An 87,827-nucleotide genomic window follows, 5' to 3' on the forward strand; every position below is an offset into this window, starting at 1 on the left:
TCGCGGAGGTGTGCCGGGAGTGGGAACGTGCCGCGCACGGGGCCGCCGTGTACGGCATGCGCGTGGTCAACGTCCGCACCGGTCTGGTGCTCTCACCCACGGGTGGCCTGCTGAAACCGCAACTGCCCCTCATGGAGGCCGGTCTGTCCGGGCCCATGGGCGGCGGGAAGCAGTGGCAGAGCTGGATCGGCCTGGACGACATGGCCGGTGCCGTGGCCCACCTTGCGCTGAGCGACGACGCCGAGGGCCCGTTCAACGTGGCCGCCCCCGAACCCGTGCGGCAGAAGGAGTTCGCCAAGACCGTGGCCGGTGTGTTGCACCGCCCCGCGGTGGTCCCCACACCCCTGGCCGGTCCCAAGGCCGTTCTGGGGGCGCAGGCCACCGAGGAACTCGTGGCGGCGAGCCACCGGGTGGACGTCGGCAAGCTCCTGGCCAGCGGGTACCGGTTCCGCAACGAGGACCTGCGCAGCTGCGCCGAGCACATCCTGGGGCGCACCCGCTGAGGCTGAGCCCGCCGCTCAGGTGTGATCGCGGAACACCGCGGGGGCAGAGTTCCACCGGTCGGGCGGTGTCCCTCTCCTCCCCGGGAGCGGATTCGGTATCCTTTTCCCGTGACATCTCAACACAACCGGCCCGCAGCGTACTTCGGTGCGCTCCCCTCGGCCGATGACAAGGAGTCGGACAGTCCCGGGCAGCGCCGCTGCTCCCCTGACATCCGCTCGTTCGGTTCCCCGTTCCCTTCCCGCGCCGATGCGGTGTGCATTGAGGTGAGCTGGTGCTGACTGCCTGGCTGCTCCTCCTCGTCTTTCTCCTGCTGGTCCTCGCCAACGCCCTGTTCGTGGCGGTCGAGTTCTCGTTCCTCACCGTGGACCGCCAAGCGGTCCAGCGCGCGGAGGCCGAAGGCGACAAGCGCGCCAGGACCATCGAGCAGAGCCTCAAGAAGACCTCCACCAACCTTTCCGGTGCCCAATTGGGCATCACCGTCACGAGCCTCCTGGCGGGCTTCCTCACCGGTCCCAGTCTGGGCACCCTGTTCAGCGAGGGTCTCGGGTGGACCGGCGTGCCCGACGCCGCTGCGGTGGGTATCGCGACCACCGCCGCGTTCATCGTCGCGACCTTCACGCAGATGGTGTTCGGTGAACTCGTCCCCAAGAACTGGGCCATCGCGGACCCCCTGCGGGTCACCCACGTGGTCGTGCTGCCGCAGAAGATCTTCATGGTGGTCTTCGGCTGGCTCGTGACCATGCTCAACAGCTCCGCGAACGCGGTGCTGCGCATGCTCGGTTTCACGCCCACGGAGGAAGTGGCCAACGCGCGCACCGCGGAGGAACTCGCGTCCGTGGTGAGCCGCTCCGGGCGTGAGGGCACGTTGGACGCGGGCACCGCGGAACTCGTGGCCCGGTCCATCGAGTTCGGTGACCGCACTGCCGCGGACGTGATGCGTCCCCGCCCCCGGGTCACCTTCCTGGACGCGGACGACACCGTGGAGCACATGCTGCTCACCGCGTCCGAGTCCGGTCACTCCCGGTTCCCCGTCACAGGGGAATCGGTGGACGACATCGTGGGCGTGGTGCACTACACCCACGCGCTCGCAGTTCCGTTCGAGGAACGCGCGGTGGTGCGCGTCGCGGACGTGTGCGTCCCCGCGGACGTGGTCTCCGAATCCATGACCCTGGACCCGCTCATGCGTCAACTGCGCAACAAGGGTCTGCAACTGGCCGTGGTCGTGGACGAGTACGGCGGCACCGCGGGCATCGTGACCCTGGAGGATCTCATCGAGGAGATCGTGGGGGAGATCGACGACGAGCAGGACACCCGGGTGCAGCGCTTCCGCCGCACCCGCGACGGTGGCCTGGTGGTCTCCGGACTGCTGCGCCCGGACGAACTGGGCGACGTGCTGCGCGTGGACATGCCCGAGGGCGAGGAGTCCGACACCCTGGGCGGTCTCATCGCCGAGGAACTGGACCGGCTGCCCAGCGTGGGCGACAAGCTCACCCTGGAAGCGATCGACCACATCCACCGCGACGACGATGACCTCCCCACCAAGGCGCAGATCCACCTGGCCGTGGTGCGCATGGACCAGCACCGCGTGGACCGCATCATGGTGCACCGCGAAGGCGGCAATCCGGACGAACGGGGCGGTTCGACGTCGTCCACGTCCTGGCGCCCACCCGGGCGGCCGGACCCGCTGGGCGGTGAGAACCGCGACCCCGAGACCGCGGAGGAATTCCGGGTCTCGCACGGCGACCGTGTGGGCGCCGCCGGTTTCCACCGGGACGAGGACGTGTCCGTGGAGGACCCGCGTGAGGAGCAGCAGCGATGACCACGAGTACCGCCATCATCGTCCTGGTCCTGCTTCTGGCGGGCAACGCCTTCTTCGTGGCCAGCGAGTTCGCGATGGTATCGGCCCGCCGCGACCAGCTCGAACCCCGCGCCTCGGACGGATCCAAGTCCGCGAAGTACGCCCTCAAGGGCATTGAGAACGTGTCCGTGTCCCTGGCCGCCACCCAGCTGGGGATCACCGCGTGCTCCCTGCTGATCGGTGCTGTGGGTGAACCCGCGATCGCACACCTTATCGAGATGCCCCTCGAGGCCGCGGGCATGCCGTCCGCTCTGCTGCACCCGATCGCCCTGGCGATCGCGCTGCTGATCGTGACCTTCCTGCACATGGTCCTGGGCGAGATGGTGCCCAAGAACATCGCCATCGCGGTCCCCAGCCGCGTGGCCCAGGTGCTCGGCCCCGTGCTGCACGGCTTCGTGGTGGTCTTCCGCCCCACCATCTGGGTCATGAACGAGACCGCCAACCACCTGGTGCGCTGGCTGTTCAAGGTGGAGCCCAAGGACGAGGTCGCCTCGGCCTTTACGTCCGATGACGTCCGCGGTTTCGTGGCCGAGTCCGGCCGTGAGGGCCTGCTCGACACCGACGAGATCCGATTGCTCACGGGCGCGTTGAACTTCGAGAACAAGACTGCCGCCGACGTCGCCCTGCCCCTCGCGGGCATGCGCACCGTCCCGTCCGACATCACCGTGGCCGGGGTCGAGCAGTTGTGCGCGGAGACGGGCTTCTCGCGCTTCCCCGTGCGGGACGTGAACGAGCGGCTCATGGGCTACGTCCACACGAAAGACGTGCTGGGGTTGCCGGAGACCGCTCGGGAGCAACCGATCCCCGCGGCCATCATCCGCCGCTTCGCGCGCGTGGCCCCGGAGGACAAGCTGCGCAAGGTCACCCGCACCATGCAGGCCAACGGCGCGCACTTCGCGCTGCTGGGCCAGGTGGCCCGGGACTCGCGCACCACGGACGAGTCTGTGTACATCGTGGCGCTCGAGGACGTGCTGGAGGAGCTCGTGGGCGAGGTCCGCGACGCCACCTCCAAGGCCGATCAGGACTCCGCCGCATGAGCCCGCGGAAGCTGTACCGGATCGCCGCGATCGCCGAGGCCGTCACGTGGGCGCTGCTGATCCTGGGCATGATCGCCAAGTACGGATTCGGTGCCGGTGACTTCCCCGTGCGCCTGGCCGGGGGGATCCACGGGTTCGTGTTCCTGAGCTACTGCGTCTCCACCGTGGTGGTCTGGACGGACCGGCGCTGGCCGGCCGCCACGGGCGTGCTGGGCCTCGTGCTCTCCGTGGTTCCGTTCGCCACGGTGCCGTTCGAACGGCACGTGGAGCGCAAGGGCCTGCTCGCGGACGCGTGGCGCGTGGCCCCCGCGGGTCACGCGCGCACCGGGGCCGGCACCACGTCGGACGGACGGGTTGCGGGGGACGACGACGCCCGCGCCACCTCCGCCACCCCTGGCGGGGTCCCGAGCGGGCTGCGTGAGCCCGCCCGCACTCCCGCGGAGCGGCTGCTCGCGGTCATCCTGCGGTGGCCCGTGCTCTCCGCCCTGGCCCTGCTGGTGTTCGTGGTGGCGCTGTTCTCGGTGCTGCTCACCGCGGGCCCGCCCACCGAGTGGTTCTCCTGAGGGGAGCCCCACGGTGGCCCGCTCATCCCCTCGCATGATGCACACCGCAGGCCCCGCGGGGCGTGATCGCTGGACTGGTCACCGGCTTGCTTCTGACCCTCGTGGCCTCCCTGGGCCCGGCGCGGCGGCACTCGACGGTCTGCGCGGCTCCCGCTCCGCCGACGGCATTCCGACGCCGCGCAGCGCCTCGACGTGCAGGAAGCCACCAAGCTGGAGGAGTCCGTCGCGAAGATCCTGCACGTGGGCACGGATGAGCTGGGTGGAGCCTTACTCGAGAAGGCCGGCTACGTGAACCTCCTGGACATCCTGCTTGCGGTGATGCTGGCACTGCTCGCGGTGGCCATGGTGGTCTTCGTCCTGGGGATCGCCTCCACCACGTCCCTGTCCGTGTTGGAACGCTCCCGGGAGAACTCCCTGTTGCGAGCGCTGGGGTTGTCCAAGCGGCAACTCGGGGCGCTCATCCGGCGGGAAGCCCTCGTGATCTCACTCGTGGCCACCGTGGTGGGCTGGCTCTTCGGGATGCTGGGGGTGATGTCCCTGGTCGTGGAGGGGATGACCGTCCGGCCCGTGGTGCGGTGGGGTGGTTTTCTGCTCATTCTGGCCGGTGCGGTGGTGGTGGCGGCCATCGCCTCCGCGCTGCCGGTGCGACGGGCCACGAAGCTCAACCCGGTGGAGGGGCTGGCGCGGGTCGACTGACCCGTTCGTTCCGGCACGGCGGCGCCCTGAACGGCCCCGTTACAACGCCCCGGCTGAGTACCGCGAAATGCTCGGCCGGGGCTTCGTCACGAGTCCCGCGTCAACCGATCCGCGGTGTCCAGCAGGCGCTGCAGGATCTGCTGCTTCTCCTCCGGGTCCTCCGGCAGCAGACCCATGGACGCCCGTTGGTAGAGCCCGTCCCCCATGCACTGCACGGCCGTGGCGATCATCGGGTCCCCCACGTCCTCGAGGACCACGCGGTACCACTCCCGGGTCACGCGCTCGCAGGTCTCTCGGGCGCCGGGCTCGCCGGACTGCACCATGCGGAAGGCCACCATGAGGCTGCGGTCCAGGGGGCTGTCCTCGTAGAGGGACGTGGCCAGGAACTCCCGTGCGGCACCCCGGGGGGATTGCGTGAGGCGGGTCAGGTCCTCGCGGGCCATCTCCTCGCACCGGGCCAGGGCGGCGTCCACGAGCGCTTGCCGGTGGGGGAAGTGGTAGAGCAACCCGCCCTTGGACACCCCCGCCCGGGCGGCGACGGCGTCCAGGGTCGCGGCACGTTCGCCCTCCGACAGCACGAGGTGTTCGAACGCGGTGAGTAGTTTCTCGCGGGCCATGGGTTTGCGGGGCATGGGTGTAGTGAACCTCACGGGGTGGGAATCATTGCCAGCCTAACCATGTTAACTGTACCGTCTAGACGGTAAAGACTTGGCGAGAGGCTCCTGTGAAGGAGCTCGGTACAACCGTGTACGGCTCGCACATCCGAATCCGCAGCTCTTCTCCCAGGAGGTTCCACGTGTCCGTGATGGTCGATCAACACCGCAAGGCCGATGCCCGTGGCTGGGCCGCCCTGGGCGCCCTCATGTTCCCGGTGCTCCTGGTCTCCGTGAACAACACCGCCCTGAGCTTTGCCCTGCCCGCGATCTCCGCGGGGCTGCGTCCCACCGCAGCGCAGCTGCTGTGGATCGTGGACATCTACCCCCTGGTCCTGGCCGCCCTGCTGATCCCCATGGGGAGCCTGGGGGACCGGATCGGGCGGCGGCAGATGCTCATCATCGGTTCCTCGGGCTTCGGCCTGGTCTCCTTGGGCGCGGCCTTCGCCCCGAGCGCCGAATGGCTGTTGGCCGCCCGCGTGGGGATCGCCGTGTTCGGTTCCATGCTCTTGCCCACCACGCTGTCCCTGTTGCGCACCGTGTTCCAGGACGATCGCCAGCGCAGCCTTGCCATCGCGATCTGGACGGCCGGGTTCAGCGCCGGCGCCGCCCTGGGGCCCATCGCCGGGGGCTTCCTGCTTAACCACTTCTGGTGGGGCTCGGTATTCTTGCTGGCTGTCCCGGTGCTGATCGCGTTCCTGATCGCGGCCCCGTTGCTGCTGCCCGAGTCCCGTGACCCCCACCCGGGACCGGTGGACCCCGCGTCCATCGTGCTCGCGATCCTGACCATGGCCCCGATCGTGTACGGCATCAAGACCATGGCCACGGGTGGCTCCGCTCTGCACGGTGTGCTGTTCATCGCCGTGGGTGCGCTGTCCGGGTTGTTGTTCGCGCGCCGCCAGGTGGTCAAGGACTACCCCATGCTGGACCTGCGCTTCTTCCGCAGCCCCCGGTTCTCGGGTGGGTTGTCCGTGAACGTGGTGTCCAACGTGGCGATGTTCGGGTTCCTGTTCTTCCTCACCCAGCATCTGCAGCTGGTCAGTGGCATGGACCCCATGACCTCCGGTCTGTTGATGGTCCCCGGGCTGCTGCTGGCGATCGTCGCCGGGCTCACCGCCGCGAAGCTGGCCTACACGATCGGATTGCGCAACGCCGTGGTGCTGGGTCTGTTGCTCGTTGCCCTGGGCTTCCTCCTGGTGTTCTTCACCGATCAACAGGCCTCGGCGCTGCCGGTCCTGGGCGGGTTCACCGTGATGAGCGCGGGTGTGGGTATCGCGACCACACTGTCCACCGACCTTGTGGTCTCGTCCGTGCCGGAACGCAAGGCCGGAGCGGCGTCGGCCGTGTCCGAAACCGGGTACGAGGTGGGCGCCGTGCTCGGCACCGCCGTGCTGGGTGGTGTGACCACCGCGTTCTACCAGGCCCACTTGGACCTGCCCGCGGCCCTGGATCCCGCGAGCGCGCAGGCCGCGCACGAGACGCTGGGTGGCGCCCTGGACGTGGCCGCTCAGTCGCCGTTGCAGGCTTCGATCGTCGACGCCGCCACGGCCGCCTTCTCCTCCGGCATGCAGTGGAGCTCGCTCGTGGGCGGTCTCATGGTGCTGGCCGTGGCCGTGGTCCTAGTGCGCGTGCTCCGCGCGGACCGCCGCATGCCCCGCACCCACTGACCGGACCGCGGTGCTGTAGCGGTCCTCCTCACACGAGTCCTTCGAGTCGATGGATGCCCGTGACCAGGTCCGCTGTCGTGGGCGCTGCTGCGTAGCTCAGGCGAACGCGCGGGACGTCGGGCTGGTCGGCGTGGAAGTAGGTGCCGGGGGCCAGCGCGGTGCCGCGCGCGAGGGCTGCCGAGAGGAACTCGCTCTCGTCGGTACCCCGGGGAAGGCGCAGCCACAGGTGATAACCCCCGCGGGGGTGATCGGGGAGGACGTCTGCTCCCAGGGTCTCGACGACCGTGCGGACCGCCAGCCGCCTGCGCTGCGTGAGCGCCGTCTGCAATCGTGCCAGGGACCGGCCACTGCCCGCATCGCGGTGGACAGGGCGGCCTGCCCGCCACCCACGACCAGCACGTCCTCGCGCCCCAGCCCCGCCCCGGGGCGGGAGATCACCAGGCCGCGCTGTGCGAGTAGCGCGCGTGCCCGGGACACGGGGGAGGCGCTCGCGCCGAAGCGGGTCACGAGAGCCCGGTGGGACGGAAGCCGCGTTCCCGCGGCACGTGATGTGATGTCCCGCGTCAGTTCCCGGGCGATGTCCTCGGAACTGCTACTTCGATCATGAAAGCTTGTCATAGCGCTACTGTTCCCACCGCAGTATCGGTTCGGGGCTCGGGACGGGCCGACGGCGTATGGGGCAATGGCCCCCTCCTCGCGTCCCTGGGTGTCGTCGCCTTCTCCCTGAGCTTCCCGGGCACGGTCTTCGCCCTGGGCCGGTTCGAACCCTGGACGGCCACCGGACTACGAGGCACCATCGCAGCGGCACTGGCCGGGACCGCCCTCCTGTGGGCCCGCCCGCCCGTGCCCGCCCGTCACGACTGGGTGGGGATCACCGTGGTGGCACTCGGCTGCGCCCTGCGCTTCCCCTTGCTGACCACTCTGGCGCTGCAGACCACGTCCGCTTCGCACTCCGCGGCGGTCATCGGTGCCCTGCCCATGGCTACCGCCGTCATCTCCACGCTGCGCACCGGGAACCGGCCGTCGTGGGCGTTCTGGTGTGCGGCCGCCGCGGGAGGGGCGGTGGTCGTGGGATTCGCCCTGTTGCAGAGCAATGGGGTACCCGGCATCGGGGATCTCTATCTCGTGGCCGCCCTCGTGGTGTGTGCCGCGGGCTATGCGGAGGGCGGGAGATTGTCCTCCCGCATCCCCGGCTGGCAGCTGATCGCATGGGGTGTGCTTCTGGCCGCTCCCGTGAACCTGGTCGTGACGATCGTTGCTGTGCCCATGGAACCCGTCCACCTCTCCGCGCGCGGTGTCGCGGGGCTGCTGTACATCGCGGCGGCCTCCCAGTTCCTGGGATTCGTGGTCTGGTATCGCGGCATGGCGCTGATGGGCATCGCCAGGGCGAGTCAACTGCAGCTGATGCAACCGCTCCTGACCCTTGTCTGGACCGTCCTGTTGCTCGGCGAACCCCTCCCGGATCCGGCGGGGCGCCCGTAGAGTGACAGGGAGCGGCGTCGTCGGACCGGACCGGACCGGACCGGGCGGGCGACGTGGATCGTCGGCACGAGGAAGTGAGGCGCGGGCATGAGCACACTAGAACTGATCGCGGACGCCGCGCAGCGGCCCCTGGAGGCGGCGCGGGCCGCCGTGGAGGGGGCCTCCGCGGACACCCTCAACGAGATGCCGCGCGGCGAACTGAACTCCATGTCCTGGCTCGTGTGGCATGCGGCGCGGCAGCAGGACGCCCAGGTCGCGGAGCTGCGCGGAGCGGAACAGGTGTGGCGTTCCGGCGGGTGGTGCGAGAGGTTCGGGCTGGACCGCCCGTGTGAGGACTTCGGCTTCGGGGACGATCCGCAGGCCGTGGCGAGCGTGCGCGTGGACGGCCCCGAGTTGCTGCTGGGCTACCTCGAAGCCGTCACGGACACCACGGCCGAGTACGTGCGCTCCCTCTCGGATGCCGAGCTGGACGAGGTCATCGACGATTCTTGGGACCCTCCCGTCACGCGGGGTGTGCGGATCGTGTCCGCGATCGACGACGCTGCCCAGCACGTGGGGCAGGCCGCCTACGTCCGCGGGCTGGTCGAGCACGGCTGGTCCGGGAAGTACTGAACACGCGGGGATCTTAGTCTTCATGAAACTACATGGACACCACCGGTTCACCTACACTGGCTGTACTGACTATCGGGCCGCGGGCTAACGGTGCCGAAGTCCATCCCGGGAGACACGATCGCCTCATGACTCGTTCACGCTCACGCGCCGCGGCGGCCAGGAAGCCGTCCATGGCGCTGACCGCCTTCACGTCCTTCTCCATGCTCGTGGCCGTGAGCGTCGCGCTCAGCAACGGCACAGAAACCGCCCCCTGGCAGCCAGCCATGGCTCACGACGCGCAAGGCCCCCAGCGCCCGGGCGTTCCCGCTCCCGACGACGCCGCCGCGCGGCCGGCTCAGGCCTCCCTGTTCGCCGTGGTGCCGGACCAGGCGGCGATCGCCGCGTCCCACGACGTGCCGGTGACCGCCCCGGGCACGTTCGTCCGCAATGCGGTGGACATCGCTTCCGGGGGTTCCGGTCCCCGCACCTCCGGAACCGGAGGCGCGGGCGCTGCCGGATCCGGAAGCGGTTCGGGCTCGAGCAGCTCCGGGAGCGGCGCGGGGGACACGTCCCCCGTGGCACCGAGCACGCGCGCTCCGGCGACCTTCGAGGGTGAGCTGCCCGTCAACACCATCATCGCCCCGGCCCAACCGGTGGTCGTGCTGGACGGCGGCCGGTTCGGATGGCGGATCGCCCCGGACACCAAGCAGAAGGACTTCCACAACGGCACGGACATCTCCGTACCGGAGGGCACACCCGTGGTAGCCGCCCTGGACGGCACCGTCACAGCGGTCTTCTGGGACGTGTGGGGTGGCAACCGGGTGGAGGTCACGCACGCGGACGGCATCAAGACCACGTACAACCACCTCAAGGACGTCATGGTGCGCGTGGGGGACACCCTGCGCGCCTCCGAACAACTGGGCACCGTGGGGCAGACGGGTCTGCGTGTCACCGGCCCCCACCTGCACTTCGAGATCTGGGTTCACGGCAAGGTCGCGGATCCGGAGTCCTTCGACTGGGAGACCGGTAAAGGTGTCATCCCCGCGTCGCGCGCGCCGTATTCCACGGAGGACCAGGCCGCGATGCAGCCTCCCGTGGATCCGCACGCGGAACCCGGTACCGATTCCGGTCCCGCACCGGCCGACGTTCCCGACGCAGATCACGAACGCGTGATGGCACTCGGCCGGAAGACCCCGCAGCCGGTAGCGGCGTCGTCGAACTCCGGAAAACCGGCCGCCGCGAAGCAGGCGTCCGGCGAGAAGGCCGGGAACGACGCCAAGAAGTCCGCGCCCCAGGCTGCGCCGGCCACGACGGCACCTGCCAAGAAGGGGCCCGCTCACGAGCCAAGGTCGACGACGACGCCGCGCCCGAACACGACCCCGTCCGGAGCATTCACGCCGGGCAGGTCCAAGCAGACCCCGGGCCGGGTGACACCGGGAGGACACGACTCCGGCGCCGAGAAGCCGGGGGACAAGACTTCCACGCCGATCCCGTCCGAGTCCGGTGGTTCCACGGGTAAACCGAGCGATCCGGGCACGCAGAAGGTCGACCCGAGCGGCTCCCCGACTCGGAGTGCTACGCCGATCCCGTCGAAGTCCGGTGGGCCCACGGGCACCCCGAGTGGTCCAGGGAAGATCTTGCCCACCCCGAATCCGTCGACGTCCGGGCGCCCCAAGCCATCGGGGTACACCGAGCCCGTGAATCAGCTGACCACGCTGGAGCAGGTGCAGCAGCGCACGCAGCACCTGCTGGCCACGCAGTTGGTGCTGACCCCGGCTCAGCAGTTCGGACCCGCCACGCTACTGAACACTGAGTTGACCTCGCTGTCCCAGCGGCTCACGGATTCCAAGCTGGCCGCCGCGGATCCGTCGTTCGCCGCGCAGCTGAACAAGACCCAGCACGCGGTGGCGGCGGCGTCGGCGAAACCGGAGGGCAAGAAACTCACCGCGGCGGCCACGGCCGAGCTGACCACGCTGCAGAAGCTGGTGGCCGATGCCCCGCCGTACCAGCCCCCGGCTCCCTCTGCCAAGGACGGGTGAGGATCGGGGTTCCACCTCCCGCCCGTAACGGCGGTGGGTACCCGTGGGCCGGCGATCCCGCCCACAGCGGCGGGCGACACCCCGGTGTTCCGGACATAGAGGTGCTTACCCGAAGGGCCACCCCGCTCGCACGCGGGGTGGCCCTTCGGGTCGCGGGTGGATCAGTGGGCGGTACGCACCCGCATGCCCGTAGCGGGGCGGGTCAGCATGTGGGTCCACGAGAACGTGAGGTCGTCCGGGTCGGTGCCCAGTTCCACGTTCGGGCGGGCCAGTGCCACCACGGCCGCGGACAGGGATGTCACCGCGATCTTCTCACCGGGGCAGCGGTGGCCCGTACGGACCTCGGCACCGCCCTGGGGGATGAACGTGCGGATGGCCTCGGCGTCGTCGACCCCCATGAAGCGTTCGGGGTCGAAGGTGCCGGCGCGCTCCCACGAGGCGGGATCGTTGTTGGTGCCCAGGATGTCGATCAGCACGCGCTGACCCTTGTGGATGGGGCAGCCCTTGATCTCAGTGTCCGCGGTGGCCTCGGCGGGGAGCATCGGGACGAACGGGTAGACGCGGCGGACCTCTTGGGCGAAGGCCACGGCCTCCGGGATGTCGAGCAGAGAACCACCCCGTGCCTGGGACGCCTCGTGGATACGGGCGGCCCATTCCGGGTGCTCCACGAGTGCTGCCCCGGCGAAGGCCGCGAAGCGAGCCACCGCCACGTTGGGGCGGGTGAGGTTCTGCAACTCCACCGCGGCGGTCTTCTCGTCCACGAGGCCACCGTTCTCGTCCACGAGACGCGCCATGTGGGCGAGCACCGAATCCGGGTCGGCGGCCACGGTGCCCGAACGCACACCGTGGATCAGCTGCGTGAACGTGCGATCCAGGCGGAAGCGCTCGAACCATGAGATCGGGTGCGTGGCGGGGCGCCCAAAGGTGTCCAGCAGACGGCTCATGCGGCGGGCCTGCCGGTCCATCTCCTGGCGGCTCCACGGGATCCCGGCCCAGCGGAAGGACGCACGGCCGAAGGCCAGGGCCGTGCCGTCGTAGACGTTGCCGGGGGAGGTCCATTCACGGATGAGCATCTCGAGTTCCTCGGCCACGAACGGCTTGTACTGGGCCACCCGCTCGTCCTCATAGGCCATGTCCGCCATCTGGTTCTTACGTGCGGCGTGGGCGTCCCCGTCCAGGGCGTGGACGGCACCCGACCCGAAGAGCGGGCCGCGGATGAACAGGGGCATGGCGCCGTGGCGCTTCATGCGGGAGGTGTCGTAGAAGAGGTCCACCCCTTCTTCCCCGCGCACCAGGACCGAGCGCTTGCCCAGCAGGTTCATGCTCACCGGGGCGGCGGACCCCGGGGAGACGCCCGTGCGACGTCGTACGCGTGAGGCGAAGAGGTAGCCCGAGCGCAGGAAGGAGAGGACTTGGTCGGGGCGGGTGCGTCCCGCGGTGGAAGTCATGCTCCGATCGTACGGGTACTGACCTTTCGCCGACTGGGAGGTTTCAACGCCGGGCGCGCACCCGCAGGGCGCCCGCGAAGAGGAACGCGAACAGGCCCATGAGCGGGAAGACGAACAGCGCGGTCCGCAACCCGGCGGCATCGGCGAAGAGGCCGATCAGCGGGGGCGAGAGCACGAACACGATGCGCATGCACCAGCTCACCAGGGTGAGGCCCGTGCCGGGTCTCAGGCCGGGGGCGCGGTCCGCGGCGGCATAGGCGTTGGGGACCATGGTCGCGCAGCCGAAGCCCGCGAGGGCGAACCCAGCCAGGGCCACCCACGGTGTCGGCGCGAGCGCCACGGCGCCCAGGCCCACGAAGATCAGTACGCCCCCGATGCGCGTGACCAGCACAGCGCCCAACGCGTCGATCAGCCTGTCCCCCAAAAGGCGACCCACGAACTGCGCGCCCACCAGGCTGACGTAGCCGAGCCCCACCATGCCCACGGGTGCGCCCAGGGCGTCCCGCAGGTAGACGGCGGACCAGTTGGAGCCCACGTCTTCCACGAGCACCCCGGACATGGCGACGACGGCGATCGGCAGCAGCGCGAGCGCGGCCACTCCCGCGCTACGCGGGAGCTTGGGCATCCCGGCGGTGTCCAGGGGGGCGTTCTCGGCCTGGGTGACGGCATGTTCCGCGTGGTCGTCGGGGACGGCCCAGCGCATGGCGAAGGCCGCCACGGCCGCGAAGATGACACCGCTGATCAGGAAGTGCCAGGGCAGGGGTAGGTTCATGGCTGCGGCGGCGGTGCCCATGAGGCCGCCGATCACGGCACCCACGCTCCACAGGGCGTGCATGGAGTTGATGATGGAGGTTCCGGCGAGGCGTTGTACTCGCAGTCCTTGCGCGTTCTGCGCTGTGTCCACGAGGGCGTCCAGCATGCCCGCGACGAACAATCCGATCCAGAACACGGCCACGAGGGGAACGGATCCGGCCACGAACACCGCGGTGGCGAGCAGGATCGAACCCACCACGGCGACGCGCGCCGTTCCGAACCTCCGCAGGATGGGGGCCGGCAGGGGGCCCGCCACCACACCTCCGATGGGGAAGGCGATTAGCGCGAACCCGTACAGGGCGTTGGACAGGTCGTACATGTCCTTGATCTCGGGCAAGCGAGGCAACAGGTTGGAGAAGATCGCGCCGTTGGTGAGGAACAGCAGGGACACCGCGATGCGCGCTCGGGTGATCCGCAGGCGGTCCATGGCCGGTGGTGGGGAAGCTGGCGTCACCCCGTCAGGCTACGGGCCGGGGAGGGTGGAGCACACTCGGGGGTGGTGTGTGCGTGAGTCCGCAGGGCCTGAATCCGCGGGGTTCGTAACATGAACATTTTGGGTGAGAAATGCGTGAAAAGTACACCCACCGGGGTGTTTGACATGTATGTCAAAAGCGCGCATTGAGTCATTCGCCCGAAATAATCGGAATCTCCCACCAAGCCAAGGCATCGTCAATATCGACATTTTGCGCCATGCAGAACGTGGATTCGTCCAGGACGCCTCCCTCCCCACGAGGCCCCTGGGGGTCGATTTAGGTTGTGCGAGACCTATGGTTAACTGAAAGAAGCCTCAGGACTGGGGCTGGACCGAGTCTCCCCGGGCCCCGGTGTGAGAACTCAAGAAGGAGTGAAGAACATGGCAGGCAACCGTTCCGTCGTCTTCCGCGGCGTGAAGAACATGCAGGTTGAGGATCTGGACTTTCCGAAGCTCCAGATGCCCAACGGCAAGAAGGCACCCCACGGTGTTGTCCTGAAGATCGTGGCTTCCAACATCTGCGGTAGTGACCTCCACATCTACCGCGGGTCCTTCCCCGCCCCGGAAGGCATGGTCATGGGGCATGAGATGACCGGGGAAGTCGTGGAAATCGGCTCTGACGTCGAGTTCCTGAAGGAAGGCGACCTGGTCTCGGTTCCCTTCAACGTGGCTTGCGGCCGCTGCCGCAACTGCCGCAACGGTCGTACCGAGGTCTGCCAGACCTGCAACCCGGACGCCGATGCCGCTGCCTACGGCTTCAACCTGGGCGGCTGGGACGGCGGACAGGCCGAGTATCTGTTTGTTCCCTATGCGGACTTCCAGCTGCTGAAGTTCCCGGACCGTGACCAGGCCATGGAGAAGATCCGCGATCTGGCGCTTCTCTCTGACATCCTCCCGACTGCCTTCCACGGCCTCATGGAGGCTGGCGCCAAGCCCGGGTCCACTGTCTACATCGCGGGGGCCGGCCCCGTGGGCCGCTGCGGCGCCGCAGCTGCGCGCCTGCTGGGGGCGTCCTGCATCATCGTCGGCGACCATGACAAGGATCGCTTGGCCCTGATGAAGCGCAACGGTTGCGAAACCATTGACCTCAACGAGGATGTCCCGCTGCAGGACCAGATTGAAAAGATCCTTGGCGAGCCGATGGTCGACTGCGCCGTGGACTACGTCGGCACCGAAGCTCACGGCATCGGCAAGGACGCGGACAAAGAGGATCCGGCCTATGCGATCAACCAGGTGATCGACGTTACCCGGGCGGGAGGCGCCACCGGCATCATCGGCATCTACGGGCCTGACCCCCTGGCGGATTCCAAGGACGAGCAGAACGGCATCTACCCGATTGAATTCGGCAACGCCTGGATCAAGTCCCCGAAGATCACCGCTGGCCAGGCGCCGATCATGCATTACAACTACGAGTTGATGCAGGCGATTCTGTGGGACCGCATGCCGTACCTGTCGGACATGCTGCAGACCAAGGTCATCAGCCTTGACGAGGCTCCTCAGGCCTACGCGGACTTCGACAACAGCTCGCAGGAGAAGTACATCATCGACCCCCACGGCATGATCGCCTCCTGATCTTGCTCACCCGGTAGTGAGGCCCTGGCAATTTGCCAGGGCCTCACTACCGCCAGGACGCGCCCCAAGCTGAGGGCGCCTTTTCGTTCTCTCCTATGGCCGGTCAGGAAAACAGCTGGCCGTGAACACGGTGCCAGGGGTTCCACAGCACCCTCCGTTGACGGCGCGTCGAGCTGGAGGAAGCGGGGGCCACCATCACCTCCGCCGAGTGGCAGATGCCCATGACCGCACTCATCGCTGTAGGCCTCATTCACGGCGAAGGTTTCCATACCGCCCCCCAGACCAGTCCCTTGGCATCTTCCGCTCAAACCCCTGAGGCATCGGAGAGCACCGGTCGGCTGCTCGAGCGCGTCCGTGAGCTGGAAACCGAGGTCCAGGAATGGCGCCGGCGCGCCGAAGTTGCTGAAGCACGAGCCGAAGAACGCCGGCGAGCTCTCGACGCCCTGCAAATCGCCAACGAAACCGAGCGCATGGCGCTGCGCATGCTCACCGGGCAGAGCTCCCACATCACGCAGGCTCCTACTACTCCAGAACCTGTTCGTCCCACCCGACGGCAGAGCCGGAAACGTCACCGGAACCCGCAGCCCCTGTGGTACCGCCCGAGCCGCGCCGCGGGTTCTTCTCCCGCATCTTCTCGGCCTAAGCCCAGCTACAGGCCCCGCCCGTGGTCCTCCCGGCCAGGACCGGGCGACAAAGATGCTGCGCCTGTTCCAACGAATGAAGCGGGGCTACCCGCTGTTGCTGCTGGGGCGCCGGGGGTTGCTTCCGAGGTGCTGGGGTGTCTCGTTCCACGACCTTGCGGATCTGCTCCCACTCCGCGCGGCGGACCGCTACCACCTCGGTCTTTTGCTCCTGCTGCTGACGCACTGTGACCACCGAGCGTTTACCCCGCCCCGCCTCACGGCGCCGCGGCGCCGTCTGCAAACCGTGCTCCAACGCCAGCCGGGTGCACGCGCTCTGGGCCGCACGCCGGTCGTTGCGCCCGTGCCACACCGTCCCCTCGTCACTGACCCGGCACACCACCACATGCACATAGTCATCAGCGTGGCGGACCATCACCCACGGGTGCTCCTCGAAACCCATGGGATGCGAGACGTCTCGTGAGCGCCTACGTGAGGGCATGACGAAAGCGCGAATTTCCGGGTTTCTTCTACCCTCGGCGATTCTCGCAACTATGTATCGTAACCCAGTGACTAGAGTTGTGTACTCATCGTTGGTTGCGAGACACTCGGGGTCGTCATGGGAAAGCTCATCGGTTATGCGCGGGTCTCGACCCGGCGGCAGGATGCCGACCGGCAGGTCGAGGACCTGCTAGCGGCCGGGGTCCGGCGGGATGACCTCTACGTCGATCAGGGGGTGTCCGGGGCCCGGGCCTCCCGGCCGAAGTTCGACAAAGCGATCGCCGCGCTGCATGAGGGGGACACCCTGGTGATCACCACCCTGGACCGGCTGGGCCGGTCCACCCAGAACATGCTCGCTTTCGCCGAGACCCTCAGAGAACGAGGTGCAGGGCTGCGGGTGCTGAGCCTGGGTGGGGGAGACGTGGACACTCACACGCCGATGGGCTCGATGGTGTTCACGGTGATGGCCGCCTTGGCCCAGATGGAGCTGGAGATCAAGCGCGAACGCATCACCGACTCCGTCGCCAAACGACGGGCCGCCGGTCAGGACCTCGGCGGCCGGCGCCCGACCTTTACCGAGTCGCAGATCCGCAGTGCCGCCCACCTGGTCGAGTCCGGCCAGCCCGCCACACAGGTCGCCCGCGATCTGGGCATCTCCCGAGCCACCCTCTACCGACGCATCCGCGACCTACCCGCTGCAACGTAGCGCTCTTGACACAGCCCCTCGTCTGCAAGCGGCAACATGGGGGGCATCCAGACTTATGCCATACATCGGTGCCATGCCAGAAGACTGGAAGACAGGTGCCAAGGTGGGGACGATACTGCCGTCTACTGGCGCCGACTTCTGCGGGCGACTTGGGTGATTGTGACCCTAGCCCCTTTCATTTTGCCCTGTCAGGTGGCGCGGCGGCGATGACGCCAAGCTGCGATGCCGGCCAGGACGGCAGCGACGGCGAGGAAGGGCAGGCCGAGCCGCCAGACCTCTCCCTCGACCTGCGTGGCCAGGCCGATGCAGGAGACGAGACCGGCGACCGGCAAGAAGGACGGGACGCGGAAATGGCGGTGCTGAACGGCATCGCGGCGCAGCACCAGGACGGCGGTGTTGACCGCGGCAAACACCACGAGCAGCAGCAGGACCATGGTGCTGGCGAGAATCTCGAGCGTCCCAGTGAGGGAAAGAACCAGGGAGAGGCCGGTGGTGACGATGATGGCCACCCACGGTGTCCGACGGCGGGGCAGTAGCCGGGCCAGCCCTGCTGGCAGAAGTCCGTCGCGGGCCATGCCGTAGGCCAGGCGGGAGGACATGATGCCGGTCAGCAGGGCGCCGTTGGCCACTGCCACCAGGGCTATGAGGCTGAAGACCACCGGAGGGATGATGCCCGCGGCGGTGACGACCTGCAGCAGAGGAGCGCTGCTCTCGGCCAGGTCAGCCGTCGGGACGACCGCCGAGGCCGCGACCCCCACCAGTGCGTAGACAACGCCGGCGACGATGAGAGCGCCGAAAAGCGCCCGGGGGTAGGACCGGGCCGGATCCTTGGTCTCCTCGGCGATGTTCACACTGGTCTCGAAGCCCACATAGGAATAGAAGGCCAGCACGGAACCGGCGAAGACGGCGGCGAGTGGGCCGTTCTCAGATGTCCCCAGCTCGGTCAACCGACTAAGGTCGCCGTCACCCCGGGCCACCACGATCGCGCCGAGGACAATGACCAGGAGCAGGCCGGAGACCTCGATGATCGTGGCCACCCGGTTGGCGCCCATCGACTCCGAGATGCCCCGCGCGTTCAGTGCTGCGAGCAGACCCAGGAAAACGACCACGACCAAGGTTGTGGGGAGGGTGATGAACTCTGTCAGGTAGTCACCTGCGAAGCCCAGGGCCAGCGCCCCCACTGAGATGATGCCCGCCGAGAGCATGCAGAACCCCACCAGGAAGCCGACGAACGGACCGAAGGCCCGGGTGGCGTAATGGGATGACCCGCCGGCCCTCGGATACTTGGTGGCGAGTTCGGCATAGGAACCGGCGGTGAGCAACGCGAGAACGAGGGCCACCACGAGCGGCACCCAGACGGCGCCTCCCGCGATCCCGGCGATCTCACCGGCCAATACGTACACGCCGGCACCGAGCACGTCACCGAGGATGAACAGGAACAGGCCCGCAGTGGTGACCGTACGGCGCAGACCCCGCCCTTGGGCGCTGGTAGAGGTTGATGACATGAAGCAACAGTAGACCCGGCTGGCCGCCAGGGTACTCAGTTTGCTCAGACCCGCTCCGATACCAGCAGAAGAGTTGAGTCCTGACTGGACGCTCGAGATCCTCGGCACCACCGTTCTGCACCAGGGTATGGATTAGCTGCCCAGGACGATGGTGGATACGAACATCTCTACCCCGCCGGCCAGTTATGTCGACCAGACGTCGGGTCCGTCGATGGATTCGGAGTCGCCCGGCTCGCCCCACTGTTGGAGTCGACTCCGACACAGAGTCGGCTCAGACGGGGAAATACTGCAGTTGGTTAGCCCTTGGGGTGAGGCAGTGCGGCAGTTACCGTGAGTCGAGTCAGGCCGATACGCGGGGAGGGAACACCCTGCCCGCCTAGAGAAGGAGACGCAGTATGTTCATTCATCAGCAGAAGCTCCAGTACAACTCCAGACCGGAGAAGCCTGATGCGGTGTATGCGCGCAAGCTTCAGGAGGTGATCGGGGGCCAGTATGGGGAGATCACGGTGGCGATGCAGTACAGCTTCCAGGCGTGGAACGCGCACATTCCCGGCAAGTACCGTGACCTGTTGTTCAGCACGGCGGCGGAGGAGTTCGGCCACGTGGAGATGCTGGCCACCATGGTGGCCCAGCTGCTGGAGAAGGCGCCGTTGGGTATCACCGAGGATGCCGTCCAGGATGATCCGGCCGTGGCCGCGGTGATCGGCGGGACGGATATGCAGCAGGCGATCGTCTCCGGTGCCGGGGCGCGGCCGGTGGACAGCATGGGCAATCCGTGGACTGCCGGGTATGTCACCGCCAGCGGCAACCTGCTGGCGGACATGACCTCGAACGTGAATGCGGAGATGCAGGGCCGGACCCAGGTGGCGCGGCTGTATCACATGACCGACGATCCGGGGATCCGGGACCTGTTGTCCTTCCTGCTGGCCCGGGACACCATGCACCAGAACCAGTGGGTCGCGGCGGTGCGTGAGTTGCAGGCGGACGGTCTGGAGGAGATGCCGGTGCCGAGCAACTTCCCACAGTCCAAGGAGGCCAGCGAGCACGCCTACACCGCCTACAACTTCTCGGACGGGGAGGCGATGGAGCAGGGATCGTGGGCCTCGGGCCCGACCCCGGACGGCAAGGCCGAGTTCTCCTATCAGCCCGAGCCGATGCCGGGAGTGCCGATGCCGCCTCCCACCCATCCCGATGCCCGGTTCTACGGCACCACGGAGCTGCCGAACATCGTCGAGAAGGCCGCTGGAACCATTCAGGACAAACTCAACAAGGAATAGGCCCGCGGGCGACCTTCGACGGTGTCCCCGGTCGCATCCGGCTGATACCCTCGCGTTCACCCACCCCGCATGTATCAACACATCTACAACCTCTGAAGGCTGCAATGATCAAGTGGCTTCACAGCATGGGAATCAAGTCCGAGTACGCCTACGCGGCCGGTTTCGGCTCCATCGGGATGACGTTCGCGTCCTGGCTCGCCTCGCGCGGCAAGCCCGATGACTCACGGGCACAGTCCGACCGCTGGGGCATCTTCGTCGGCCAGTGGGCACCGACCTTCCTGGCTGTCGGGATCGCCCTGCGGCTGGAAGAGCAGAAGTCTTTGACCATGAAGAAGTGACTCCCTAAGTCACTAGCGCAGGAAGAGCCCGGGGCCGGTCGGTCCCGGGCTCCTCGTGTCGCAGGCCGGAGAAGAGATGATTCGTTCCCGAGATCACGGAGACACTTCATGAGCGCCCCGAGCGGGGCGCCTCCTACCAGTGCCGCACCGCCTACATCTACGCCACCACGGAGAAGGGTGCCAAAACCCTCCGCGCGGAGCTGGATGCCGCGCAGACCGCCGATCCGTCCGTGGCTTGGACGGCCGCGATACGCGGGATCTCTACAACCTGGTGGAGGAGATCGCCCAGAAGGGTGCAGCGGTCGGGTTCGTTTCGGAGCGGATCACCGTGGACTGCCACGGCGCGTCTCCACTAGATTCGTTGATGCTGGGAATCCTTGCGGCCTTCGCGGAGTTTGAGCGGCGCAGGATCAAAGAGCGACAGGCTGAGGGGATAGCGATCGCGAAGGCTAGCGGGAAGTATGCGCAGACTCCCAAGCTGTCGGCAGACGACGTAGAGCAGGCGCGGGCCATGGTCGACATGGGGATCCCCAAAACCGAAGTGGCTGCGCGGTTCAAGGCCGCCAGACGTTCTATACAGCCCTTGGGACTGCTGCACGAATAGGTGACATCTGATCTGTGACGCTGTGAGGCATCGCTAGAAGAATGAACACCGCGCCCAAGCCCCATCCCCAGGAGTTCCGCGACGACGTCGTGAACGCCCCAGGGGGCAGGACAAGGGGCAACGGCGTCCACCAGATGGACTTACCCGCTGGCCTCACCGGATGCCAAAGCGAGGTAGCGGTATACAGTAGCCCGGCTGACCCCGAGCAGCTTGGCGATCTCTGGCGGCGTGAGTCCCGCATGCCGGTACTGGCCAGCCTGGCGAACCCTTTCCGTCTCTGGGGTGACTGCCGGCCGACCACCTCTACGGCCGCGGGCCGCGGCCGCGGCCAACCCGGCCTTGGTGCGTTCGGCAAGTTGGTCGCGTTCGAGCTGCGCGAAAGCGGACATCACTGTGAGCATTGCCTTGCCCATCGGCCCGGTGGTTGCGATCCCCTCGGTAAGGGACCGGAAGTTGATGCCCTGGGACTCGAGCCGGTCAATCAGCTCAAGCAGCTGACGGGTGTTGCGTCCCAGCCGGTCGAGTTTCCACACCACGACCTCGTCCCCGGCGCGGGCGTGCTCGAGCAGCTTGTCGAGCTGGGGGCGCTTGGCCTTGGTCCCACTGACCCCATGGTCGGTGTAGACCTTCTGGCATCCCGCGTCCTTCAGGGCGCGGGTCTGTAGGTCCGCGTTCTGCTCGACAGTGCTCACGCGCGCGTATCCCAGGCTTGCCATCCGGTCCTCGTCTCAATAACTCGACTGTTTTCGGTTTGTTGAGACGATAGCAAATGAGACAGGCAAATGAGACAAAAGGGCACGGTTGTGGCGTTGGTGGGTTGCGTGTGGAGTTCGCCGGTAGGTGGCGTGCTTCTAGTTGTTGTGGGTCATGAGGTTCTTGTCGCGGGTGCGTCGATGAGATGAGGAACGGGCTCCTCGCCACAGGATGGAAGTTCCTACACCGTCCGTCCGTACGAGAGAGCCCGTTCATGACCCACCGTAATGCACCCCTGACCCCGACCGGCCGGCTGCGCATGGTGGCCCGTCACCTCGAGGACGGGATCCCCAAGGCCCACGTCGCCGCCGAATTCCACGTCAGCCGTCCGACGGTGTCCACCTGGGTGGCCCGCTACCTCGAAGACGGCGAGGATGGCCTGGCCGACCGGCCCTGCACCCCTGTCGGGAGTCCGTTCCGCACGGCCCCGGAGGTGGTGGAGCGCATCGACGCCCTGCGCCGGGGCCGGAAGTGGTCGGCCCGGCGCATCTGGCACCACCTGAGCGCCGGCGGCTACGACAACGACCCCCAGGACGAGAAGGGCCCCGGGCCCTTCCACGCCCCCGTGACCATCGCGCTGCGCACCGTGGGCCGGTGGCTGGCCCGGCTGGGGATCTCCCGGTTGCGCGACCTCACCCCGGACGGAGAGGACTCCCGCCGGGTCCCGCGGCGAATCACCGCGCACTGGCCCGGGCACATGGTCCACCTGGATGTGAAGAAGGTCGGCAGGATTCCCTACGGCGGCGGGTGGCGTGCCCACGGCCGCGGCACGACCAAGGCCCTGGCAGCCAAACGCGGTCCCGGGGCCAGGATCGGCTACACCTACCTGCACACCGCCATCGACGGGTTCTCGCGCCTGGCCTACACCGAGGCCCTCGACGACGAGAAGGCCACCACCACGATCGGGTTCTTCGCCCGGGCGAGGGCGTTCTTCGCCGCTCACGGGATCGAGCGGGTCCACCGGGTGGTCACCGACAACGGCGCCAACTACCGAGCCAAGGACTTCACCCGCACCGTTGAGGCCCTGGCCTCGAAGCACCAGCGGATCCGCCCCTACATCCCGAGGTACAACGGCAAGGTGGAGCGGTACAACCGGTTGCTCGTCGACGAGGTCCTCTACACCCGGACCTACGCCACCGAGCACGACCGCCGGACCGCGATCGGGACCTGGGTCAATCACTATAATTACCACCGCCCGCACACTGCCTGCGGCGAGAAGCCCCCGGCCTCACGCGTCCCGGCCCGTGTCAATAACGTCATGCCCTCTTACATCTAGGGAAAAAGCCATGTTGTTGACGCGTGCCGGGGTTCATGAAGCCGGGAAGCCGGTGGGGCGCCGAATGCTGTGGGCGTACGGTGGAATCAGAACGACGTGATCCGGTGATCAGGTGAGCGACCCATCCCTGGTACCGTCGCGCCCACTTGGCTAGAAGGGAACGGCATGAGCACCCCCTCCCACGGCGAGGACCTGCAGGGGTCGCCGGCGCGGATGTCCCCGGATGCTACCCCGGTGTCTGCTCGGCGGCGGATCCCGTTGCGGTCGACCTGCGCGCAGCCCCACGCCTGTCCGGCGCCGGTGCGGATGCGGGTGCTGTCCCGGACACCGATGTTCGCCGGGCTGGTCGAGGAGCAGCTGGCCGACATCGACCGGAGGATGACCTCCCTGTCCTGGGCTGAGGGGGACGCGCTCCACGTCGAGGGCGCACCGGCTGAGCACCTCTACCTCGTAGCCGCGGGACGGGCCAAGGCTTACCGGACCGCCCCGAATGGGCAAGAGGTCGTGGTGGAGCTACTGGGGCCGGGAGACCTGTTCGGCGGGCTGCGCACCCTCGGCCAGGAAGCCTACGCCGAGACTGTCGAGGCTTTGACCACCGTGTGCGCCCTGCGGATCGGCGACGATGCGTTCCGCCAGATCCTCGGCGAGCACCCAGAGGTGGGGCTGCGGGTGCTCGAGGACACCACAGCGCTGCTCGCCCAGGCCCGCGCCGACGTCACCCGGCAGTCCACGGGCACCGTGGCCGAGCGACTGGCGGCGGTCCTGCTGCGCCTGGCGGAGAAGTTCGGGGAGCCCGCCCGCGAGGGCGGGACCTTGATCGAGCTGCCGCTGTCGCGGGCGGATCTGGCGGGGATGACCGGGTCGACCCCGGAGTCCGTCTCCCGGGTGATGAGCCGGTGGCGCAAGGACGGTGTCATCGACGCCGGCCGCCGCTGGACTGCCGTGCGTGACCCGCGCTGGCTGGCGGAGATCGCCGGAGCGGAGGCCTGACCCCCGAGCTTCGCGGTTGATTGACGCCCGTCATGGTCCGAGGACCCGGTCCTTCGTAGGTTGGAGACACACCCGATGAGGTGAGTACTCCACAACAGGGAGAGGAACCATCACCATGACCACCACCACAGCCACCACCACTCACACGGTCCTGCGCGCCGAGGGCTTCTCCTGCCCCTCCTGCGTGGCCAAGATCGAGAAGCGCGTCGGGCGTCTGAAGGGCGTCGACGCGGTGAAGGTCCACTTCGCTTCGGCCCGCATCGAGGTCGACCACGACCCTGCCCACGTGAGTGTGGAGGACATCGTCGCCGCTGTTGCCAAGGCCGGCTACACCGCCCGCCCCGCCGCCTTCTGACCCGCCGCACCCACAGCCCGCGCCGCTGCCGGGACCTCCCCAGGAGGTCACGGCAGCGGCGCTCTTCGTTGCCCGCCGAGCCGGCGCTCATTGGCCCTTCCTGCGATCGTGCGGTTGATTGATCCCCGACATGTTCGGGTCCGTGGGCTGTGCGTAGCGTCGTGAACAAGCTCCCATCAGGGGCGAGAACGGTTACCAGGAAGGACGGACATCATGAACAGGGTGCAGAGGTGGATTTACGGCCGGTGGGCGATCCCCGCGGTTGCGGGGGTGCTGATCCTTGCCTCGTTCGCAGCGTCCGAGGTTGCTGGCTCGGTCCTGTGGGCGGATGTGCTCATGCTCGCCGCCGCCGTCGTCGCCGGCTACCAGATCGTGGTCAAGGCCGTGCGGGCGTTGGCCGCCCGCATGGTCGGGATCGACCTGCTGGTGGCGGTCGCCGCGATCGGGGCGGTCATCATCGGCAACTACTGGGAGGCCGCCGCGGTGACCTTCCTCTTCGCGGTCGGTCACGCCCTGGAGTCGGCGACCCTGAACAAGACCCGCTCGGCACTGGCCGAGCTCGTCGCGGTCGCCCCGGACACCGCCGTCGTACTCCGTGACGGGGAACAGGTCGAGGTCACGGCCACGGGCGTGGCCATGGGCGAGATCGTGCTGGTCAAGAACGGGGCCAAGGTTCCCGTCGACGGCCAGGTCGTGGCCGGCACCGGTGCCGTGGACGAGGCCTCCATCACCGGCGAGTCCATCCCGGTGGAGAAGGCCAAGGGCGACCAGGTCTTCGCCGGCACCGTCTCCCGCGGCGGGTTCCTGCAGGTGCTGGCCACCGGCATCGGCGCGGACACCACCCTGGCCCGCATCATCCACCGGGTCGAGGAGGCCCAGGACGCCAAGGCGAGGACCCAGGCCTTCATCGACCGGTTCTCCGCCTGGTACACCCCCGCGATCATGGTCCTGGCCCTGGTGGCCGGACTGGTCACCGGCGACGTGGTGCTCGCGCTGACCCTGCTGGTCATCGGCTGCCCCGGTGCCCTGGTCATCTCCATCCCGGTCGCCATCGTGGCCGGCATCGGCCGGGCCGCCAAGAACGGCATCCTCATCAAGGGCGGGGAGTTCCTGGAGACCTCTGCGAAGATCACCGCCGTGGCGGTGGACAAGACCGGCACGCTCACTGAGGGCCGCCCGCAGCTGACCGACGTCGTGGTCCTCGACCCCGCCCTGGACCGCGCCGACGTGCTGCGCTGGGCCGCGGCCGCCGAGGCCGGCTCCGAGCACCCGCTCGCCCGTCCGATCCTCGAGGCCGCCGCAGCCGAGGGAGTGGGCGCCTCCGGGATCCCCGAGGGGATCGACCCGGTCCCGGGCAAGGGCATCGTCGCCACCACCACCGGCGGTGTGCGGGTGCTCATCGGCAACGCCGCGCTGCTGGAGCAGCACGGCATTCCCGACACCGGTGCCGTGCGCACGGCCGAGGAGATGGCCGCGGCCGGGCGGACCCCGATGATCGTGGCCGTCGACGACGCCGTGGCGGGGGTCATCGCCGTGGCCGACCAGGTCCGCACCGACGCCGCCGAGATGGTCGCCCGGCTCCACGAGGCCGGGGTGGACAAGGTCGTCATGCTCACCGGTGACGCCCCGCTCGTGGCCCGGGCCATCGGCAGCGTCACCGGCGTCGACGAGATCCACGCCGGCCTGCTGCCCGAGGACAAGCTCGACGCCGTGGCGGCCCTGCAGCGGGAGGGCCACGTCGTGGCCATGGTCGGCGACGGCGTCAACGACGCCCCCGCCCTGGCGACCGCGGACATCGGGGTGGCCATGGGCGCGGCCGGCTCGGCCGTGGCCGTGGAGACCGCCGACATCGCCCTGATGGGCGACAACCTGCTGAAGCTGCCCGAGGCGATCGGGCTGGCCAAGCGCACCGTGGGCGTCATGCACCAGAACATCACCGTCGCCCTGATCACGGTGGTGCTGCTGCTGGCCGGGGTCTTCGCCGGCGGGGTCACGATGTCGATCGGGATGCTCGTCCACGAGGCCTCCGTGCTGATCGTCATCGCCAACGCCATGCGCCTGCTGCGCCGCACCCAGGACACCACCCCCACCCGCACCACCACACCGGCCGTCCCGACCACGAACCGGGTGACCTCCCGGTCCTAGGACACCACCGTGGCGGGCGGCCCCACCCCAGGACCGCCCGCCACGGGGCGGAACGCACCACCAGTCCTGCCCGGCCCCGGGCAGAAAAACCACCATCACTGCAGGAGGAACATCATGAGCGCGCAAGAGCACTTCACCATCGAGGGCAACATTGAGCACTTCACCATCGCCGACATCGCCGGCCGCAACCCCGACTTCCGCCGGGTGCTGTGGACCGGCCAACACTCCCAGATCGTGATCATGACCATCCCCGCCGGTGGTGAGATCGGTGAGGAGGTTCACGAGCACACCGATCAGATCCTCACCTTCGTCGCCGGCACCGGGGAAGCCGACCTGAACGGGCACACGCATCCGATCGAGGCCGGTGACCAGTGCGCGGTCCCGGCCGGGGCCCGGCACAACTTCCGCAACACCGGGGATGAGCCCCTGGTGCTCTACACCGTCTACAGCCCACCCGAGCACGCCGCCGAAGCCGCCTACGCCACCAAGGAGGAGGCGGACGCGGCCGAGGCCGCCGGCCGGGACGAATCCCCGACCACCTGAGCCCGCACCCGTCCACACCTTCTAGAGAAGAAACGAGGAAGACCATGTCCACGGTCTACGTGTTCACCGACTTCGGCGGTCCTGAGACCCAACAGCTCCTCGATCGGCCCGCCCCGCAGCCTGGCCCGGGCGAGCTGGCCGTGGAGGTTCGGGCCGCCGGGGTGAACCCCGTCGACTGGAAGATCCGCTCCGGGGCACTGGGGCGGGACCGGGAGCTGCCGGCCCCGATGGGCCGGGAGGTCTCCGGCGTCGTGACCGATCTCGGGGAAGGCGTGGAGGGTTTCGCGGTCGGTGACGAGGTCCTCGGCCCCGTCGCCGACGGCCACGGCGGGTTCGCCGAGCACACCCTCGTGCGGGCGGCCGAGGCGGTGGCCAAGCCCGAGGAGATCTCCTTCGCCGACGCGGCGACCATCCCGGTGGCTGCGGCCACCGCCTATGACGCCACCCACCAGATCGAACTCGACCCCGGCCAGAGGCTGCTGATCCTCGGCGCCGGCGGCGGGGTGGGACTGATGGCCGCCCAGATCGGGTCCGTCCACCAGTTCACCGTCATCGGGGTCGCCAGCCAGTCCAAGCGCAAGATCGTCGAATCCACTGGGGCGACCTTCGTTCCCTCCGGGAAGGGCGTGGCCGACCGCGTCCGCGAGGTCGCCCCCGAGGGGGTGGACCTTATCGTCGACCTCGTCGGAGGTGAGGCCCTGCGCGAGGTTGTTGGTCTGGTTGCCGATCCGACCAGGATCATCTCCGCGGCCGACGCCACGACCGCCACAGAACTGGGCGGGGCGGCACTGGAACGCACCCAGGAGGCGATGGAAAAGATCACCGAGGTCATCGAATACGGACTCGTCGATCCCCACGTCACCGCCTGCTACCCCCTGACAGAAGCAGGACGGGCGATCGCCGAGGTCGAGACCGGCCACGCCACCGGCAAGATCGTCCTCGAACCCACCCCGTGTGCTGATCCTGGGCACGCCCGGAGCCTCGTGCGGTGAGAACAAGGGCGCCGGTGTGGCGGCCCCAGCCCATTGACGGGGGCCGCCACACCAGCACCTGTCGAACCATCTTGAGGCGGGGCGCGAGAGAGCCGGTCTAACATACGGAAGGAACATCCCATGCGCCAGAAGACCAGTCCGACCACGAGCCCCCGCATCGCCACGGCGACGCGCACCAGCGTCGAACCCGTCCAGCTCCAGCAGCTGATCAAGAACGCGGAAACAGCCGCCGCCCAGTACGACCGGGACGAAGCGAGGGTCGAAGGGTGGGCACGCGATTCCTTCCCCGCCTCCGACCCGCCCCAGAACTACTAGACCCCAGGGGTTGACTGCTCGGGCGTCCCGAGGAGCTACGGGTGCTCGGCCCCGGCCGGGGAGAGGCAGATGCCTCCACCCCGACACAGGGTCGGTGTTCCCGCCAGGGCGGGAGGCGTCACCGCAGGCGCAGCGGGGCGGTGGCGAAACCGCCGACCGGTGGCAGTTCGCGTTGCCGCGGCCGGTCCGGGTCGGGTTCGATCGCGGCCGTCGCCGCCAGGGCGGCGCGGGTCAGTGCCCGCAGCTCGAGGGTCGCCAGGGGCCTGCCGGGGCACACATGCTTGCCGATCCCGTACACCAGGTTGTACGGGGCGTTGCCGACCGGGTCGAACGCCTCCGGGTCGCCGAAGATCCGCGGGTCACGGTTGGCGGAGGTCCAGTTCAGGAGCACCCGGTTACCAGCGGCCAGTTCTCGACCACCGACTGTGACGGGTTCCGTCGTGATGCGGCGGTTGGCGACGAACGGGTCGTCGATCCGCAGGATCTCGTCGAGGATCGCGTCGAACTCCCGGTCGGACACCTCCGAACGCAGCCGGTCCTGCAACTCGGGATGGTCGGCCAGATAAGTCAGTACCACGCCGGTGCACAACGCCATTGATCCCAGGTCCCCGCCGGTCCAATTGCGCAGGATCGAGACGATCTCCTCGTCGGTGAGCTCCCGCCCATCAACCCGGGCACGCACGAGCTCGGTGGTCACGTCATCGGGCGCGTCGTCGCCGGCCTCACGGCGGACGTCGGTCAGGGACCGGATGATGGCGTCGAAGCGCTGGGCGACCTCCGCGGTGCGAGAAGCGTCTCGGGAGCGGGTGGCGGCATGGTTGTCCTGCATCCACTGCAGCAGATCCTCCTCCAGGCCTGTAGGCCACCCCAGCCAGGCCGTCTGTGCCCGCACCGCGAAGCGGGAGCCGATCTCGACGGCGTCGATCGGGCTGGGGACCTCGAGCTGGCCCACCAGGTCGGTGGCGACCCGCTGCACCACCGGCTCCAGGGCGCTCATCCGCTCAGGGGTGAAGTACCGCTCCACGAGGGCGCGGAAGGCCGTGTGGGTAGGACCGTCAAGACCGTTGGGCACCTGGAGGTGACGGGAGACCGCGTTGGAGAAGCTCTCGTGGTCCAGCGCGGCGGCGGTGACGTCAGCGTGGGTGAACAGCGTCCAAGCACCACTGGTGTCGCGGGCTACGGGACAGCGTGAGCGCAGCTCGTCGTAGGCGGCCACGGGGTTGCGACGGACCTGCGGGCCCCGCGGGTTCCAATCGGACTGGACGGGATCCGTGGCAGGCTCCGGCGCCACCACGGGACCAGTGACCGGGTCCGTGTCGGGGATGATCTCGTCGCTCGGCATGTGCTCCGTCATGCTTCCATCCTGGCATGGGCCATCTGAGTCAGGAACTCCCTCCCAGTACATGTGAGGCAGTTCACTGGGCAACTACACCTTTCGGCTACCTCAGGGACTCTCCTCCTGCCAAACCCAGGATGCTTCACTACAACCATGTCTCAGCCTGGAGGGCTTACCGGATTCCGTGCCAGTGGCTACGTTGGAGTGGGACCTCGGAAGGAGAGTGCGATGAAGGCAGTTCTGTTTTACGGCAAGGAAGACCTGCGCATTGAGCAGATCGAGGAGCCTCAGCTACGGCCGGGCACGGTGAAGATCAAGCCTGCATACAACGGAATCTGCGGCAGTGATCTGCACCTGTACGAGGACGGGCCGATTCCACCGGCTCCAACAGCCGAGAAGCCGCACCCCATCTCCGGTGAAACCCTCCCCGTGGTCCTGGGCCATGAGTTCTCGGGAGTGGTGGAAGAGCTCGGGGATGACGTTGAGGGTTTGTCGGTTGGTGATTCTGTGGTGGTGGAACCGCTGATGGTGGACGGGACGTGTCCGGCTTGCCAGAAGGGTGCCTACAACCTCTGCGAGAAAATGGGCTTTATCGGCATTTCCGGCCGCGGTGGCGGGCTCAGTGAGCACATCGTCGTCGAGCGGTGCTGGGTGCACCCTGTCGGTGAGATGCCTCTGGATCAGGCCGCGATGATCGAGCCGTTGTCTGTGGCCGTTCACACGGTCAAGCACGCTAGGGCTCAAAGCGGTCAGACTGCGGTCATCGGTGGGGCCGGACCGATCGGCCTGCTCGTGGCTGCCGTCTTGAAAGCCCAGGGCGTGAAGACCATCGTCAGTGAGGTGTCGAAGGGTCGCCGTGAGATGGCCGCTTCGACCGGGGTCGCCGACGTTGTCGTTGACCCCACGAGTGAGGATTTGAATGCAGTGGTCGCCTCCCACACCGGTGGGGCTGGGGCTGAGTTGGCGTTCGACGCCGCAGGTGTTGGTGTTGTGATGGACCAGCTGCTGGAGGTGCTGGGCGCCGGAGGGCGGCTGGAAGTCGTGGCAATCCACTCGAAGCCGGTTCAACTCGATATCACGGCGCAGTTGACCATGCAGGACCGCGAGATGGGCAGCTCGGTCGGATACGCGAATGATCACGCTGATGCGATCGAGCTGGTCCAAAGAGGCAAGGTGAACCTGGAACCGTTCATCACCAGCCGCATCCGCGCGGACCAGATCATCGAGGAAGGATTCAAGCGGCTCATCACGAACAAAGACAGCGAGGTAAAGATCCTGGTCTCGATGAGCTAATCAGGGCCGCGGCAAAATCGTGTCTTACTACTACAGCCGCGCGCGTGAAGGGGTTAGTCCCGGGGACCGTAGGCCCATCAGGTGACATGTGATCTGACATGTTCACGGAGGGGCGGGGATATGGAGAGGTACCCGGGATGAAGGTCGGATGGGCAGCCTGCAAGGAAAGTCTTTACATAAGGCCGGTTATCGGCCCCGAGGCGGGAGCTTTTGAAGGGGATGTGCACCCCGATCTCAGCCCCTTGGTAACCCATGTCGGCTAAAGTCGGCAAACCCTTGGCGGCGACCGGGTACAGGGCGCCCGAGCAGTGGGCCCGGGCTGCGGTGATGTCGTGGGTGGAGCCGGGTTCTACTGGAGAGGTCCACAGCGGGAAGCCGGTGGGGGCGGCGATGACTGGGACATTATCGCCGAATCTCTTGTGCTGGCCCGAGTACCAGGCGTGATTACCGGCCTCCGTTCGTTCGGCGACCCGATCGGTGGGGATCAACGTGCCATCAAGCGTCACATAGGGCAGATGATCGTCCTGTGCCTTGGCCAGGGCCTCGTGCAGCTCGGCAGCCTGGGCGGCCGCCTTCACCCAGCAGGACGTAACCAACCACTACCGCGCCGGCGCGTGAAAACGCCCATGAAAAACCCCGCGCCCACCTGGTCAGCGGTGACGCGGGGCGCCCGCTCCCGGACCCGTACGCCCGGGAGTGGGAGTCTCAGTTCCCGTCGGCGGGGGACGGTGTGGCGGATCCCGTGGGGGATGCCGTGGCCGCATCCGTTGCACGGTCGATGGGCTGTTTCGACTCCGTCGCCCGCTCGGAAGACCGAGGCGCCTCCCCGTACTCGCGAGCCACTTCGTCCGACCCCTGGCTCCACTCCCGCATGTAGGAGTAGTCATTGACGCCCACCGGCGTACCCGACACGAACAAGCACGGCCGGCCCTCGGGGGCTGCGGCGCACACCGTGTCCGCGCTGACCTCGGACGGCCGCGCGGCGTCGTCGCCCGCAGAGTCCGGAGAGGTGGGCGCACCCGAGGAACGAGCCCCACCCGGCCGTTCGTTGGATCCCGGCGTCGTGGTCACGGGGTGCCGCGGGTCCGCGACGTCGCGCTGGCTGTCCTGCGGGTACCAGTAGTCGGCGGCGGGCATCGAGATCCCATAGACCCCGCTGGTCGCGGTGACCGAGGTGCGCTGAGGAGCCGTGCCCCGCACGTTCACGAGCGCCCCGCCCTGGTTGGTGTGTGCGTCCAACCGGTTCTTCACGCTGACCCCGTCCAGGAGCACCTGACCCGTGGTGGCGTGGGCGTCGAACACAGCGGCCTCCACGTCCGTGGCGCTGATGGACCCCAGATCGGCCCTCGCCCGCACGTCCCGGTACGTGCCGTTCACGTGCACCGCTCCCGTGCCGCTCTTGAGGTCGAGCGAGGTGCGCGGGCCGTCCTGAGGAACGGTGATACTGACGCTCTGCACGCCGGAACCCCATTGAGAGGGCCGGTCGGGCACATCCAGCTGCAGCACGCCGTCGCGAACGGACGGGATGATGCCGCGCTCGGACAAGGACCATCCGGATTCGTGCCACTGCACTTGGACACGATCAACGGTCGGGCTCGTGTTCACGCTGACCATGCCCGAGGGGGCGTCGATCCGGATCCGTTCCACGTCCGACGACGCCGTCCACGAACCGTCCCGCTCCTGCGTCATGGCCACCGCGGTGGCGGTTCCGGCCCCGCCGAGCAGCAGGGCGAGGGCACCCACACCGCCCACCACGGCGGTCGCGGTGTTCCAGGCGCGGCGCTCACCGCGCCCCACGGGACGGTCGTTCCGAGGATCAGGCAGGTCCCGGGGGTCGGCACCATTCCGCGGGTCGGAACCATGACGGGGATCGGACCCATGACGGGGGCCGGCTGCGTTGTGAGGATCGGGCGTGGGATGCGAGGGATTCTGATTGCTCATGAGATGTCCTAAAGAGAGTGGTCCGAGTAGCCCAGGTACTTGAGAACGGCCAGAACCCTGCGGTTGCCGGTCTCGGAGGTGACGCCCAACTTGGCGAAGATCGAGCCGATATGTTTCTCCACGGCCGATTCGGTGAGGTAGAGATTCGCGGCAATGGATGCGTTGGACAGCCCCTGCGCCATGAGCGACAGGACCTCACGTTCGCGCGGTGACAGCAGTTCCATGTCCTCCCGGCGCCGCGAGCGCACCAGGATCTGGGTGAGCACCTCCGGGTCCAGCACGGTCCCGCCCGAGCCCACGGTCTGCACGGATTCCAGGAACTGGTCCACGTCCGCCACGCGGTCCTTGAGCAGGTAGCCCAGCCCCTCCCGGCGGGACGCGATGAGCTCGGACGCGTAGCGCTCCTCCACGTACTGGGACAGCACCAGCACGGCCACGCCGGGGTGGCTCGAGCGGATCAGCACCGCGGCGCGGATCCCCTCGTCGGTGAAGGTGGGTGGCAGTCGTACGTCCACGAGCGCGAAGTCCGGCCGGTGTTCCTCCACGGCCCGCACGAGTCCCTCGGCGGTATCCGTCTCGGCCACGATCTCGTGCCCCGCGTCCGTGAGCAGGCGGACCAGTCCGGCGCGCAGCAGCACGGCGTCCTCGGCGATCACGATGCGCATCTCAGTTCCCCCGTCCGTGCTGCCCGGCGGGCGACGACGCCACTCCGCCCGTTCCCGCCCCCGCCGCACCGTGCGCGGTAGGACCGGTTCCGGGCGCGGTGTGGACCCCGTCGGCGTGGCCGGGGTGAGGGGGGTATGCGGTGCCGGACGCGCGCGGGGCGCTGTGCGTCGTCGTCGGAGGGACACCCGTGAGGGGCAGCTCCACGATGACCTCGGTGGGCCCGCCTGCGGGCGAGTTCACGAAGAACCTGCCCCCGGCCGAGCGGATCCGGTCCTGGATCCCGGAGAGCCCGCCCCCGGGGACCACACGGGCGCCGCCGCGGCCGAAGTCGCGCACACCGGCGACCACGATGTTCGTGCCCGGTGTGGCGCCGTCCTGGATGGACACTGCGACGTCCGCAGAGCGCGCCCCCGAGTACTTGATCGCGTTGCTGAGGCTCTCGGAGACCGCGAAGTAGATGGCCGCCTCCGTGCGCGGCTGCAACCGGGGGACGTTCACGGAGACGTCCACGGGGAAGGGTGCCTGGGCGGCGACGGCGGACAGAGCGGCGTCGAGCCCCCGATCCTCCAGCACGGCGGGGTGGAACCCGCGGGCGAGCCGGCGCAGCTCGGTGATCGCGGCCTTGGTGGTGCTGTGCGCCTCCGCCACGAGCTCCTTGGCCGCGGCGGGATCCGTGTCGATGCGCGAACCGGCCATCGAGAGGTTCATGGCGACCGAGACCAACTGGGGCTGGACGCCGTCGTGCAGATCGCGTTCGATGCGCGAGCGCTCGGTCTCCGCACCGCGTACCGCGGACTCCTTGGCGGCGGTCTCGTACTCGGCGAGGCGCTGCAGCTCGTCCGCTTCACGGCGCAGTCGCGCGGCCTCGCTCAGCCGCAACAGCCCAGCGGACAGACCGCGGTGAGCCAAGGTGAGCAGCACCGCGAGCATGATGCTCAGCAGCACGCCCGCGACACCCAGCATCGGGAGCGTCCAGCGCGGGGTGCTCTGCAGCGCGGGCCACAGCACCGAGGACTCGGAGGCGAACCACGGCGCGAAGGTCAGCACGAGGGCCGCGCTACCCACCACGAAGGGCAACAGCATGAGCCAGCCCAGCGCGCACGTGAGCGCCACGTGGAGCATGCCGAGCCACAGGGACCCGTCGCTCGCGTCCAGCCACCACTGGTGCGGGACCCGCACCCAGTCGGTATGCGGGCTGCGGCGGCGCTGGGGGTCCCGGATGTCCAGGCCGAACGACGACGCCGAACGTCTGCGTTCCAGCCACACCGCCCCCATCATCACGTACACGGTCGCGGCGAGGATCAGCACGCCCAGGCCCAGCGCCGGAACGGTTGCGGCTCCCACCGTGAGGAACGTGAGGATCACGACGAGCAGCACGGTGTTGAGCACCGAGTCCACCACGAGGTCCAGGGTCCCGAAGAACAGGGTCTTGAAGGAGAAGGTCCGCCACTCGCGGGGAGCGATGTGCGGCCCTTCCGATGCCGGGCGTGCCACGGAGGCGGCCCGCGGGGGTTCCGGGTGCCCGGGAGGCGGCAGGGTCCGGGTGGTCTCAGCGTCTGCGGGTGAGGAACCGGCCGAGGGCATCGGCCGGGTGCGTTCGGTGTCCGAGGAGATGGGCTCTGTGGCGTCCCACGGTGGCGTGGGATTCGAGGCTGTGGTGCTCATGGCCTCCACGCTACGGACACCCCCGTGGATCCCGCGCCAGAGCTGGCCACCGAGTCGGGGTGGGGTTTTCCGCACCCCCGGGCTGCGGGATGTGGTCTGCGGGGCGCCTGCTACGTGGTGCGGGGTGCGTGCTGCGGGGTGCGGCGTCCGCTCCGCGAGCGCGCGTCTCGTGAGGCGCCAGGTGCGTCCCATCCGGGTACCGCGGCGGCGCGGATGATCCACATGTGCGCGCCCGCCCGGGGTTCCGTGTTCGCGCGCCCTACAGTGTGTGCCATGAACGACGACGTCCGCGCCCTCGGGCGGCCCACCGCCGTTTCCGTCCCCGAGGGGGACTTCGAACGCGACCCCGCCGTGGACGTCGCCCGCGTGGGGTGCGTGATCACCGTGGTGTGCAGTCACATCCTCATGGTTACCCTCACGGCGGATCCCGCCACCGGGGAGATCCGCTCTGTCCTGGTCCCGACTCAGCAGCCCTGGTACTGGTGGGCCACGTGGCTCCTGCAGATCATGCCCCTGTTCTTCGTGGTGGGTGGGACGGCCACGGCTGGGGCGTGGCGGCGTCGTCGGGCCCGGGGAATGGCGCGGGGCGAGTACGTGCGGGAACGCACGCTGCGGCTGATCCAACCCGCGGCGGTGCTGTGGTGTGTGCTCGCCCTCGGTGCGGGGATCGCGGTGGTGGCGGGAGCCGGGATCGAACTCGTGACGTTCGCGCTGTCCGGTGTGGGGATGGCGTTGTGGTTCCTGGCGGCCTACCTCGTCTGTCAGGGATTGGCACCGCTGTTCGTGGACCTGCACGAACGCATGGGGTGGGTGTGGTGCTGGTTCCTGTTCTCGTGCGCGGTGGCCGTGGACCTGCTGCGCCTGACCACCGGCTGGCAGTGGTGGGGGCTGCTCAACATGGTGTTCGTGTGGCCGCTCATCCAGCAGTTCGGCTTCTTCCGGGCGGACGGGTGGTTCGGGGCGCGGCGTCGACCGGTGCTCGTGGCGCTTGCCGCGGGATGCTACGCCGTGTCCGGGGTGTGCGTGGCCTCCGGGTCCTACGCACCGGACATGCTCACCAACCTCAATCCGCCCACCGTGTGCATGGTGCTGCTGGGCTTCGCTCAGGCGTGTCTGCTGGAGGTATTCTCCCCGCTGTTGCGGCGGGCCATGCACTCCCGGGTGGTCCGCGCGGTGGTGTATGTGGTGGGCACTCGTGCGTTGACCATCTACCTGTGGCACCTGCCCGTGGTGGTGGCGGTCATGGCGGTGTGGTTCTTCGCCGTGGGCTACGACCCCGTCCCCGGTTCCGCCGACTGGTGGTGGCTGCGGATCCCCTTGACCGTCCTGTGTTGGGCGGTGGTGCTCGTGGTGGCCACGGTATTGCGGCGGCTCGAGTCCTCATCCACGGCACCGTGGGGCGCCCGCCCCATCCGGTTGTCCAATACCGCCGTGGTCGTGGCACTCGTGTGTGCCGTGGTGCCGCCGTTGTGGGAGATCGTCACACTGCTCACGGTGCCGTTGACGGTGGCCGGCGCCGTGGGAGCGGTGGCCGCGGTGGTGCTGCTGCGCAGTGGCCGCGTCCCCTCGCGGGCCGAGCGGGCCGAGACAGCGCCCACTTCCCAGGCCCGCTGAGGCCACACGGCTTGAGCGCTGGACACTGTGAGGCACGCTGAGGCCACGCGGCGAATTGTGGGCACGCAGAGGCCACATGGGGTGGAGTGAAGTGGCTTCCACGCGACTAGAAATTACGCCATGGCCTCGGAGTGCCTGAGAGTTACGCCTCGGCACGGGAGCCCCGCCGGAAGAGGCTCACCCCTCCCGCGGATCCCCCAGGTGGTCGATGACCAGTTCGAACAACCGCGGGACCACCATGGGGTGCACCTGGTGGCCCATCCCGGGGATCCGGACGAAGCGCGCATGGGGGATGACCTCGGCCGTGGCGGGGCCGCCGTCCGGGCGCACGATCTTGTCCTTGTCCCCGTGGATCACCAGCGTGGGGGCGGTGATCCGGGACAGCACCTCCGTGCGGTCCCCGGATGAGCGGATTGCCCCGATCTGACGGCGCATCGCCTCAGCCTCACCTCGCGGATCCAGGCTGCGGTCCCAGTGGGTTGCGGCGAGTTGACGTTCGTACGCCACGTCCACGGGGAACCCCGGACCGGCCAGGTGGTGGGACATGACCAGTCGCCCCCGGATGTACATGTCCCGGGTCTTCGCCCCGGGGAACATGAGCAACGCCGCGGTGGAGGTCGCGGCCGTCCCCACGGACGGATCGCCCGTGGTGGAGCACAGGGAAATGAGTCGCCGCACCAGCTCGGGGTGGTGGCCCGCCAACGACTGGGCGATCATCCCACCGAGTGAGAACCCCATGACATCCGCTCGCTCGAACCCCAGCGCCCGCAGGGTGTCCGCGACGTCCTCGGACATGTTCTCCACGGAGTACTGCCCCTCCGGCAGGGGCCCGCGCAGCAACCGGCGGGCCGAAGGGGGTGTGGAGGTCACCCGGAAGGAACGGCCCACGTCCCGGTTGTCCAGGCGGATCACCCGGTACCCGCGATCCGCGAGGGCAAGGACGAAGGACATGGGCCACGTGGCCAGGTCGAACGCGAGCCCGGTGATCAACACGAGCGGCGCACCGTCGGACGGCCCGTCCAGGCGCACGCAGATGAAGTGGTCATCATCCAACTGCACCGTGCGTTCCTCACCGCTCTCACCGGGGCCCGTGAGCAGGGCGGGCAGCTGCTCGGGAACGGGAGCGGCGGCGTCGTCGAACCGTAGGAATCGATCCACGACCGGCTTACGCAACAACTGACGCCGGTCATCGAAGTAGTTCATGGCCATCCGCCACGGCGCCGTGTCCCCCTGGCGGGGCAGCTGGTCGAGGGAGCGTTGGACGTAGCCGGCGTCGAAGTCCAGCAACGGGCGCGTGCGCAGACCCTCGGGTGCGACCGGGCGCACGGACGCCGCGCCCACGGAATCCGTGTGCGCGATCAACCGGGACAGCCAGTCCACCACGAGTCCGATCTTCAGCGTCCACGACCCGTTCGTGTACCCAATCGCGAAGGCCAGGTTGGGCACGTCGCTCAGCATGGCGCCGCGGTAGGCGATCCGCTCGGGGAGGTTCACGGGTCGCCCGTCCACGCTCAAGCGCGCGCCACCGAACATGAGCAGGTCGAAGCCCGTGGCGCTCACGACGACGTCCGCCGCCACCCGCCGCCCGTCCGCCGCCACCCGCCGCCCGGCCGTCAGGACGAGGCCGTCCGCGTCGAAACGGTCGATGCCCGCGGTCACGATATGGGCGTTGGGTTCGTGCAACGCGGCGAAGAAATCCCCGTTGGGCGCCACGCACAGCCGTTGGTCCCACGGGTCGTACGGCGGGGTGAAGTGCTCCCGGACGGAGACGTCCGCAGGGAGGCGACGGCGGTTCACGGCCGCGATTCCCGCCCGCATCACGCGCGGCGCGGCCTTGCTCGCCACCCACAGTGCTCTCTGCCCCGCGGCCATGAGCGGGCGCAGCACTCGCGCCGCCCGTGTCCTGCCGAGCGCCATGAACAGCACCTTCTCGGCCACGCCGGGGGAGGGTAGGGGCAGGATGTACGACGGCGTCCGCTGCACCATCGTGGTCTCGGCACCCCGCGTGACGAGCTCGGGCAGCAGGGTCACCGCGGTGGCCCCGCTGCCGATCACAGCGACTCTTTTGCCCCGGACGTCCAGGTCCTCGGGCCAGAACTGGGGATGCACGAGCTGGCCCCTGAACCCGTCGACCCCCGCGAAGTCCGGGATGTGGGGACGGTCGTAGCCGTAGTACCCGGTGGCCATGAACACCCACGTGGCGGTGACCGGCTGGGTCTCGCCGGTGCCGATGGGTTCGGGTCGCGCGGCGCCGTCGACCGCGGCGTGCGCGGATCGATCGGAAGTTGCGGGGCGTTCGGCGTTGCCCGGCACGGTGTCATTACGGGGGTGGCGACCGGACGGTGCGGCGTCGTCGGGCTGCGGGCCATCAGCCGAGTGCCCGGGTGCGCCGCCGACGTCGCTCGGAGCCGCCCCCGCGCGGGGTTCGGGTGGCGCGGTGCGCTCGACCGTCACGGTCCAGTGGCTGGTCCCGGAGGACCAATCCGCGGCGGTGACGCGCCGGTGGTAGTGGATGAGCTTGTCAACCCCGGAGGCGCGAGCGGTGTCGCGGATGTAGTCCAGGATCGCGGAGCCCTCCGCGATGGGGTTCTGTCGGGTCCACGGGCGGAAGTCGTAGCCGTAGGTGTAGAGGTCCGAGTCGGAGCGGACCCCCGGGTAGCGGAAGAGATCCCACGTGCCACCGGAGTTCCCGCGGGACTCGAGCACCGTGATGCTCTTGCCGGGATGTTCGTGGCGGAGTTTGCAGGCCGCCCCGATCCCGCTGAGGCCGGCCCCGATGATCAGGATGTCGGTGTGCTCGGGCAGCGCTGCGCCGGCGTGCTCGCTCATGGATTCATCGTATGGTCCTCGCGGGCACCGCACGCGCTACCCCGGGAAAGTGGCCGGATGGCCATTGTCCGTGGACCATGGGGTTCCTAGGCTGGGGTCCACATCATCGCCCACGCGAAAGAATTGACATGGATGCCGTAGGTGGGATGGTCCGCAGGACAGCGGGAATCACGCTCCTTGCCCTGCTGTTCCTCGCCCTGTTGGTGACGAATTCCTTCGCGTCGGAGCCGGTGTCCACGACGAGTGCGCAACCGGTGACCACGACAACGGCGGAATCGATGGGGATATCCGCATCCGAATACGCCCGAATCGTGCGAGCAGCCAACGCCGCGGGCATCAGCGAGACGCAGGTTGCCGCGGACATCGACTACGCGACCCGGACCACCACACCCCACCGTTTCCCCGGGGTGGTGAGCATGAGTGCATCGGCCCAGGTCAACGGCTGTTCGAACCCCGTGCCCGGCCATGGCTACCAAAACGCGCTGTTCAACGCCGACTGCAACGCCCACGACGTGTGCTACTTGGCCGAGGGCGACGCTGGCCGCTCCCGCGCGCAATGCGACAGCGAATTCCGCAATGCCATGAATGCCACCTGCACACGCACCTACGTGAGCACGGACATCGAACACAAACGCTGCATCGGCACCGCCAGTTATTACTACTGGATGGTCAGGGCATTCGGCGCACCCTATTTCAAGGGATAGGACCATGAAGAAATTCAAGGGAGAAATCATCCTCGCCGTCAGTGGCGCAGTCTTGATTCTGTGTGCCTGGGTGTCCTACGTGAGCGCTTCCTGGTTCCCGGAGGCCACCCTGTCGTCCCCGGCCGTCCCCTTCTTCCTGCTGATCCTGGCCGGCACCGTGTTCGTGTTGTGCGCCGCCAGTGGGATTGGAAAGCTCATCAATAAGGACTGAGGGCGGGGCGTGGGCCGTGCTCGTGGCCCGCCCGGACGGCACCGACCGCACCCGGTGGACCTCCATCAACGCGTGCCTTCCGCCCGCCGTGGCGTTCGACGGCCAGGAGGTCGTCACGTCCGAGGGGTTGGGCACCGCTCCCGGCCCCCGCGGTCCCGGTCAACTGCACCCAGTGCAGCAGGAGATGGCCGCGCCGGTGCTGCTGTCCCTGGGCGTCCGTGGTGCTCGCGTCCCGTGACGCCGAGCGCGAGGTCCCCCTGGACGATTACTACACCGGCGTCCCCTGAGGAGCGTGGTGCTTGTCATGTCAGATGCCTCCGTTCACGGCCGGTGGCCGCAGGTTCGGCGATCTTCTGTTTTTCCCACCGTCGACCAGGTGGCGAAGTGTCCGAATCTAGCGATGATGCAGTGGATGGATTCGGGTCAGTACGCGGTGCGGGAGGTGTTGGCCGCCCATGTTTCGAAGGGTTTGGTGCGGTTGTCGATGCCCACGTGGCGCACGGGCAGCAGTTCGTCCCGCTGGGCCCGGGTGGCGGTGAAGAAGTCGTAGAACACGGCGTCGTCGAAGCCGCCGTCCGCGGCGTCGTGGCGGTCCGCGGCGAAGTACACGGCGTCCAAGCGCGCCCACAGGGAGGACGACAGGCACATGGGGCACGGTTCGCAGCTCGAGTAGAGCACGGCGCCGCTGAGGTCGTACGTGCCCAGGGCGGCGCACGCGGCGCGGATCGCAGAGACCTCGGCGTGGGCGGTGGGATCGTTGTCCGCGGTGACGCGGTTGACCGCCGTGAACTCGCGCCCGTCCGCGGTCACGACGACGGCGCCGAACGGGCCGCCGTCCTCGGAGGCGTTGCGCACGGCCACGTCGATCGCGCTGCGGAGGTGGCGTTGCACGGAGGCGTCGGCCGGGGCCGAGGTGGTGTGGGTGGGAGGGGTCATGGTGCTTCCTGTCATGGGTCTTAGATTGCGGTGGTGAGAATCAGGGGGAGTCGCTCTTGTAGACGCGATGGATCTGGCCGGTGTCCGTGAGCTCGCCGCTCTCCACGCGACGGCGCGCTTCCACCACCCAGTGGTCGTCCACGATGGCGATCTCCTAGCTGTACAGCTAGGAGATCTCGGGCCTCGCGACGGCCAGTGGGTGCCCACTCCTGGATCCAACGGATGACTCACGTGATTGCGGCGCGAGCGCTGGATGCGCCTTTGCTTTTACTCCGTTGAAGCAGATTTCTGCCGCCCTGCGTGCATTTGCTCCACTAGAAATGCCCAGGGAGGTGGAAAGGGCAACGTGACGGTCGAGCCGGTAAAGCATGCGCCTCCGTCCGGCCGCACGCCTCACCCGGCCGCACGCCTCACCCGGCCGCGCCCCAGGCGGGCACACTCAGATCTTGAGGTGCACCAAACTCGTCCCCTTGGTCTCCAGCGCCGTGCGCACCGTGTCCGCGAGGGTGTCCATGGTCGCGGGGAGGCCAGTGGCGCCGAAGCCCTCGGCCAAGCGCACCCAGTCCGGCTGCACGAGGTCCACACCGAGCGGCTGGATGGAGCGGTCCACCATGTTCTGCCGGATCTCCCCGTAGCCGCCGTTGTCCACGCAGATCACGGGCAGGTCCAGGCCCAGTTCCACCGCGGTCATCAGTTCCTGGATGGAGAACATCAGGGCGCCGTCCCCCACGAGGCACACCACTGGGCGCTCGGGTGCGGCCAGCTTGGCGCCGATCGCCGCGGGCAGGCCGTAACCCAGCGTCGCGTACGTCCCCATGTAGAGCAGGGAGTGGGGAACGGGTGCGCGGAAGAACGTGGTGGATCCCATGTAGGTCACCTGGGACGAGTCGCCCGCCAGGATCGTGTCGTCCGGGACCACGTCCATGATGGTCTCGTTGAGCGCCGCGAGCTCGGGGGCCCACGTGCGGCCCTCCTCGTCCATCGCATCGAAGACCTCGCGCAGGTCTGGTGCCGTCCGCGCGGAGGGCGCGACGGCGACGTCGCCCGCCGCACCCGAGCCGGCGACGTGGCCCGAGCCGGCGGCGTCGCCGGGCCCCCCGGCGTCGGCCCGCGCCCGCAGACCCGCGAGCAACTGGGGGACCACCGCGGCGGAGTTGCCCGGGACCTCGACGTCCGGGGTGAGGTTGCACAGCATCTGGTCGCGCATGATGTCCACGCGCACCACGGGCCCCTGCGGGGTGATGTCGCCGCCCCACAGCTCGGCCTCGCCCACCTTGGAGCCGATCACGAGCAGGGCGTCCCGCGAGCGCAGGAACTCGTGGGCCGTGCTCAGCCGCAGGTCCGCGCCCAGGGAGAGCCGGTGTTTTTCGGGGATCGCTCCCTTGCCGTTGGTCGTGGTGATCACGGGTGCCTCGAGCAGTTCGGCCAGCTCGAGCAGGTGCTCCCCGGCGGCCAGGGAACCACCGCCGGCCAGGATGACCGGGCGCTCACTCGCGGCGAGCGCTTCGACGGCCGCGGCGACGTCGGCCTCCGGTGCCGGCGCGGGCTCGCCCAGGGGGCGGGGTGCGGTCGCGGACTCGGGGACGTCCGCGGGGGCCTCGAGGATGTCCAGGGGGATCTCGATGTGGATGGGCCGCGGCCGGGAGTGTGCGAAGTCGCGCATGGCGTCGTGGACCATGGTCACGGCCTCGGCGGCGGAGGTCACGCGCCGGGACACGCCCACGATCGCATTGACCGCGGCGGACGGGTTCTTGGTCTCGTGCAGCGAGCCGATGTCCCGGAAGTCGTGTCCCACGGGCCGCCCCGGGGAGAGCAGGATCATGGGCCGGGACTCGGCGTACGCGGTGGCCGCGCCGGACAGCGAGTTGAGCAGGCCGGGTCCGGAGGTCGTGATGACCACGCCGGGCAGCCCGCGCACCTGGGACCAACCGTCCGCGCCGTAGGACGCGCCCTGTTCGTGGCGCGTGGTGATCGGGCGGATCCCCAGCTCGCGCAGCGGCCGGTAGAACTCGAGCGAGTGCGTGCCCGGGATGCCGAAGACCGTGTCGATCCCGTAGCCGCGCAGCGTCTCCAGGACAGCGCGGGCCGTGGTGCGCTCGGGGTACGACGACGCCGCCCCCGCCGGGTTCTCGAACCCCCCGGGGGCGCCGGTGACCGTGTTCTCGTTGCTCATGCCTTGGACTCCTGAATCCGTCGGTTCCATTCCTGACTGACGTCGGACGGGGTGGGCCTGCTCATGAGTGATACCGCCACGAACACCACTGCGGAGGCGATCAGCCCCATGTAGATGGGTGCGTTGGCGAGCACCCCGAAGACCATCATGCCCGCCACTGTGGCTACGACCCCCACCCCCATGGACCACATGGCGCCGGCCGCGGTGGCGCGCGGCCACAGCAGCCCACCCAGGATCGCGACGAGCAGTCCGCCCACCAACAGGTCGTAGGCGATGGTCAGGGCCACCACGGTGGAGCTGACCAGCATGGACATCACGGTGATGAGCAGGCCCACGACCACCACGTAGACGCGGTCCTTGAGGACGGAGGCGTCCTCGGAGCGGGAGCGGGCGACGTCGGCGTCGGACGCCCCGAACAGGCCGCGCAGCGTGGGGACCACGTCCACGCGCGCCACGGTGGCCGCGGCGATCGTGGCCCCGGAGGCGGTGGACATCATGGCCGCGACGCCCGCGGCGAGCACCACACCACCCAGGCCCACGGGGACGTGCTGCTGGGCCATGGTCGCGAAGGCCTCGTCCGGCATCTCGAGGGTGGGAAGAACGGCGGCCGCAGCGGTGCCGATCAGGGCGCCGGCCACGCCGTACAGGGCCACATACCCGGCGGAGATCACCCCGCCCCAGCGGGCGACCCCGGGGGAGCGTGCGGTGAACACGCGCTGCCAGATGTCCTGGCCGATCAGCATGCCGAATCCGTAGATCACGAACTGCGTGATGATCCCCTGCAGACCCATGGCGCCCAGGTCGAAGAAGGAGGAGTCCAGCCGCTCACGGATCCCGGACCACCCACCCCCGGCGGCCAGCGAGAACGGCAGGAGGATCGCAAAGATCCCCACGGTCATGAACACGAACTGCATGAGGTCCGTGAGGGTGATGGACCACATGCCACCGAGCACCGAGTATGCGATCACCACGGCGCCACCCAGGAGGATGGCCCACGGCCGGGAGATCGGGAACAGGACGGAGAAGATCGCCGCGTACGCGGCGGTGGAGGTCACCGCGATCATGATCGTGTACGCGAGCATCACGAAGGAGGACGCCGTGGCCCCGCCCTTGGCGCCGTAGCGCAACTGCAGCATCTGGGAGACGGTGAAGACCTTGAGCGACTGGATGCGCGCGGCGAAGAACAGACTCAGGACCCCCAGGCCCACGGCGATCGCCACCACGAGCCACATCCCGGAGATCCCGTACTGGTACCCGAGACCCACACCGCCCACGGTGGAGGCGCCGCCCAGGACCACGGCGGCCATCGTGGAGGTGTACAACCCCGTTCCCAGCCGGCGCCCGGCCACCCGGTAATCGGTGGCGGTGCGGGCGCGGCGTGCCGCCCACAGCCCGATCACCACCATGGCGATCAGGTACAGCACGATGACCAGGACGTTCACGGGGGTCTCCTCGACAGAACTCGGGGTGTCCGCGCGCGCGAGCGGATGCGCTCGTGGGCGGGGTGGTTGGCACTAGGGTTTTATGCACCAGGTCACAAAAAGTATCACCGCGGTGGCGGTTCACGCCGCCGCGGGTGCCGTGTTCGTGGGAACCACGCCCCGAGAATCGCGGTGCACGTCCCCGGGCGATCCCCGGGAGGTAAGGAGTTCAGCAGTGGAACCGGAACGCGTCGTCGAAACCAATGCAGCGGGTGAGCAACGGGTGGGCCCCGTCAACGCCGCCCTGACACCGCGGTGGGCCGGGCCGGCCACGTTCGCGCGGTTGCCCCGCACGGATCAGGTGGAGCACACGGACATCGCCGTGGTGGGCGTGCCGTTCGACTCGGGCGTCTCCTACCGTTCCGGTGCGCGCTTCGGTCCGAATCACGTGCGCGAGTCCTCCCGGTTGCTGCGCCCCTACAACCCCGCGCAGAACCACTCGCCGTTCGCCCATCTGCAGGTCGCGGACGCCGGGGACATCGTGGGCAACCCGTTCGACATCCCCGAGGCCATCGCGTCCATCGAGGCCGCCGCCAAGGAGCTCATGGGGGAGTCCACCAAGGTCGTGGCGATCGGCGGGGACCACACGATCGCGCTGCCGCTCATGCGCGCCGCCCACTCACGGCACGGCAAGATCGCGCTGTTGCACTTCGACGCCCACCTGGACACGTGGGACACCTACTTTGGTGCCGAGTACACCCACGGCACCCCGTTCCGCCGGGCGTTCGAGGAAGGCATCATCGACACGGACGCCGTGATGCACGTGGGCACCCGCGGGCCCCTCTACGGCACCCAGGACCTGGACAACGACGCTCGCTTCGGTTTCGAGATCGTCTCCTCCGCGGACGTCATGCGCTCCGGCGTGGACGCCGTGGTCGCGGCTCTGCGCGAGCGCGTGGGGGACCGCCCGCTGTACGTCTCCCTGGACATCGACGTCCTGGACCCCGCCCACGCCCCCGGCACCGGCACGCCCGAGGCCGGTGGCATCACGAGCCGCGAGGTCCTCGAGATCCTGCGCGGTCTGCGCGGGCTGGACGTCGTCGCGTGCGACGTCGTGGAGGTCGCCCCCGCCTACGACCACGCCGAACTGACCGGGATCGCCGCGGCCCACGTGGTCTACGAGCTGATCTCGCTCATCAGCCTGGGCGCCGGCGCGTCCGCGGACGGCCCCGCCTATGGCATTTCGGGTGCCCGTTACGGGGGCCAGCGATGAGCGCGTTCGCGTCCCGCGCGGGGGAGTTCCGGCCCTCCCCGGTGCGCGCGGTGTTCGAGACGGCCATGGACCCCTCGGTGGTGTCCCTGGCCGGGGGCAACCCGGATCTGTCCGTGCTGCCGGGCGGGACCGTGGGGGATCTGGCCGCGCAGCTGATCCGTGAGCGCGCCGGTGAGATCCTGCAGTACGGTTCCGGCGCGGGGACCGCGGGCCTGCGCGAACTGAGCGTGCGGCTCATGGCGCGGGGCGGGTCCACGGTCACGGAGGCGGACGTCCTGCCGACCACCGGGTCCCAGGCCGGGCTGGACCTCGTGACCAAGCTGTTCTGCGATCCCGGGGACGTGATCCTGGCCGAGGGCCCCACCTACGTGGGTGCGCTGGGCGTGTTCGGCGCGTACGAGGTGGACGTGCGTCACGTCCCGGTGGACGAGCACGGCATGGACCCGAGCGCCGTCGCCGACGCGTTGGACGACGCCGCGGCGCAGGGTGAGCGCGTCCCGTTCGTGTACGTGATCCCCAGTTTTCAGAACCCCACGGGCGTGACCATGCCGGTGGAGCGGCGGCGCGAACTGGTGCGGGTGTGCGCCGAGCGGGACGTGATGATCATCGAGGACGATCCCTACGCGCTGCTGTCCTTCGACCGCGCGCAGCCCCTGGCCTCGATGCACGGGATGGACCCGGAGCACGTGATCCACCTGGGCAGCTTCTCCAAGATCTTCGCTCCGGGGCTGCGGATCGGCTGGATCGCGGCTCCCCCGGAGGTCAGGGGCCGGTTGCAGATCGCCGCGGAGTCCGTGGTGATCCACCCGTCCAACCTGGCACAGTCCCTCGTCACGGCGTGGGTGGGTTCCGAGCACTGGGAGCCCGCGCTCGACAACGCTGTGACGCTGTATCGCGAGCGCTGGGAAGCCATGGACGCGGCGTTGACCGAGTTCATGCCGTCCTCCGTGCGGTGGACCACGCCCACGGGCGGGTTCTTCACGTGGGTCACGGCGGACGAGTTGGTGGGCAAGGACGTCCTCGCGGAGGCGATCGCCCATGGGGTGGTGCTGGTACCGGGTTCGGCGTGTTACATGGACGGCCGGGACTCGGACGCGGTGCGGCTCGCGTTCTCCGGTGTTGCTCCCGCGCGGATCCGGGAGGGCGTCAAGCGGTTCGCGCAGGTGCTGCGGGACCTCTGACGCCGTCGTGCTCGCACCGCGGTGCTTTCGCCGGAGGCCGAGCGCCGTCGACGCGGACCGGCGACGGGACGTACTCGAGCATCCCGTGGTCGGTGGGCGCGGTCAGGGTCGCGGGGGAGAGATGGGCGTCCTGCGCGGTCCGGAGAGTGCGCGCATCCAACAGGGCCCGCGCGGTGCGTTCGAGGGACACCCGTGCGTGGCCCGCGGTCCCCGTGGCGAGCAGCGCGCAGGCCGCGGCGGCCATGCCGTAGCCCGCGGTGTGGTCCAGGGCCTGGACCGGTAGGGCCCCGGGGCGCCACCTCCCGTGCTGGTCCCGCGCACCGTAGTGATGGGCGATCCCCGTGGCGGCCTGGACGATGCTGTCGAATCCACGCTGCCCGCCCCGGGGGCCGGAAGGCTCCCACGCGCTGAGTTCCACGTGGACCAGGTGGGGGAAGCGGTCGCGGATGCTCGCGGCGGCGAGACCGAGATCGGTCAGGGAGCCGGGCCGGTACCCCGTGAGCAGGACGTCCGCGGCGTCCAGGGCGTCGGCCAGATCCTCCGCCCGCGCGGGATTCGCCAGATCCCACGACACGCAGCGCACCCCCGAATCGGTGTCCAGGTGCTGGCCGAGCAGTTCGGGCAGGGCGGGCGGGTCGATGCGCAGCACGTCCGCGCCCAGGGCCGCCAGGAACTTGGTGGCCGTGGGGCCCGCGATCACCCGGGTCAGGGAGACCACGCGTACGCCCGCCAGGGGAGTGAGCGACGCCGTCCCCCGCGCTGCCGCGAACGGGCCCTTCGCGGAACCGGACGGACAGCCTGCGGAATCGGACGAACGGGTCGACGCGCCGGAACCGGCACGGTCGAACAGTCGGACGGGGATGTCCGCCGGGGTGAGCTCGAGCCACGGCCCCGGCTCGGACGCCGCATCTGCGCGCCATTCCTGCTCCGTGGCCACCCGAGCGGCAATGCCGCCCTCGGCGACGATCCGGGACTCGGCCTGCTCCCCGGTGAGCTGGGCGAGGGCGGGTGCGAGGGCGTCGTCGTGCGTGATGTCCAGGGCGCGGAGCAAACGCTCGCGGTGGTGCGGGTAATTGGCGTGCGTGCGCAGCCAGCCGTCCGACACGGGGAAGAAACCGGAACACGGGGCGAAGCCGGGCAGGGACTGCCCGTCGAGGCGGAGGTGGGAGACCGAGCCGAACGCCGCGATGACCTCCGGCAGCCGCGCCGTGATGACGCTGTCCCGATGGCCCATGGTGCGGGCGAGCTGCTGGGCGCCCGCCACTGCCAGCCCCACCCCCGAAACCGCCAGCCGCTGGACGTCCAACGGCCCGGACCAGTACCGACCACTACCGTGCACCGCGGTCGCCGCGTGCTCACTCGCGCGCGGGAGCAGCCCGTCGAGGGCCGAAAGGATCTCCTGCATGCCGCTGCCTCCCGGGGCCGGAACCGTGGGCCACGATTCAAGCACACGGGCGCGCTCCGCGGGGTTCACGCGGGAGGAGGCCGTACCGCGCATGCTTAGGATTGTGAGTCATGGACTCCTCGCACGCTCCGGCCGCCGACGACCGCCGAGCCCGCATGCTGCGCAGCGCCGCGCGACTGCGTGCGGTGCTGCGCCAAGGGGTGTATTTCCTACGCAGCATGGAGGGGGCGCGGGAGCTCACGAGTCAGCAGATCAGCTTGTTGACCATGCTCAAACCGGGCGGTGCCCGCATGACGAGCATCGCCTCGAACCTCGGGGTGCGCACACCCACAGCCACGCAGAGCGTGGACCGGCTGAGCAAGGCCGGACTCGTGCAACGCGATCCGGACCCCACCGATGCGCGGGCCGTCCTGGTGTCGCTGACCCCGCAGGGGGAAGAGGTGCTCGCGCGTGAGGATCAGCACCGCAGTGAACGGGTCGCGGATGTGCTGTCCGAATTGAGTGCCGAGGAACTCGACCTCCTGGACGCCGCACTGCCGGTGTTGGCCAAGCTCGCGCGGGCCCAGGAGTCGAGCGGGGACTGACCCGGGTCAGAGGGTCTCGGTGACGTCGTCCTCGGGGAAGCGGGGGCCGCGCTCGTAGGCGGGGGCCACGGGGTGCCCCAGGTTCACGACCACGATCGAGCGCTTGCCCGTCCCGGCGAAGAACTCCCGGTCCACGGCCTCGGCGTCGAAACCGGTCATGGGCCCGGCGGCCAGACCCACGGCGCGGGCGGCCACGATGAAGTAGCCCACCTGGATGTGGGAGTTGGCCTTGCCGCTGGTCAGGCGCAGGTCCTCGTTCTCGTCGTACATGCCCTGCAGCTGCGGGGCGGCGGGGAGGAACTGGGGGAAGCGGGTGTGCCAGTTCTCGTCGTAGGCCAGGATTGCGGTCAGCGGGGCCTTGCGGGTCTTCTCCTGGTTGCTGCCGCTCATGTGCTGGACCAGGCGCTCGCGGGCTTCGGGGGTCTCCAGCCACGTGATGCGCAGGGGCTGGGAGTTGAACGCGGTGGGGCCCATCTTGGTGAGGTCGTAGATCGCCCGCTTCTCATCCTCGGTCACCGGCTCCTCGGTGAAGTGGCTCGCGGTGCGGGCGTCGAAAAACAGACGGTCGGCATCCTCCTCGGTGATCGCGAGGGCCAAATGTTCAGCGGTCATGACGGTCATGGCACGTCCTTTCTAGGGCGTCGGACACCCGGTTCATCGGGCGTCCGCAATAATTTCTTCAGAAACTATACGTGCTGTGCCGTGGCACCGTAAACCGAATGTCGGCAAGCTCACGTGGGCGGTAACTTGTTCGGGTGACTACAGCTTTCCTGCCCGGTGTCCTCACGGGCCTGGCTCTCATCGTGGCCATCGGGGCCCAGAACGCCTTCGTGCTGCGGCAAGGCATCCGCCGCCAACACCTGGGTGTCGTGGTGGCGATCTGCATCGCCTCGGACGTGGTGCTGATCGCCCTGGGAACCGCCGGCATCGGGTTCCTGATCGAACGTGCACCCTGGTTGCTGGACATCTTCCGCTGGGCCGGGGTCCTCTACCTCGTGGGATTCGCCGTGCTCTCGTTCAAGTCGGCGCTGAAACCCCAGACCCTCGAGGCGGCTCAGGAGGGCGGTGGCTCACTGCGCACCGCGGTGCTCACCACCCTGGCCCTCACGTGGCTGAACCCCCACGTGTACCTGGACACCGTGCTCATGCTCGGGAACCTGGCCAATCAGCACGGTGACCACCGTTGGATCTTCGCCGCCGGTGCCATGACCGGTTCCGTGATCTGGTTCTCCGCGCTGGGCTGGGGTGCGCGCGCCCTGTCCCAGGTGCTCAACACCCCGCTGACCTGGCGGATCGTGGATGTGGGTGTGGGGCTGGTCATGCTGTTCATCGCCGTCAAGCTCGCGTTCATGCCAGGGGTCTGAGCCCTCATTGACGCGTGTGCTGGAATGGTGCCATGACGCCCACGTCCTCCTACACCAGCAGCGGAACCGGGCGTAGGTCCCAGGAGTTCACCCCGGCTGCGGCACTGTGCGGTTTCCTGGAGCACTCCGGTCGCCGGGCCGCCGAACTGAGTCCCGGCTACGAGCACGTCTGGGAGTGCGTGGCCCGCGTGACCGGCCCCGGGGACGGGCTGCAACAGGGGCTCGTGATGGCCGCGGCGGAGTCCTATCCGGCCCGGCCCACCCGCCCGGTCCTCAACGCGGTGGCGGCCGCCTTCGAGTTGCTCCGCGCGTCCCTCGAGCTCCGCGACGGCGTGCAGACGACACCCGGCGGCGCAACGCCCAGTGACCTCTCGCCCCATGGCGGGACCATGGCGCGCTCGGCCCACACCGATGCCGCCGGGGAGACCGACGAAGCCCTCGCGAGCGACCTCGCCCTGTCCGGCGCCTACCGGATGATCGCGACGTCCCACGCCCCGGAGTCCCGCCTGCTCAAGCTCCTGGACATCCTGGACCACGCCGCGTTCCACGCCGCCGCCGGGGATCGGATGGCCGCTGAACATGCCCGGCGCGCGGGTGCGGTCTCCCGCCAGGAGGTCCTCGACGCCCTGCGGATCGGCAGCGCTGTCCCGTGCTTCGAAGCACCGCTGCGCGCCGGAGCGGTGCTCGGCGGCGCCCCGACCGCGCAGGTCACGGCCCTCGCGCAGGCCGGCCGCGCGCTCGGCGTCGCCCACGCACTCGCCGGGGAGTTGAGCGCGTGCACGGGCTCGGAGGACGACGACGCCCCTGCCCGGTTCCTGACCTCCGGTCGCCGCACCGTACTGGGGTGCCTCGTGGAGTCCGGCCCGCACGGCCCCGCGTGGCGGGCGCTCCGGGAACGCTGCGCGCAGCGAACCGCTTCGCCCGACGACGTTGCCCAGGCCCGCGATTTGCTGTCCCGCTCCGGAGCGGACGCGGCCGTGGCGCGGATGGTCGAGATCGCCGTCGAGCGGGCGCGGGACGCCATGACGGCCGGGGACCTCCCCGCGTCCCTCACGGAACGACTCACGGGCTGGGCGGAGCGAGAGCTGATCCGTTGAGGTCGGCGCGGCCCAAACCGTCCCGCACGCACGACGACGGCGCGCGGACCGAGGTCCACGCGCCGTCGTCAGGAGAGCGGGGTGCCAGCAGTAGGGCACCCCGCGCAGGGAACATCAGATCCGCGCCAGCGCCCCCGCGGGGTTCTCGAGGCAGTCGGCCACGAAGCGAATGAAGCCGCCCGCCGCGCCGCCGTCGCACACGCGGTGGTCGAAAGCGATCGACAGGGTCGCGACCTTGCGCACCGCGAGTTCACCGTTGACCACCCACGGCTTGTCGATGATCCGACCGATCCCCAGGATCGCGACCTCCGGGTGGTTGATGATGGGCGTGGCCCCGTCCGTGCCGAACACCCCGTAGTTGTTCAGCGTGAACGTGGAACCGCTCAGTTGCGCGGGGGAGGCCTTGCCGGAGCGGGCGACGTCGATGATCTCCCGCATGGCACCCGTCAGTTCCACGGCGCTGAGTCGGTCCGCGTTGCGCAGGTTGGGCACCATGAGCCCGCGCTCGGACTCCACGGCGAGCCCCAGGTTGATGCCCTGGAACCGGGTGATCGTGCGGGATCCGTCCGGCGCGGTGTCCATGCGCGCGTTCAGCTGCGGGAACCGCTGCAGCCCGGCCAACGTGAACCGCGCGATCAGCGCGAGCAGGCTGGGCGTGGTCTGCGGGTCCGCGGCCTTGAGCTCGGCGCGCAAGCGCAGCAGCTCGGTGGCGTCCACGTCCACCCACACGGTGGCCTCGGGGATCTCGCCTCGCGAGCGCGTCATGGCGTCCGCAATGGTCTTGCGCACACCCTTGACGGGCTCCCGGACGGCCACGCCCAACCCCGTGCGGGGGTCCACGTCCTGACCCGTCCCACCGAGCTCCGGCGAGGACGACGGCGCCGCGGGCGGCTTCGGAGCCCCGGCCAGGCCCGCAGGTCCACCCTGAGCCTCCGGTCCACCCGGTGCCGGGGGCGGCGGAACGGGTGCACCGGTCGTGAGACCTGGGGCCGCGGGACCGGCCGTGGCCAGACCCGTGGGAGCCGGCCCGGCGGCGTCGGCCCGGGAACGCTGGTCCTCGACCTGGTCCAGCGCAATGAGGACGTCGCGGCGCATGATGAGACCGCCCGGGCCGGTGCCCTCGAGCGCGGTGATGTCCACGCCGTGTTCGCGCGCGAGCTTGCGCACGAGTGGGGAGACGACCGTGGGGGCCATCCGGGGTGCCGCGGTCAGCGCGTCGTGCGTGTGGGCAGCCGCGCCCGTGGGGGCAGCGCCGTCCGGAGCGGCAGGACCGCCGCGCTTGCGCCGCCGCCGCCGGGAGGACCCCGCGGCGGACGTCCCGTAACCGATCAACACGTTGCCGGAGGACTCGTCCTCGCCGGCCTCGGGGTCGGCCTCGTCCACGGAGAGCTCGGCCGACGGGCGGGTGCCCGCGAGCTCCTCCTCGCGGTACCCGGCCCCGTAGGTGGGCTCGGGAGCGTCGTCGTCGGAGCCGGAACCCGCGGCGGACTCCGGGGCCTCGATGCCGTCGGAGACGGAGATCAGCGGTTGACCCACCAGCAGCGTGTCACCCTCGGCGCCGTGGAGCGTGTGCACCACGCCCTCGAACGGGGTGGGTACCTCCACGGCCGACTTGGCGGTCTCCACCTCCACGATCGGCTGGTCCATGGTGACGGTGTCACCCTCGGCCACGAGCCAGCGGAGGATCTCCGCCTCGGTGAGCCCTTCGCCCAGGTCGGGCAGGTTGAACACATTGATGCTCACGGGTCAGTCCTCCCATTGCAGGTCGTCCAGGGCATCCAGGACGCGCTCGGAGCTCGGGATGTGGTGGTGCTCGAAGGACGGCGAGGGGTAGGGGATGTCGAATCCCGTGACCCGCAGCACCGGTGCGGCGAGCGAGTGGAAGCAGCGTTCCTGGGTGCGCGCGGCGATCTCCGAGGCCACAGACGCGAAGCCCTGGGCCTCGGCCACGACCACGGCGCGCCCGGTCTTGCGCACCGAGGCGGCCACGGTCTCGTCGTCGTAGGGGACCACGGAGCCCAGGTCCACGACCTCCACGGACATCCCGTCCCGGGCGGCTTCCTCGGCTGCGGCCATGCACACGGGCACGGACGGCCCGTAGCTGATCAGGGTCGCGTCACTGCCTTCGCGGGCGACGACGGCGTGGCCCTCCCGGCGCGGCAGCGTCCCGTTCTCGTACTGCGAGCGCAGCTCGTCCAGGTCCACCTGCGCGGTGGACCAGTACAGCCGCTTGGGCTCGAAGAACACCACGGGGTCCGGCGAGTCGATCGCCTCGCGCAGCATCACGTAGGCGTCCGTCACGGAGGCCGGGGTGAAGACCTTCAGCCCCGGGGTGTGCGCGTAGTAGGACTCGGAGGAGTCGCAGTGGTGTTCCACACCGCCCACGCCACCGCCGTAGGGGATGCGGATGACCAGGGGCATGGGCAGCTTGCCGCGGGTCCGGTTGTGCATCTTGGCCGCATGGGAGGCCACCTGCTCGAACGCGGGGTACGCGAACGCGTCGAACTGCATCTCCGCGACCGGGCGCATGCCGTTCATGGCCATGCCCACCGCGGTGCCGATGATCCCCGACTCCGCGAGCGGGGTGTCGAAGCAGCGCTCGCGGCCGAAGCGCGCGGTCAACCCGTCCGTGATGCGGAAGACCCCGCCCAGGGTCCCCACGTCCTCACCGAAGACCACGACCTCCCGGGACGCCTCCATGGCGTCCGCGAGTGCGGTGTTCAGCGCCTTGGCGAAACTGACTTTCGAAACGCTCATCACGCCTCCTCTCGGGAGAGCTCGTCGGCCAGCTGAGCGGCTTGTTCGCGCAACTGGGTCGTGGGTTCGTGGTAGACGAAGCGGAACAGGTCCTGGGGATCCAGTTCCGGCTTGGAGGCCATGGCCTCGCGCAGCCGCTTGGCCATGGCCTCGGCGTGCTCCGAGATCCGTTGGGACGCGGCGTCGTCCAGCGCACCCTGGTCGGAGAGGTAGCGCTGCATGCGGGTGATCGGGTCCTTGGCCACCCACTCCCTGACCTCGTCGCGCTCGCGGTAACGGGTGTCGTCGTCCGCGTTGGTGTGCGCTTGCATGCGGTAGGTCATGGCCTCCACGAGCAGCGGACCGCCGCCCTGGCGGCACAGCTCCACGCCGCGGCCCAGGACGGAGAGCAGCGCCGCGAGGTCGTTGCCATCCACGCGCTCGCTGGCCATCCCGTAGCCCACACCCTTGTGGGCCAGGGACGGCGCGCGCGTCTGCGAGGACAGCGGCACGGAGATCGCGTACCCGTTGTTCTGCACCAGGAACAGGACGGGCAGCTGGAAGACGGCCGCGAAGTTCAGGGCCTCGTGGAAGTCCCCCTCCGACGTCGCCCCGTCACCGCACATGGCCAACGTCACCGTGTTCTCGCCGCGCAGCTTGGCGGCATGGGCCACGCCCACGGCGTGCAGCAGCTGCGTGGTCAGCGGAGTGGCCTGGACGGAGACCTTGTACTTGCGGGGGTCGTAGCCGCCGTGCCAGTCCCCGCGGTAGGTGCTCATGACCTCCAGCGGATCCACACCGCGGGACATCACGGCCACGGAGTCACGGTAGGTGGGGAACAACCAATCGTCGTCCTCGAGGCACAGGGCAGCCGCCACCTGGCAGGCCTCCTGGCCGTGGCTGGACGGGTAGACCGCCATGCGGCCCTGTCGCACGAGCGCCATGTTCTGGTCGTTGATGCGCCGGCCCACCACGAGCTTCTCGTAGGCGTCCAGCAGGCGGGAGTTCTCCGGCATGGGGTACTCGTGGCCGGGCTCCTGACCCTGCTCGGACTCCGGGACCGCGCTGCCGTCGTGGTTCAGCAGCCGGATCTCGCTGCTCGCGGGCAGCATGTACTGCTCGGGGGTGATCCCGAAGTTCTTGGAGGCCTCCACCGCCGGATTCACGGGCGGGGTGTGCTCCTGGGCGGCGGATTCGCGATCGGCGGGGGTGGGCTCGCTCATGGTGCGTCCCTTTCTTCTCTGTGTGGAACTCGGTGGTGCCCTGCACCTCGTTCCGCGGCAGCGCGCAGCGAAGGGCGGGGTGGACACATCGTCCGCACAGTATGGAAAATTCGGCTGCCTCGTCTCCACACCGGGGGGAATTCGTGGACGAACGGTGATTCTGGGACGCTCTCATGGACAATATGCTTGGTAGTGACGTGCGTCATGCTGCTTCGTCTACCGCGTCGCGACCGGTGACGACGGCGCTCGGCGCGGCGGCGTCGTCGCCCCCGGAGCGCGCGGGCCGTCGCGAAGGGGCTTGAGGCCCATGGTCATGGCGCGCGAGGCCCATGACGAGAGACCGCGGGGCACGATGACAGAGAAGGAGTACCGGATGGCGGAGCGGGAGCGCCCCGAACTGGACGACACGGATCGGCGGATCCTGGAGGAACTCTCGGCGGACGCACGGCAATCGGTGACCGCGCTCGCGGCCAAGGTCCACATCTCCCGCGCGCACGCCTACGAGCGCATCCGCAGGCTGCACGAACAGGGCGTGGTGCTGCGCTACACCGCGGTGATCGATCCCGCGCGGGCGGGGCTTGAGGCCTCGGCATACGTGACAGTGCGGTTGAAGCAGAACACGTGGCCGTCCCTGTGCGTGAAGCTGCGCAAGATCCCCCAGGTGCAGCACATCGCACTGGTGGGTGGCACGTTCGACGTCATGCTCCTCGTGCGCGCCCGGGGCACGGCGGAACTGCGGGATGTGATCTTCGACCGCATCCAGCCCATGCCGGAGGTCGTGGACACGCAGACGTTCCTGATCTTCGAGGACGTGGACGTCCGCGGGTGACGGAGCCCTTCCCGTGGATGGCGTGGGATGCTCAGCATACGATCGACATGGATGGGGTGGCCGCCGCGGTCATCCACGGATCGTTCACGGTTGGGAGTTCGCATGACTGAGACCGCACGGCTCGCCCTGGTCACAGGAGCCACGGGATACATTGGCGGCCAGGTGGCCCAGGAACTGTTGCAGCGGGGGTGGCGGGTGCGCCTGCTCAGCCGCAGTGCGGAGAAGGTGCGCGACCTCCCCTGGGGGGACGCTGTCGTCCCCGATGGGCAGAGCGCCGAACCCGGACGCGCGGAAGTGGTGGAGGGGGACGCCTCGGACGCGAGCGACGTCGCCCGCGCCCTGAAGGACGTGGACGTCGCGTGGTACCTGCTGCACTCCATGGGCGACTCCGAGAACTTCGTACAGGAAGAAGTGGAGATGGCGGAGACGTTCGCGCGGGCCGCCCACGACGCCCACGTGCAGCGGATCGTCTACCTGGGGGGACTGCACCCCACGGACGAGCCGGTCGAGCAACTGTCCGATCACCTGCGTTCGCGCGTGGAGGTGGGGCAGGCGCTCATGGACTCCGGGGTGCCCACTGCGGCGCTGCAGACGGGTGTGGTGATCGGGGACGAGTCCTCGTCCTTCATCATGATCCGTCACCTCTCCGAGCGACTGCCGGGTGCAATCGCCCCCAAGTGGGTGCGCAACCGGATCCAGCCGATCGCCGTGGCGGATGTGGTGCACTACCTCGCGGGGGCGGCGGACCTGCCGTCGGATGTGAACCGCACGTTCGACGTGGGCGGTCCGGACGCCATCGAGTACGCGGACATGCTGGACCAGTACGCGCGGGCCGTGGGCAAGGGCGGGCGGTTCATGCTCACCGCGCCCGTGACCACCGCCGAGCTCGCGGCGTACTGGATCGGGCTGGCGACCCCCATCAGCTCCCGGCTCGCGCGGCCTCTGATCGGTAGCCTCCAGCACGACACCGTGCTGCACGAACGGGACCTGGACGATTACATCGGCGCCCCGGAGGGCGGGCACACGTCCTTCGCGGACGCGGTGCGCGCCGCCGTGAAGAACGAGGACCTCGGCCGGTGGCGCCGCGTCTTCCTGACCACCGCGGGGGCCGTGGCGGCCACGGCGGTGGCCGGTTCCCTGGCGACCGACCCCGGTTCGCGGTGGTACCGCACACTGCGCAAGCCCCGGTTCCAGCCCCCGGCCTGGCTGTTCCCCGTGGCGTGGACGGCGCTGTACGCGGACATCGCCGCGGTGGGCGCGCTGTCCATCGCGGATCTCGGGGAGAAGAAGCAGGAGAAGGAGAAGCGCGCCTACATCGCCGCGCTCGGGACCAACCTGGTGCTCAACGCCGGGTGGAGCATCCTGTTCTTCCACCGCAAGCAGCTCACCGCGTCCTCCGTGGAGTCTGTCCTGTTGACACTCAGCAGCGCGGACCTGGTGCGCCGTAGCGCAAAGGTGTCCCCCGAGAAGGGCGCTGTGCTCAGCCCGTACGCGGGCTGGACCGCGTTCGCCGCCGTCCTGACCAACACCCTCCGAGCACTCAATCGGCGCAGGAAGTGATGATGTGAGCGAGTACCGGGTCAGCCCCTACGGGGACGCCACCCAGGCCACGCGCAAGCGCACCGTGTGGGTCGTGATCATCACGGGCCTCCTGGCCGCCGCAGGTCTCGCGTGGTCCCTGCGCATCCCCGCCGGGGACCCGTGGTTCACCCCCGCAACCTTCATCCTCGCGGGGGTATACATCGTGGGCAGTTCGATCGCCGTGCGGATGACGGGGGAGCGCCTGCCCTGGAAGGTCACCCCCAAGGGCTTGCGGGACGCGGTGATCGGAGGTCTGCTGCTGGCGGCGCTTTTCATCGCGGGCGGTTTCATGGTGCGGTTCGTGCCGTTCCTGGCCGGGCCCGTCCACGAACTGCTCAACCACGCCCGCGTGGGGAGCTTGTTCATGGTGGCCCTGACCACCGCGGTCAACGGCGTCGCGGAGGAGACCTACTACCGCGGCGCGCTGTGGCGCGTGCTCCCGCGGGGCCGCCGGATCCTCGTGACCACGATCGCCTATACCGCGGTCACGTCCCTGGCCGGCATCCCCCTGCTTGCGCTCGCTGCCGCCGCACTCGGCGCGTTCGTGGGGTACCTGCGCGAGCGCACGCGTTCCCTGGTCCCCGGGATCGTGACCCACCTGATCTGGTCGCTCACCATGTTGTTCGTGTTGCCGTTCGTGGTGTGACCGGTCCGTCCGGCTCGCGTTCGATCGCCCCCGGTCGTCCCGCGGCTGCGGGACTTCCGGGGGCGATGTCCGGGTCGATGTCCACCCCCTGGTCACGCGCGATCCGCGGGCCGGCGGGGACGTCCGGGTCGTCCAGGAACCCGTAGTGCAGGGTCAACTGGGTGATGTGATCGGACTCCGCACCCGTGCGATCCACCGTGACTGCGTCCTGAGGTGCCATGTGCGGGACGTTGGCGGGAACCGTGCGCGATGAACACCTTCTCGTGGATGACCCTGTTGAACTGGGCATTCTCGCTCAGCGCGAGGGGAGTGGAGACCGTGTTGGGGTGCGCGTAGACCGAGAACGGCGTGGTGGTCAGCAGGAACGTGCCCGTCACGGCCAATCCGTAGACGATCGCCAGTTGTTCGGAACTGCGGAACACCACCAACAGGACGAGCACCCCGAGGAGCAGGGGGTCGGGGATCAGGCGGGGCGCGTGAACGCGAGCCACATGGTGGGGATCACCTGCTGCGCGCCGTGCCCGGAGCCGCCCATGGCCATGTGGTCCGCGAGCTGGCCCGAGTAGCTGGTGAGCAGCATGCGGGCCACGTCCCCGGGGGAGACCAGGAACTCCAGGCGCTGAGTCTGCGCGACCCGCACGAGGGCCTGCTCGATGGCGTGGTAGACCCGCGCGCGGATGGGTGCCATCTGCTGGCGCACCTCGGGGAAGCGGAACGCCGCGAGGGACAGCTCCACGCGCAGGGCCTGCTGGTTCACGTTGGCCACCTGGTCCGTGACGCCCTCGATGATGCGGGTGACCACGTCCTCTACGTCCAGTCCCGAGCCGAGCCAGTGGTCCAGCTCCGTGCCGAGGGTGTCCACGAGCTGGGTGGCGAGGTCCTCGAACGCGAGGATCGCGAGTTCCCGCTTGGACTCGAAGTTGGAGTAGAACGCACCGCGCGTGAAACCGGCGGCCGCGCACAGGTCGCTCACCGAGGCGCCGTCGATCCCCTGCCGCGCGAAGACGGCCGGGGCGCTGCGGATCAGTTTGAGCCGCGTGGCGCTGCGGGAACGCCTGTCCCGCGCGGCCTGCTGTGTGGCAGGGTCATTCGTGACGGGCCGCGGGCCCTCCGAGAGGTCCGCAGCGGGTGCACCGGGTGTGTTTGTCTGGTTGCTCACGTATCCATCGCCTCGTCTTCACATCTCGATACATCAGTGTATCGTGATCAGGAACCCCAGACACGTCGTGCATTCCTCGCACCAGGAGAAACCTGTGACACCCAAACACGCTCCCGCCCACTCCCTCCGGGCCCGACTCGGACGGCCTTTCGGCCAGGTCGGGTTCTGGCTGCTGCCCATGCTCGCGATCATCGCCGTGGGCGTGATCGGCACCGCCCTCTACCTGGGAGGCCTGTCCAGCCCGGACAAGCACTTCAAGGAGTTCCCCATTGCCGTGGTCAACCAGGACAAGGGCGCGGAGGTGCCCCAGGCCGACGGCAAGGCCAGTCAGGAGAACCTGGGCAAGGACCTCGTCCAGAAGTTCGCGGACAAGGCCGCGGAGGAGGACAAGATCGACCTCCGGCAGCTCAGCATCGACGAGGCACGGGAACAGTTGGATCGCGGTGAGCTCTACGCCGCCGTGGTGGTGCCCGAGTCCTTCTCCGAGGACACCGTGAGTCTCATCGAGGGGTCCCTCACCCGGGATAACGCCGCGCGCCCCGAGGTCACGGTCTACACGGACCCGCAGGCCGGTTCCCTGGGCACCCGACTGGCCACGGGGGCGGTCGAGCCCGGCGTGCGCGAGGCCAGCAAGAAGCTCGGCGAGCAGCTCTCGGAATCTGTGGCTCCCGCCGAGGAACAGGCATACAACCAGGTACTGCAGCAACTGCAGCAGTCCCAGCAGCAACAATCCCAGCAGCTACAGCGACAAGCCGCGCAGGGCGGCCCCGAGGTCCAGCAGTTCGCGCAGCAGGTGCAGAAGGCCCAGGAGGGCTCCGCGGAGCAGATCGCCCAGAATCTCTCGCCCACGGTCAGTTCCGTGGCCAAGAAGACCCTGGCCGACCCGGTGTCCATGGTCTCCAAGCCGTACAACGACCTCCAGGAGGGTACTGCGCTGGGGATGAGCGCCTTCTACTACTCCATCCTCCTGCTCGTGGTGGGGTTCTCCGGGTCCGTTGCCCTGAACCTGCTCATGGATGCGCGGATGGGCATGGCGCCCTTCGAGATGGGCCCGTTCTTCAAGGACTACGAACGCGCCGTGCTGCCCCGCCCGGTGGGCTTCCTCATGAAGTGGCTGACGTTCGTGGTCGCGGCACTGCCCGCGTCCGCGCTCATGATGTGGGTGGCCTCCGCCGTGGGCATGCCCGTTCCCCACGGGCTGCTCGTGTTCCTGCTCGGGTGGCTCGCGATGTCCACGGTCTCGGCCATCGCCCTGGCCCTGATCTCCGTGGGCGGTAGCGTGGGCATGTTGTTGTGCCTGGCCTACCTCGTCTTCATGGGCCTGCCCTCCGCGGGCGCCGTGGTCCCGTTGGAGGCGGTTCCCGGATTCTTCCGTGCGATCGCCCCGATCGAGCCCTTGCATCACATCTTCACGTCCATCCGCTCCGCGCTGTTCTTCGACGCGATCCCGGAGGCCGGTCTCACCACCGGGGTCATCGGACTGTTCGTCATGCTCGCGCTCGCTCTGCTCGTGGGCGTGCTGGGCGGTTGGGGCTACGACAAGTGGGTGGGTCTGCGCGGCTCTGCCGGCGGCGGCAAGCACAGCGCCCGCGCCGCGGCATCCGACGGGGAGAAACCCCTCTCCAAGACTGCGGATAACCCCTCCGTGCCGAACGGCGCCTCCGCCTAGGCTGGAGCCAGGACACGACCAGTGAGCCTTCCCGGCTCGGACACCACGGAGATGACATGAGCTACGAACCGCAGCAACCGCGTCCCGACTACCGCTCGCAGGGACCCACGGGCCCCGGCGGGCCCGACCCCCGCGGCCAGCAGTACGCGCAGGGCGGCCCGCACGCCCAGGGTCCCAACGGCTACCGCGCGGGTTCCTCCGGGCCCCGGGACGACGAGCGCACCGTGGCCGTGCTGACCCACCTCGCGGGCCCGATCGCCGCGATCGTCTCCGTGGGCTGGCTCGGCTTCCTGGGCCCGCTCATCGTGTGGTTCGTCTACAAGGACAAGAGCCCGTTCCTGCGGTCGGCCGCCGCGGGCGCGTTCAACTTCAACGTGACCATGTGGCTCGTCAACCTGGTGGGCTGGATCCTGCTGTTCACGGTGATCCTCTCGCCCGTGGGGTTGCTGCTGATCGCCGCGTACTGGGTCCTGTTGCTCGTGTGCCACATCATGGCCGCGGTCAGGGCCGGCCGGGGCGTGGTGTACCGCTATCCCATGCAGCTGCCGATCCTGCGCTGAGCGCGCCGCACCCGCGGAGGGTGAGCCGCTCCTCAACTGCTGAGGCAGCGCGAAGCCGTTAATGGAAATCGAGGCATCGAGAAGCCACTTCGGTCCGTCCGAAGTGGCTTTTCGCTACCCAGAATCTCGGGCATGGTCTGGGGATGCCTCGGATATTGCCGCCGCGCCGTCAGTTGTCCGACAGTTCGCTGGGCAGATTGTTGAACAACCTATAGGCTGCCTTCATTGCACGAATGTGTCCCCGCTCGCGTGACCCCTTGGATGGAAGCATGTCCTCTGTCAGTCCCAGCCCGCAGCCCGGCGAGTCCGTGACCGAGGGCGGGAAAACGCCCCAGCGCACCACCGGGCACCGCAGTGCCCTGTTGGGTGCCATGTTCCTCATGGCCACGAGTGCCATCGGGCCCGGTTTCATCACCCAGACCACCGTCTTCACGGTGCAGTTGGGCGCTGCCTTCGCGTTCGCCATCCTCATCTCGATCCTCGTGGACATCGCCGTGCAGCTGAACGTGTGGCGGGTCATCGGGATCTCGGGTCGCCGGGCACAGGAACTGGCCGGGAGGGTGTTGCCCGGTGCCGGGGCGGTGCTCGCGGCGCTGGTTTTCCTGGGCGGTGCGGTCTTCAACATCGGCAACATCGCGGGAACCGGTCTGGGCCTCAACGCCATGTTGGGCCTGGATCCCAAGATCGGCGGGGGGATCTCCGCCGCGATCGCCGTGTTGATCTTCCTCTCGAAGCGCGCGGGACTCGCGCTGGACCGCATCATGGTGCTGTTGGGCGCCGTCATGATCATGCTCATGCTGTACGTGGCCATCGTGGCGGCTCCGCCCGTGGGGGAGGCGCTGAAGAACACGGTGTTGCCGGAGCGGATCGACGTCCTGGTGATCACCACGCTGATCGGCGGCACGGTGGGCGGGTACATCACGTACTCCGGCGCGCACCGCATGATCGACTCGGGAGTCACCGGTGTGGAGAGCGTCCGGGAGATCACGCGCAGTTCCGTGCTGGGCATCCTGGTCACGTGCGTGATGCGTGTGTTGTTGTTCCTCGCGATCTTCGGTGTGGTGGCCGGCGGGGTCTCCCTCACGAGCGACAACATGGCGGCGGAGGCCTTCGGTGCCGCGGCCGGTGAGATCGGTGTACGGATCTTCGGTGTGGTGCTGTGGGCCGCGGCGCTGACCTCGGTCATCGGGGCCGCGTTCACGTCCATCTCCTTCGTGACCTCGTCCCAGGGCAAGCCGCGCACCCGGAACCTGCTCACCGTGGCCTTCATCGCGGTGTGCGCGGTGGTCTACCTCTTCATGGGCCAGGCACCGCAGACCCTGCTCATCTTCGCCGGTGCGTTCAACGCCCTGATCCTGCCCTTCGGTTTCGCCATCCTGTTGTGGGTCGCATGGCGCCGCAGGGATCTGTTGCACGGCTACCGCTACCCGGTGTGGCTGCTCGTGGTGGGTGTCCTCGCCTGGCTGCTCACGGTGTATCTCGCGTGGAACTCCCTGGCGGGCCTCGCGAAGCTCTGGTCCTGATCCCGCCCACCGGCCCGTCAGGTCAGGTGCGCGAGGATCTCGTCCCGTGCCGCGGTCAGGGACTCCCTGAGTAGGTGCACGGCCCGGTCACGGTCGCCGGACTCGAGGGATCGCAGCACCTGGGTATTGCGCACCGCGTAGCGCGCGTGGAACTGCGGATCCGTGGACATCGCGTGGAACACCAGCCGCATCCGCGCCGACAACCGATCCATGACCGCGACCAGCTCCGCCGAACCGGACGACGCCACGAGCTCCCGGTGGAAGCCCTGGTTCGCATCCGCCATGGCTATCACGTCCCCGGCATTCCGGGCGGCGAGCGCCGAGGTGGTGAGCGCACTCAGCCGGGACAGCGACTGCGGATCGGGCGCACCCCACAGCATGGTGCCCGGCTCCAGGACGCAGCGGGCGGCGTAGAGGTCGCGGACGTCGTCGACGTCGGGCTGTGCGACGAACACACCCCGGTGCGCGATCCGATCCACGAGGCGCTCCGCCGCCAACATGGTGAACGCCTCGCGCAAGGTGTTGCGCGAGACCCCCAGCTCCCGGGCCACGGCCTGTTCCGAGAGTTTCGCTCCCGGGGGCAGTTGGCCGTTCGAGATGCGGGCGCGCAACTGCCGGGCCGCGTGGGCGCTCGCCTGGGCGTTCTCGCGCGGCTCGACGGCCGTCACGCGATCTCTCCCAGCGTCTGCCCCTTGCGCACGGCGGACCCCTCCGCCAGGTCCGCCCGGGTCAGTGTGCCGGAGCGATGAGCGCGGACGGGCGTCTCCATCTTCATCGCCTCCAGGGTGAGGACGGTGTCGCCCTCGGCCACCTCGGCGCCGTCCTGCGTGGCCCACGTCACGATCGTCCCGTTCATGGGCGCCACCAGGCTCGTTCCTGCCGAGTCCTCATGGGGCGACGACGCCGCCCCGGTTTCTGCCCCCGCCCCCGCGGTCTCACCGAACCGCGATTCGGTGCCCCCGGATGCCGAAGCGGACCCGGAACCTGCGACGGATCCGCCACCCAGGAGGGCGGCGGCAAGGTCTGCGGGCAGGCCCAGTTGATGAGCGCGCCCGTCGATCTCCACCGTGACCGTGGTGCGCTCGCCGGCCCCGGGCGCCACGTACGGTGAGGCCTCCAGTTTGCGTGTGAACTCGTCCTCGATCCACGTGGTGTACACCCCCATCCCGTCCGGGGACGTGAACGCGGGTTCCTCCAGGACCGCCCGGTGGAACGGGACCACTGTGGGCACCCCGCGGATCACGAGCTCCCGCAGCGCGGCGCGCGAGCGTACGAGGGCCTGCTGCCGGTCCTCGCCCCACACGATGAGTTTGGCCAACAGGGAGTCGTACTCGGCGGGCACCACGGACCCGGAACGCACACCGGTGTCCATGCGCACCCCCGAGCCCGTGGGCGCCTCGAACGCCTCCACCGCGCCGGGAGTGGGGAGGAACCCGAGGGCCGGGTCCTCCGCATTGAGTCGGAACTCGAACGCATGCCCGTTCGGTGACGGGTCCTCGGTGAGGCTCAGCGCCAACCCGTCGGCCACGCGGAACTGTTCCCGCACGAGGTCCACGCCCGCGGTCTGCTCCGTGACGGGGTGTTCCACCTGCAGCCGCGTGTTGACCTCCAGGAAGGAGATCAGCCCGTCCGGGGCCACGAGGTACTCGACCGTGCCCGCCCCGGTGTACCCGGCCTCCCGGCAGATGGCGCGCGCGGATTCATGAATCGTCGTGCGCTGCTCATCGGTCAGGAACGGCGCAGGGGCCTCCTCCACGAGCTTCTGGTTCCGCCGTTGCAGTGAGCAGTCACGCGTGCCCACCACGATCACGGAACCGTGGGTGTCTGCCACGACTTGGGCCTCCACGTGGCGGGGCTTGTCCAGGAAACGCTCCACGAAGCATTCGCCCCGCCCGAACGCCGACGTCGCTTCGCGCACCGCCGCCTCGAACGCCGCGTCGATCTCGTCCATGGTCCTGGCCACGCGCATCCCACGACCACCACCGCCGAAGGCGGCCTTGATGGCGATGGGCAGTCCGTGCTCCTCGGCGAATGACCGGGCCGCAGCGGCGTCGTCCACGGGACCGTCCGTGCCGGGAACCAGGGGAGCGCCGGCGCGCACGGCGATGGCCCGGGCGGTGACCTTGTTGCCCAGCTCGCGGATGACCCGGGCGGACGGACCGATCCAGGTGAGGCCGGCGTCCGCCACGGCCTGCGCGAAGTCCGCGTTCTCGGACAGGAACCCGTAGCCCGGGTGCACGGCGTCCGCGCCGGAACGGGAGGCCACGGCGAGCAGACGGTCGATATGCAGGTAGGTGTCCGCGGAGGCGGAACCGGGCAGGGCGTAGGCCTCGTCGGCCATATGCACGTGGAAGGCGTCGGCGTCAGGTTCGGAGTACATGGCCACCGAGGTCAGGCCGGCGTCCGCGCACGCCCGCGCGATCCGCACCGCGATCTCCCCGCGGTTGGCGATCAGGACCTTCTTCATGGTGTGTCTCCTGCGGTGTCGGATGCGGGGTGGGGCGGATCGGTGAACGTGAAGCGGACCGCGCTGCTCGGGGGTAGCTGCGCGGCGAGGGGGAGGTCTTCCGGAAGTACGACCCCGATCACGGGATAGCCGCCCGTCACGGGATGGTCGGCCAGGAAGAGCACCGGAACCCCCGAGTGGGGGACCTGTAGGGAACCGGCCACCACGCCCTCGCTCGCCAGTTCGCCCTCGCGGGAACGCTCGAGCGGCGGGCCCTCGGGGGGTTCCTCGAAGCGCACCCCCACGCGGTTGGACTGCTCACTCACGACCCAGTCCCGCGAGGTGAACGTCTCGAGTGCTTCCGGTGTGAACCAATCGTCACGGGGCCCCGGGCTCACCCGCAGGGTGACGGTCTCCCCGGGGGTGGGAAGCGTGACCGCCGGCGGTTCGGGCAACCCCACGGTCCGGCCCGCGGCGGCCTTGAGAACCGGGAGCTCGTCACCGGCGCTCAACGGGTCCGGTCCGATCCCGGAGAGCGCATCCGAGGAGCGGCTCCCCAACACCTCGGGTACGTCGATCCCACCTCGCACTGCCAGATAGGTGCGCAGGCCTCTGTCCGGGGCCCCCAGGGTGAGGCGCTCGCCGTCGTACAGGGCGAACGGAGCGTGGCACGTGACGGCCCGTCCGCCGAGGGGTCCCTCGATCCGGGCCGGAGTGGGCGCGCCACTGAGGGCCAGTACGTGGTGCCCGCGGGCCGTGACCGACAGTCCACCCAGCAGCGTCTCGATCACGGCGGCCTCGGGCGAGTTGCCCACCAGCCGGTTGGCCTGCTCGGCCGACGCGCGGTCCGCCGCGCCGGAGGCCACCACGCCCAGGTCGCCTCGGCCGGGTCTGCCGCGGTCCTGGGGCAGGGACTGCATCCCGGGATCCTCGATCATCAGGGCGTGTTTCCGCTCCCGGCGCGACGCGGGTAGTGCCGTCTCTGAGGACACCGTCACGAGTTCGCGCACCGCCCGGTAGCGCACGGTGTCACCCGGTCGGATCAGGGCGGGCTCTTCCCGGTCCACGTCCCACAGCGGCGCGTCCGTGTGACCGATCAGCTGCCAGCCCCCGGGGGAACGCCGTGGGTAGACGGCCGAGAAGCGTCCCGCGAGCGCCACAGACCCGGCCGGCACCGCGGTGCGGGGCGAGTCCCTGCGCGGCACCTCGAGCGGATCGCCGTCGGCCACAAGGTACGCGAATCCCGGCGCGAACCCGCCGAACGCCGCCGTCCAGTCGGCTCCCGTGTGCGCCTCGATCACGCCGCGCTCGCCGAGCCCGGTCAGCTTTCCCACGGCGGCCAAATCTTCGCCGTCGTAGACCACGTCGATTGCCACATCCTTACCCGCGGCCGGTTCGGTGGAATCGAGCCGGATGTCGACGACGTCGCTCGCGGCCCTCCGCGCCGCGGCGGGGGTTGTGAAGGTCAGCAATACGGTCTCCGCGGCGGCCAGGACATCGAGCTGACCCGGGTACGGGTGGGCACTCAGGTGGGCATGCAGCCGCATCACGTGCTCGAGCGTTGGGCACTCGATCAGGAAGGCCCGCGTGCCGGCCCAGCGCAGACCCGTCCGCGGCGGGGTGGCCGTGTCGGGTGCTGCCGACGAGGACGTGGCAGGCGCGGTGGCTCGGTCCCGGGGTGCGGTGCGCGGCGCGCCGGATCCGCTCCGCGTCACGTTGGCGGCTCGCGGAGTGGCCGGGGAGGGCACGCCCGTGCCGTCGTGGGCGGCGCCCGGACCGTGCGTCGTCGAGTCGCGGTCGCTCACACGAACGACCGGATCGTGATGCCCGCGCGCTCCAGACCCGCGCGGACCTCGGCGGCCATGGCTGCGGACCCGGGGGTGTCCCCGTGCACGCAAATGCTCTCGGCGGCGAGATGCACCGTGGAGCCGTCCACCGCGGTCAGCGTGCCGTGTTCGGCCAGGCCGATCATGCGCTCGGTGACCTGGGCGGCGTCGTGCAACACAGCGCCTTGTTCGCGGCGGGAGACCAGCGTGCCCTTGGGGGTGTACCCGCGGTCGGCGAATGCCTCGGCCACCCCGCGCAATCCCGCCCGCTCGGCCTTGTCCAGGGCCACGGAACCGGGCAGCAGCAGCAACGGAAGGTCACCGCCGAACGCCTTGACCGCGTCCACGACCGCCTGCGCGTGTGCCTCGTGGTGGACAATCGTGTTGTACAGCGCCCCGTGGGGTTTGACGTATTCGATGGTCGCGCCGGCCGAGCGCGCCATCGCCTCGAGTGCACCCATTTGGTAGAGCACGTCATCGGCGAGTTCTGTGGGGGAGCAGTCCAGGAACCGTCGGCCAAAACCGGCCAGGTCCCTGTACGCCACGTGGGCGCCCACGGTGACTCCTGCGGCCACCGCGTCCCGGCACGTCTGTGCCATGGTGCCCGGGTCCCCGGCGTGGAACCCGCAGGCCACGTTGGCGGAGGAGACGGAACGGAAGATGGCGGCGTCGTCGCCCATGTGCCAGTTGCCGAACGACTCGCCCACGTCGCTGTTCAGATCGATGACCGTCATGCGTGACCTCCGTCTCAGTGCCGAGTTCCAGAATGCCGCACGCGGGAGGATTGTTCAACAATTTAGTGCGAATGACCCTCGAACTCCTCGGCCTCCAGGACCCGCGGAAGCGTGTTGACGGGGATGAGCACCACGTCGCGAATCTTCCAGTCCAGGGCCAGTAGCTGTTTGCGGGCGGCGTCCAGGCGATCGGGAGTCGCGACGTCCGGGGTGCGGGGAACCACGAATCCCTCGACCTGGAACACCTGACCCTCGTCGCGTACGCGTGCGGCACCCACGCGCGCCCACTCCAGCTGTCGGAGGAAGGCGTCCACGTCCGCGTTGAGCGGGTGAGGCTTCTTGTTGTCCACGGTGGTGGGACGGGCATCCGCGAGCCCGGCCACGGCGGCGCGGAGGTTCGTGATCCCATCCCTGAGGATGGACACGGCGATCACGATGGCCGCTACGGCGTCCGCCCACCACCACCCCAGGCCGATCCCGATCACACCCGCGGTGGCCGCGGCGGAGGTCATCCAATCCGCCTTGTTCATGTCCGCGTCCGCGAAGAGCACCTTGTTGTGCAAGGGCGTCGCGAGTTTCAACTTCATGCGCCCCAGGATCACCGGCGGGATGCCCGTGACAACCAGGACCCCGATCATCAACCAGCCGAGCCACACCGTGGTGCCGAACAGCTGGATCCCGCCGATGGACGGGTGCTCCGCCGTGATGAGTTTGCTGCCCGAGTCGACGATCAGATATGTCCCCATGACCAGCAGCGCGGTGGCCGAGACCAGGTGGGCCATCCCCACGGAGCGGTGATGGCCGAAGGGGTGCTTCGCGGTGGCCGGGCGGCGGGTGATCCGTACGCCGACCAGGAACGCAATGGGCGGGATGAAGGACAACAGGTCCTCGACCCATGCCGTCTTCATGGCCTGCGAGTTCCCCAGCACGAGGAACACGAGGATCACCGTGATCGCGAGGGTCCCGATGGTGAGCCATTCCAGGCGCACGGCCCGGGTGAGCGCTCGGGTGATCTCCGGCGGAAGTTGCTCGTCGTCCACCGGGTGGTGTTGCGCGCTCATGACCTGCCTCCGTGGTCGGCGAGGAATGCTTCGAGGTCCATGAGGAATGCGTTCTCCCCGTTGCGTACCGCCATGACGTGTTTCCGGGTGTCGCCGAACTCGTCGGTGGATTCGGCGTAACCGCGGGTGATGCCCACCTCCGTGTCCCACGGGCTGTCCTTCGTGAGCCCAGCGATGACCAGGTCCAGGTGGCCGTTCTTCAGCTGCTTGACCAGCTCCTCCTCGCCACCGGGAGTCCAGGTGACGTGAGCATTCACGGTCTCGGCGTACTGCCGCACGAGATCCACTTCGGTGCCCGTGGGTGGGTTGGGTCCGAGATCCGTCTCCGGAGGACTGTGCGAGACACCCACACGGAGTTCCCCGTCGGTCACGTGCTCGAGTGTCCCGTGCGGGTCCGCGGGATAGTGACCCGAACACCCGGTCAGCGCAAGAAACAGGACCAGGAGAGCAATCAGCCGCCCGATGGGTGATCTCATGACACCACTGTAGGCCCGGGTGCCGTTCGCCACACCCGGATATTTTCTCTGGAATAAATCTCCGCGGCGGCGCATTATATAGGTAATTCAAATTTGAAAGACCTACGGAACGGAGCTGCGGCACCCGTGCTGCGGCGTCGTCGACCACAAGCCAAGGAGGCCGACATGCAACTCGGCATCTTCACCATCGGGGACGTCACCCAGGACCCCACCACCGGCAAGACCCCCACCGAGAACGAGCGGATCAAGGCCACCGTGGCCATCGCCCGCAAGGCGGAGGAGGTGGGCATGGACATGTTCGCCATGGGCCAGCACCACAACCCGCCGTTCGTGGCGCCCGCGAACCCGCCGATCCTCATGGCCCACCTGGCGGCGCAGACCGAGAAGATCCAGCTGGGCACCGCCACCACGCTGATCACCACGACGGACCCCGTGCGCATCGCGGAGGACTACTCGTACGTCCAGCACCTCGCGGACGGGCGCGTGGACCTCACGCTGGGTCGCGGCAACACCGGGCCCGTGTACCCGTGGTTCGGCAAGGACATCCGGCAGGGCATCCCGCTGGCCGTGGAGAACTACCAGCTGCTGTACCGGCTGTGGCGCGAGCAGAGCGTGAACTACTCCGGTCGCTTCCGCACGCCCCTGCAGGGCTTCACAGCCACGCCGCGGCCGCTGGACGACGTCCCACCGTTCGTGTGGCACGGTTCCATCCGCTCCCCGGAGATCCCGGAGCAGGCCGCGTTCTACGGTGACGGGTTCTTCCACAACAACATCTTCTGGAACAAGGAGCACACCGAGCGCATGGTGGACTTCTACCGCCAGCGCTACGAGTACTACGGCCATGGCTCCTACGATCAGGCGATCGTGGGTCTGGGTGGTCAGGTGTTCATGGCCAAGAACTCGCAGGACGCCATGCGTACGTTCCGCCCGTACTTCGACAACGCGCCGGTCTACGGTCACGGCCCGTCGCTCGAGGACTTCACCGAGCAGACCCCGCTGACCGTGGGATCCCCGCAGCAGGTCATCGAGCGCACGTTGTCCTTCCGCGGGTACGCGGGTGACTACCAGCGTCAGCTGTTCCTGGTGGACCACGCCGGCCTGCCGCTCAAGACCGTCCTCGAGCAGATGGACATCCTGGGCGAGGAGGTCGTCCCGGTGCTGCGCAAGGAGTTCGACGCCGCTCGGCCGGCCCACGTGCCCGAGGCCCCCACCCACGAGTCCCTCGTGGCGCGCCACGCCGCGGGCAAGGACCCGATCCCCGGCGGTGGCCCGGATTCGCAGGCCGCGAAGGATCGCGCACAGCAGGCGGAGGCCGCGCAGCGCGACCACGAGAACGCCAAGTAAGTTCACGTACCACGTCAGAGAGAAGGACACCATGACCGATCGGTTGACCCTCGCGGTGGTGACCGCGGGACTGTCGGAGGACTCCACGACCACGCGCCTGGGCGAGGCGATCGCCCAGGCCGCGAGCACCACGGTCGAGAACGCCGGGCAGCACGTGGACATCAAGGTGATCCAGCTGCGAGATCTGGCCCACGGGCTGACCGACATGATGATCACCCACGTGGCCTCGCGCGCCGTGCAGGACGCGATCGACACCGTGCTCACCGCGGACGGCCTGATCGCGGCGTCGCCCACGTACAAGGCGTCCTACTCGGGGCTGTTCAAGCAGTTCTTCGACGTGATCGACGAGTCCGCGCTCGAGAACCTGCCCACCGTGGTCGCCGCTACGGGCGGGTCCCCGCGGCACTCGCTCGTGCTGGACACCGCCATGCGGCCGCTGCTGAGCTACCTCAAGGCCCTCGTGCTGCCCCTGGGCATCTACGCGGCGTCCGAGGACTGGGGCCACAACGACCTGCAGCGCCGGATCGACCGCGTGGGCGCCTCGCTCGGCGCCATGCTGCTCGCGGGCTCGCAGGGCAGTACCGGTTCCACGGACGGCGTCTCCCATGGCGACGCCGCTCGGCCGGGTCTGCGCCGTGAGGTCAAGGACGAGTTCAGTGACGTCCCCGACTTCGCGAGCCTGCTGGCCTCGGTGGGATCGTGAGCGACACGGCCACCCGCGCCGTTGCTTTGTCCAAGGCTGCGCCGTCCGGGTCCGCGCACGTCGAGACCGCGCCGTCCGGGCCCGTGACGGGTTCGGACGGCGCGGACACCACCGGCGCGGCATGCATCGGTGGCGCGGAATCCCTCGATGATGCGGCGCGTGCGGGTATCTCGGACGCGTCCTGGCAGGACTGGGACGCGTGGCAGGTCTACTTCGAGACCACCGCGCTGCTCACCGCCCGGATCGAGGAGCGGCTCAAGCATCACGGTTGCTCGCTCATGGACTACCAGTTGCTCCTGCTGCTCTACAGCGCGCCCGAGCATCGGATGCGCATGGGTGAGCTGGCGCACCGCCTGATCTTCTCGCCGTCGCGGTTGAGCTACCAGATCGGTGTGCTGGGCAAGCGCGGCTGGGTGGAACGCCGTCGCGTGGAGTGCGACGGCCGCGGCTTCGAGGCGGTGCTCACCGCCGAGGGCCTGCGCGCCTTCCGCGCACTGCGCCCCGCCCACGCGCGGGACGTCCAGGAGCTCTTCTTCTCCGCACTCCAGGACGACGACGCCGCTCGCCTGGCCGACCTCATGCGCCGGGTGGGTGGGCTGCTGGGTTAACCCCGGCCACCTCGGGATCGCCCGGGTGGCGGCCGTGATCCCGAAGTCGCCCATGAAGGATGCCGCCCCGCTGTGCAGGAGTTGATCCTGTGATGCAGTGGGGCGGCATCACGCCGTTCCGGGGTTAGGAGCCGAACGTCCTGCGCCCGGCCCGTTCGACGAAGATCCGGGGGACCACCGTGGCGGCAAAGTCCCCCATGTTCCGGATCCGTGCGCGATGGGATGCCATGGGGTCGCGGTGGACCCAGCGGTGGCTCTCGTGGCCGATCGCGGGCCAGTTGGAGGTGGCCATGGTGCTCCTTGATGGGACTGCTGATCCTGATTGTCTCAGTAGGAGTCTTATTGAGACAATCCATCGATCCGGTCTCAATAAGCGGCGCTGGCAGACTGGATTCATGACGGCTTCACCCGGAACCCTGCCCCTGCGCGGTCGAACGGCGCTGGTCACCGGGGTGTCACGACGCCGCGGCATCGGCTTCGCCGTTGCCCGCACCTTCGCGCGGCTGGGCGCGAGTGTATTCATCCACCACTACGGCCCGCACGACGAGGGCCAGCCATGGGGCGCGGACGATCTGAGCGACGTCGTGAACGCATTGCGGGCCGAACTCACCGAGGGTGCGCGGCTGGGGCAGATGAGCGCGGATCTGCGGGACCCCGGACGGATCCGACCGCTCATCGATGCCGCGAGCGAGCTCACCGGGTCGCTGGACATCCTCGTGTGCAACCACGCCAGGAGCGGTGGGGACGGCTCCATCCTGGACATGACCCCCGAGGCGCTGGACGCGTTCTGGCAGACCAACACCCGCTCCACGCTGCTGCTGACCCGGGCGTTCGCGCTCCTCAAGGCCGACGCCCCGACCGCTCCGGCGCGGCCGGGAGAACGCATCCGGGGCGACCGCGAGCGGAGGTTCACCGCACCGACGGCGCATGGATCGTTGGCCAGGTCCTCACTTCGGACGGTGGGTTCTACCTGGCGTGAGCCCGGTGGGGGCGGGGCGTCGCCCCGGATATTCATGAATCGAGTAGTGGACGTCTTCGGTCCGTTGCGTGGCACGCTGCTGCTTGCCGGGGATCCATGGCGACAGGTGACAGCGCAGGGAGAGAACCATGACCAACACGACCCGGACTGCGGCGTCGTCCGCGGAGAATGCGACGAACGTGACGGACGCGCAGAACCAGAACGGCGCGGAGACCGCCGAGAACCCGGCCACGATCGATGGCGCGAACATCCTGTCCGGGCTCCCCGGCGGCGTCGTCCACGAGTTGCCCGCGGACCTCGCCGAAGCGCTCGCCATGGACCCCGCGACCGCCGAGCTGTGGCGCGGGCTCACTCCGCTCGGGCGCAACGAGTTCGTGTGCTGGGTGGAGGACGCCAAGAAGCCGGAGACCCGGCAGCGGCGGATCCGGCGCACCGAGGAGGAAATGCACGAGGGTAAGCGCCGCCCGTGCTGCTGGCCCGGGTGCAAACACCGGGGGCGCACCGGTCGCTGAGGCCCGATGCACCCCCTGGCGTGAAACCACGGCCGACGTGACACAACGGTCGGCGCGGTACTACGGCCTGCTCGGCGCTACAACCGCAGCGAGCCCGCGCCGCCGGAGGCCGGCCCCTTGCCGGAAGCCGGTGTGGTCGGGGCGCTCGTCGGGCACGTGGCACGGAAGCCCGCGATGAGCGCGGCGTTCATGGCCGCATCCGGGTCCGGACCCTCCTCCACGTAGGAGCGGCCCGTGTAGGCCAGGGCCATCCGGCGGGAGGCGTCCCGCGTGGTGAAGGACACCGCACGGGTGCCGAACCCGGCGCCGTCGTGACCGATGAGCACCTCGGGGGTGCCCGCCGCGGTGCGGCAGGGACCGTTGATGAGGTAGAGACCGTAGCCGTAGCGCGCCTGCTGAGCCGCGCCCACGGGAGTGACCATGGCGTCCACGAGGTCCTTGCGCAGCAACCGTCCGGTCATGAGGGCGCCGGTGAAGTCGGTGATGTCCTCCGCGGTCGCGTACACCCCGCCCGCGCCGGAGAAGATGGACGGGTTGACCAGTGGCAGCGGCGCCAGCCCGGCCTGGAACTTGCCGTACGGCAGGAGGTAGCGGCCTCGGACCAGCGTGGACTCCTCGAGCCGTGACTGCTGCATCTTGGCGGGCTTGAACACCCGGTCCCGCACGAGGTCCTGGATGCGCGACCCCGTGGCGGCCTCGAGCAACATGGACAGCACCACGTACCCGACGTTGGAGTAGGACCAGCCGGTCCCGGGCTCGAACTCCCACGGCAGCCTGCGGCTGAGTTCCACGAGTTCCTGCTCGGAGTGGTACGGGACCACCGCGGCCCCCAGGTCCTGCATGGTCCACGTGTACCACTCCCGGTCCGGGAGCAAGGAGTAGATCCCGTCCGGCATGCCCGAGGTGTGGTTCATCAGTTGCGCCACGGTCACGCCGCCGTGGCCCGGGTAGAGCCCCGGGGTGACCTGGTCGATGGTCGTGCGCAGAGTCCATTGCCCCGCCTCGATGCGCTGCATCACGAGCACCGCGATCATCGCCTTGGTGATCGAGGCGATCCGCGCGCGGTCCTGGGGCCGGGCGCTGTCCTTCTGCAGGTCCCGCTTGCCGGCGGCGCTCAGATAGGTCCCGCCCGGGCCCACGACCGAGGTGGTCACGCCCACGGCGCCGTCGCGCACGAGGTTGGCCAGGGCGGCGTCGATCCCGGCGGTGTTGAACGCGATCTTCGACGGCGCTGCCGCGGCACCGGTCGTGAACGCCGGGGTGGCGAGCGCCGCGACGGCGGCGCCCGTCAGGAGTTGGCGACGGTTGGGGAGCACGGTGAGGATCCTTTCAGCTCATTATGATGTGACTCACAACTTGTTGGACGGTATGCCGATGCACCAGGGGCGATTCAGGCCTCAGCCGGATTCGGGGTGTCGCTCCCGGAACGCAGCGAGCGCATCGCCGTCACCGTGGTGATTGCCACCAACACGAGGGCCATCAGGCCGAGTCCGGAGAAACCCACGAGCGCCAGGACCGGCCCCGCGAGGGCCCCACCGGCCGCGCCGCACAGGTTCATCGTGAGGTCGGAGGTTCCTTGCAGTCCGGGGCGGTCGTGGGTCGCCACGGACTCGGTGACCATCGTGGACCCGGACACCGTGGACGCGGACCAGCCCAGTCCCAGCAAGATCAGGGCCGCCAACACGAGTCCCTGGTGGTCGGCGCCCAACCATGTGAGCACGAGCGCGACCGCGAACAGGGCCTGGCCCGCGAGTACCGTGGCGGCGCGACCGAGTTTGTCCGCGAGCCAGCCGAAGACGGGGGAAAGGGCATACATCCCCGCCACGTGCAGGGAGATGGTCAGCCCCACCGCGGACAGCGTGGCCCCGTGGGTCGTGAGGTGCACGGGCGTCATGGACATGAGACCCACCATCACCGCGTGGGACAGGGCCACCACGAGCACCGCGCGCCGAGCCGCGGGGACGGTGCGCAACAGGGTGAACCCGCCGGCCGGGCTGGGTGTGGAGGCCACCGATTCACCGCGGGACAGGGCGACCTTGAGCGGGTCCGGGCGCAATCCGATGAAGTACACGATGGCCCCCAGCACCTGGGCACACAGTGCGATCACGAACCCGCCGGTGAACTGGGGCAGCCCCAGCACCCGCCCGAGTGTCTCGCTGGGCCCGAAGAGATTGGGGCCCACCACGGAGCCCACGGTCGTGGACCACACGATGAGCGAGAGGTCGCGTGCGCGGGTACGCGCGGGAGCGACGTCGGTCGCGGCGAAGCGGGACTGCAGGTTCAGAGCCATCCCGGAGCCCAGCAATCCCATGCCCGCGAGCAGCAGCGGGAAAACATTCAGCGCAGCGGCGGCCACAATCACGGCCGCCCCCGCGACCGCCACGAGGGCGCCGGTGGTCAGGGAGATCCGCCGACCACGACGTTGCGCCAACCGCGCCAGGGGGATGGCCATAATGGCGGCACCCAGGGTGTTCATGGTGGCCGCCAACCCGGACACCGCACTGCTCCCGGAGACCTCCGTGACGAGCAGGGCACCCAACGCGAGGGTCGCACCCGTTCCCAGCCCACCCAGGATCTGGCCCGGCGCCAGCACGGTCAGCACTTTGCGCTGGAACTCTGGCCCGGGGTCGGGTGTCTGCGCGGTGGAGGCCGTGGAGGTTTCGGTCATACACGCATCATGACGGACGAACGCACCATCATCACCGGTTTGCGTCCCGCTCTCAGTCGCCGCGCGGGCGGGTCAGTTCCGCCTGCCGGTGCGCCTTCACCGGCTCGGCGGTGGTGCGGTTGTCCTCGCGGGTCTGTTTCGTCTCCTCATCGCCGCCCACGACCTCGTCCACGTCATTGAGCAATGCTTCGAAGCCCTGCTGGGCCACGAGGACCTTGTCGTTCTTGGTGGCGCCCGGCCCGAGCGCCGTGTTGTCCATGCCGGCGTTGGAGTGGAAGTCGCTGTCCGTGGCACCGGGCAAGAGCGCCGTGACCGTCACGCCGGTGTCACGCAACTCTTCGCGTAATGATTCCGCGAAGGAGAAACCGAATGCCTTGGAGGGACCGTAGACGGTCTCGTAGGGAGTGGGCGTCGTGGCGGAGATGGAGGAGACGATGAGGATGCGCCCGTGGCCGTTGGGGACCATGTGCTGCACGACGCGCTTGGCCATGTGCACGGTGCCCTTGACGTTGATGTCGATGAGCCGGAACTCGTCCTGGAGGTCGGTGTCCATGAACGCCCCGCCCAGTCCGATACCGACGTTGAGGGCCGCGGCATCCAGGGGACGACCCAGCTCGGCCACGAAGTTCCAGAAGCCCTCGACACCGTCGTAGGTGGCGGCGTCCGCCTGGAACGGGTAGGCCTGTGCGCCGAGCTCATCGATGCTCCTGGCCGCCTCATGGACGCGGTCACTCGAACCGGACAGGGTGACGTCGTAGCCGTGCCGGGCGAACTGCTTGGCCAGTTCGAACCCGATGCCGGAGGAACCACCGGTGACCATGGCAAGGGGGCGTTGATCGGACATGAGGATTTCCTTCCACACCGGGACCGCCGCGCGAACGGGTGAGGATCGCGGAGCCGGGGCCCATGACGGATGCTGCTGACACGTGACGGCTGGACCAGTGTGCATCACCGATGCAGTGACCACAACGCCGTGACCGCTTGCTAGGGTGGCGCATATCACTCGGGGGACTTGCGAGGTGCCCGTGCCCATGTCAGGAGCCGCCATGAGCCACCCCGTGAACATCAACCCCGTGCGAGGTCTGCTCTACCAGGCGCGCTACGGCCCCGAGCACCCCACGGTGATCTACGAGGACGAGACGGTGGACTACGCCCACTTCACCGAGAGCGTGCGGCGTCTCGCGGGCGCGTTCGCGCGTTCCGGGGTGGGCACCGGGGACCGGGTCGCCTCACTGGGGTTGAACTCCGAGGTCTTCCTGCGCACCATGTTCGCTGCGGGGTGGCTCGGCGCGGTTTTCGAGCCCCTGAACTTCCCATTCGCCCCGCGCGAGGTCGCGGGCCTGCACACCCAATCGACCCCCGCGGTGACCATCGTGGAGCCCGGTCACGTCCCCGTCCTGGAGACGGCACTGCCGCTCGCGGAGGCTTACGAGGGCGGCAGCGTCGTCATGGAAACGGACCCCGCCGTGCCCTGGATCCCGGACGGTTCGCGGGGCGGGGAGGCTTCGGGGGGCGACGGCGCCGCTGTTCCACATCGGTGCATTGAACTCGTTCACCGTGCGCGCGCTTGTGCGGGGCAACACGACCCTGGTGCGCAGGACATTCGTGCCCCTCGCAAGTGCTCGCGGACATCGAGCACTACGGGGTGCACACCACGTTCCTGGTCCCCGCCAGCTGGGCCGTTCGCTGCCCGGTGTCCAGGCGGTCCCCTAGGCTGGGGGCATGCAGCACCACGGTGACATCTCGTTCCGCACCCGCAAATGGGTCAAGCCGGAAGACCTCAACGCCAACGGCACCCTGTTCGGGGGATCGCTGCTGCGCTGGATCGACGAGGAAGCGGCAATCTACGCGATCGTGCAATTGGGTAATCAGCGGGCGGTCACCAAGTACATGTCCGAGATCGAGTTCGTCTCCTCCGCGGTGCAGGGGGACATCATCGAGATGGGCCTCAGTGCCACTACGTTCGGACGCACCTCGTTGACCATGCGGGCGCAGGTGCGCAACATGATCACCCGCGAGTTGATCCTGAGCATCGACAAGATCGTGTTCGTGAACCTCGGGGAGGACGGCAAGCCCGCCCCGCACGGGTACACGCAGATCACGTACGACCGCGACAGGATTCCCAGCATGTCGCTCCCCGCCCACAACAGCCCCAGGAGGTCGCAGTCGTGAAGCAGCTCACCGCCCAGAGGATCACCCCGTCGTGGATGCACCACGGTGAGGGGCCGTGCTGGAGCAAGGAATGGAACGGGCTGGCCTGGGTGGACATGCTCGCCGGGGACGTCATGACGTTCACCCCGGACGACCAGCCGCGCCGTCAGCACGTGGACGCCGTGGCCGCGTGTGTGCGTCCGCGCCGTTCGGGTGGGCAGATCATCGCGGTGGAACGGGGAGTGGTCCTGACCGATCCCACGGGCGCAGTGGAGCGGGAGATCCCCATGTGGGGGGACCCCGAGATCCGCATGAACGAGGGCGGTGTGGCCCCCGACGGCTCCTTCTACGTGGGGTCCATGGCGTACGAGCAGACCGAGGGCGCGGCCACGCTGTACCGGGTCGCGCCGGATCTGTCGTGGCAGCCCGTCCTCGAGAACGTGAGCATCTCCAACGGGATCGCGTGGTCCCCGGACGGCACCCTCGCGTACTACAACGACACCCCCACCCACGAGGTCTCGGTCTTCGACTGGAGCCCCGAGGCCGGCCTGCAGAACCGTCGCACGTTCGTCGCGCCCGTCCTGGACGACCACGCCGCCGCGGCCGCCACGGACCCGGAGGAGAGCTACGAGCCGGGCCGCGTCTCGGTGAGCCCGGACGGGTTGACCGTGGACTCCGAGGGCGCGGTGTGGGTCGCCCTCTACGGCGCGGGGCAGGTCCACCGCTACCTCCCGGACGGGGCCCTGGACACCGTCGTCGCCGTGGGCGCCACGCAAACCACCGCGTGCACGCTGGGTGGTGAGGACCTGCGCACGCTGTACATCACGACGTCGCGCGAGGACCTCCCGGACGACGTCCAGCCCACCGCAGGTTCCCTCTACTCGGTGCGCGTGTCCGTCCCGGGCCAGGTCACGCAGGCCTTCGGGGGCTGAGCGCGTCGGCGGGCCGGCTCCCGGACCGGCGCGGCCCGCGGACGTGGTCGCCGCACCGCGGCGGCCTCGCCGCACGGTTACCATCACCGCAGGAGGCCAGATGAGTACCGCACCCGGGGTGAGCGGCGACGCCGTCACCACAGCGATCCGCCTGTTGGCTGCGCAGGGTTACGACGCCACCACCGTGGACCAGCTCGCGCACGCCACGGGGGTCAGTCGCGCCACGTTCTTCCGCAAGTACGGGTCCAAGGAGGACATCGTGTTCGCGGATCACGCGTCCAACCTGGAGCGGCTGGAGCAGTTGCTCAACCGCCCGTACCTCACCGCCCAGGCGGGGGTGAGTGAGGGCGTGCAGCTCGTGTTTCGGTACAACCTGGACCACGCGGACCGTGCGCTCGCACGACACCGACTGCTGCAGCGGGTCGAGGCGTTGCGGGACCGGGAGCTCGCCACATCCCACCGGTACGAGCGGGTGTTCCGGGAGTTCCTGCGCCGCGTCTTGCCGGACGGCCCCGACCGGCGGGTCACGGCGATCTCGTTGGCCTCCGCCATCGTGGCCGTGCACAACGCCTACCTGCGCACGTGGTTGCACGATCCCCAGGCCTCGGACGGCGAGCGGCTGGCCGCGGGACTCAATCGGCGCATCGCGTGGTTGTGCACCCTTTTCGGGCTCTCGTTCGTTCCCGGGCGCCCGGTTCAGCAACTTCGCTCCGCGGACGACGGTGCTGGCACGGCGCCCGTGGTCGTCATCGTCCCCGAGGGGGTCGACGCGCGGGACGTCGCCGAGCGGACGGCGCGCTCGGTGTACGAGGCCCTGGCCCCGGGCGGCGTGCAGCTCGCGCGGGATGCCCGGCCCGGTGGGGAGCAGGACGCCTCCGAGGGCGGCGGGTTCGCCGGGGCACGACCCTCCGGCGAGGTGCGTGTCCCCGCGGCGGATCAGTCCGCGCGTCGCTCAGACACGAGCACCGCGTAGACGAGTTCGTCGCGCCACTCGCCCAACTGGTAGTGGCTCTCCCGCAGGGTCGCCTCCTGGCGCATGCCCACGCGCTCGCAGACCTTCGCGGACGCCACGTTGAGACTGTCCAGGCGCGCGAAGACGCGGTGCGCGCCGAGGTGCTCGAACGCGGCGTCGACGGCGGTGCGCGCGGCCTCCGCGGCGTACCCCTTGCCCGTGTGGTCCGGGTGCAACGCCCAGCCGATCTCCACCTGCGCGGACTCCGCGTCCACGAGGGTCAGCACGATCTCGCCCACGAGCTCGTCGGAGTCGTGAGGGGAGATCGCGACCCGCAGGCTGTCGCCGTCGGAGGACCAGGACCCGGGTTCGCGATTGGCCTCGACCGTCCTGATCACGTGGTCCATGTCGCGGGGTTCGCGCCATGCATGCATGGCGTAGTCCTCGCGGGACTGGTAGGAGTGCATGGGCTCGATGTCGGCATCGGTGGGCCAGCGGAAGCGCAAGCGGTCCGAGTGCAGCGGCAGCTGGAGAGTCACCGGATCAGCCTATCCAGGACGCACCGGGCATCCGGGGGCCGGGTGACACTGAATGTCTTGACGTGAGACGCAGTCTCACGTCAGACTGTTCTCGCGATACTGTGGGCCACACCACCTTTCGCCCAGACACAGGAGCCAAGCGTGAGCGAACAGACCTTCCCGTCCACCGTGACCATCGACGTGACCCGTCCCGTCCTGCCCGGGCGGGAACGACCGATCGCCCTGGTGTCCCTGGGCTCCACCGAGCCCAACGGGCTCGTCATCTGGGGTTCGGAGGCCATGCGCGAGTTGCGCCGGGAGCTCTCGGCCATTGACACCTCGCAGGTCGAGGCCGTGGTGGTCACGGGCAACGAGAAGTCGTTCGGTGCAGGCGCCAATCTCAAGGAGATCCGCGCCGCACAGTTCGACGGGGGTTCGGAGGACTACATCGGCTCCGGGCACGAGGCCTTCGGCGTCCTGGCGGAGATGCCCGTTCCCACGTTCTCGCTCATCACGGGAGTGGCCCTCGGCGGCGGTCTGGAACTCGCGCTGCACACCGATTTCCGCCTGGCCACGTCCGGCAAGGCACCCATGGGTCTGCCCGAGTGCCGGCTGGGCTTCTTTCCGGGCTGGGGCGGCGTCTACCTGCTGCCGCACCTGGTGGGCGCTGAGGCGGCACTGAACATCATCGTCACGGACTCCATGCGCGGGCGGAACCTCAAGCCCGCCAAGGCCGCGGAGATCGGTCTCGTGGACGCCGTCCTGGACGCCGCCCCCGGCACGGACGAGTGGGAGACGGCGTGGCAACGCTGGGTCGTGGAGGCACTCGAGGGCAAGCACGAACCGCGCCGCGCCGCCGACGACGAACAGACTTGGCAGGCCGCCGTGGACAAGGCTGCCGCCAAGGCCCACGCCGCGTGGCACGGTGCCGCTCCCGGCCCGGTGGCCGCGATCGACCTCGTGGGCCGTGCGCGCACGGACACCCGCCAGGCCAACGGTGCCGCCGCGGTCCAGCTCTTCAGCTCGATCGTGCAGTCCGACGCCGCCCGCGCGTCCCTGTACGCGTTCGAACTCGTGAGCGCCCGCAGCAAACAGGCCGCGAACGTCCCGGACGCTGCCGTGCGCCCGATCAAGAAGGCGGCGGTGATCGGCGCGGGACTCATGGCGGGTCAGCTCGCGTCCCTCCTCGCCCAGGGCGCCCGGGTCCCCGTGGTGATGACCGACCTCGACGACGAGCGCCTCGCCACGGGCGTGCAGCGCACCCGCGACCGCTTCACCGCCCAGGCCGAGAAGGGCCGCATGAGCGCGGAGCAGGCGGAGCAGCTCGGTTCCCTGATCTCGGGGGCCGAGAGCCCGCAGGACCTCGCGGACGCGGACTTCGTGATCGAGGCCGTCTTCGAGGAGCTCGAGGTGAAGCGGCAGGTCTTCGCGCAGTGGGAGCCCGTGATCCGCGAGGACGCGATCCTCGCGACTAACACCTCGTCCCTGTCCGTCACGGCCATGGGCCGGGACCTGAAGCACCCCGAGCGGCTCGTGGGCTTCCACGTGTTCAACCCGGTGGAGGTCACCCCGCTGCTCGAGATCATCTCCGCGCAGCAGACGGACGACTCCACCCTGGCCACCGCGTTCGACCTCGCCGCCAAGCTGCGGCGCATCGCGGTGCGCGTGGAGGACGCCCCGAGCTTCGTGGTCAACCGCGTGCTGACCCGCATGTTCGACGAGATTGGCCGCGCCATGGACGCCGGTGGCGATCCGGAGACCGTGGACCACGCCCTCGCCCCCATGGGGCTGCCCATGACACCGCTGCAGCTGCTCGACTTCGTGGGCCCGGCCGTGCTCGTGCACATCACGCACACCATGAACGACGCTTACCCGGACCGGTTCACCCTCTCCCCGTGGCTCGACGCCGTCGCGGACGCCGGTTTGACCCACACGCTGCCCGCGCGCGGCGAGACCTCGCAGACCTACCTCTCGCCCGAGGCCCACGATGCACTCGAGCGCACGCGGCAGGAGAGCGGCGTTGCGGCGTCGTCGGACGACGGCGCCGGGGGAGAGCTGCTCACGCGCGTCCAGGACGCGCTCGCGGACGAGATCGGGCACATGCTCGACGAGGGCGTGGTCGCCTCCGCACGGGACGTGGACCTGTGCATGATCCTGGGCGCCAACTACCCGTTCCACCTGGGCGGCATCACCCCCTACCTGGACCGCACCGGCGCCGCCGAGCGCGTCCGCGGTCGGCGTTTCGACGCCGCCCAGCAGTAACCCCTGATCGCGAAGGACCAGTCATGACCACTGAGAACACGGCACCCACCTCGGAGAACTTCCCCGCGGGCACGCTGGAACCGGAATACACGCTCACCGAGGCCCTGGGAACGGACGAGGCGGGGGTCTTCACGGACGTCTCGGACGAGGACCGCGCCCACTGGATGCGCGCCCGGTCCTTCGTGCAGGAAGACGTCCTGCCCGTGATCGCCCGGTACTGGGACGAGAGCGAGTACAACCTGGATCTCGTGACCCGGATGGGCGAGCTGGACCTGCTGCGCGACGGCGTGGCGGTCCCGGGCATGGACAACATGTCCAAGCTCGCCGCGGGTCTCGTGACCATGGAACTGGCCCGCGGGGACGGATCGGTGTCCACCGTGGCCGGTGTGCAGGGTGGCCTGGCCATGCGCTCGATCGCCATGTGCGGCAGCGACGAGCAGAAGGACCGCTGGCTCCCGGACATGGCCGCGGGCAAGCTGCTTGGTTCCTTCGCGCTCACCGAGCCGGCCCACGGTTCGGACTCGATCGGCCTGGAGACCCGAGCGACCCCCGTGGATGGCGGCCACGTCCTCAACGGTGAGAAGAAGTGGATCGGCAACGGGTCCATGGGCGGGATCACCGTGGTGTGGGCCCGCAGCGACGAGGACGGCGCGGTCCACGGTTTCGTGGTGCCCCAGGACTCCGAGGGCTACACGGGTACCACCATGCGCGGGAAGCTCTCCCTGCGGGCCATCCACCAGGCCCAGATCCGCATGGAGAACGTGTTCGTCCCCACCGAGAACGTCCTGCCGAACGCCCGCTCCTTCCGGGACACAGCCTCGGTCCTCTTCGCGACCCGCATCGGCGTGGGGTGGGCCGCGGTGGGTCACGCGCAGGCGTGTTACGAGACCGCGGTCCAGTACGCGGCGCAGCGCGTGCAGTTCGGCCGTCCGCTCGCGGCGTCGCAGATCGTGCAGGAGCGCCTGGCCCGCATGCTGAGCGAGCTCACCTCCATCCAGACGCTCGTAATGGCGATGACCCGCAAGGAGGAGGCCGGGACCCTGACCGGGCACCAGGCCTCGCTGGCCAAGTACACGGCCACCCGCACGGCACGCCAGGTCGCAGCCAACGCTCGCGATCTGCTCGGCGGAAATGGCATCCTGTTGGAGAACCGTGTTGCACGTCACTTCGCGGACGTGGAAGCCGTGCACACCTACGAGGGGACAGAGACGGTGCAGGCCCTGATCATCGGCAAGTCGATCACGGGATTCTCCGCCTACAACTGATCCGCTCATGCCCACACGGCCCGGTTCGCGCCCGTCCGGCGCGTGCCGGGCCATGACCGTTCAGGAGCACCATGTTCGCGAACACCGAGCCGCTGACCCCGTTGCGCTTCCTCGAGCGCAGCGCCGAGGTCTTCCCCGACCGCCCGGCGATCGTGCACGGCTCGCGGGTGTGGAGCTACGAGCAGTTCGAACGAGACGTGCGCCGGTTCGCCACGGCGCTGTTGCCGCTGCTGTCCGGTTCCGACGGCTCGGCGGGCGCTGCTTCCCGGGGGTCCGCTGGATCGGACGACGCCGCTGGGTCGCCCGAGTCCGCCGGGTCGCGTGAGTCCGCCGGGTCAGCGGTCACGGGCGGTTCGCCCGGAACTGCCGAGTCGGGTGACACTGCCGGGTCCGAGCGATCCGCGGGGGCCTCGGGTGAGGGGAACGAATCGTTCCAGGGCGCGGAGCTGCTGGAGTGCTCGTGGCCCACGGTCGCGGTGATCGCGCCCAATCTTCCCGCGACACTCATGGCCCACTACGCCGTGCCGGCGGCCGGGGCGGTGTTGGTGCCGCTCAATCCGCGACTGAGCGCGCGGGAACTGCGCTACATCCTCGAGCACTGCGAAGCCCGCGTGGTGCTCGCGGACACCTCGGTGCTCGAGACCGTCGCACAGGCCCTCGGTGACGGGTCGGACGTGACGCTCGTGCAGATCGACGACCCGCAGGCGGACGTGCACCCCGTTCGCGACGGCGCGGGGTCGGGAGTGCCCACGTTCGAGGAGTTCATGGACGTCGAGCCCGCCCAGCCGGCAGGACCGGGTGCGTCGGGCGGCAACGACGGCGGCGTCGGCTACGGCGTCGCGGACGAGAATGCGCCCATCACCCTGAACTACACCTCCGGCACCACGGGGCGCCCCAAGGGGGTGCTGTACAGCCACCGCGGGGCGTACCTGAACAGCCTCGGGGAGGTGTTCCACAATGGGTTCACCGGCGCCACGCGGTACCTGTGGACCCTGCCCATGTTCCACTGCAACGGGTGGTGCACCACGTGGGCCGTGACCGCCGCGGGCGGCACGCACGTGTGCTTGCGGGCCGTGCGCGCGGACGAGATCTGGCGCGCGTTCGACGAGCAGGGCATCACCCACCTGTGCGGCGCGCCGGCCGTGTGCTCGATCATCGTGGACGCCTCGGAGGCTCACCCACTCGAACACACCATCAGGATCACGACCGCCGGGGCCCCGCCCGCGCCGAGCATCATCGAGCGGCTGGAGAGCGCGGGCTTCGACATCGTCCACGTGTACGGGCTCACCGAGGTCTTCGGCCCCATCACCATTTGCGAACCCCAGGAACAGTGGCGTGAGCTCTCGCCCCGGGAGCGGGCGCAGCAGATGTCCCGGCAGGGCGTGGCCATGATCCAGGCGGAATCCGCCCGCGTGGTGGACGATTCCCTCGAGGACGTGCCGGCGGACGGTACGACCGTGGGGGAGGTGGTGTTGCGGGGCAACAACGTGATGATCGGCTACTACAAGGACGTACCCGCCACGCGGAAGGCATTCGAGGGCGGGTGGTTCCACACGGGTGACCTGGGGGTCATGCACCCCAACAACTACATCCAGCTGCGGGACCGCGCCAAGGACATCATCATCTCCGGTGGGGAAAACATCTCGTCCATCGAGGTGGAGCAGGCCCTCTACTCGCATCCGGACGTCGCGGACGTCGCCGTCGTGGGGGTAGCTCACGAGAAGTGGGGCGAACGCCCGGTCGCGCACGTGGTGCGGGTGAACGGGTCCACGGTCACGGAGGAGGAACTGCGCGACCACGTCCGGAACCAGCTCAGCGGGTTCAAGGTGCCGGACTCGGTCGTGTTCAGTGACGAGCTGCCGCGCACGGCCACGGGCAAGGTGCGCAAGAACCTCCTGCGGGACTGAAGCAGCCACCCGGGCAACGCGATTGCGCGACCACGGCCACGTGATTATGCGGCCGTTGTCTGCGGGCGCGGTTCCAATGCCCGGCGCGGGACGGGCGACGACGCCGCGTGCGAACGCAGCCAGGGGGTGGCGGGCCCACCCCAGGGCCGTTTTGCGCAGTCCCGCGGGCGTGTGTAATGTATTCCGAGTCGCCGCAAGGACGAACAGCGAACCGCTGGTCCGGCAGGCCGACCAGCTACCTCCCCGACTTCCGAACGGCAACGGCGTGCGAACGCCGAGTTGCGAAGGAAACAGGGAACGGATAAGCTAGTCGAGTTGCCGCAAGGACAGCGAAAAGCATTCCGAATCAGCGGCGACCAAAACTTCCAACTCATGGCTCTGAATAAGAGCTTAGGTGTGGTTTGTTGTTTGTCAACTCAATAGTGTGTCTAGTTTGTTGATACCAAAGTTTTTTGTTTTTGGTTGATGGCCTGACAGTCCCCTGGGTGTTTTCCCGTTTCCTGGGGGTGTTGGGTGTCAGCTGGGATCCTGCCCTGGTTCTGCTGCGCT

Annotated in this window: 80 protein-coding genes and 5 pseudogenes (1 of these 85 only partly in view); 50 read left to right on the forward strand and 35 right to left on the reverse strand. The window is 69.1% G+C overall.

Translation table 11 applies throughout. From position 1 onward, the window contains the following. From RF646_RS06005 to RF646_RS06030, 6 genes are all read left to right on the forward strand, one after another. Positions 1–503, forward strand: the 3' portion of a protein-coding gene (locus RF646_RS06005; protein WP_064847114.1) for a TIGR01777 family oxidoreductase. It extends 910 nt beyond the left edge of the window; 503 of the gene's 1,413 nt are visible here — the last part of the coding sequence; its start codon lies beyond the left edge, outside the window; the stop codon is at positions 501–503. A 108-nt stretch (positions 504–611) separates the two neighbouring features. Next, positions 612–782, forward strand: coding sequence for a hypothetical protein (locus RF646_RS06010; RefSeq protein ID WP_156523453.1), 171 nt, complete (start codon positions 612–614; stop codon positions 780–782). Next, the gene (locus RF646_RS06015; protein WP_098054611.1) at positions 776–2,323 is read left to right on the forward strand and encodes a hemolysin family protein; all 1,548 of its coding nucleotides are present in this window, start codon (positions 776–778) and stop codon (positions 2,321–2,323) included. Before RF646_RS06010 ends, RF646_RS06015 begins: the two co-directional genes overlap by 7 nt. Beyond that, on the forward strand, positions 2,320–3,399 hold the full coding sequence (locus RF646_RS06020) for a hemolysin family protein (protein WP_368835466.1): 1,080 nt from the start codon (positions 2,320–2,322) through the stop codon (positions 3,397–3,399). Before RF646_RS06015 ends, RF646_RS06020 begins: the two co-directional genes overlap by 4 nt. Beyond that, positions 3,396–3,962, forward strand: coding sequence for a DUF3817 domain-containing protein (locus RF646_RS06025; protein ID WP_368835467.1), 567 nt, complete (start codon positions 3,396–3,398; stop codon positions 3,960–3,962). The genes RF646_RS06020 and RF646_RS06025 overlap by 4 nt, the downstream gene beginning before the upstream one ends. Positions 3,963–4,154: 192 nt before the next feature. Next, complete coding sequence (locus RF646_RS06030) at positions 4,155–4,658, forward strand: ABC transporter permease (RefSeq protein ID WP_368835468.1); 504 nt, start codon at positions 4,155–4,157, stop codon at positions 4,656–4,658. Between the two features lie 86 nt (positions 4,659–4,744). Here RF646_RS06030 and RF646_RS06035 read toward each other — a convergent pair whose 3' ends face one another. Further along, on the reverse strand, positions 4,745–5,290 hold the full coding sequence (locus RF646_RS06035; protein ID WP_368835469.1) for a TetR/AcrR family transcriptional regulator: 546 nt from the start codon (positions 5,288–5,290) through the stop codon (positions 4,745–4,747). Positions 5,291–5,463: 173 nt separating this feature from the next. Between RF646_RS06035 and RF646_RS06040 the strand changes: the two genes are divergently transcribed. Beyond that, a complete protein-coding gene (locus tag RF646_RS06040) occupies positions 5,464–6,978 on the forward strand; it encodes an MFS transporter (protein WP_368835511.1) in 1,515 nt (504 codons plus the stop codon). 28 nt (positions 6,979–7,006) lie between these two features. On the opposite strand, the gene RF646_RS06045 is transcribed toward RF646_RS06040, so the two are convergent. Both RF646_RS06045 and RF646_RS06050 read right to left on the reverse strand, forming a co-directional pair. Next, positions 7,007–7,306, reverse strand: coding sequence for a hypothetical protein (locus RF646_RS06045; RefSeq protein ID WP_368835514.1), 300 nt, complete (start codon positions 7,304–7,306; stop codon positions 7,007–7,009). A 98-nt stretch (positions 7,307–7,404) separates the two neighbouring features. Continuing rightward, positions 7,405–7,596, reverse strand: a pseudogene (locus tag RF646_RS06050) (GntR family transcriptional regulator); the annotation flags it as partial. On the opposite strand from RF646_RS06050, the gene RF646_RS06055 reads away from it, so the two are divergent. The 3 genes from RF646_RS06055 (at position 7,582) to RF646_RS06065 (ending at position 11,090) form a co-directional block, all read left to right on the forward strand. Then, positions 7,582–8,460 carry a DMT family transporter gene (locus tag RF646_RS06055; protein WP_368835470.1) on the forward strand — a complete coding sequence of 293 codons (879 nt, stop codon included), beginning with the start codon at positions 7,582–7,584 and terminating at the stop codon, positions 8,458–8,460. The pseudogene RF646_RS06050 and the gene RF646_RS06055 sit on opposite strands and share 15 nt — an antisense overlap. A gap of 87 nt (positions 8,461–8,547) precedes the next feature. After that, positions 8,548–9,072 (forward strand): DinB family protein, encoded by a 525-nt coding sequence (locus RF646_RS06060; RefSeq protein ID WP_368835471.1) that lies wholly within the window; start codon positions 8,548–8,550, stop codon positions 9,070–9,072. 125 nt (positions 9,073–9,197) lie between these two features. Continuing rightward, positions 9,198–11,090: a peptidoglycan DD-metalloendopeptidase family protein gene (locus RF646_RS06065; RefSeq protein WP_368835472.1), complete on the forward strand. Its 1,893-nt coding sequence runs from the start codon at positions 9,198–9,200 to the stop codon at positions 11,088–11,090. A 161-nt stretch (positions 11,091–11,251) separates the two neighbouring features. Here the strand turns inward: RF646_RS06065 and RF646_RS06070 are convergent, their stop codons facing one another. Both RF646_RS06070 and RF646_RS06075 read right to left on the reverse strand, forming a co-directional pair. Next, entirely contained in the window at positions 11,252–12,538 is a 1,287-nt protein-coding gene (locus RF646_RS06070; protein WP_368835473.1) for a cytochrome P450, read from the reverse strand. Positions 12,539–12,581: 43 nt separating this feature from the next. Beyond that, a complete protein-coding gene (locus tag RF646_RS06075; protein ID WP_368835474.1) occupies positions 12,582–13,805 on the reverse strand; it encodes an MFS transporter in 1,224 nt (407 codons plus the stop codon). Positions 13,806–14,204: 399 nt separating this feature from the next. Between RF646_RS06075 and RF646_RS06080 the strand changes: the two genes are divergently transcribed. Both RF646_RS06080 and RF646_RS06085 read left to right on the forward strand, forming a co-directional pair. Then, positions 14,205–15,395: an alcohol dehydrogenase catalytic domain-containing protein gene (locus RF646_RS06080; protein ID WP_368835475.1), complete on the forward strand. Its 1,191-nt coding sequence runs from the start codon at positions 14,205–14,207 to the stop codon at positions 15,393–15,395. A 1,239-nt stretch (positions 15,396–16,634) separates the two neighbouring features. Beyond that, complete coding sequence (locus RF646_RS06085; RefSeq protein WP_368835476.1) at positions 16,635–17,222, forward strand: recombinase family protein; 588 nt, start codon at positions 16,635–16,637, stop codon at positions 17,220–17,222. 188 nt (positions 17,223–17,410) lie between these two features. On the opposite strand, the gene RF646_RS06090 is transcribed toward RF646_RS06085, so the two are convergent. Beyond that, positions 17,411–18,727: an APC family permease gene (locus RF646_RS06090; protein ID WP_167317932.1), complete on the reverse strand. Its 1,317-nt coding sequence runs from the start codon at positions 18,725–18,727 to the stop codon at positions 17,411–17,413. A 395-nt stretch (positions 18,728–19,122) separates the two neighbouring features. Between RF646_RS06090 and RF646_RS06095 the strand changes: the two genes are divergently transcribed. From RF646_RS06095 to RF646_RS06105, 3 genes are all read left to right on the forward strand, one after another. Next, positions 19,123–20,004 carry a manganese catalase family protein gene (locus RF646_RS06095; RefSeq protein ID WP_035965578.1) on the forward strand — a complete coding sequence of 294 codons (882 nt, stop codon included), beginning with the start codon at positions 19,123–19,125 and terminating at the stop codon, positions 20,002–20,004. Between the two features lie 104 nt (positions 20,005–20,108). Then, a complete protein-coding gene (locus RF646_RS06100) occupies positions 20,109–20,342 on the forward strand; it encodes a hypothetical protein (RefSeq protein WP_035965577.1) in 234 nt (77 codons plus the stop codon). Between the two features lie 271 nt (positions 20,343–20,613). Then, a complete protein-coding gene (locus tag RF646_RS06105) occupies positions 20,614–20,946 on the forward strand; it encodes a recombinase family protein (RefSeq protein ID WP_240919039.1) in 333 nt (110 codons plus the stop codon). A gap of 140 nt (positions 20,947–21,086) precedes the next feature. Here RF646_RS06105 and RF646_RS06110 read toward each other — a convergent pair whose 3' ends face one another. Beyond that, positions 21,087–21,662 (reverse strand): recombinase family protein, encoded by a 576-nt coding sequence (locus RF646_RS06110; RefSeq protein WP_035965574.1) that lies wholly within the window; start codon positions 21,660–21,662, stop codon positions 21,087–21,089. Positions 21,663–21,913: 251 nt separating this feature from the next. On the opposite strand from RF646_RS06110, the gene RF646_RS06115 reads away from it, so the two are divergent. From RF646_RS06115 to RF646_RS06145, 7 genes are all read left to right on the forward strand, one after another. After that, complete coding sequence (locus RF646_RS06115) at positions 21,914–22,975, forward strand: IS481 family transposase (RefSeq protein WP_167317933.1); 1,062 nt, start codon at positions 21,914–21,916, stop codon at positions 22,973–22,975. 165 nt (positions 22,976–23,140) lie between these two features. Next, positions 23,141–23,965 (forward strand): Crp/Fnr family transcriptional regulator, encoded by an 825-nt coding sequence (locus tag RF646_RS06120; RefSeq protein WP_084118103.1) that lies wholly within the window; start codon positions 23,141–23,143, stop codon positions 23,963–23,965. Between the two features lie 115 nt (positions 23,966–24,080). Next, positions 24,081–24,320, forward strand: a complete 240-nt coding sequence (locus RF646_RS06125) for a heavy-metal-associated domain-containing protein (RefSeq protein WP_035964356.1) — start codon at positions 24,081–24,083, stop codon at positions 24,318–24,320. 213 nt (positions 24,321–24,533) lie between these two features. Then, complete coding sequence (locus RF646_RS06130; RefSeq protein WP_368835477.1) at positions 24,534–26,465, forward strand: heavy metal translocating P-type ATPase; 1,932 nt, start codon at positions 24,534–24,536, stop codon at positions 26,463–26,465. A 114-nt stretch (positions 26,466–26,579) separates the two neighbouring features. Continuing rightward, complete coding sequence (locus tag RF646_RS06135) at positions 26,580–27,008, forward strand: cupin domain-containing protein (protein ID WP_052160849.1); 429 nt, start codon at positions 26,580–26,582, stop codon at positions 27,006–27,008. A 44-nt stretch (positions 27,009–27,052) separates the two neighbouring features. Continuing rightward, the gene (locus RF646_RS06140; RefSeq protein WP_052160850.1) at positions 27,053–28,000 is read left to right on the forward strand and encodes an NADP-dependent oxidoreductase; all 948 of its coding nucleotides are present in this window, start codon (positions 27,053–27,055) and stop codon (positions 27,998–28,000) included. 120 nt (positions 28,001–28,120) lie between these two features. After that, on the forward strand, positions 28,121–28,315 hold the full coding sequence (locus tag RF646_RS06145) for a hypothetical protein (RefSeq protein ID WP_035964360.1): 195 nt from the start codon (positions 28,121–28,123) through the stop codon (positions 28,313–28,315). A gap of 118 nt (positions 28,316–28,433) precedes the next feature. Here RF646_RS06145 and RF646_RS06150 read toward each other — a convergent pair whose 3' ends face one another. Beyond that, positions 28,434–29,669, reverse strand: coding sequence for a cytochrome P450 (locus tag RF646_RS06150; RefSeq protein ID WP_368835478.1), 1,236 nt, complete (start codon positions 29,667–29,669; stop codon positions 28,434–28,436). A gap of 210 nt (positions 29,670–29,879) precedes the next feature. On the opposite strand from RF646_RS06150, the gene RF646_RS06155 reads away from it, so the two are divergent. Next, on the forward strand, positions 29,880–30,944 hold the full coding sequence (locus tag RF646_RS06155) for a 2,3-butanediol dehydrogenase (protein WP_368835479.1): 1,065 nt from the start codon (positions 29,880–29,882) through the stop codon (positions 30,942–30,944). A gap of 209 nt (positions 30,945–31,153) precedes the next feature. Here RF646_RS06155 and RF646_RS06160 read toward each other — a convergent pair. The 4 genes and pseudogenes from RF646_RS06160 to RF646_RS06175 all read right to left on the reverse strand — a co-directional run. Continuing rightward, positions 31,154–31,453 (reverse strand): annotated as a pseudogene (locus RF646_RS06160) (transposase family protein); the annotation flags it as partial. Between the two features lie 196 nt (positions 31,454–31,649). Next, positions 31,650–32,885, reverse strand: coding sequence for a DUF4097 family beta strand repeat-containing protein (locus RF646_RS06165; protein ID WP_368835480.1), 1,236 nt, complete (start codon positions 32,883–32,885; stop codon positions 31,650–31,652). Between the two features lie 8 nt (positions 32,886–32,893). Then, entirely contained in the window at positions 32,894–33,550 is a 657-nt protein-coding gene (locus RF646_RS06170; protein ID WP_368835481.1) for a LuxR C-terminal-related transcriptional regulator, read from the reverse strand. A gap of 1 nt (position 33,551) precedes the next feature. Beyond that, complete coding sequence (locus RF646_RS06175) at positions 33,552–35,216, reverse strand: sensor histidine kinase (RefSeq protein ID WP_368835482.1); 1,665 nt, start codon at positions 35,214–35,216, stop codon at positions 33,552–33,554. Positions 35,217–35,489: 273 nt separating this feature from the next. On the opposite strand from RF646_RS06175, the gene RF646_RS06180 reads away from it, so the two are divergent. After that, positions 35,490–36,830, forward strand: a complete 1,341-nt coding sequence (locus tag RF646_RS06180; protein WP_368835483.1) for an acyltransferase — start codon at positions 35,490–35,492, stop codon at positions 36,828–36,830. Positions 36,831–37,007: 177 nt separating this feature from the next. Here the strand turns inward: RF646_RS06180 and RF646_RS06185 are convergent, their stop codons facing one another. Continuing rightward, positions 37,008–39,659: an alpha/beta fold hydrolase gene (locus RF646_RS06185; protein ID WP_368835484.1), complete on the reverse strand. Its 2,652-nt coding sequence runs from the start codon at positions 39,657–39,659 to the stop codon at positions 37,008–37,010. Between the two features lie 128 nt (positions 39,660–39,787). Between RF646_RS06185 and RF646_RS06190 the strand changes: the two genes are divergently transcribed. From RF646_RS06190 to RF646_RS06200, 3 genes and pseudogenes are all read left to right on the forward strand, one after another. After that, a complete protein-coding gene (locus RF646_RS06190; protein WP_368835485.1) occupies positions 39,788–40,363 on the forward strand; it encodes a hypothetical protein in 576 nt (191 codons plus the stop codon). 4 nt (positions 40,364–40,367) lie between these two features. Then, positions 40,368–40,574 carry a hypothetical protein gene (locus RF646_RS06195; protein WP_121544373.1) on the forward strand — a complete coding sequence of 69 codons (207 nt, stop codon included), beginning with the start codon at positions 40,368–40,370 and terminating at the stop codon, positions 40,572–40,574. Then, positions 40,573–40,764: pseudogene (locus RF646_RS06200) on the forward strand (xanthine dehydrogenase small subunit); the annotation flags it as partial. The gene RF646_RS06195 and the pseudogene RF646_RS06200, both read left to right, overlap by 2 nt. A gap of 233 nt (positions 40,765–40,997) precedes the next feature. Here the strand turns inward: RF646_RS06200 and RF646_RS06205 are convergent. The 3 genes from RF646_RS06205 to RF646_RS06215 all read right to left on the reverse strand — a co-directional run bounded on the left by RF646_RS06205 (position 40,998) and on the right by RF646_RS06215 (position 45,125). Then, positions 40,998–41,510, reverse strand: coding sequence for a nucleoside deaminase (locus RF646_RS06205; RefSeq protein WP_368835486.1), 513 nt, complete (start codon positions 41,508–41,510; stop codon positions 40,998–41,000). A 439-nt stretch (positions 41,511–41,949) separates the two neighbouring features. Beyond that, positions 41,950–43,683, reverse strand: a complete 1,734-nt coding sequence (locus RF646_RS06210; RefSeq protein WP_368835487.1) for a thiamine pyrophosphate-binding protein — start codon at positions 43,681–43,683, stop codon at positions 41,950–41,952. After that, the gene (locus RF646_RS06215; RefSeq protein WP_167318954.1) at positions 43,680–45,125 is read right to left on the reverse strand and encodes a sodium:solute symporter; all 1,446 of its coding nucleotides are present in this window, start codon (positions 45,123–45,125) and stop codon (positions 43,680–43,682) included. Before RF646_RS06215 ends, RF646_RS06210 begins: the two co-directional genes overlap by 4 nt. A gap of 214 nt (positions 45,126–45,339) precedes the next feature. Here RF646_RS06215 and speB point away from each other — a divergent pair, with 214 nt between their 5' ends. Then, complete coding sequence (gene speB, locus RF646_RS06220; RefSeq protein ID WP_368835488.1) at positions 45,340–46,377, forward strand: agmatinase; 1,038 nt, start codon at positions 45,340–45,342, stop codon at positions 46,375–46,377. Next, positions 46,374–47,558, forward strand: a complete 1,185-nt coding sequence (locus RF646_RS06225) for a PLP-dependent aminotransferase family protein (protein ID WP_368835489.1) — start codon at positions 46,374–46,376, stop codon at positions 47,556–47,558. The genes speB and RF646_RS06225 overlap by 4 nt, the downstream gene beginning before the upstream one ends. Here the strand turns inward: RF646_RS06225 and RF646_RS06230 are convergent. Further along, positions 47,524–49,056 (reverse strand): CoA transferase, encoded by a 1,533-nt coding sequence (locus RF646_RS06230; RefSeq protein WP_368835490.1) that lies wholly within the window; start codon positions 49,054–49,056, stop codon positions 47,524–47,526. The two genes, RF646_RS06225 and RF646_RS06230, sit on opposite strands and share 35 nt — an antisense overlap. A 17-nt stretch (positions 49,057–49,073) precedes the next feature. Here RF646_RS06230 and RF646_RS06235 point away from each other — a divergent pair, with 17 nt between their 5' ends. Next, positions 49,074–49,547, forward strand: a complete 474-nt coding sequence (locus RF646_RS06235; protein WP_064846851.1) for a MarR family winged helix-turn-helix transcriptional regulator — start codon at positions 49,074–49,076, stop codon at positions 49,545–49,547. A 6-nt stretch (positions 49,548–49,553) separates the two neighbouring features. On the opposite strand, the gene RF646_RS06240 is transcribed toward RF646_RS06235, so the two are convergent. After that, positions 49,554–50,168 carry a malonic semialdehyde reductase gene (locus RF646_RS06240; RefSeq protein WP_368835491.1) on the reverse strand — a complete coding sequence of 205 codons (615 nt, stop codon included), beginning with the start codon at positions 50,166–50,168 and terminating at the stop codon, positions 49,554–49,556. A 134-nt stretch (positions 50,169–50,302) separates the two neighbouring features. On the opposite strand from RF646_RS06240, the gene RF646_RS06245 reads away from it, so the two are divergent. Further along, complete coding sequence (locus RF646_RS06245; RefSeq protein ID WP_193520091.1) at positions 50,303–50,911, forward strand: LysE/ArgO family amino acid transporter; 609 nt, start codon at positions 50,303–50,305, stop codon at positions 50,909–50,911. A gap of 32 nt (positions 50,912–50,943) precedes the next feature. After that, positions 50,944–52,008 (forward strand): hypothetical protein, encoded by a 1,065-nt coding sequence (locus RF646_RS06250; protein ID WP_368835492.1) that lies wholly within the window; start codon positions 50,944–50,946, stop codon positions 52,006–52,008. A gap of 114 nt (positions 52,009–52,122) precedes the next feature. Here RF646_RS06250 and RF646_RS06255 read toward each other — a convergent pair whose 3' ends face one another. From RF646_RS06255 to RF646_RS06265, 3 genes are read right to left on the reverse strand one after another with little or no spacing between them, the layout of a single operon-like run. Beyond that, positions 52,123–53,751, reverse strand: coding sequence for a dihydrolipoamide acetyltransferase family protein (locus tag RF646_RS06255; protein ID WP_368835493.1), 1,629 nt, complete (start codon positions 53,749–53,751; stop codon positions 52,123–52,125). Positions 53,752–53,754: 3 nt separating this feature from the next. Further along, positions 53,755–54,765, reverse strand: coding sequence for an alpha-ketoacid dehydrogenase subunit beta (locus tag RF646_RS06260; protein WP_368835494.1), 1,011 nt, complete (start codon positions 54,763–54,765; stop codon positions 53,755–53,757). Further along, positions 54,765–55,967: a thiamine pyrophosphate-dependent dehydrogenase E1 component subunit alpha gene (locus RF646_RS06265; protein ID WP_368835495.1), complete on the reverse strand. Its 1,203-nt coding sequence runs from the start codon at positions 55,965–55,967 to the stop codon at positions 54,765–54,767. The genes RF646_RS06260 and RF646_RS06265 overlap by 1 nt, the downstream gene beginning before the upstream one ends. A gap of 373 nt (positions 55,968–56,340) precedes the next feature. On the opposite strand from RF646_RS06265, the gene RF646_RS06270 reads away from it, so the two are divergent. From RF646_RS06270 to RF646_RS06280, 3 genes are all read left to right on the forward strand, one after another. Continuing rightward, positions 56,341–56,796, forward strand: coding sequence for an Lrp/AsnC family transcriptional regulator (locus RF646_RS06270; protein WP_131333684.1), 456 nt, complete (start codon positions 56,341–56,343; stop codon positions 56,794–56,796). A gap of 102 nt (positions 56,797–56,898) precedes the next feature. Then, positions 56,899–58,356, forward strand: coding sequence for a tryptophan-rich sensory protein (locus RF646_RS06275; RefSeq protein WP_193520088.1), 1,458 nt, complete (start codon positions 56,899–56,901; stop codon positions 58,354–58,356). A gap of 4 nt (positions 58,357–58,360) precedes the next feature. After that, positions 58,361–59,023 (forward strand): CPBP family intramembrane glutamic endopeptidase, encoded by a 663-nt coding sequence (locus RF646_RS06280; protein ID WP_167318944.1) that lies wholly within the window; start codon positions 58,361–58,363, stop codon positions 59,021–59,023. Here RF646_RS06280 and RF646_RS06285 read toward each other — a convergent pair. The 3 genes and pseudogenes from RF646_RS06285 to RF646_RS06295 form a co-directional block, all read right to left on the reverse strand. Next, positions 58,989–59,243, reverse strand: a complete 255-nt coding sequence (locus RF646_RS06285; RefSeq protein ID WP_240919151.1) for a hypothetical protein — start codon at positions 59,241–59,243, stop codon at positions 58,989–58,991. The genes RF646_RS06280 and RF646_RS06285 overlap by 35 nt on opposite strands. Before the next feature lie 157 nt (positions 59,244–59,400). Beyond that, a pseudogene (locus tag RF646_RS06290) lies at positions 59,401–59,514 on the reverse strand (hypothetical protein); the annotation flags it as partial. Then, entirely contained in the window at positions 59,487–60,182 is a 696-nt protein-coding gene (locus tag RF646_RS06295) for a TetR/AcrR family transcriptional regulator (protein WP_368835496.1), read from the reverse strand. The pseudogene RF646_RS06290 and the gene RF646_RS06295, both read right to left, overlap by 28 nt. 94 nt (positions 60,183–60,276) lie before the next feature. On the opposite strand from RF646_RS06295, the gene RF646_RS06300 reads away from it, so the two are divergent. From RF646_RS06300 to RF646_RS06310, 3 genes are all read left to right on the forward strand, one after another. Further along, positions 60,277–61,851 carry a DUF3533 domain-containing protein gene (locus tag RF646_RS06300; protein ID WP_206400024.1) on the forward strand — a complete coding sequence of 525 codons (1,575 nt, stop codon included), beginning with the start codon at positions 60,277–60,279 and terminating at the stop codon, positions 61,849–61,851. 56 nt (positions 61,852–61,907) lie between these two features. Beyond that, positions 61,908–62,411: a DUF4870 domain-containing protein gene (locus RF646_RS06305; RefSeq protein ID WP_085108480.1), complete on the forward strand. Its 504-nt coding sequence runs from the start codon at positions 61,908–61,910 to the stop codon at positions 62,409–62,411. 269 nt (positions 62,412–62,680) lie between these two features. Continuing rightward, the gene (locus RF646_RS06310; protein ID WP_368835497.1) at positions 62,681–63,934 is read left to right on the forward strand and encodes an NRAMP family divalent metal transporter; all 1,254 of its coding nucleotides are present in this window, start codon (positions 62,681–62,683) and stop codon (positions 63,932–63,934) included. A gap of 17 nt (positions 63,935–63,951) precedes the next feature. Here RF646_RS06310 and RF646_RS06315 read toward each other — a convergent pair whose 3' ends face one another. The 6 genes from RF646_RS06315 to RF646_RS06340 all read right to left on the reverse strand — a co-directional run bounded on the left by RF646_RS06315 (position 63,952) and on the right by RF646_RS06340 (position 70,477). Then, positions 63,952–64,602 carry a GntR family transcriptional regulator gene (locus tag RF646_RS06315; protein WP_368835498.1) on the reverse strand — a complete coding sequence of 217 codons (651 nt, stop codon included), beginning with the start codon at positions 64,600–64,602 and terminating at the stop codon, positions 63,952–63,954. After that, positions 64,599–66,401 carry a biotin carboxylase N-terminal domain-containing protein gene (locus RF646_RS06320; protein WP_368835499.1) on the reverse strand — a complete coding sequence of 601 codons (1,803 nt, stop codon included), beginning with the start codon at positions 66,399–66,401 and terminating at the stop codon, positions 64,599–64,601. The genes RF646_RS06315 and RF646_RS06320 overlap by 4 nt, the downstream gene beginning before the upstream one ends. Continuing rightward, positions 66,398–68,185 (reverse strand): 5-oxoprolinase/urea amidolyase family protein, encoded by a 1,788-nt coding sequence (locus RF646_RS06325; RefSeq protein ID WP_368835500.1) that lies wholly within the window; start codon positions 68,183–68,185, stop codon positions 66,398–66,400. Before RF646_RS06325 ends, RF646_RS06320 begins: the two co-directional genes overlap by 4 nt. Beyond that, positions 68,182–68,940 (reverse strand): LamB/YcsF family protein, encoded by a 759-nt coding sequence (locus tag RF646_RS06330; RefSeq protein ID WP_167318939.1) that lies wholly within the window; start codon positions 68,938–68,940, stop codon positions 68,182–68,184. The genes RF646_RS06325 and RF646_RS06330 overlap by 4 nt, the downstream gene beginning before the upstream one ends. 62 nt (positions 68,941–69,002) lie before the next feature. Continuing rightward, on the reverse strand, positions 69,003–70,001 hold the full coding sequence (locus tag RF646_RS06335) for a cation transporter (protein ID WP_368835501.1): 999 nt from the start codon (positions 69,999–70,001) through the stop codon (positions 69,003–69,005). Next, the gene (locus RF646_RS06340; protein WP_368835502.1) at positions 69,998–70,477 is read right to left on the reverse strand and encodes a transporter substrate-binding domain-containing protein; all 480 of its coding nucleotides are present in this window, start codon (positions 70,475–70,477) and stop codon (positions 69,998–70,000) included. Before RF646_RS06340 ends, RF646_RS06335 begins: the two co-directional genes overlap by 4 nt. 165 nt (positions 70,478–70,642) lie before the next feature. Between RF646_RS06340 and RF646_RS06345 the strand changes: the two genes are divergently transcribed. The 3 genes from RF646_RS06345 to RF646_RS06355 are packed head-to-tail and all read left to right on the forward strand — an operon-like array spanning position 70,643 to position 73,132. Next, on the forward strand, positions 70,643–71,821 hold the full coding sequence (locus RF646_RS06345; protein ID WP_368835503.1) for an LLM class flavin-dependent oxidoreductase: 1,179 nt from the start codon (positions 70,643–70,645) through the stop codon (positions 71,819–71,821). 31 nt (positions 71,822–71,852) lie between these two features. Continuing rightward, the gene (locus tag RF646_RS06350; protein ID WP_368835504.1) at positions 71,853–72,524 is read left to right on the forward strand and encodes a CE1759 family FMN reductase; all 672 of its coding nucleotides are present in this window, start codon (positions 71,853–71,855) and stop codon (positions 72,522–72,524) included. Then, positions 72,521–73,132: a MarR family winged helix-turn-helix transcriptional regulator gene (locus RF646_RS06355; protein ID WP_368835505.1), complete on the forward strand. Its 612-nt coding sequence runs from the start codon at positions 72,521–72,523 to the stop codon at positions 73,130–73,132. The genes RF646_RS06350 and RF646_RS06355 overlap by 4 nt, the downstream gene beginning before the upstream one ends. Positions 73,133–73,256: 124 nt before the next feature. Here the strand turns inward: RF646_RS06355 and RF646_RS06360 are convergent, their stop codons facing one another. After that, positions 73,257–73,424, reverse strand: a complete 168-nt coding sequence (locus tag RF646_RS06360) for a hypothetical protein (RefSeq protein ID WP_186317237.1) — start codon at positions 73,422–73,424, stop codon at positions 73,257–73,259. 103 nt (positions 73,425–73,527) lie between these two features. Here RF646_RS06360 and RF646_RS06365 point away from each other — a divergent pair. After that, positions 73,528–73,908: pseudogene (locus RF646_RS06365) on the forward strand (SDR family oxidoreductase); the annotation flags it as partial. Positions 73,909–74,239: 331 nt separating this feature from the next. Continuing rightward, positions 74,240–74,623, forward strand: coding sequence for a YdeI/OmpD-associated family protein (locus RF646_RS06370; RefSeq protein WP_260850704.1), 384 nt, complete (start codon positions 74,240–74,242; stop codon positions 74,621–74,623). A gap of 77 nt (positions 74,624–74,700) precedes the next feature. Here RF646_RS06370 and RF646_RS06375 read toward each other — a convergent pair whose 3' ends face one another. The 3 genes from RF646_RS06375 to RF646_RS06385 all read right to left on the reverse strand — a co-directional run bounded on the left by RF646_RS06375 (position 74,701) and on the right by RF646_RS06385 (position 78,135). Continuing rightward, on the reverse strand, positions 74,701–75,939 hold the full coding sequence (locus RF646_RS06375; RefSeq protein ID WP_368835506.1) for a serine hydrolase domain-containing protein: 1,239 nt from the start codon (positions 75,937–75,939) through the stop codon (positions 74,701–74,703). A 74-nt stretch (positions 75,940–76,013) separates the two neighbouring features. After that, positions 76,014–77,291, reverse strand: a complete 1,278-nt coding sequence (locus tag RF646_RS06380) for an MFS transporter (RefSeq protein WP_144999227.1) — start codon at positions 77,289–77,291, stop codon at positions 76,014–76,016. A 52-nt stretch (positions 77,292–77,343) separates the two neighbouring features. Next, entirely contained in the window at positions 77,344–78,135 is a 792-nt protein-coding gene (locus RF646_RS06385) for an SDR family oxidoreductase (protein ID WP_186317239.1), read from the reverse strand. Between the two features lie 202 nt (positions 78,136–78,337). Between RF646_RS06385 and RF646_RS06390 the strand changes: the two genes are divergently transcribed. The 4 genes from RF646_RS06390 (at position 78,338) to RF646_RS06405 (ending at position 81,347) form a co-directional block, all read left to right on the forward strand. After that, positions 78,338–79,030 carry an AMP-binding protein gene (locus tag RF646_RS06390; RefSeq protein WP_368835507.1) on the forward strand — a complete coding sequence of 231 codons (693 nt, stop codon included), beginning with the start codon at positions 78,338–78,340 and terminating at the stop codon, positions 79,028–79,030. Then, the gene (locus tag RF646_RS06395) at positions 79,014–79,463 is read left to right on the forward strand and encodes an acyl-CoA thioesterase (RefSeq protein ID WP_084118111.1); all 450 of its coding nucleotides are present in this window, start codon (positions 79,014–79,016) and stop codon (positions 79,461–79,463) included. The genes RF646_RS06390 and RF646_RS06395 overlap by 17 nt, the downstream gene beginning before the upstream one ends. Beyond that, a complete protein-coding gene (locus RF646_RS06400; protein ID WP_085108452.1) occupies positions 79,460–80,374 on the forward strand; it encodes an SMP-30/gluconolactonase/LRE family protein in 915 nt (304 codons plus the stop codon). Before RF646_RS06395 ends, RF646_RS06400 begins: the two co-directional genes overlap by 4 nt. Before the next feature lie 100 nt (positions 80,375–80,474). Beyond that, entirely contained in the window at positions 80,475–81,347 is an 873-nt protein-coding gene (locus RF646_RS06405) for a TetR/AcrR family transcriptional regulator (RefSeq protein ID WP_144932685.1), read from the forward strand. Here the strand turns inward: RF646_RS06405 and RF646_RS06410 are convergent. Then, positions 81,311–81,865: a GNAT family N-acetyltransferase gene (locus RF646_RS06410; protein WP_094067136.1), complete on the reverse strand. Its 555-nt coding sequence runs from the start codon at positions 81,863–81,865 to the stop codon at positions 81,311–81,313. The two genes, RF646_RS06405 and RF646_RS06410, sit on opposite strands and share 37 nt — an antisense overlap. A 141-nt stretch (positions 81,866–82,006) precedes the next feature. Between RF646_RS06410 and RF646_RS06415 the strand changes: the two genes are divergently transcribed. From RF646_RS06415 to RF646_RS06425, 3 genes are all read left to right on the forward strand, one after another. Continuing rightward, the gene (locus tag RF646_RS06415) at positions 82,007–84,106 is read left to right on the forward strand and encodes a 3-hydroxyacyl-CoA dehydrogenase NAD-binding domain-containing protein (protein ID WP_206479144.1); all 2,100 of its coding nucleotides are present in this window, start codon (positions 82,007–82,009) and stop codon (positions 84,104–84,106) included. A gap of 23 nt (positions 84,107–84,129) precedes the next feature. Further along, positions 84,130–85,371 (forward strand): acyl-CoA dehydrogenase family protein, encoded by a 1,242-nt coding sequence (locus tag RF646_RS06420; protein WP_098055340.1) that lies wholly within the window; start codon positions 84,130–84,132, stop codon positions 85,369–85,371. 71 nt (positions 85,372–85,442) lie between these two features. Then, on the forward strand, positions 85,443–87,278 hold the full coding sequence (locus RF646_RS06425) for an AMP-binding protein (RefSeq protein WP_167318931.1): 1,836 nt from the start codon (positions 85,443–85,445) through the stop codon (positions 87,276–87,278). Positions 87,279–87,827 lie beyond the last annotated feature (549 nt).

This window comes from Kocuria sp. CPCC 205261, from assembly GCF_040981025.1.
Taxonomy (GTDB): domain Bacteria; phylum Actinomycetota; class Actinomycetes; order Actinomycetales; family Micrococcaceae; genus Kocuria; species Kocuria marina.

Bases quoted from the DNA above. Each gene is read 5' to 3' on its own strand.
- RF646_RS06020 (WP_368835466.1), top strand. From the start codon at position 2,320: ATGACCACGAGTACCGCCATCATCGTCCTGGTCCTGCTTCTGGCGGGC.
- RF646_RS06025 (WP_368835467.1), top strand. From the start codon at position 3,396: ATGAGCCCGCGGAAGCTGTACCGGATCGCCGCGATCGCCGAGGCCGTC.
- RF646_RS06035 (WP_368835469.1), bottom strand. From the start codon at position 5,290: ATGCCCCGCAAACCCATGGCCCGCGAGAAACTACTCACCGCGTTCGAA.
- RF646_RS06040 (WP_368835511.1), top strand. From the start codon at position 5,464: ATGGTCGATCAACACCGCAAGGCCGATGCCCGTGGCTGGGCCGCCCTG.
- RF646_RS06055 (WP_368835470.1), top strand. From the start codon at position 7,582: ATGAAAGCTTGTCATAGCGCTACTGTTCCCACCGCAGTATCGGTTCGG.
- RF646_RS06060 (WP_368835471.1), top strand. From the start codon at position 8,548: ATGAGCACACTAGAACTGATCGCGGACGCCGCGCAGCGGCCCCTGGAG.
- RF646_RS06065 (WP_368835472.1), top strand. From the start codon at position 9,198: ATGACTCGTTCACGCTCACGCGCCGCGGCGGCCAGGAAGCCGTCCATG.
- RF646_RS06070 (WP_368835473.1), bottom strand. From the start codon at position 12,538: ATGACTTCCACCGCGGGACGCACCCGCCCCGACCAAGTCCTCTCCTTC.
- RF646_RS06080 (WP_368835475.1), top strand. From the start codon at position 14,205: ATGGCAGGCAACCGTTCCGTCGTCTTCCGCGGCGTGAAGAACATGCAG.
- RF646_RS06085 (WP_368835476.1), top strand. From the start codon at position 16,635: ATGGGAAAGCTCATCGGTTATGCGCGGGTCTCGACCCGGCGGCAGGAT.
- RF646_RS06090 (WP_167317932.1), bottom strand. From the start codon at position 18,727: ATGTCATCAACCTCTACCAGCGCCCAAGGGCGGGGTCTGCGCCGTACG.
- RF646_RS06095 (WP_035965578.1), top strand. From the start codon at position 19,123: ATGTTCATTCATCAGCAGAAGCTCCAGTACAACTCCAGACCGGAGAAG.
- RF646_RS06100 (WP_035965577.1), top strand. From the start codon at position 20,109: ATGATCAAGTGGCTTCACAGCATGGGAATCAAGTCCGAGTACGCCTAC.
- RF646_RS06110 (WP_035965574.1), bottom strand. From the start codon at position 21,662: ATGGCAAGCCTGGGATACGCGCGCGTGAGCACTGTCGAGCAGAACGCG.
- RF646_RS06115 (WP_167317933.1), top strand. From the start codon at position 21,914: ATGACCCACCGTAATGCACCCCTGACCCCGACCGGCCGGCTGCGCATG.
- RF646_RS06120 (WP_084118103.1), top strand. From the start codon at position 23,141: ATGAGCACCCCCTCCCACGGCGAGGACCTGCAGGGGTCGCCGGCGCGG.
- RF646_RS06125 (WP_035964356.1), top strand. From the start codon at position 24,081: ATGACCACCACCACAGCCACCACCACTCACACGGTCCTGCGCGCCGAG.
- RF646_RS06130 (WP_368835477.1), top strand. From the start codon at position 24,534: ATGAACAGGGTGCAGAGGTGGATTTACGGCCGGTGGGCGATCCCCGCG.
- RF646_RS06135 (WP_052160849.1), top strand. From the start codon at position 26,580: ATGAGCGCGCAAGAGCACTTCACCATCGAGGGCAACATTGAGCACTTC.
- RF646_RS06140 (WP_052160850.1), top strand. From the start codon at position 27,053: ATGTCCACGGTCTACGTGTTCACCGACTTCGGCGGTCCTGAGACCCAA.
- RF646_RS06145 (WP_035964360.1), top strand. From the start codon at position 28,121: ATGCGCCAGAAGACCAGTCCGACCACGAGCCCCCGCATCGCCACGGCG.
- RF646_RS06150 (WP_368835478.1), bottom strand. From the start codon at position 29,669: ATGACGGAGCACATGCCGAGCGACGAGATCATCCCCGACACGGACCCG.
- RF646_RS06155 (WP_368835479.1), top strand. From the start codon at position 29,880: ATGAAGGCAGTTCTGTTTTACGGCAAGGAAGACCTGCGCATTGAGCAG.
- RF646_RS06165 (WP_368835480.1), bottom strand. From the start codon at position 32,885: ATGAGCAATCAGAATCCCTCGCATCCCACGCCCGATCCTCACAACGCA.
- RF646_RS06170 (WP_368835481.1), bottom strand. From the start codon at position 33,550: ATGCGCATCGTGATCGCCGAGGACGCCGTGCTGCTGCGCGCCGGACTG.
- RF646_RS06175 (WP_368835482.1), bottom strand. From the start codon at position 35,216: ATGAGCACCACAGCCTCGAATCCCACGCCACCGTGGGACGCCACAGAG.
- RF646_RS06180 (WP_368835483.1), top strand. From the start codon at position 35,490: ATGAACGACGACGTCCGCGCCCTCGGGCGGCCCACCGCCGTTTCCGTC.
- RF646_RS06185 (WP_368835484.1), bottom strand. From the start codon at position 39,659: ATGAGCGAGCACGCCGGCGCAGCGCTGCCCGAGCACACCGACATCCTG.
- RF646_RS06190 (WP_368835485.1), top strand. From the start codon at position 39,788: ATGGATGCCGTAGGTGGGATGGTCCGCAGGACAGCGGGAATCACGCTC.
- RF646_RS06195 (WP_121544373.1), top strand. From the start codon at position 40,368: ATGAAGAAATTCAAGGGAGAAATCATCCTCGCCGTCAGTGGCGCAGTC.
- RF646_RS06205 (WP_368835486.1), bottom strand. From the start codon at position 41,510: ATGACCCCTCCCACCCACACCACCTCGGCCCCGGCCGACGCCTCCGTG.
- RF646_RS06210 (WP_368835487.1), bottom strand. From the start codon at position 43,683: ATGAGCAACGAGAACACGGTCACCGGCGCCCCCGGGGGGTTCGAGAAC.
- RF646_RS06225 (WP_368835489.1), top strand. From the start codon at position 46,374: ATGAGCGCGTTCGCGTCCCGCGCGGGGGAGTTCCGGCCCTCCCCGGTG.
- RF646_RS06230 (WP_368835490.1), bottom strand. From the start codon at position 49,056: ATGCGCGGTACGGCCTCCTCCCGCGTGAACCCCGCGGAGCGCGCCCGT.
- RF646_RS06235 (WP_064846851.1), top strand. From the start codon at position 49,074: ATGGACTCCTCGCACGCTCCGGCCGCCGACGACCGCCGAGCCCGCATG.
- RF646_RS06240 (WP_368835491.1), bottom strand. From the start codon at position 50,168: ATGACCGTCATGACCGCTGAACATTTGGCCCTCGCGATCACCGAGGAG.
- RF646_RS06250 (WP_368835492.1), top strand. From the start codon at position 50,944: ATGACGCCCACGTCCTCCTACACCAGCAGCGGAACCGGGCGTAGGTCC.
- RF646_RS06260 (WP_368835494.1), bottom strand. From the start codon at position 54,765: ATGAGCGTTTCGAAAGTCAGTTTCGCCAAGGCGCTGAACACCGCACTC.
- RF646_RS06265 (WP_368835495.1), bottom strand. From the start codon at position 55,967: ATGAGCGAGCCCACCCCCGCCGATCGCGAATCCGCCGCCCAGGAGCAC.
- RF646_RS06270 (WP_131333684.1), top strand. From the start codon at position 56,341: ATGGCGGAGCGGGAGCGCCCCGAACTGGACGACACGGATCGGCGGATC.
- RF646_RS06275 (WP_193520088.1), top strand. From the start codon at position 56,899: ATGACTGAGACCGCACGGCTCGCCCTGGTCACAGGAGCCACGGGATAC.
- RF646_RS06285 (WP_240919151.1), bottom strand. From the start codon at position 59,243: ATGGCACCTCAGGACGCAGTCACGGTGGATCGCACGGGTGCGGAGTCC.
- RF646_RS06305 (WP_085108480.1), top strand. From the start codon at position 61,908: ATGAGCTACGAACCGCAGCAACCGCGTCCCGACTACCGCTCGCAGGGA.
- RF646_RS06310 (WP_368835497.1), top strand. From the start codon at position 62,681: ATGTCCTCTGTCAGTCCCAGCCCGCAGCCCGGCGAGTCCGTGACCGAG.
- RF646_RS06320 (WP_368835499.1), bottom strand. From the start codon at position 66,401: ATGAAGAAGGTCCTGATCGCCAACCGCGGGGAGATCGCGGTGCGGATC.
- RF646_RS06330 (WP_167318939.1), bottom strand. From the start codon at position 68,940: ATGACGGTCATCGATCTGAACAGCGACGTGGGCGAGTCGTTCGGCAAC.
- RF646_RS06335 (WP_368835501.1), bottom strand. From the start codon at position 70,001: ATGAGCGCGCAACACCACCCGGTGGACGACGAGCAACTTCCGCCGGAG.
- RF646_RS06340 (WP_368835502.1), bottom strand. From the start codon at position 70,477: ATGAGATCACCCATCGGGCGGCTGATTGCTCTCCTGGTCCTGTTTCTT.
- RF646_RS06345 (WP_368835503.1), top strand. From the start codon at position 70,643: ATGCAACTCGGCATCTTCACCATCGGGGACGTCACCCAGGACCCCACC.
- RF646_RS06350 (WP_368835504.1), top strand. From the start codon at position 71,853: ATGACCGATCGGTTGACCCTCGCGGTGGTGACCGCGGGACTGTCGGAG.
- RF646_RS06360 (WP_186317237.1), bottom strand. From the start codon at position 73,424: ATGGCCACCTCCAACTGGCCCGCGATCGGCCACGAGAGCCACCGCTGG.
- RF646_RS06370 (WP_260850704.1), top strand. From the start codon at position 74,240: ATGACCAACACGACCCGGACTGCGGCGTCGTCCGCGGAGAATGCGACG.
- RF646_RS06380 (WP_144999227.1), bottom strand. From the start codon at position 77,291: ATGACCGAAACCTCCACGGCCTCCACCGCGCAGACACCCGACCCCGGG.
- RF646_RS06385 (WP_186317239.1), bottom strand. From the start codon at position 78,135: ATGTCCGATCAACGCCCCCTTGCCATGGTCACCGGTGGTTCCTCCGGC.
- RF646_RS06390 (WP_368835507.1), top strand. From the start codon at position 78,338: ATGAGCCACCCCGTGAACATCAACCCCGTGCGAGGTCTGCTCTACCAG.
- RF646_RS06395 (WP_084118111.1), top strand. From the start codon at position 79,014: ATGCAGCACCACGGTGACATCTCGTTCCGCACCCGCAAATGGGTCAAG.
- RF646_RS06405 (WP_144932685.1), top strand. From the start codon at position 80,475: ATGAGTACCGCACCCGGGGTGAGCGGCGACGCCGTCACCACAGCGATC.
- RF646_RS06420 (WP_098055340.1), top strand. From the start codon at position 84,130: ATGACCACTGAGAACACGGCACCCACCTCGGAGAACTTCCCCGCGGGC.
- RF646_RS06425 (WP_167318931.1), top strand. From the start codon at position 85,443: ATGTTCGCGAACACCGAGCCGCTGACCCCGTTGCGCTTCCTCGAGCGC.